This window comes from Microvirga sp. (genome assembly GCF_014699075.1).
GTDB lineage: Bacteria > Pseudomonadota > Alphaproteobacteria > Rhizobiales > Beijerinckiaceae > Microvirga.
The window spans coordinates 109,207-219,552 of sequence record NZ_JACXAB010000001.1 but is presented as its reverse complement, the minus strand read 5'-3'; the positions used below and the strand labels follow the sequence as shown (position 1 = coordinate 219,552).

115 protein-coding genes, 2 tRNA genes, 1 other RNA gene and 1 pseudogene (2 of these 119 cut by a window edge) are annotated in these 110,346 nt (G+C 62.9%); 66 read left to right on the top strand and 53 right to left on the bottom strand.

The genetic code is table 11. From position 1 onward, the window contains the following. Both IC232_RS01175 and IC232_RS01170 read left to right on the top strand, forming a co-directional pair. Positions 1-313, top strand: the 3' portion of a protein-coding gene (locus tag IC232_RS01175; RefSeq protein ID WP_190843060.1) for an Hsp20 family protein. 122 nt of this gene lie to the left of the window's left edge; the window shows 313 of its 435 coding nt (coding positions 123-435); the start codon falls outside the window, past its left edge; the stop codon is at positions 311-313. A gap of 25 nt (positions 314-338) precedes the next feature. After that, entirely contained in the window at positions 339-605 is a 267-nt protein-coding gene (locus IC232_RS01170) for a DUF1150 family protein (RefSeq protein ID WP_190843059.1), read from the top strand. 132 nt (positions 606-737) lie between these two features. Here IC232_RS01170 and IC232_RS01165 read toward each other — a convergent pair whose 3' ends face one another. After that, a complete protein-coding gene (locus IC232_RS01165; protein ID WP_190843058.1) occupies positions 738-1,493 on the bottom strand; it encodes an alpha/beta hydrolase in 756 nt (251 codons plus the stop codon). A 123-nt stretch (positions 1,494-1,616) separates the two neighbouring features. Here IC232_RS01165 and IC232_RS01160 point away from each other — a divergent pair, with 123 nt between their 5' ends. The 6 genes from IC232_RS01160 (at position 1,617) to pheT (ending at position 8,091) form a co-directional block, all read left to right on the top strand. Beyond that, positions 1,617-2,831: a glycosyltransferase family 4 protein gene (locus IC232_RS01160; RefSeq protein WP_190843057.1), complete on the top strand. Its 1,215-nt coding sequence runs from the start codon at positions 1,617-1,619 to the stop codon at positions 2,829-2,831. A 137-nt stretch (positions 2,832-2,968) separates the two neighbouring features. Next, complete coding sequence (gene infC, locus IC232_RS01155; protein WP_246811988.1) at positions 2,969-3,490, top strand: translation initiation factor IF-3; 522 nt, start codon at positions 2,969-2,971, stop codon at positions 3,488-3,490. Positions 3,491-3,769: 279 nt separating this feature from the next. Continuing rightward, positions 3,770-3,970, top strand: coding sequence for a 50S ribosomal protein L35 (rpmI, locus tag IC232_RS01150; protein WP_190843055.1), 201 nt, complete (start codon positions 3,770-3,772; stop codon positions 3,968-3,970). A gap of 41 nt (positions 3,971-4,011) precedes the next feature. Continuing rightward, on the top strand, positions 4,012-4,380 hold the full coding sequence (gene rplT, locus IC232_RS01145) for a 50S ribosomal protein L20 (protein WP_190843054.1): 369 nt from the start codon (positions 4,012-4,014) through the stop codon (positions 4,378-4,380). Positions 4,381-4,572: 192 nt separating this feature from the next. Next, positions 4,573-5,655, top strand: a complete 1,083-nt coding sequence (pheS, locus tag IC232_RS01140; protein ID WP_190843053.1) for a phenylalanine--tRNA ligase subunit alpha — start codon at positions 4,573-4,575, stop codon at positions 5,653-5,655. A 12-nt stretch (positions 5,656-5,667) separates the two neighbouring features. After that, positions 5,668-8,091: a phenylalanine--tRNA ligase subunit beta gene (gene pheT / locus IC232_RS01135; RefSeq protein WP_190843052.1), complete on the top strand. Its 2,424-nt coding sequence runs from the start codon at positions 5,668-5,670 to the stop codon at positions 8,089-8,091. Positions 8,092-8,210: 119 nt separating this feature from the next. Here the strand turns inward: pheT and IC232_RS01130 are convergent, their stop codons facing one another. Next, entirely contained in the window at positions 8,211-8,480 is a 270-nt protein-coding gene (locus IC232_RS01130) for a GIY-YIG nuclease family protein (protein WP_312895095.1), read from the bottom strand. Between the two features lie 16 nt (positions 8,481-8,496). Then, positions 8,497-9,333 carry a HesA/MoeB/ThiF family protein gene (locus IC232_RS01125; protein ID WP_190843051.1) on the bottom strand — a complete coding sequence of 279 codons (837 nt, stop codon included), beginning with the start codon at positions 9,331-9,333 and terminating at the stop codon, positions 8,497-8,499. Between the two features lie 153 nt (positions 9,334-9,486). On the opposite strand from IC232_RS01125, the gene IC232_RS01120 reads away from it, so the two are divergent. The 10 genes from IC232_RS01120 to IC232_RS01075 all read left to right on the top strand — a co-directional run bounded on the left by IC232_RS01120 (position 9,487) and on the right by IC232_RS01075 (position 18,881). After that, positions 9,487-10,491 carry a BMP family protein gene (locus IC232_RS01120; protein WP_190843050.1) on the top strand — a complete coding sequence of 335 codons (1,005 nt, stop codon included), beginning with the start codon at positions 9,487-9,489 and terminating at the stop codon, positions 10,489-10,491. A 128-nt stretch (positions 10,492-10,619) separates the two neighbouring features. After that, positions 10,620-12,143 carry an ABC transporter ATP-binding protein gene (locus IC232_RS01115; RefSeq protein ID WP_190843049.1) on the top strand — a complete coding sequence of 508 codons (1,524 nt, stop codon included), beginning with the start codon at positions 10,620-10,622 and terminating at the stop codon, positions 12,141-12,143. Then, positions 12,143-12,571, top strand: a complete 429-nt coding sequence (locus IC232_RS01110; protein WP_190843048.1) for a VOC family protein — start codon at positions 12,143-12,145, stop codon at positions 12,569-12,571. The genes IC232_RS01115 and IC232_RS01110 overlap by 1 nt, the downstream gene beginning before the upstream one ends. A 3-nt stretch (positions 12,572-12,574) precedes the next feature. After that, positions 12,575-13,678: an ABC transporter permease gene (locus IC232_RS01105; protein WP_190843047.1), complete on the top strand. Its 1,104-nt coding sequence runs from the start codon at positions 12,575-12,577 to the stop codon at positions 13,676-13,678. A 3-nt stretch (positions 13,679-13,681) separates the two neighbouring features. Beyond that, complete coding sequence (locus IC232_RS01100) at positions 13,682-14,587, top strand: ABC transporter permease (RefSeq protein ID WP_190843046.1); 906 nt, start codon at positions 13,682-13,684, stop codon at positions 14,585-14,587. Positions 14,588-14,589: 2 nt separating this feature from the next. Further along, the gene (locus IC232_RS01095; protein ID WP_190843045.1) at positions 14,590-14,994 is read left to right on the top strand and encodes a cytidine deaminase; all 405 of its coding nucleotides are present in this window, start codon (positions 14,590-14,592) and stop codon (positions 14,992-14,994) included. A gap of 49 nt (positions 14,995-15,043) precedes the next feature. Next, the gene (locus tag IC232_RS01090) at positions 15,044-15,865 is read left to right on the top strand and encodes a purine-nucleoside phosphorylase (protein WP_281413320.1); all 822 of its coding nucleotides are present in this window, start codon (positions 15,044-15,046) and stop codon (positions 15,863-15,865) included. After that, entirely contained in the window at positions 15,858-16,619 is a 762-nt protein-coding gene (gene deoC / locus IC232_RS01085) for a deoxyribose-phosphate aldolase (RefSeq protein ID WP_190843044.1), read from the top strand. The genes IC232_RS01090 and deoC overlap by 8 nt, the downstream gene beginning before the upstream one ends. Position 16,620: 1 nt before the next feature. Next, positions 16,621-17,943, top strand: a complete 1,323-nt coding sequence (deoA, locus tag IC232_RS01080) for a thymidine phosphorylase (protein WP_190843043.1) — start codon at positions 16,621-16,623, stop codon at positions 17,941-17,943. Further along, positions 17,940-18,881, top strand: a complete 942-nt coding sequence (locus IC232_RS01075; protein ID WP_190843042.1) for a 2-hydroxyacid dehydrogenase — start codon at positions 17,940-17,942, stop codon at positions 18,879-18,881. The genes deoA and IC232_RS01075 overlap by 4 nt, the downstream gene beginning before the upstream one ends. A 250-nt stretch (positions 18,882-19,131) precedes the next feature. On the opposite strand, the gene IC232_RS01070 is transcribed toward IC232_RS01075, so the two are convergent. The 14 genes from IC232_RS01070 to IC232_RS01005 all read right to left on the bottom strand — a co-directional run bounded on the left by IC232_RS01070 (position 19,132) and on the right by IC232_RS01005 (position 36,692). After that, positions 19,132-19,983: a C40 family peptidase gene (locus IC232_RS01070; RefSeq protein WP_190843041.1), complete on the bottom strand. Its 852-nt coding sequence runs from the start codon at positions 19,981-19,983 to the stop codon at positions 19,132-19,134. Between the two features lie 62 nt (positions 19,984-20,045). Further along, positions 20,046-21,428 (bottom strand): leucyl aminopeptidase family protein, encoded by a 1,383-nt coding sequence (locus IC232_RS01065; RefSeq protein ID WP_190843040.1) that lies wholly within the window; start codon positions 21,426-21,428, stop codon positions 20,046-20,048. A gap of 295 nt (positions 21,429-21,723) precedes the next feature. Continuing rightward, positions 21,724-22,626, bottom strand: a complete 903-nt coding sequence (locus tag IC232_RS01060; RefSeq protein WP_190843039.1) for a 2-dehydro-3-deoxygalactonokinase — start codon at positions 22,624-22,626, stop codon at positions 21,724-21,726. A gap of 47 nt (positions 22,627-22,673) precedes the next feature. Further along, on the bottom strand, positions 22,674-23,303 hold the full coding sequence (upp, locus tag IC232_RS01055; RefSeq protein ID WP_036356995.1) for a uracil phosphoribosyltransferase: 630 nt from the start codon (positions 23,301-23,303) through the stop codon (positions 22,674-22,676). A 36-nt stretch (positions 23,304-23,339) separates the two neighbouring features. After that, complete coding sequence (locus tag IC232_RS01050) at positions 23,340-24,593, bottom strand: URC4/urg3 family protein (protein WP_190843038.1); 1,254 nt, start codon at positions 24,591-24,593, stop codon at positions 23,340-23,342. Positions 24,594-24,735: 142 nt separating this feature from the next. Then, entirely contained in the window at positions 24,736-25,998 is a 1,263-nt protein-coding gene (locus IC232_RS01045) for a GTP cyclohydrolase II (protein WP_190843037.1), read from the bottom strand. A 253-nt stretch (positions 25,999-26,251) separates the two neighbouring features. Next, the gene (locus IC232_RS01040; RefSeq protein ID WP_190843036.1) at positions 26,252-27,472 is read right to left on the bottom strand and encodes a phosphopentomutase; all 1,221 of its coding nucleotides are present in this window, start codon (positions 27,470-27,472) and stop codon (positions 26,252-26,254) included. A gap of 161 nt (positions 27,473-27,633) precedes the next feature. Continuing rightward, the gene (locus IC232_RS01035; RefSeq protein WP_190843035.1) at positions 27,634-29,262 is read right to left on the bottom strand and encodes an ABC transporter ATP-binding protein; all 1,629 of its coding nucleotides are present in this window, start codon (positions 29,260-29,262) and stop codon (positions 27,634-27,636) included. After that, positions 29,259-30,422: an ABC transporter permease gene (locus tag IC232_RS01030; protein WP_190843034.1), complete on the bottom strand. Its 1,164-nt coding sequence runs from the start codon at positions 30,420-30,422 to the stop codon at positions 29,259-29,261. The genes IC232_RS01035 and IC232_RS01030 overlap by 4 nt, the downstream gene beginning before the upstream one ends. A gap of 156 nt (positions 30,423-30,578) precedes the next feature. Then, positions 30,579-31,694 carry a microcin C ABC transporter permease YejB gene (locus tag IC232_RS01025; protein WP_190843032.1) on the bottom strand — a complete coding sequence of 372 codons (1,116 nt, stop codon included), beginning with the start codon at positions 31,692-31,694 and terminating at the stop codon, positions 30,579-30,581. Beyond that, positions 31,694-32,062 (bottom strand): DUF4260 domain-containing protein, encoded by a 369-nt coding sequence (locus IC232_RS01020; protein WP_190843029.1) that lies wholly within the window; start codon positions 32,060-32,062, stop codon positions 31,694-31,696. The genes IC232_RS01025 and IC232_RS01020 overlap by 1 nt, the downstream gene beginning before the upstream one ends. 39 nt (positions 32,063-32,101) lie before the next feature. Then, positions 32,102-33,967 carry an extracellular solute-binding protein gene (locus IC232_RS01015; protein WP_190843027.1) on the bottom strand — a complete coding sequence of 622 codons (1,866 nt, stop codon included), beginning with the start codon at positions 33,965-33,967 and terminating at the stop codon, positions 32,102-32,104. Further along, entirely contained in the window at positions 33,964-35,808 is a 1,845-nt protein-coding gene (locus tag IC232_RS01010) for an extracellular solute-binding protein (RefSeq protein WP_190843023.1), read from the bottom strand. The genes IC232_RS01015 and IC232_RS01010 overlap by 4 nt, the downstream gene beginning before the upstream one ends. 266 nt (positions 35,809-36,074) lie before the next feature. Continuing rightward, a complete protein-coding gene (locus IC232_RS01005) occupies positions 36,075-36,692 on the bottom strand; it encodes a c-type cytochrome (RefSeq protein ID WP_190843021.1) in 618 nt (205 codons plus the stop codon). Between the two features lie 291 nt (positions 36,693-36,983). Between IC232_RS01005 and IC232_RS01000 the strand changes: the two genes are divergently transcribed. From IC232_RS01000 to IC232_RS00990, 3 genes are read left to right on the top strand one after another with little or no spacing between them, the layout of a single operon-like run. Beyond that, complete coding sequence (locus tag IC232_RS01000) at positions 36,984-37,727, top strand: 3-deoxy-manno-octulosonate cytidylyltransferase (protein ID WP_190843019.1); 744 nt, start codon at positions 36,984-36,986, stop codon at positions 37,725-37,727. Further along, positions 37,724-38,578 (top strand): prephenate dehydratase, encoded by an 855-nt coding sequence (locus IC232_RS00995; protein WP_210335180.1) that lies wholly within the window; start codon positions 37,724-37,726, stop codon positions 38,576-38,578. The genes IC232_RS01000 and IC232_RS00995 overlap by 4 nt, the downstream gene beginning before the upstream one ends. Beyond that, entirely contained in the window at positions 38,575-39,108 is a 534-nt protein-coding gene (locus tag IC232_RS00990) for a GNAT family N-acetyltransferase (protein WP_190843017.1), read from the top strand. The genes IC232_RS00995 and IC232_RS00990 overlap by 4 nt, the downstream gene beginning before the upstream one ends. Before the next feature lie 1,064 nt (positions 39,109-40,172). On the opposite strand, the gene nudC is transcribed toward IC232_RS00990, so the two are convergent. Beyond that, on the bottom strand, positions 40,173-41,075 hold the full coding sequence (gene nudC, locus IC232_RS00985) for an NAD(+) diphosphatase (protein WP_190843015.1): 903 nt from the start codon (positions 41,073-41,075) through the stop codon (positions 40,173-40,175). 3 nt (positions 41,076-41,078) lie between these two features. Then, positions 41,079-41,489 carry an HIT domain-containing protein gene (locus tag IC232_RS00980; RefSeq protein WP_190843012.1) on the bottom strand — a complete coding sequence of 137 codons (411 nt, stop codon included), beginning with the start codon at positions 41,487-41,489 and terminating at the stop codon, positions 41,079-41,081. 325 nt (positions 41,490-41,814) lie between these two features. On the opposite strand from IC232_RS00980, the gene ffs reads away from it, so the two are divergent. The 4 genes from ffs to recR all read left to right on the top strand — a co-directional run bounded on the left by ffs (position 41,815) and on the right by recR (position 44,726). Continuing rightward, positions 41,815-41,913, top strand: an RNA gene (gene ffs / locus IC232_RS00975) — signal recognition particle sRNA small type. A gap of 28 nt (positions 41,914-41,941) precedes the next feature. Beyond that, a complete protein-coding gene (locus IC232_RS00970) occupies positions 41,942-43,777 on the top strand; it encodes a DNA polymerase III subunit gamma/tau (RefSeq protein ID WP_190843010.1) in 1,836 nt (611 codons plus the stop codon). A gap of 15 nt (positions 43,778-43,792) precedes the next feature. Beyond that, a complete protein-coding gene (locus IC232_RS00965) occupies positions 43,793-44,113 on the top strand; it encodes a YbaB/EbfC family nucleoid-associated protein (protein ID WP_190843007.1) in 321 nt (106 codons plus the stop codon). 7 nt (positions 44,114-44,120) lie between these two features. Next, entirely contained in the window at positions 44,121-44,726 is a 606-nt protein-coding gene (recR, locus tag IC232_RS00960; RefSeq protein ID WP_190843004.1) for a recombination mediator RecR, read from the top strand. 187 nt (positions 44,727-44,913) lie between these two features. On the opposite strand, the gene IC232_RS00955 is transcribed toward recR, so the two are convergent. Further along, the gene (locus tag IC232_RS00955; protein ID WP_190843002.1) at positions 44,914-46,500 is read right to left on the bottom strand and encodes a sensor histidine kinase; all 1,587 of its coding nucleotides are present in this window, start codon (positions 46,498-46,500) and stop codon (positions 44,914-44,916) included. 153 nt (positions 46,501-46,653) lie between these two features. Between IC232_RS00955 and dapD the strand changes: the two genes are divergently transcribed. The 3 genes from dapD to IC232_RS00940 all read left to right on the top strand — a co-directional run bounded on the left by dapD (position 46,654) and on the right by IC232_RS00940 (position 49,360). Further along, on the top strand, positions 46,654-47,499 hold the full coding sequence (dapD, locus tag IC232_RS00950; RefSeq protein ID WP_190843000.1) for a 2,3,4,5-tetrahydropyridine-2,6-dicarboxylate N-succinyltransferase: 846 nt from the start codon (positions 46,654-46,656) through the stop codon (positions 47,497-47,499). A 4-nt stretch (positions 47,500-47,503) separates the two neighbouring features. Further along, positions 47,504-48,667, top strand: coding sequence for a succinyl-diaminopimelate desuccinylase (gene dapE / locus IC232_RS00945; RefSeq protein ID WP_190842998.1), 1,164 nt, complete (start codon positions 47,504-47,506; stop codon positions 48,665-48,667). 102 nt (positions 48,668-48,769) lie between these two features. Next, positions 48,770-49,360 carry a hypothetical protein gene (locus tag IC232_RS00940; RefSeq protein ID WP_190842996.1) on the top strand — a complete coding sequence of 197 codons (591 nt, stop codon included), beginning with the start codon at positions 48,770-48,772 and terminating at the stop codon, positions 49,358-49,360. Here IC232_RS00940 and truA read toward each other — a convergent pair. Genes truA through def form a run of 4 tightly spaced genes read right to left on the bottom strand, consistent with a single transcriptional unit; the run spans position 49,352 to position 52,054 of the window. Next, a complete protein-coding gene (gene truA / locus IC232_RS00935; protein ID WP_190842993.1) occupies positions 49,352-50,101 on the bottom strand; it encodes a tRNA pseudouridine(38-40) synthase TruA in 750 nt (249 codons plus the stop codon). The two genes, IC232_RS00940 and truA, sit on opposite strands and share 9 nt — an antisense overlap. A 2-nt stretch (positions 50,102-50,103) precedes the next feature. Then, on the bottom strand, positions 50,104-50,598 hold the full coding sequence (locus IC232_RS00930; protein ID WP_190842991.1) for a GNAT family N-acetyltransferase: 495 nt from the start codon (positions 50,596-50,598) through the stop codon (positions 50,104-50,106). Positions 50,599-50,606: 8 nt separating this feature from the next. Next, positions 50,607-51,539 carry a methionyl-tRNA formyltransferase gene (gene fmt, locus IC232_RS00925; RefSeq protein WP_190842988.1) on the bottom strand — a complete coding sequence of 311 codons (933 nt, stop codon included), beginning with the start codon at positions 51,537-51,539 and terminating at the stop codon, positions 50,607-50,609. Continuing rightward, positions 51,536-52,054 carry a peptide deformylase gene (gene def / locus IC232_RS00920; RefSeq protein WP_190842986.1) on the bottom strand — a complete coding sequence of 173 codons (519 nt, stop codon included), beginning with the start codon at positions 52,052-52,054 and terminating at the stop codon, positions 51,536-51,538. The genes fmt and def overlap by 4 nt, the downstream gene beginning before the upstream one ends. Positions 52,055-52,198: 144 nt before the next feature. Here def and IC232_RS00915 point away from each other — a divergent pair, with 144 nt between their 5' ends. Next, the gene (locus IC232_RS00915) at positions 52,199-53,329 is read left to right on the top strand and encodes a DNA recombination protein RmuC (RefSeq protein ID WP_409564829.1); all 1,131 of its coding nucleotides are present in this window, start codon (positions 52,199-52,201) and stop codon (positions 53,327-53,329) included. 104 nt (positions 53,330-53,433) lie between these two features. Beyond that, positions 53,434-53,937 carry a ferritin-like domain-containing protein gene (locus IC232_RS00910; protein WP_190842984.1) on the top strand — a complete coding sequence of 168 codons (504 nt, stop codon included), beginning with the start codon at positions 53,434-53,436 and terminating at the stop codon, positions 53,935-53,937. A gap of 62 nt (positions 53,938-53,999) precedes the next feature. Here IC232_RS00910 and IC232_RS00905 read toward each other — a convergent pair whose 3' ends face one another. From IC232_RS00905 to rpmH, 8 genes are all read right to left on the bottom strand, one after another. Continuing rightward, positions 54,000-54,737 (bottom strand): pyrimidine 5'-nucleotidase, encoded by a 738-nt coding sequence (locus tag IC232_RS00905; protein ID WP_190842981.1) that lies wholly within the window; start codon positions 54,735-54,737, stop codon positions 54,000-54,002. Between the two features lie 82 nt (positions 54,738-54,819). After that, positions 54,820-55,725: an acetylglutamate kinase gene (gene argB, locus IC232_RS00900; RefSeq protein ID WP_190842979.1), complete on the bottom strand. Its 906-nt coding sequence runs from the start codon at positions 55,723-55,725 to the stop codon at positions 54,820-54,822. A 129-nt stretch (positions 55,726-55,854) separates the two neighbouring features. Next, entirely contained in the window at positions 55,855-56,223 is a 369-nt protein-coding gene (locus tag IC232_RS00895; RefSeq protein ID WP_190842977.1) for a DUF423 domain-containing protein, read from the bottom strand. Continuing rightward, positions 56,220-56,885, bottom strand: a complete 666-nt coding sequence (gene yihA / locus IC232_RS00890; RefSeq protein WP_190842975.1) for a ribosome biogenesis GTP-binding protein YihA/YsxC — start codon at positions 56,883-56,885, stop codon at positions 56,220-56,222. Before yihA ends, IC232_RS00895 begins: the two co-directional genes overlap by 4 nt. A 56-nt stretch (positions 56,886-56,941) precedes the next feature. Beyond that, positions 56,942-58,438 (bottom strand): CYTH and CHAD domain-containing protein, encoded by a 1,497-nt coding sequence (locus tag IC232_RS00885; protein ID WP_190842972.1) that lies wholly within the window; start codon positions 58,436-58,438, stop codon positions 56,942-56,944. Between the two features lie 176 nt (positions 58,439-58,614). Next, complete coding sequence (yidC, locus tag IC232_RS00880) at positions 58,615-60,474, bottom strand: membrane protein insertase YidC (protein WP_190842970.1); 1,860 nt, start codon at positions 60,472-60,474, stop codon at positions 58,615-58,617. Further along, positions 60,467-60,898 carry a ribonuclease P protein component gene (gene rnpA / locus IC232_RS00875; RefSeq protein WP_190842967.1) on the bottom strand — a complete coding sequence of 144 codons (432 nt, stop codon included), beginning with the start codon at positions 60,896-60,898 and terminating at the stop codon, positions 60,467-60,469. The genes yidC and rnpA overlap by 8 nt, the downstream gene beginning before the upstream one ends. A 20-nt stretch (positions 60,899-60,918) precedes the next feature. Beyond that, positions 60,919-61,053 (bottom strand): 50S ribosomal protein L34, encoded by a 135-nt coding sequence (rpmH, locus tag IC232_RS00870; RefSeq protein ID WP_027314822.1) that lies wholly within the window; start codon positions 61,051-61,053, stop codon positions 60,919-60,921. Between the two features lie 267 nt (positions 61,054-61,320). Here rpmH and IC232_RS00865 point away from each other — a divergent pair, with 267 nt between their 5' ends. The 4 genes from IC232_RS00865 to IC232_RS00850 all read left to right on the top strand — a co-directional run bounded on the left by IC232_RS00865 (position 61,321) and on the right by IC232_RS00850 (position 65,198). Further along, positions 61,321-62,115 carry a TVP38/TMEM64 family protein gene (locus tag IC232_RS00865; protein WP_190842965.1) on the top strand — a complete coding sequence of 265 codons (795 nt, stop codon included), beginning with the start codon at positions 61,321-61,323 and terminating at the stop codon, positions 62,113-62,115. Next, on the top strand, positions 62,115-63,572 hold the full coding sequence (locus IC232_RS00860; protein ID WP_190842963.1) for a dihydrolipoyl dehydrogenase family protein: 1,458 nt from the start codon (positions 62,115-62,117) through the stop codon (positions 63,570-63,572). The genes IC232_RS00865 and IC232_RS00860 overlap by 1 nt, the downstream gene beginning before the upstream one ends. A gap of 8 nt (positions 63,573-63,580) precedes the next feature. Continuing rightward, positions 63,581-65,017 (top strand): sensor histidine kinase, encoded by a 1,437-nt coding sequence (locus tag IC232_RS00855; protein WP_190842961.1) that lies wholly within the window; start codon positions 63,581-63,583, stop codon positions 65,015-65,017. Between the two features lie 104 nt (positions 65,018-65,121). After that, positions 65,122-65,198, top strand: a tRNA-Arg gene (locus tag IC232_RS00850). A 97-nt stretch (positions 65,199-65,295) separates the two neighbouring features. On the opposite strand, the gene IC232_RS00845 is transcribed toward IC232_RS00850, so the two are convergent. Beyond that, positions 65,296-65,463, bottom strand: a complete 168-nt coding sequence (locus IC232_RS00845; RefSeq protein WP_190842959.1) for a hypothetical protein — start codon at positions 65,461-65,463, stop codon at positions 65,296-65,298. Positions 65,464-65,606: 143 nt separating this feature from the next. Here IC232_RS00845 and IC232_RS00840 point away from each other — a divergent pair, with 143 nt between their 5' ends. Continuing rightward, positions 65,607-65,873 carry a GlsB/YeaQ/YmgE family stress response membrane protein gene (locus IC232_RS00840; RefSeq protein WP_190842957.1) on the top strand — a complete coding sequence of 89 codons (267 nt, stop codon included), beginning with the start codon at positions 65,607-65,609 and terminating at the stop codon, positions 65,871-65,873. 55 nt (positions 65,874-65,928) lie between these two features. On the opposite strand, the gene IC232_RS00835 is transcribed toward IC232_RS00840, so the two are convergent. Then, positions 65,929-66,180, bottom strand: coding sequence for a YgaP-like transmembrane domain (locus tag IC232_RS00835; RefSeq protein WP_190843421.1), 252 nt, complete (start codon positions 66,178-66,180; stop codon positions 65,929-65,931). A gap of 147 nt (positions 66,181-66,327) precedes the next feature. Between IC232_RS00835 and IC232_RS00830 the strand changes: the two genes are divergently transcribed. Then, positions 66,328-66,822: a ferritin-like domain-containing protein gene (locus IC232_RS00830; RefSeq protein WP_190842954.1), complete on the top strand. Its 495-nt coding sequence runs from the start codon at positions 66,328-66,330 to the stop codon at positions 66,820-66,822. 75 nt (positions 66,823-66,897) lie between these two features. On the opposite strand, the gene IC232_RS00825 is transcribed toward IC232_RS00830, so the two are convergent. The 3 genes from IC232_RS00825 to IC232_RS00815 all read right to left on the bottom strand — a co-directional run bounded on the left by IC232_RS00825 (position 66,898) and on the right by IC232_RS00815 (position 68,586). Further along, positions 66,898-67,095, bottom strand: coding sequence for a hypothetical protein (locus IC232_RS00825; protein WP_190842952.1), 198 nt, complete (start codon positions 67,093-67,095; stop codon positions 66,898-66,900). 37 nt (positions 67,096-67,132) lie between these two features. Further along, positions 67,133-67,777, bottom strand: coding sequence for an acyl-homoserine-lactone synthase (locus IC232_RS00820; protein ID WP_190842949.1), 645 nt, complete (start codon positions 67,775-67,777; stop codon positions 67,133-67,135). A 77-nt stretch (positions 67,778-67,854) separates the two neighbouring features. Beyond that, on the bottom strand, positions 67,855-68,586 hold the full coding sequence (locus IC232_RS00815) for a LuxR family transcriptional regulator (RefSeq protein WP_190842947.1): 732 nt from the start codon (positions 68,584-68,586) through the stop codon (positions 67,855-67,857). Between the two features lie 148 nt (positions 68,587-68,734). Between IC232_RS00815 and IC232_RS00810 the strand changes: the two genes are divergently transcribed. The 9 genes from IC232_RS00810 (at position 68,735) to IC232_RS00770 (ending at position 74,181) form a co-directional block, all read left to right on the top strand. Next, on the top strand, positions 68,735-69,085 hold the full coding sequence (locus IC232_RS00810) for a helix-turn-helix domain-containing protein (RefSeq protein WP_190843420.1): 351 nt from the start codon (positions 68,735-68,737) through the stop codon (positions 69,083-69,085). A gap of 102 nt (positions 69,086-69,187) precedes the next feature. Further along, positions 69,188-69,730, top strand: coding sequence for a hypothetical protein (locus IC232_RS00805; RefSeq protein WP_190842944.1), 543 nt, complete (start codon positions 69,188-69,190; stop codon positions 69,728-69,730). 11 nt (positions 69,731-69,741) lie between these two features. Further along, positions 69,742-70,134, top strand: a complete 393-nt coding sequence (locus IC232_RS00800; RefSeq protein ID WP_190842942.1) for a phage holin family protein — start codon at positions 69,742-69,744, stop codon at positions 70,132-70,134. After that, entirely contained in the window at positions 70,131-70,553 is a 423-nt protein-coding gene (locus tag IC232_RS00795) for a DUF3618 domain-containing protein (protein WP_190842939.1), read from the top strand. Before IC232_RS00800 ends, IC232_RS00795 begins: the two co-directional genes overlap by 4 nt. 21 nt (positions 70,554-70,574) lie before the next feature. Next, entirely contained in the window at positions 70,575-71,303 is a 729-nt protein-coding gene (locus IC232_RS00790; RefSeq protein ID WP_190842937.1) for a hypothetical protein, read from the top strand. Positions 71,304-71,699: 396 nt separating this feature from the next. Beyond that, positions 71,700-72,053 carry a response regulator gene (locus IC232_RS00785; RefSeq protein ID WP_190842935.1) on the top strand — a complete coding sequence of 118 codons (354 nt, stop codon included), beginning with the start codon at positions 71,700-71,702 and terminating at the stop codon, positions 72,051-72,053. 46 nt (positions 72,054-72,099) lie between these two features. Beyond that, entirely contained in the window at positions 72,100-73,140 is a 1,041-nt protein-coding gene (locus IC232_RS00780) for a UV damage endonuclease UvsE (protein WP_190842933.1), read from the top strand. An 80-nt stretch (positions 73,141-73,220) separates the two neighbouring features. Then, complete coding sequence (locus tag IC232_RS00775; protein ID WP_190842931.1) at positions 73,221-73,673, top strand: response regulator; 453 nt, start codon at positions 73,221-73,223, stop codon at positions 73,671-73,673. Positions 73,674-73,857: 184 nt separating this feature from the next. Beyond that, positions 73,858-74,181 (top strand): SWIB/MDM2 domain-containing protein, encoded by a 324-nt coding sequence (locus tag IC232_RS00770; RefSeq protein WP_190842929.1) that lies wholly within the window; start codon positions 73,858-73,860, stop codon positions 74,179-74,181. A gap of 19 nt (positions 74,182-74,200) precedes the next feature. Here IC232_RS00770 and IC232_RS00765 read toward each other — a convergent pair whose 3' ends face one another. Further along, the gene (locus IC232_RS00765; protein WP_190842927.1) at positions 74,201-74,815 is read right to left on the bottom strand and encodes a hypothetical protein; all 615 of its coding nucleotides are present in this window, start codon (positions 74,813-74,815) and stop codon (positions 74,201-74,203) included. Positions 74,816-74,927: 112 nt separating this feature from the next. Here IC232_RS00765 and IC232_RS00760 point away from each other — a divergent pair, with 112 nt between their 5' ends. Then, entirely contained in the window at positions 74,928-75,791 is an 864-nt protein-coding gene (locus IC232_RS00760; protein WP_190842924.1) for a D-amino-acid transaminase, read from the top strand. A gap of 53 nt (positions 75,792-75,844) precedes the next feature. Then, positions 75,845-76,186 (top strand): hypothetical protein, encoded by a 342-nt coding sequence (locus tag IC232_RS00755; RefSeq protein WP_190842921.1) that lies wholly within the window; start codon positions 75,845-75,847, stop codon positions 76,184-76,186. Positions 76,187-76,190: 4 nt separating this feature from the next. Here IC232_RS00755 and IC232_RS00750 read toward each other — a convergent pair whose 3' ends face one another. The 3 genes from IC232_RS00750 to IC232_RS00740 all read right to left on the bottom strand — a co-directional run bounded on the left by IC232_RS00750 (position 76,191) and on the right by IC232_RS00740 (position 79,000). Continuing rightward, positions 76,191-77,213 (bottom strand): hypothetical protein, encoded by a 1,023-nt coding sequence (locus IC232_RS00750; protein WP_190842919.1) that lies wholly within the window; start codon positions 77,211-77,213, stop codon positions 76,191-76,193. A gap of 157 nt (positions 77,214-77,370) precedes the next feature. Then, positions 77,371-77,973 carry a DUF1134 domain-containing protein gene (locus IC232_RS00745; RefSeq protein ID WP_190842916.1) on the bottom strand — a complete coding sequence of 201 codons (603 nt, stop codon included), beginning with the start codon at positions 77,971-77,973 and terminating at the stop codon, positions 77,371-77,373. Positions 77,974-78,166: 193 nt separating this feature from the next. Continuing rightward, on the bottom strand, positions 78,167-79,000 hold the full coding sequence (locus IC232_RS00740) for a 3'(2'),5'-bisphosphate nucleotidase CysQ (RefSeq protein ID WP_190842914.1): 834 nt from the start codon (positions 78,998-79,000) through the stop codon (positions 78,167-78,169). Positions 79,001-79,173: 173 nt separating this feature from the next. Between IC232_RS00740 and chpT the strand changes: the two genes are divergently transcribed. After that, positions 79,174-79,815: a histidine phosphotransferase ChpT gene (gene chpT / locus IC232_RS00735; protein WP_190842912.1), complete on the top strand. Its 642-nt coding sequence runs from the start codon at positions 79,174-79,176 to the stop codon at positions 79,813-79,815. A gap of 79 nt (positions 79,816-79,894) precedes the next feature. Here the strand turns inward: chpT and ctrA are convergent, their stop codons facing one another. After that, positions 79,895-80,596: a response regulator transcription factor CtrA gene (gene ctrA / locus IC232_RS00730; protein ID WP_036356746.1), complete on the bottom strand. Its 702-nt coding sequence runs from the start codon at positions 80,594-80,596 to the stop codon at positions 79,895-79,897. 518 nt (positions 80,597-81,114) lie between these two features. Between ctrA and IC232_RS00725 the strand changes: the two genes are divergently transcribed. After that, entirely contained in the window at positions 81,115-81,504 is a 390-nt protein-coding gene (locus IC232_RS00725; RefSeq protein WP_190842909.1) for a flagellar export protein FliJ, read from the top strand. 52 nt (positions 81,505-81,556) lie between these two features. Here the strand turns inward: IC232_RS00725 and IC232_RS00720 are convergent, their stop codons facing one another. Further along, positions 81,557-82,180 (bottom strand): GNAT family N-acetyltransferase, encoded by a 624-nt coding sequence (locus IC232_RS00720; RefSeq protein ID WP_190842906.1) that lies wholly within the window; start codon positions 82,178-82,180, stop codon positions 81,557-81,559. 173 nt (positions 82,181-82,353) lie between these two features. Between IC232_RS00720 and IC232_RS00715 the strand changes: the two genes are divergently transcribed. Then, entirely contained in the window at positions 82,354-83,367 is a 1,014-nt protein-coding gene (locus IC232_RS00715; RefSeq protein WP_190842904.1) for a lysylphosphatidylglycerol synthase domain-containing protein, read from the top strand. Between the two features lie 21 nt (positions 83,368-83,388). Here the strand turns inward: IC232_RS00715 and IC232_RS00710 are convergent. Together IC232_RS00710 and IC232_RS00705 are read right to left on the bottom strand one after the other, a co-directional pair. Continuing rightward, positions 83,389-83,580, bottom strand: a pseudogene (locus tag IC232_RS00710) (helix-turn-helix domain-containing protein); the annotation flags it as partial. A gap of 263 nt (positions 83,581-83,843) precedes the next feature. Beyond that, complete coding sequence (locus tag IC232_RS00705; RefSeq protein WP_036356763.1) at positions 83,844-84,119, bottom strand: DUF1153 domain-containing protein; 276 nt, start codon at positions 84,117-84,119, stop codon at positions 83,844-83,846. A gap of 340 nt (positions 84,120-84,459) precedes the next feature. On the opposite strand from IC232_RS00705, the gene mnmA reads away from it, so the two are divergent. The 5 genes from mnmA to IC232_RS00680 all read left to right on the top strand — a co-directional run bounded on the left by mnmA (position 84,460) and on the right by IC232_RS00680 (position 89,028). Further along, positions 84,460-85,614: a tRNA 2-thiouridine(34) synthase MnmA gene (gene mnmA, locus IC232_RS00700; protein WP_190843419.1), complete on the top strand. Its 1,155-nt coding sequence runs from the start codon at positions 84,460-84,462 to the stop codon at positions 85,612-85,614. A 22-nt stretch (positions 85,615-85,636) separates the two neighbouring features. Then, the gene (locus IC232_RS00695; RefSeq protein WP_190842902.1) at positions 85,637-86,278 is read left to right on the top strand and encodes a class I SAM-dependent methyltransferase; all 642 of its coding nucleotides are present in this window, start codon (positions 85,637-85,639) and stop codon (positions 86,276-86,278) included. A gap of 122 nt (positions 86,279-86,400) precedes the next feature. After that, the gene (locus IC232_RS00690) at positions 86,401-86,607 is read left to right on the top strand and encodes a hypothetical protein (protein ID WP_246811985.1); all 207 of its coding nucleotides are present in this window, start codon (positions 86,401-86,403) and stop codon (positions 86,605-86,607) included. Between the two features lie 191 nt (positions 86,608-86,798). Continuing rightward, positions 86,799-86,875: transfer RNA gene (locus IC232_RS00685), tRNA-Met, on the top strand. Positions 86,876-87,492: 617 nt separating this feature from the next. Beyond that, entirely contained in the window at positions 87,493-89,028 is a 1,536-nt protein-coding gene (locus IC232_RS00680) for an ABC transporter substrate-binding protein (RefSeq protein WP_246811984.1), read from the top strand. Positions 89,029-89,464: 436 nt separating this feature from the next. On the opposite strand, the gene IC232_RS00675 is transcribed toward IC232_RS00680, so the two are convergent. Further along, positions 89,465-90,520: an ornithine cyclodeaminase gene (locus IC232_RS00675; protein WP_190842893.1), complete on the bottom strand. Its 1,056-nt coding sequence runs from the start codon at positions 90,518-90,520 to the stop codon at positions 89,465-89,467. A gap of 3 nt (positions 90,521-90,523) precedes the next feature. Further along, positions 90,524-91,474, bottom strand: a complete 951-nt coding sequence (gene rocF, locus IC232_RS00670; RefSeq protein ID WP_190842890.1) for an arginase — start codon at positions 91,472-91,474, stop codon at positions 90,524-90,526. Positions 91,475-91,597: 123 nt separating this feature from the next. Between rocF and IC232_RS00665 the strand changes: the two genes are divergently transcribed. Next, on the top strand, positions 91,598-92,035 hold the full coding sequence (locus tag IC232_RS00665) for an Lrp/AsnC family transcriptional regulator (RefSeq protein WP_190842887.1): 438 nt from the start codon (positions 91,598-91,600) through the stop codon (positions 92,033-92,035). 86 nt (positions 92,036-92,121) lie between these two features. After that, complete coding sequence (locus tag IC232_RS00660) at positions 92,122-92,514, top strand: RidA family protein (RefSeq protein ID WP_190842884.1); 393 nt, start codon at positions 92,122-92,124, stop codon at positions 92,512-92,514. Between the two features lie 6 nt (positions 92,515-92,520). On the opposite strand, the gene IC232_RS00655 is transcribed toward IC232_RS00660, so the two are convergent. Beyond that, positions 92,521-94,035 (bottom strand): sensor domain-containing diguanylate cyclase, encoded by a 1,515-nt coding sequence (locus tag IC232_RS00655; RefSeq protein ID WP_190842881.1) that lies wholly within the window; start codon positions 94,033-94,035, stop codon positions 92,521-92,523. Positions 94,036-94,321: 286 nt separating this feature from the next. Here IC232_RS00655 and IC232_RS00650 point away from each other — a divergent pair, with 286 nt between their 5' ends. Then, complete coding sequence (locus IC232_RS00650) at positions 94,322-94,510, top strand: hypothetical protein (protein WP_190842878.1); 189 nt, start codon at positions 94,322-94,324, stop codon at positions 94,508-94,510. 58 nt (positions 94,511-94,568) lie between these two features. On the opposite strand, the gene IC232_RS00645 is transcribed toward IC232_RS00650, so the two are convergent. Beyond that, the gene (locus tag IC232_RS00645) at positions 94,569-95,303 is read right to left on the bottom strand and encodes a TerC family protein (protein ID WP_190842875.1); all 735 of its coding nucleotides are present in this window, start codon (positions 95,301-95,303) and stop codon (positions 94,569-94,571) included. Between the two features lie 638 nt (positions 95,304-95,941). On the opposite strand from IC232_RS00645, the gene IC232_RS00640 reads away from it, so the two are divergent. Beyond that, complete coding sequence (locus IC232_RS00640; protein WP_190842874.1) at positions 95,942-96,247, top strand: hypothetical protein; 306 nt, start codon at positions 95,942-95,944, stop codon at positions 96,245-96,247. Positions 96,248-96,300: 53 nt separating this feature from the next. On the opposite strand, the gene IC232_RS00635 is transcribed toward IC232_RS00640, so the two are convergent. Together IC232_RS00635 and IC232_RS00630 are read right to left on the bottom strand one after the other, a co-directional pair. Continuing rightward, complete coding sequence (locus tag IC232_RS00635) at positions 96,301-96,891, bottom strand: transcriptional regulator (protein ID WP_190842871.1); 591 nt, start codon at positions 96,889-96,891, stop codon at positions 96,301-96,303. Positions 96,892-96,953: 62 nt separating this feature from the next. Further along, on the bottom strand, positions 96,954-97,214 hold the full coding sequence (locus IC232_RS00630; RefSeq protein ID WP_190842869.1) for a hypothetical protein: 261 nt from the start codon (positions 97,212-97,214) through the stop codon (positions 96,954-96,956). A 173-nt stretch (positions 97,215-97,387) separates the two neighbouring features. Between IC232_RS00630 and IC232_RS00625 the strand changes: the two genes are divergently transcribed. Continuing rightward, positions 97,388-97,768, top strand: a complete 381-nt coding sequence (locus IC232_RS00625) for a rhodanese-like domain-containing protein (protein ID WP_190842866.1) — start codon at positions 97,388-97,390, stop codon at positions 97,766-97,768. A gap of 91 nt (positions 97,769-97,859) precedes the next feature. Here the strand turns inward: IC232_RS00625 and IC232_RS00620 are convergent, their stop codons facing one another. Both IC232_RS00620 and IC232_RS00615 read right to left on the bottom strand, forming a co-directional pair. Continuing rightward, positions 97,860-98,360 (bottom strand): lytic transglycosylase domain-containing protein, encoded by a 501-nt coding sequence (locus tag IC232_RS00620; RefSeq protein ID WP_190842864.1) that lies wholly within the window; start codon positions 98,358-98,360, stop codon positions 97,860-97,862. Between the two features lie 223 nt (positions 98,361-98,583). Then, the gene (locus IC232_RS00615) at positions 98,584-99,798 is read right to left on the bottom strand and encodes a polysaccharide lyase family 7 protein (RefSeq protein WP_190842862.1); all 1,215 of its coding nucleotides are present in this window, start codon (positions 99,796-99,798) and stop codon (positions 98,584-98,586) included. 739 nt (positions 99,799-100,537) lie between these two features. Here IC232_RS00615 and IC232_RS00610 point away from each other — a divergent pair. The 6 genes from IC232_RS00610 to IC232_RS00585 form a co-directional block, all read left to right on the top strand. Further along, complete coding sequence (locus tag IC232_RS00610; protein ID WP_246811983.1) at positions 100,538-101,914, top strand: nucleotide sugar dehydrogenase; 1,377 nt, start codon at positions 100,538-100,540, stop codon at positions 101,912-101,914. Continuing rightward, entirely contained in the window at positions 101,835-103,427 is a 1,593-nt protein-coding gene (locus tag IC232_RS00605) for a glycosyltransferase (protein ID WP_246811982.1), read from the top strand. The genes IC232_RS00610 and IC232_RS00605 overlap by 80 nt, the downstream gene beginning before the upstream one ends. Before the next feature lie 30 nt (positions 103,428-103,457). After that, on the top strand, positions 103,458-104,663 hold the full coding sequence (locus tag IC232_RS00600) for a PilZ domain-containing protein (RefSeq protein WP_190842859.1): 1,206 nt from the start codon (positions 103,458-103,460) through the stop codon (positions 104,661-104,663). Positions 104,664-104,718: 55 nt separating this feature from the next. Next, positions 104,719-106,137: a mannose-1-phosphate guanylyltransferase/mannose-6-phosphate isomerase gene (locus tag IC232_RS00595; protein WP_190842857.1), complete on the top strand. Its 1,419-nt coding sequence runs from the start codon at positions 104,719-104,721 to the stop codon at positions 106,135-106,137. Beyond that, the gene (locus tag IC232_RS00590; protein ID WP_190842855.1) at positions 106,115-109,855 is read left to right on the top strand and encodes a right-handed parallel beta-helix repeat-containing protein; all 3,741 of its coding nucleotides are present in this window, start codon (positions 106,115-106,117) and stop codon (positions 109,853-109,855) included. Before IC232_RS00595 ends, IC232_RS00590 begins: the two co-directional genes overlap by 23 nt. A gap of 265 nt (positions 109,856-110,120) precedes the next feature. Further along, positions 110,121-110,346, top strand: partial view of an alginate lyase family protein gene (locus IC232_RS00585; RefSeq protein WP_190842853.1) — the 5' end (the start) only. It continues 614 nt past the right edge of the window; only the first 226 of its 840 coding nucleotides appear in the window; the start codon lies at positions 110,121-110,123; the stop codon falls past the right edge of the window.

The following is a 110,346-nucleotide window of genomic DNA, read 5'->3' as shown; positions in this document are numbered from 1 at the left end:
GGCTCGCACGGAAAGCGCCCCCGAGCGCCTCCGCATCACCCTGGCCGTTGCCGGTTTTACCCGGGATCAGCTGGAGGTGACCCTGGAAGAGAGCCAGCTCGTCATCCGGGGACGCCAGTCCGACGACAAGACAAGGCACTTCCTCCATCGCGGCATTGCCGCCCGTCAGTTCCAGCGCACCTTCCTCCTTGTCGACGGCATGGAGGTCATGGGCGCAGACCTGTCCAACGGGCTGTTGTCGATCGATCTGGTCCGGCCCGAGCCGGAGCGGATCGTCCGCAAGATCGACATCAGCGCTCCGGACAAAGTGTGACGGCATCCGCAACAAGGAGATGTCCATGAACTTCGAGATCAAGAACCATCACGAGCCGGCCTTCGATGTGTCCGAACTCGCCACCCTGGGCCTGGGCCAGATGGCCTATGTGAAGCCGATCGAGTCCGATGAGGTCGCCCGGCTGTTTCCCCAGGCTCCCAAGCTCCAGCCCGGCATGCGGCTGTTCGCGCTCCTGTCCGCCAGCGGCGAGCCCATCCTGCTGACCGACAACCATGACGCTGCGGTTGCCAATGCCTGGGCACATGACCTGACGATGGTGAGCCTGCATTAGAGCATCGGACCCAAAAGTGGACACCACTTTTGGGATCCATCTGATGCTCCAACTTTATTGCTTGGCGCATCGTTTCTGCGGAAAACCGGGGCCACTTTTCCGCACGATGCGCCGAGGCTCAGCACTCTTATCCTAAGCGATCGCAGCAACCGCTGCGATCAGCTGCTCGATGTCCTCCGGCCGTGACAGCCGGTGATCCCCGTCCTTGATCAGCGTCAGCGATACGCTGTCCCCCGGCAGGTGCTCCACCAATTCGAGCGCATGGCTCCAGGGGACATCGGGATCCTCCATGCCTTGCAGGATATGGACCGGGCAGCCGGTCTGGATCGGCCGGTCGAGAAGCAGGTGGCGGCGGCCATCCTCAATCAGGTTCAAGGTGATGGGGTAGGGATCGTCGGAATAGGCGGAAGGGCGGTGATAAACCCCCGTCTCCTGGACGCTCCGCCTCAGATCCTCGGGAAATCGCCCCCACATCAGCCGCTCGGTCATGTCCACCGCCGGGGCGATGAGGACCATGCCCGCTGGTGCGAGGTTCGGCCGCCTGTCCATCAAATAGCGTGCCGCCAGGAGGCTGATCCAGCCCCCCATGGAGGATCCGACAAAGATCGGCCGCTCCCGCACATGGTGCTCGATCACGGCGAGCGCATCCTCGAGCCAGCGGGAAATCGTGCCCTCTTCGAAGGCCCCGCCGGATTCGCCATGGCCGCTGTAATCGAAGCGCACGAAGCCGCGGCCATTCTGCTCAGCCCATTCGTCCAGGGCGGTCGCCTTGGTGGCCCGCATGTCCGACTTGAAGCCGCCGAGCCAGACCACAGGCGGGCCTTTGCCCTCCCGGGTGAGAACGGCAATGGAGCGGGCATCCTGGCCGACCGTGACGCTTTGCGGCATGGTTAACTCATCCTCAACTGCTTTGAAGCAAGCGTCATATAGGATTCTTTCGGACGATTCTGTCGGACGATTTTTGAGAAGGCTCTGACTTCCGTGAGTTTTTCATCGCGACCCGGCGGAGGGATGGCGTTCCCGTCCTCTCACGTGCACCCGCTGGCGGGCCGGACCATTCTTCAGATCGTCCCCGAACTTGAAGCGGGAGGGGCGGAGCGCACCACCGTGGACATCGCCGAGGGGCTGGTCCATGCAGGCGCGCGGGCACTGGTCGCAACCGAGGGCGGCCGGCTGGTGGGCGAGCTCCAGACCAAGGGCGGCATCTGGATTCCCTTTCCGGCGGCATCGAAGAACCCGTTCTCCATGCTGCTCAACGTGCGCAAGCTCGCCCGGATCTGCCACAACGAGCGGGTTGCCCTCGTTCATGCCCGCTCGCGGGCGCCGGCCTGGGTGGGTCTCGGCGCGGCGCGCTCCCTCAACATCCCGTTCGTGACCACCTACCACGGCAGTTACTCCGGCCGCTCGTCGGTGAAGGTCCTCTATAACTCGGTGATGTCCCGCGGCGATGCGGTCATCGCCAATTCACACTATACGGGCGAGTTGATCCGCTCAGTCTATCCGCAAGCCGGCGAGCGCATCCGGGTGCTTCACCGGGGCACGGATTTCACTGTCTTCTCCCCGCATGCGGTGGCGCCGGAGCGGATCGAAGCTCTGCGCAAGGCTTGGGAGGTGGCGCCCCACGAGCGTGTGGTGCTGCTCGCCGCCCGCCTGACCGGCTGGAAAGGCCAGAAGGTGCTGATCGAGGCAGCCGCCAAGCTGCGCGATGCGGGCCTGACGGATGTCGCCTATATCCTCGCCGGCGACCCGCAGGGGAGGGATTCGTATGTGAAGGATCTCGACAGCCTGATCGAGGCGAAGAAGCTGAAAGGCATTGTGCGCCGGGTCGGCCACTGCACCGACATGCCGGCGGCCTTCCTGGCGGCATCCGTCGTCACCGTGCCGTCCACCGAGCCGGAGGCTTTCGGGCGCTCTGCCGTGGAGGCGCAGGCCATGGGCACGCCTGTGGTCGTCTCCGATCTCGGGGCCGTGCCGGAGACGGTTTTGTCCCCGCCGGCCGTGCCGCAGCACGAGCGGACGGGCTGGCGCATTCCCGCCGGCGATGCGGACGCGCTGGCCGAGGCGGTCGGCGCGGCTCTCAGCCTCGGGGCCAGCGCGAGAATCGCCCTGGGCGCCAGGGCTCGTGCCCATGTGGAGCGTCATTTCTCGCTCGAGCGCATGGTTTCCGGCACGCTGGATGTCTATTCCGCCCTTCTTGAGGGCCGTTTTGCCCATAGAACAAGTTGACTTCCCGCGCGTTTGCGCGAAATGTCGAATCATTCGTGGCAAGGCTGAGCATGCACAGCAGGGATCCCCTGGGATCTCCGATCCTCAGTTTAAGCCCTTAACAGGAGATACGAGCCATTCGCAGACCAATGAGAGCCATGCCGGTGCCGCAGAAGGACGGACCGCGCGCCAACCGAGACATTCGCGGTGTTCGCGAAGTGCAGCTGATCGACGATACGGGGCAGAACCGAGGCGTGATGGCCTTCTTCGATGCCCTGAAGGTTGCCGAAGAGGCAGGCCTCGATCTCGTGGAGATCTCGCCGAACGCCACCCCTCCCGTCTGCAAGATCCTCGACTACGGCAAATTCCGCTTCCTGGAGCAGAAGAAGGCCGCCGAGGCGCGCAAGAAGCAGAAGACGGTCGAGGTGAAGGAAATCAAGCTGCGTCCCGGCATCGATGACCATGACTATGGGGTCAAGATGAAGGCGATGAAGGGCTTCTTCGAGGAAGGGAACAAGGTGAAGGTCACCCTGCGCTTCCGCGGTCGCGAGATGGCCCACCAGTCGCTGGGCCTGAAGGTCCTGGACCGGGTCAAGGCCGATGTGGGCGATATCGCCAAGGTCGAGATGGAGCCGAACTTCGAAGGCCGCCAGGTCGTCATGGTTTTGGCGCCGCGCTAGCGCATCGTGCGGACCCAAAGGGCCGCGTCAGGGAAAAGTGGACCCGGTTTTTCCGGTCCACTCGATGCGATGCTCTAAGAGGCTCCTCGTACAGAGAAATTCATGGCCGTCGGGGCACCGGCGGCCATTGCTTTTTGGACGGCCGTCTGTCATAAGGCCGCCTTCATCGAACCGCCCGGCCGTTAGGGCTGCCGTGGCGGTTTGTTTTGCTCAATGCAGCAATGAAAAGGCTGAAGAGCGGTTAAGGCCGCTTCCGAGGCCTGTCCAAAGGAGAGCCAAATGCCCAAGCTGAAGACGAAGTCGGGCGCGAAAAAGCGCTTCAAGATCACTGGCACCGGCAAGGTCGTTTACGCCCAGGCCGGCAAGCGCCACGGGATGATCAAGCGGTCGAACAAGCAGATCCGTAATCTGCGCGGCACCACCACCATGTTCGAAGGCGATGCCTACAACGTGAAGAAGTTCTTCCTGCCCAACGGCTGAGACGGTTCTTCCCACATCCCGGATTTTGAAGGAGTTTTTCAATGGCCCGCGTCAAACGTGGCGTAACATCCCACGCCAAGCACAAGAAGGTTTTCAAGGCAGCCAAGGGCTTCTACGGCCGCCGCAAGAATACCATCCGTATCGCCAAGCAGGCGGTCGAGAAGAGCATGCAGTATGCGACGCGCGACCGTCGCAACAAGAAGCGCACCTTCCGCGCTCTCTGGATCCAGCGCCTCAACGCTGCTGTCCGGATGCATGACATGACCTATTCCCGATTTATCGACGGTCTCGGCAAGGCTGGGATCGAGGTCGATCGCAAGGTCCTGTCCGAGCTGGCCATCCACGAGCCGGCGGCTTTCGCCGCTTATGTGGAGCGCGCCAAGGCCGCCCTGCCGCAGCAGGCTGCCTAAAGCCGGATAGACTAAGCTTTCGGTGCGGCTGGCTTTCAGCCGCACCGCCTTCTCCCCCTTCTCCGAGACCACCCGCGCTGACGGCTCTCACGCTGTCGGTTGCCTTTTCGCGGCTCGGACGACTTGACGGTTCCCGCGCCGCGCCTCACTCAAGGCGCCTCTCATGTGGCGCTTGCATCTGGCCAGGGACCGATGACCGATCTCAACCATCTCGAACGTGACCTGCTCACCCAGGTCGAAGCCGCCGGCGACGAGGCGGCTCTTGAATCCGTGCGCGTGTCCGCGCTCGGCAAGAAGGGCTCCGTCTCAGAACTGCTGAAGACTCTCGGCGCCATGACGCCCGAGGAGCGGAAGGAACGCGGCCCGCTCATCAACGGCCTGCGCGACACCGTGCAGGGAGCTATCGCGGCCAAGAAGGAGACGCTCGCGGAGGCTGCCCTCGAAGCCCGGCTCTCCGCCGAGCGCATCGACGTGACGCTGCCGGTGCCCGAGGCGCCTGAATCCCGCGGCCGCATTCACCCGATCAGCCAGGTGATCGAGGAGCTGACGGCGATCTTCGCCGATATGGGTTTCTCCGTGGCTGAGGGGCCGGATATCGAGACCGACTATCTCAACTTCACGGCGCTGAACTTCCCAGAGGGCCATCCGGCCCGCGAGATGCACGACACCTTCTTCCTCGCCCCCGACGAGAAGGGTGAGCGCAAGGTGCTGCGCACGCACACCTCGCCGGTCCAGATCCGCACGATGACGTCCAAGGCGCCGCCGATCCGGGTGATCATCCCGGGCCGGACCTATCGGCATGATTCCGATCAGACCCACACGCCGATGTTCCATCAGGTGGAAGGCCTCGTCATCGACAAGCAGGCCAACATCGCGCACCTGAAGTGGATCCTGGAGGAGTTCTGCAAGGCCTTCTTCGAGGTCGATCAGGTGAAGATGCGGTTCCGCCCATCCTTCTTCCCCTTCACCGAACCGTCCGCCGAAGTCGACATCCAGTGCTCGCGAAAAGGGGGCGAGATCCGCTTCGGCGAGGGCACGGACTGGCTCGAAATTCTCGGCTGCGGCATGGTCCACCCGAACGTGCTGCGCAATTGCGGGCTCGATCCGGACGAGTACCAGGGCTTTGCGTGGGGCATGGGCATCGACCGCATCGCCATGCTCAAATACGGCATGCCGGACCTGCGCCCGTTCTTCGAGGCCGATGTGCGCTGGCTGAACCACTACGGTTTCCGCCCGCTCGACATCCCGAGCCTCGTCAGCGGCCTGACTTCGTAAAGGAGAGTCACTATGAAATTCACCCTCTCCTGGCTCAAGGACCACCTCGAGACCACGGCCTCCCTCGACGAGATCGTCGAGACGCTCACCCGCATCGGCCTTGAGGTCGAGGGCGTGGAGGACAAGGCGAAGGCGCTGGCGCCCTACAAGGTCGCCTATGTGGTCTCCGCCGTGCAGCACCCCAATGCCGATCGCCTACGCGTGTGCATGGTCGATACGGGCGAAGGGGACCCGATCCAAGTGGTCTGCGGCGCGCCCAACGCCCGCACCGGCATGAAGAGCGTGTTCGCGCCGCCCGGCACATACATTCCGGGCAAGAACATCACGCTCGGCGTCGGCACCATCCGCGGTGTCGAGAGCAAGGGCATGCTGTGCTCCGGGTCCGAGCTTGAGATCTCCGACGATCACGACGGCATCATCGACCTGCCCGAGGATGCGCCGGTGGGTCAGGCCTACGCATCCTACGCCAGGCTCGACGATCCGGTGATCGAGATCAACCTGACGCCGAACCGCCCGGACTGCACCTCGATCCACGGCATCGCCCGCGATCTCGCGGCTGCCGGCCTCGGCACGCTCAAGGGCGACGCCGTCGCGCCCGTTCAGGGCAAGGGCGCCTGCCCGGTCTCCGTGACCCTCGACTTCGCTCCGGGCGACGAGAAGCTCTGCCCGGCCTTCGCCCTGCGCCTCGTGCGCGGCGTGAAGAACGGTCCGTCGCCGGAATGGATGCAGCGCCGCCTGCTCGCCATCGGCCTTCGCCCGATCAATGCGCTGGTGGACATCACCAACTACATCACCTTCGACCGGGGCCGCCCGCTCCACGTCTTCGACCTCAAGAAGGTGAAGGGCAACCTCACCGTTCGTCGGGCGAAGGAGGGCGAGGAGGTGCTGGCTCTCGATGGGCGCACCTACAAGCTCGATTCCGGCAATGTGGTGATTGCGGATGAAAACGGCGTCGAGTCGATTGCCGGCATCATGGGCGGCGAGCATTCGGGCTCGGATGAGACCACCACCGATGTGCTGATCGAATCCGCGCTTTGGGACCCGCTGAACATCGCGCAGTCGGGCCGCAAGCTCGGCATCATCACCGATGCGCGCTACCGCTTCGAGCGCGGCGTCGATCCGGCCTTCACGGTGCCCGGTCTCGATCTCGCCACGCAGATGGTGATCGACCTGTGCGGCGGCGAGGCGAGCGAGTCTGTTGTTGCAGGTCGGGTTCCGCAGGACCAGCGCGTGATCGAGTTCCCTTGGAGCGAGGTTCCGCGCCTGTCGGGTCTCGACGTGCAGCCCTCCGAGTCCGAGCAGATCCTGAAGAAGCTCGGCTTCCAGGTGCAGGGCTCGGGCGAGCGCGTGAGCGTCACGGCTCCGTCCTGGCGCCCGGACATTGAAGGCAAGGCCGATCTGGTCGAGGAGGTCATCCGCATTGCCGGCGTCGACCGCATCGAACCCAAGCCCTTGCCGCGCCTGGAGGACGTGGTGGCCAAGCCCATCCTGACGTTGATCCAGAAGCGCACGCGGCTCGCCCGCCGCTCGCTGGCCGTGCGCGGGCTGGTGGAGGCCGTCACCTGGTCCTTCATCGCCAAGGATGAGGCGGAATTGTTCGGCGGTGGCGATGCGCGCCTGAAGCTTGCCAACCCAATCGCGGCCGAACTCTCCGACATGCGCCCGAGCCTGTTGCCCGGCCTTCTGAAGGCAGCGCAGCGCAATGCGGATCGCGGGCTCGGGGATGTGGCCCTGTTCGAGGTCGGCCAGACCTTCGCGTCCGACGAGCCGGAAGGCCAGTCCACCAAGGCCGCTGCCGTGCGTCGCGGCACGGCGCGGGCGGAAGGCGTGGGCCGTCACTGGGACGGCGGTGCTCAGTCGGTGGATGCTTTCGACGCCAAGGCCGATGTGCTGGCCCTGCTCGCGACGCTCGGCATCCCGTCCGGCGGTCTCCAGATCGTGGCCGGCGGCCCGGCCTGGTTCCACCCGGGCCGTTCGGGCACCCTGCAGTTCGGGCCCAAGAACGTGGTCGGAGCCTTCGGCGAGGTTCACCCGAAGGTGCTCAAAGCCCTCGACCTGAAAGGGCCGCTGGTGGCCTTCGAGCTCAATCTGGACGCGCTGCCGCCGCCCAAGGCGAAGCCCACCAAGATGAAGCCGAAGCTGAACCTGCCGGACTTCCAGCCGCTCACGCGCGACTTCGCCTTCGTGGTCGGCCGCGACGTGGCGGCAGGCGACATCGTGAAGGCAGCGCAAGGCGCCGAGCGCCAGCTGATCGTGGGCGTCGACGTGTTCGACATCTACGAGGGCACCGGCATCGACCCGGACAAGAAGTCCGTGGCCATCGCCGTCACCCTCCAGCCCACGGAGAAGACGCTCACCGACGTGGAGATCGAGGCGGTGTCCGCCAAGATCGTCGGCGAGGTGTCGAAGAAGACCGGCGCGGTGCTGCGCTCGTAACCACAAGCGTCATCCCGGACGCGGCATAGCCGCGATCCGGGATCGTAAGACGAGTAAGGCACCCTATTCTGCAGACGATCCCGGGTTCCGCTACGCGGCCCCGGGATGACGGCCTGGGTTTAGGGGACAAACTCTTCCGCCAAGTCCCGCCATTCCGGATTGTCACGCTCAATCAACTGGACCTTCCAGGCCCGCCGCCATTTCTTAAGTTGCTTCTCACGGGCAATGGCGGCTTCCGGGTTCTCGAAAACTTCGAAATATACCAGCTGATCCACGTTGTAGCGCGCCGTAAACCCTGGAATGGCATGGGTTTTGTGCTCGAAAACCCGCTTATGCAGATCGCTCGTGACGCCGATGTAAAGAGGCCCGTCCTTCCGAGTGGCTAGGATGTAGACTTAGAAAACCTCAGCCATCTGCCAACTTCCCGGACGATCCCGGATCTCCGCTTTGCTCCGTCCGGGATGGCGATTGTCGAGACCCACTCAACACATTCCCTTCATCCCACCCGTAGCGCACCGTGTCGAACCGCATCGCGCGCGCGTCCACCATGAGCAGCCGCCCCACGAGGCTCTCGCCGAATCCCACGATCTCCCGGATCACCTCCATGGCCATCAGGCTGCCCATGACCCCGGCGAGCGCCCCGAGCACGCCTGCTTCCGCGCAGGCTGGGATTGCGCCCGGCGGAGGCGGGGAGGGGAAGAGGCAGCGATAGGTGGGGTTGGGCTTGCCGTCCGGGCCGGTCTCATGCGCCCGGATCGTGGTGAGCGAGGCGTCGAACTGTCCAAGCGCCGCCGTCACCAAGGGCTTTCTCTCGAAGAAGCAGGCATCCGAGATCGCATAGCGCGTCTCGAAGTTGTCCGAGCCGTCCGCGACGATATTGTAGCGGCGGACCAGGTCCCGTGCATTCTCAGGCGTCAAGCGGAGGGCATGGGTCTCGACCGTCACATGCGGATTGAGCCGCCTGATCGCATCCGTGGCGCTCTCCACCTTGGGGCGTCCGACATCCGGAGTTCCATGGATCACCTGCCGCTGCAGGTTCGAGAGGCTGACTGCATCGTCATCCACAATGCCGATCGCGCCGATCCCGGCCGCCGCGAGATACTGGATCAGGGGAGCACCCAGGCCGCCGGCGCCGATCACGAGGACGCGAGCGGCTTTCAGCTTCTGTTGCCCCGGCCCGCCCACGTCCCGGAGGACGAGGTGGCGGGCATAGCGGTCGATTTCGTCTGGACTCAGTGACATGGCATGACCTTACGGGAACGGGGCAGGCTATCAACCATTCCGTGAAGGAAATAACATGCCGCCTTGACAGAGGCCTTGGCGTCGTGACCCTTGCCGTGCCATCGTCATGGGGCAACCGGCTAAAAAGCCGGCGTCTAACAGGGAACTAAGCCGATGACAGTCAAGAAGTTCGGCCTCGCGCTCGCGGGCCTCGCCTTTTCCGCCTCCTTTGCCTTCGCTCAGGCTCCGGCCTTCAAGCCCGCGATCGTCTATGATCTCGGCGGCAAATTCGACAAGTCCTTCAACGAGGGCGTCCATACCGGCGCCGAGAAGTACAAGAAGGACACGGGCACCGATTACCGCGATTTCGAGCCGCAGAACGACGCCCAGCGCGAGCAGGCCCTGCGCCGCTTCGCCCGCGACGGCTTCTCGCCGATCCTGGCCGTGGGCTTTTCCCAGGAGACCGCGCTGAAGAAGGTCGCCGAGGAGTTCCCGAAGACCCAGTTCGCCATCATCGACGCAGTGATCGAGAAGCCGAACGTGCAGTCCGTCGTGTTCAAGGAGCATGAGGGCTCGTTCCTGGTCGGCCTCCTGGCGGCCCAGGCCTCGAAGACCAACAAGGTCGGTTTCGTGGGCGGGATGGACATTCCGCTCATCCGCAAGTTCGCCTGCGGCTATGTCCAGGGCGTGAAGCACGCCAAGAAGGACGCCGAGGTCTTCCAGAACATGACCGGCACCACCGGCGCGGCCTGGAACGATCCGGTGAAGGGCGGCGAGCTCGCCAAGAGCCAGATCGATCGCGGCGCCGACGTGATCTATCATGCGGCCGGCGGAACGGGCGTGGGCGTGATGCGCGCCGCCGCTGATGCGGGCAAGCTCGGCATCGGCGTCGACTCGAACCAGAACGGGATGCATCCGGGCAAGGTGCTGACCTCCATGGTCAAGCGCGTGGATGTGGCCACCTACAATGCCTTCGATCAGGCCAAGAAGGGCACCTTCAAGGCCGGCGTCTCGGTGCTCGGCCTCAAGGAAGACGGCGTGGCCTGGGCCCTCGACGACAACAACAAGTCGCTCGTGACCGCCGAGATGAAGGCTGCTGCCGACAAGGCTGCCGCCGACATCAAGTCCGGCGCCATCAAGGTCCATGACTACATGTCGGACTCCAAGTGCCCGATGTAATCTGACGCACCCTTCCGGCCGCAGGCATTCTCAAAGAGGGCCTGCGGCCGTTTCCGTTTTTAGATCGTTACGTTTTCCGATAAGATCCCGGTCGCTTTTTCCTTTGCCGGACAACCACCTTGAGGCCGATGTCCCCCGCCATTGAACTCATTGCCATCAACAAAAGCTTCGGCGCCGTTCACGCCAACAAGGACGTGAACCTCTCCGTCGCGCGCGGCACCATCCACGGCATCGTCGGTGAGAACGGCGCAGGCAAGTCGACGCTCATGTCGATCCTGTACGGCTTCTACGAGGCCGATTCCGGCGAGATCCGGGTCAACGGCAAGCCCATCGCCATCCGCTCCCCCGACGACGCGATCCAGGCCGGCATCGGCATGGTGCACCAGCATTTCATGCTGGTGGAGCCCCTGAGCGTGGTCGAGAACGTGATGCTCGGCGCCGAAGGCGGCGCCATGCTGCGGGTGGGCGAAGCCAAGGTGCGCGCCGAACTGGCCAGGCTGGCAAAAGATTACGGCCTCGAGATCGATGTGGACGCCACGGTGGGCGATCTCTCTGTCGGCCTGCAGCAGCGCGTCGAGATTTTGAAGGCCCTCTATCGCGGCGCTGACATTCTGATTTTGGACGAGCCCACCGCCGTGCTCACGCCGCCCGAGGCCGATGCGCTGTTCGGCCTGCTGCGCTCCCTGAAGGAGCAGGGCAAGACCGTCATCCTCATCACTCACAAGCTGCGCGAGATCATGGCGATCACGGATCGCGTCTCGGTCATGCGGCGCGGCGAAATGGTGGCCACCGTCGAGACCGCCGACACCTCGCCACCGGAACTGGCTGAGCTGATGGTGGGACGGCGCGTGCTCCTGCGCGTCGAGAAGGCCGAGAAGACGCCCGGCGCGCCATTGCTCGAGGTCGACAATCTCTCCGTCGTCGATGGCCGCGGCGTGCTGCGCGTGGCCTCTGCCTCCTTCACCGTCCGCGCCGGCGAGATCGTCGGTATCGCGGGCGTGGCTGGCAACGGCCAGAGCGAGTTGCTGGAGGCGATTGCCGGCATGCGCCAGCCGGTGCTGGGCTCGATCCGCCTTGAAGGACAGGCGATCCATTCGAGCGAGCACAACCCGCACCGCATGCGCCAGCTCGGCCTGCTGCACGTGCCGGAGGATCGGCTGCGCACCGGGCTTGTGCCTGCATTTCCGGCCTTCGAGAGCGCCATTCTCGGCTTCAGCCATGAGCCGCATCTCGGCCGTGGACCCATCCTCGATCACGACCGCCTCGTTGCGGATCTTGCGAAGAAGATGGAGCAGTACGATGTGCGCCCGCCCGCGCCACGGCTGAAGTCATCGAAGTTCTCCGGCGGCAACCAGCAGAAGATCGTGCTGGCGCGTGAGATCGAGCGCAACCCGAAGGTGCTGCTCGTGGGACAGCCGACCCGCGGCGTCGACATCGGCGCCATCGAGTTCATCCATCGCCGGCTGATCGCCCTGCGTGATGCGGGCGTTGCGATCCTCCTCGTGTCGGTGGAACTGGACGAGATCATGAATCTCTCCGACCGCATCCTCACCATGTGCGGCGGCAAGATCACGGGTGAGCGCAAGGCTTCCGAGACGAACGAACAGGATCTCGGCCTGCTCATGGCCGGCGTCGTAGACGAGGCCGCGTGATGCAGCCGCGTCTGACCCTTGTCACCCTTGGCGTCGCGGATCTCGCAAAGTCCCGCGCTTTCTACGAGGCTTGGGGCTGGAAGGCGTCCTCCGCCAGCCAGCCCAGCGTCGCGTTCTATCAGGCAAACGGCCTGGCGCTTGCTCTCTTCGGTCGTGCCGACCTCGCCCAGGATGCCGGCGTCGAGGACAAGCCCACCGGCTTTGCGGCCATCACGCTCGCCTACAATGCCCGCTCCAAGGAGGAAGCCGACGAGGTTTATGCGCTGGCCGTGAAGGCGGGTGCGCAACCGGTCAAGCCGCTGCAGGATGTTTTCTGGGGCGGCTACTCGGGCTATTTCGCCGATCCTGACGGACATCTCTGGGAAGTCGCCTGGAACCCATCCTTTCCTCTCGATGAGCAGGGCCACATGTTCCTGCCGGATGCTTAAGACGTGAGTGCTCCTCTCGACCTGCCCAGATGGGCCGATACGGTTCTCGTGCCCGCCATCTCCGTGGTGGCGGCGTTTCTTGTCGCCGGCCTCGTGGTGCTCGCCATCGGCGAGAACCCGCTGACCGCCACGCGCTGGCTGCTCCAGGGCAGCCTCGGCACCGGGGAGGGGCTCGGCTTCACCCTGTTCTACATGACCGACTTCATCTTCGTCGGGCTCGCCGTGGCGGTTGCCTATCATGCCGGCCTGTTCAACATCGGCGGCGAGGGACAGGCGACGCTGGCGGGCCTCGGCATCGCGCTCGTGCTCAACAACCTCACCTTCCTGCCGGGCTTTCTGCTCATCCCGCTCGGCATCCTGGGGGCTGCGGCCTTCGGCGCTCTTTGGGCTGCCATTCCAGGCTATCTGCAGGCCAAACGCGGCAGCCACATCGTGATCACGACGATCATGTTCAACTGGCTCGCCAGCGTGCTGATCGTCTACCTGCTGGTGAACGTGCTGCGCGAGCCGCAATCCATGAATCCGGAAACGCGCGCTTTTCCTGAGCAGTCGTACATCCCGTTCATGCACGACGTCTTTGCCGCCGTCGGCATCGAGATCCCGAACTCGCAGCTCAATCTCACGCTGGTGCTGGCGTTGGCTGCCGCCTATTTCATCTGGCTCCTGATCTACCGCTCGCGCCTCGGCTATGCCATTCGCGTCGTCGGATCGAACCCGAGCGCCGCGGTCTACGCGGGCATTTCACCAGCGCGCATCATCATCATCGCCATGGTGATCTCCGGCGCGCTGGCGGGCGGGCTCGCGGTCAACGAGCTCATGGGCTACCAGCACCGCCTGCTGCTCGAGTTTACCTCGGGCTACGGCTTCGTCGGCATCGCGGTGGCGCTCATGGGGCGTGCGCATCCGGTGGGCATCATCCTGGCCTCGCTGCTGTTCGGCATCCTTTATCAGGGCGGCGCGGAGCTCGCTTTCGAGCAGCCGGCCATAACCCGCGACATGGTGGTGGTGATCGGCGGCATCATCATCCTGTTCGCAGGCGCATTGGACGGATTGTTCCGGCGTCTCGTGGCGCATCTGTTTGCGCGTCAGAAACTGGCGAGGGCTTGAGTTATGGATCTCGGCCTTCTCGTCACGATCTTCGACTCGGCGCTGCGGCTCTCGATCCCGCTGCTCGCCGCCTGCCTTGCGGGTCTCTGGTCCGAACGCTCCGGCGTGGTGGATATCGGCCTTGAGGGCAAGATGCTGGTGGCGGCCTTTGCCGGCGCGGCGGGCGCGTATGTGTTCGGCTCCGCCTGGGCCGGCCTGTTGCTTGGCATCGGAGCCTCCGTGGCCATCGGGCTCGTTCACGGCTTCGCGTCCATCAGCCAGCGCGGCAACCAGATCGTCTCCGGCGTCGCCATCAACATGCTGGCCGCGGGCCTCACGGCGATCGTGGGCAATGCCTGGTACGGGCAGGGCGGGCGCACGCCGCCGCTGGAGGGCGATCAGCGCTTCGGCAGCGTGCTCTTCGGCCATTCGGCTCTCGTATATATCGTCCTCCTCGCCGTGCCGGTGACATGGTTCGTGCTCGGGCGCACGCGCTTCGGCCTGCGCCTGCGGGCTGTCGGCGAGAACCCGGCTGCGGTCGACACCGCGGGCATCTCGGTGACGAAGCTGCGTTACACCGCTGTCATCATCGCGGGCGTGCTGTGCGGATTTGCAGGTGCCTATCTGTCGGTCGGACAGGCGGCAGGCTTCCTGCCCAACATGACGGCGGGCCGCGGCTTCATTGCGCTCGCGGCCTTGATCTTCGCCAAGTGGCGGGCTTGGCCGGCGCTCGGCGCCTGCTTCCTCTTCGGCCTGCTCGATGCCAGCGCCAACCAGCTGCAGGGCCTCTCCTTGCCAGGCATCGGCGAGGTGCCGGTACAGGCCATCCAGGCGATGCCCTATCTCATGACCGTCATCCTGCTCGCCGGCGTGATCGGCAAGGCGATTCCGCCGCGCGCCTCCGGGCTGCCCTATGTGAAGGAGCGCTGAGCATGGCGTCGCTGGATACCCTGTTCGAGGCCGCAAAGGCGATCCAGGCCAAGGCCTATGCGCCTTATTCCCGCTTCAAGGTCGGTGCTGCTATTCTGACGGTGGACGGCCAGATCTTCACCGGCTGCAACGTGGAGAACGCCGCCTACCCGGTGGGCTCCTGTGCGGAGGCCGGCGCCGTTTCAGCCATGATCGCCGGGGGTGGGAGCCGCATCGCGCAGATCGTCGTGATAGGCGAGGGCGAGCATCTCGTCACACCCTGCGGCGGTTGCCGCCAGCGCATCCGCGAGTTCGCCGCGCCCGACACCCCGATTCACATTGCCGGTCCCGAAGGCATCCGCAAGAGCTTCACGCTCGACGAGCTGTTGCCCTTCTCCTTCGGGCCCGACAATCTGACGGATCGGTAGAACGAGCTGATTGCTTTAATGGAAGGAAGGCCTCGGATTAAGGCCTGAGATGACGATGCAGCAGATGATTCAAGAGGCGGCCGCCTTCGTGCGCAGCCACGGCTTCGACGGCCATTTCGATGCAGCCTTCGTGCTCGGCACGGGGCTTGGGCCGCTGGTCGACGAGGTGAGCGATGGGTTAAGCCTTCCTTACGCGGAGATCCCGCACTTCCCGAGAAGCGGCGTCTCAGGCCATGCGGGCAAGCTTGTCGCCGGTACGCTCGAAGGCAAGCGCGTTCTGCTGTTCCAGGGCCGGGCGCATTACTACGAGACGGGCGATGCAGGCGCGATGCGCGTGCCCGTCGCCTTCGTGAAGGAGCTCGGCGTTCCTGTGCTTGTGGCTACCAATGCGGCGGGCTCGGTGCGCGCCGACATCCGGCCCGGAAGCCTCGTGGCGATTAACGATCACCTCAACCTGTCGGGCGCCAATCCGCTGCTGCGCGACCACACTGAAGGCCGCTTCGTCTCGCTCACGGGCGCTTACGATGAGGGTTTGCGCCAGACGCTGCAGCGCGCCGCGCAGAAGACCGGCATCGATGTGCCGGAGGGTGTCTATGCCTGGCTGTCGGGCCCGAGCTTCGAAACGCCGGCCGAGATCAAGATGGTGCAGATTCTCGGCGGCGATCTTGTCGGCATGTCCACCGTGCCGGAGGTGATCCTCGCACGCTATTACGGTTTGAGGGTTGCGGCGATTTCCGTGGTCACCAATCTGGCTGCCGGCATCGAGGGCGCATCGCCCTCGCACCAGGAAACCAAGGATACGGCGGCGGAAGCCTCCGAGAAGTTCAAGCGTCTCGTCCGGTCCTTCATTGCGGAGCTGTCCCATGTCTGATGTGGATATTGCCGTGCGCGCCCTGCGCAGCCTCGATCTCACCGACCTGACAGATACATGCACCGATCAGGCCATCGATGCCCAGTGCAAAAAGGCGATGGATCAGCGTGGGCCGGTGGCGGCCGTGTGCGTGTGGCCGCAATTCGTGAAGCGCGCGCAGGAGAACCTGAAGGGCTCCTCCGTGCGCATCGCCACGGTGGTGAATTTTCCCGCCGGCGGTGAGGATGTGAGCCGCGTTGTGGACGACACGCAGGAGGCGCTCTCCGATGGTGCGCATGAGATCGATCTCGTGCTGCCCTACAATGCCGTGCGACGCGCCGATCTTGTGGCTGCCAAGGAAATGGTGGATGCGGTGCGCGAGCTCGTCGATGGTGATCGCCTGCTGAAGGTGATCCTGGAAACGGGCGAACTCAAGGATCCGAAATTGATCGAAACCGCAAGCCTCATCGCCATCGAGTCCAACGCAGACTTCATCAAGACTTCCACGGGCAAGACACCCGTGTCTGCCACGCCGGAGGCGGCCGAGATCATGCTCAGGGCCATCAAGGCTTCAGCGCGCCCAGTCGGCCTCAAACCGTCCGGCGGCATCCGCACTGTGGACGATGCGAAAATCTATCTCGATCTTGCGGACCGCATCATGGGGCCCGGCTGGGCTACGCCGCGCACCTTCCGCATCGGTGCGAGCAGCGTCTATGACGCGCTGATCGCCGCGATCGAAGGACGCGCCGGCACGACCGCCACCGGAGCCTACTAGCATGAGCCTTCTTCCGCAGGAAATCATCCGCCGCAAGCGCGACGGCGGCACGCTCGATGCAGAGCACATCGAGCAGTTCATCGAAGGAATGACCGCAGGCCGCGTCACCGAGGGCCAGGCGGCCTCCTTCGCCATGGCGATCTTCTTTCGCGGTCTCTCGGTGCCGGAGCGCGTGGCGCTCACCCGCGCCATGATGAATTCGGGCACGGTGCTGACCTGGGACCTGCCGGGGCCGGTGCTCGACAAGCATTCCACCGGCGGCGTCGGCGACACGGTGAGCCTTGCGCTCGGGCCGGCGGTGGCAGCCTGCGGCGGCTACGTGCCGATGATCTCCGGCCGCGGCCTCGGCCACACGGGCGGCACGCTGGACAAGTTCGACTCCATCCCAGGATATGTCACGCAGCCCGATCTCGACACGTTCCGCCGTGTCACGCGCGAGGTGGGCTGCGCCATCATCGGCCAGACGGCGGATCTCGCACCGGCCGACAAGCGCCTCTACGCCATCCGCGACGTGACGGCGACGGTGGAGTCCATCGATCTTATCACCGCGTCGATCCTGTCGAAGAAGCTGTCTGCCGGTCTCCAGGGTCTCGTGATGGACGTGAAGTTCGGCTCCGGTGCGTTCATGGACAATGCCGAGGATGCGCGAAAGCTCGCCGAGAGCCTCGTGCTCGTCGCCAATGGTGCGGGCCTGCCCACGAGCGCGCTGCTGACCGACATGAACGAACCGCTCGCGTCCGCAGCCGGAAACGCGGTCGAGATGGCCTATGCGGTCGATTACCTCACGGGCCGCCGCCGCGAGAAGCGCTTCCACGAGGTGACGGTGGAACTCTCCGCCGAGATGCTTGTGCTCGGCAAGCTAGCTGCCAACATTGATGATGCGCGCGCCAAGATCGAGCATGCGATTGCATCGGGCAAAGCCGCCGAGGTTTTCCAGCGCATGGTGTCCGCCCTCGGCGGCCCCGCCGATTTCCTCGACAATCATGAGAAGCATCTGCAGGCTGCGCCCATCGTTCGCCCTGTTCATGCGGAGCGCCCAGGCATCGTGCAGAGCATTGCCACGCGCGATGTAGGCGTGGCCGTTGTCGCGCTCGGCGGTGGCCGCACGCGTCCGCAGGATCCCATCGACCACGCGGTCGGGATCACGGAGCTTGCTGCCATCGGCGACAGGCTCGATGCGTCCCGCCCGCTCGCCATCGTGCATGCACGCAGCGAGGATGCAGCCGAAGCGGCGGCTCGCGCCGTGCGCGCCGCTTATATGATCGGTGACGCAAGTGCCGCTTCAGGCCCGAGTATTCTTGATCGCATCGGAGCGACTGCATGAGCCTTCTCGTCGCCGTCACCTGGCAAACGCAGCCCTGGGTCGAGCGCTTCAAGCGGCTCCTGCCCGACCGCGACATCGTGGTGCTCGGCGAGGATTTCGACCGGAGCGCCGTCCGCTATGTGGCCACCTGGGGTCCGAAGCCGGGAAGTCTCTCCGGGTTGCCCAATCTCGAAGCGCTCTTCTCGCTCGGTGCCGGCGTCGATCACCTGATGAGCTATCCCGACCTGCCGGATGTGCCCATCGTGCGCGTGGCGCAGGACGATCTCACCCATCGTATGAGCGAATACATGGTGCTGCACTGCCTCATGTACCTGCGCGACCAGCGCCGCTTCGATGAGGACCAGAAAGCGAAACGCTGGAAGCCGGATCGCGCTCCGCCGATTGCCGGCGAGGTGCGCGTCGGCATCATGGGCTTCGGCGTGCTGGGGCAGGACTCCGCCCGTAAGCTCAGAATGATGGGCTTTGATGTAGCCGGCTGGAGCCGCACGCCAAAGGTTGTGGAAGGCTTCCAGGTCTATGCCGGCGAGGAGGGTCTGACGCCGTTCCTGAACCGCACGGACATCCTGATCGCGCTCATGCCGCTCACGCCGGATACGCAGGGCATGCTCAACCGCTCCCTGTTCGAGAAGCTCGCGCGCGACGGCAAACTCGGCGGGCCGACCCTGATCAATGCGGGACGCGGCAAGCTGCAGGTGGAGACAGACATCCTGGCCTGCCTCGATGACGGCACGTTGAGAGCCGCGACTCTCGACGTGTTCGAGACCGAGCCTCTGCCGGAAGATTCACCGCTCTGGACACACCCGCACGTCACCGTCACACCGCACAATTCGGCGACCAGCGAGCCGGAGGCGACAGCGCGCTATATTGCGCAGCAGATCCGCCGTTATGAGGCGGGCGAGCCGTTCGAGGCTGTGGTGGATAAAAGTCGAGGGTACTGAGACGCAGTTCAGTTTCTCTGTCATCCCGGATGCCGGAGGCGATCCGGGATCGTGTGCAGGATGTGGCGCCGATCTCCCTCTCCCTGAGGGAGAGGGTTGGGGTGAGGGGTTACAGCCTCATCCGGAGAGGACACTAAACCCTCACCCGGACCTCCGGTCCGACCTCTCCCTCAAGGAGAGGTAAACCAGCGCCACACTCGTCCAACGATTCTGGATTTGCCTTGCACTCCGTCTAGGATGACGATCAAAATCAACCCATACGCCTGATCGCACTGATCGGTCCGTAGCTTCTCAGGCGGATTCGCTCTTCGGCCACCGCCAGCGGCTCGATCATCACGGTCATGCTGTGGCCGGTGGCATGGATGAAGTTCGTCTCGTCCATCATCAGGCCCACATGGCCTTTCCAGAACACGAGATCGCCGCGCTTGAGCCCGCTCAAATCCGGCCTCACCTCGACCAGCGTGCCGAGCCCATGCTCCTGCATGTCGCTGTCGCGCGGCGCCTTGATGCCGGCGGCCGTCAGCACGGTCTGGGCAAGGCCCGAACAGTCGATGCCGAGGCTCGTCTTGCCGCCCCAGAGATAGGGCGTGTGCAGGAAGCGCTCAGCCACAGCCACGTAATCAGCCTCGAATGCATCGAGGCCGCTTAAGTGAGCGGCGAAGACCCAGCCGCCGGTGGCAAGCTTTGCGTAGTCACCTTCGGTTTCCGTCACCGAAACCTTGGAGTTCAGGGTGAGATAGCTCCGATAGGGCAGCTTCAGGTTCGGTCCCGGATACACGAAGGTGCGGATGGCCCGCACCTTGTGGGTCGGCTCCGTTCCGGCTTCGCTTAGAGCTTCGCTCGGCAGGTAGCCCACATAGCCGTCGTCATGCAGTTGCACCCAGGCCCAGCCCTCGTGCTCGTCATAGACGGTCACGCTTTCCCCGAAGATCGCTTGCGTGTCCACAGGGGCCTCGCGGGAGGGGTGGCGGTGCAGGGCTGCGAAAGTGCTGATGAGGCGCTTCACCGTGCCAGTCGTGAAGCGCTCGGCTTCGACCTGCCCGCGCAGGCGCTCATCGGCGAGATCCGCGCGGACAGGCGTGATGCGGCGGTCGAAACTCATCGTGGAAACTCCTGAGCGATCATTTTGTCTTCTACTCTTCTCGAGGCTTTGCCGCCATCCGTTCAAGCGCCGTAGCGCTCCTTCAGGAGAGCATACATGAGGCGCGCCGCCTGGACCTCGCCGCCCTCGGGACGTCCCGGCCTGGTGGCGTTGTTCCAGGCGAAGATGTCGAAATGCACGTGCGCTTTCGCGGCCTCGACGAAGCGGCGCAGGAACAGGGCCGCCGTGATCGAGCCGCCCATGGGCCCGCCGGTGTTGTTCATGTCGGCGAACTTGGAATCGAGTTGGGCTTGGTAGGGATACCAGAGCGGCAGGCGCCAGACAGGGTCGTTCTCCGCTGCGCCGTGGCGGGCGATGTCGGCGGCCAATGCGTCGTCGTCGGTGTAGAAGGGCGGCAGCTCGGGGCCGAGCGCCACGCGGGCTGCGCCCGTCAACGTGGCGAAATCGACGAGAAGATCGGGGCTCTCCTCGTCGGCAAGCGCGAGGGCGTCGGCCAGGATGAGGCGCCCTTCCGCATCCGTGTTGCCGATCTCCACCGAGATGCCCTTGCGGCTCGGCAGGATGTCGCCGGGGCGGAAGGCGTTGCTGGAGATCGCGTTCTCCACGGCGGGGATCAGCACGCGCAGGCGCATGGGGAGCTTGGCGCCCATGATCATGTCGGCCAGCGCCAGCGTCGCGGCCGCGCCGCCCATGTCCTTGCGCATGAGCAGCATGGAGGAGGCGGGCTTGATGTCGAGGCCGCCGGTGTCGAAGGCAACGCCTTTACCCACGAGGGTAACACGTGGAGCGCTCGCATCACCCCAGGTGAAGTCGATCAGGCGCGGCGGCGTGATGGAGGCGCGGCCCACCGCGTGGATCATCGGGAAGTTCTGCTTGAGCAGATCGTCGCCGACGATGCTGGTGAAGGAGGCACCATGCCTGTCCGCCAGTTGGCGCGCGGCTGCCTCGATGCCGTCGGGTCCGAGGTCGTTGGTGGGCGTGTTGACGAGATCGCGGCTTGCTACAACAGCGTTCGCGATACGCGCTACATCCTCCCGATCGACGCCGTTCGGTACGACTAGGCGCACGGCCTTTTCGCTGCGCTTGCGGTAGCGGCCAAAGCTGTAGGTGCCGAGCAGCCAGGCGAGCGTGGCGAGCGTCGGGTTCGCGGCCTCGGTCTCGAAACGGTAAACGCCCTCCGGCAGCAGCATGGAAAGCTTTCCGGGGAGGAACGGATCGCTGTGCTTGGCGTCCGTTCCGTTGACGCCGAAAGCGACGCCAAACAGCTCACCATTGGCATCAGGCAGTAGACAGTGACTTCCGGCCTTGCCTGCAAATCCTTGCGCCCTCGCGAAGGCTTGGGCCGTCTGCGGAATCTGCCCCGCGATGTCGGGCCATGTCTGCTCGGTGACGAGCCAGATGGGCTTGGAGGCTTCGTTCGCGGAGGCGAGGAGGGGGTGAGGCATGGATGGTGACCTGGAAGGTTAAGATGGGCGCTTGGATGAGTTTTAAGGGTGAAAAGAAACGATGTCATCCCGGACGGAGCGTCAGCGTAGATCCGGGATCGGGTGCAGGATAAAGCACTGTCATTCCGGGGCCGCGCAAGCGGAGCCCGGAATCCATAAACACGACCTTACTTAACCTGAGCACTGTTAGCGGTTATGGGTTCCCGCCTTCGCGGGAATGACAATGTCGAGGCTCATGTACCCCATCCTGCACCCGATCCCGGATCGGCTTCGCCGTCCGGGATGACGGTGGGGCCTAACCCAATGCATGTTGGCGCACGATCCGCGCCAGACCTGCGATCAACGCCTGCTGCGTGTCCTTGATCTCCGCCCTGATGCCATGACGCTTCAGGGCGTGGACGTAGAGTTCCGCACGCTCAGGCGCTGCCAGAATGGTGACGTAGCTTGGACGGCCGAACTGCGCCAGCGCTCCGTTGATCTCGTCCCCGGTGAGCAGGCCCGACAGGTAGGGCGCGAGCAGGCTGCTGTGCATGCGGTTTGACACGACCGAGGCGCGGGCGCTGAACAGGAGATGCAGCAGGCCGACGCGGGCTTCGCCGGCGTTGCGCTCGGCAGCATCGAGGCCGAGGTCGAACCCTTTCGGATCCTCCGGCTGCGTCGCCGGGCGGCCGATCATGGAATGCTCGCGTAAGATGGCGTACATCTCGCCGGTCATGTAGGTGGCAAAGCGCTCGATGCGGCCGCCCCGCATTAGAATCCATTTGGGATGCGTGCCGGCCGAGCAGATCAGCCCATCCTCGATGCCCGCGCCCAGAACCAAGGTTTCCTCGCCGCGCATCACGTCGGCAGCGCCGGGAGCCGGCTCGCAGAACAGGCCCGGAATGATGTGGCCCTTGCGGCCGTTCTCCAGATCCACCGGCACCAGCGCCCGGGCGATTTCCGCAGGGCCTGCCGGGCAGGTGGCGTAGGGCGCCTCGACCCAGCCCTCGCGGCTGCCCACCATGCCGACCAGCAGCACCGGCGCGTCGGGCTCGGCCTGAAGCCACGACCCGCATTGCCGCAGGAACACGTCGCGATGCTGGCCCTTTTGCAGGGCTGAGACGCCCTCGTCCGACGAGACCTGATCGAGAATGGTTTCGTTCTCGATCAGGTAGCCGCGAAAGCGGGTCGTTCCCCAGTCGGCGACGATGAAGCGCAAGGCCGATAACCCCCGTTGTGAGCGATGAGGGATAAGTCGCGCGGGCTCTAGCGCGTTCCGTACATGCGGTCGCCGGCATCGCCCAAGCCCGGCACGATATAGCCGTGGTCGTTCAGGCGCTCGTCGATGGCGGCGGTCCAGATATGCACGTCCGGATGCGCGCTGCGCAGCCGCTCGATGCCCTCGGGCGCGGCGAGAAGGCACACGAAGCGCAGATCCTTGGCGCCGCGCTCCTTCAGGCGCTCGATGGCGGCCACGGCCGAGTTGGCGGTGGCGAGCATGGGGTCGAGCACCAGCACCATGCGGTCGGCGAGATCAGACGGAGCCTTGAAGTAATATTCCACCGCCTGAAGCGATTCCGGATCGCGGTAGAGGCCGATATGGGCCACGCGCGCCGCAGGCACGAGGGTGAGCATGCCGTCGAGAAAGCCGACGCCGGCGCGCAGGATGGGAGCCAGCACCAGCTTCTTGCCGGCAATCTGCGCGCCTTCCATGGTGGTCATGGGCGTCTCGATCTGGATGCGCTCAATCGGCAGATCGCGGGTGACCTCGTAGCAGAGGAGCATGCCGATTTCGTTGAGGAGCTGGCGGAAGCCCTTCGTCGAGCGTTCCTTGTCCCGCATCAGGGTCAGCTTGTGCTGAACCAGCGGATGATCGACCACGGTGACGCCCTGCATGTTTTTTCCCTCTTTGATCGTCGTCTGCTGATTCATTTAAAACACAGTCCCGTCACTGATCACGCTGAGAGGCGGCGAGCCGTCGCCGCGCTTCTCCTTCGCCAGTCTCCGTCCCGTGGCCCAGGTGCCGCCTTCGAGCGCCTTGGCCAGCGGGAAGTCCTCTGCGGCAAATCCTAGCCTTGCGCGGATCGGATCGGCAATGCGGTCGAGAAGGGCAACCGTCAAGGCCCGCCATTCCACCACGAGCTGCGAATCCACCGCATGGGCGCGGCTCGCGTCCGCCTGATCCTTCAGGGCGATCACGCCGCTATCGAGGAACAGCCCGCCGTTGCGGTATTCCGGCAGGCCCGTGAGGCCGTCGATCTCGACCACGGAAAAGCCCGCCCATTCGAGCGGCTCGATCAACGAGTAGGAGAGCCATTGGGACAGCTTGTGGAAGGGGACAAGCCCCTTGGTGGCATCCTGCGCCTCGACCAGCGGATGACGCCATGTATCGCCGAGGTCGACGCCGCCAAGGGCGATGCGGCCGGGCCAGATCGGGCCGAGATGGGTGAGCAGCGCCTCGAGGATCGCAGTCGCCTTGATGCGCTCGCCGTCGGCCGTGGCGGCGATGACGTCGAAGAGGCCGCCGGGGCGGGGATCGTCGACCTGTCCGAAAATGTCAGGATTTGTCGCAACGACGCGCCCGAGACGGTTGAGGAGCGCTGCGCGGCCCTCAAGGCCGACGAGCGGGTTGTCGGCCGAGACCTGGAAGCCTTCCGCCAGATCGTCTGCGGTGAGCGTCATCAGCACATCCGCATCGACGCGGAACGGATCCTCCGGGCGGCTTGAGAAAGCGCCGCTCACGAACATGTCGAAGCTCGCCACCGCAAGCCCCTCGGAGCGGTTATAGGTCTCGCCTGTGCGGCCTTCCTCGTAGCGCCATTGCGCGCCGGCGCCCGCATCGAGCAGCACGGACACGATGGCGAGGTCGAAGGCGGATCGCGCCATGTCGGCGGCTTTCTCCCAGGGGGCGCCGTGCATCACCGCGCCCCAGCGCTCGTGCCCTCCGGCGGCGAAGTGGCGCCAGCGCGCGTGGAACGGAATCTCAAGCGAAGGGTAGGCCTGTCGGATTGTCTTCACGACCTCGTCGGCGCAGGCGTCGAGCCGAGCGAGATCGACCGTGAAGTGCTGGAGACGGCCTTCGAGACCCGCCTGCAGAAGCTGATGCGACCGCTCCCGCACCGCCGCGGCGGAGAGAAGGCTGCGGGCGGCTTTGGTCTCGGGAGACAGGTCAGGCTGGGCGGTCACTCAAGGCTCCGATGATCTCGACGGGGATGCGATACCACAAACTTCTGGCACCACATCATCCCTGGACAGGACGGCTTGGGATAAGGTTAAAAACGAAGCGGGCACCGGCGGCAAGCCGGCACCCGCTTCGGGATCTTGCGCATCAGAAGCGTTCGAGGTCGCGGCCCTTCACCTGCTCCAGGGCCGAGGCATCCGGCGCACCTTCCGGCGTGTAGTAGCCGGCGGCCTTCTTGGCTTCGATTTCAACCTGCGCGTCCGGCGGCACCAGTTCGGCCGGGATCGGCACGCGCTCCACAACCTCGATGCCGGAGCCGGTGATCGCGTCGTACTTCATGTTCGACATGGACATGAGCCGGTCGATCCGCTGGATGCCGAGCCAGTGCAGCACGTCGGGCATGAGCTGCTGAAAGCGCGCATCCTGCACGCCTGCCACGCATTCCGTGCGCTCGAAATACGTGGAGGCCTGGTCGCCGCCCTCCTGCCGCTTGCGCGCATTGTAGACGAGGAACTTGGTGACCTCGCCGAGCGCGCGGCCCTCCTTGCGGTTATAGGCGATGACGCCCACACCGCCGCTTTGAGCCTCGCGCACGCATTCCTCGATGCCGTGCACGAGATAAGGCCGGCAGGTGCAGATGTCGGAGCCGAACACGTCGGAGCCGTTGCACTCGTCATGCACGCGACAGGCGATGCGTGTTTTCGGATCGCTCAGCCGCGAGACGTCGCCCACCACATATACCGTGATGTTGCCGATGGGCGGCAGGAACACGCTCACGTCGGGACGCGTGACGAGTTCCGGGAACATGCCGCCGGTCTGCTCGAACAGGGTGCGACGCAGTTCGCCTTCCGAGCAGCCGAAGCGCTCCGCGATGCCGGGCAGGTACCACACCGGATCGACCGCGATCTTGGTGACCGAGATGTCGCCGGATTCATGCAGGAAGCCGCCATCGGCCTTGAGGCGGCTCGCCCCCATGGCAGAGAGGATCTCCGGCATGTTGAGGCGGGCCTTCGTCACCGCGATGCTGGGGCGGATGTCGATGCCGCCCGCGATGTCATCCTGGAAGATCTGGCCTGCCATGTGCCCCCAGGGATCGAGGGACACGATCTTGCCTGGATCGAACCATTGCGGATGCGGGCCGATCTCGGCGGTGGGATGGGTGTTGTGCAGGTCGGGCCGCGACAGGGGGTTCATCGCCCGGGCCGAGATGGCGAGCGCCCGATAGAGGGAGTAGGAGCCGCCATGGGCGCCGATCACGTTGCGGTCAGCCGGATTGGTGACGCTGCCGATGATCGGCCCGCGCTCCTTGGGATCCTTGGCTCCCCACTTGATCGGATGCTTGATGGTGCCTGCGTTCGGCTCAGGATGGGAGGTGAGCCGGATATGCGTCGAGCGATTAGGCGAGCTCATGAACAATCTTCCACGCGAGAACGGGAAGACTCCCTCGACCGATCGCCGGAGAGCCTCCATACGATCTATGGGAGACTGATCTAAAGTTGCGGGGCCGTCAATGGCATAGAGGTCAAGGCGGCAGCTTGGCCGCAATGGCCAAGGTCGTCATCCCGGACGGAGCGTCAGCGCAGATCCGGGATCGCGTGCAGGACAAGGCGCTATTCTCGTCTAACGATCCCGGATCGGCTTCGCCGTCCGGGATGACGTGCCTTTAGAGCCAGGAAGTGCCTTTACCCCGATGGGCAACGCCCACATGGGCCAGCACGCTCGCCCCGATATCGGCAAAGCTCTCCCGCCGCCCGATGGCGCCAAGCTTCACCCCGGAGCCGAAGCTCAGGATCGGCACGTGCTCGCGGGTGTGGTCGGAGCCGCGCCAGGAGGGGTCGTTGCCGTGGTCGGCCGTGATGATGACGAGATCGCCCGGCTGGAGAGCGGCCTCGATCTCCGGGATGCGCCGGTCGAAGGCCTCGAGCGCCGCCGCATAGCCCGGGATGTCGCGGCGATGGCCGAACTCGCTGTCGAAATCGACGAGGTTCGCGAACACGAAGCCGCCGTCCGGCAGATCGCCCATGGCCTCGATGGCGGCCGACAGGCAGGCGTCGTTGCCGTTGGGCTTGATCTCCCGACCCGTCGAGCGATGGGCGAAGATGTCGCCGATCTTGCCCACGGTGACGACTGAGCGGCCCGCCTTGCCGAGCGTGTCGAGGATGGTGTCGGCCGGCGGCGGCGTGGCGAAATCCTTGCGGTTGCCGGTGCGCTTGAAGCCCGTCTCGGGCGAACCCACGAACGGACGGGCGATGACGCGGCCGATCTTGTATTCATCGCAGAGCTCGCGCCCGATCCGGCACAGCTCGTAGAGCCGCTCCAGCCCGAAGCTTTCCTCATGGGCGGCGATCTGCAGCACGCTGTCGACGGAGGTGTAGACGATGGGCTTGCCCGTGCGCATGTGCTCTGCGCCGAACTCATCGATCACGGTGGTGCCCGAGGCGTGCTTGTTGCCGAGGATGCCGGGCAGGTTGCCGCGCGCGATGAGCGCCGTGGTCAACTCCTCAGGAAAGGTCGGGATCGTGCTGGGGAAATAGCCCCAGTCGAAGGTGACGGGTACGCCTGTGATCTCCCAGTGGCCCGACGGGGTATCCTTGCCCTTGGAGGTCTCGACGCCATAGCCCCAGGCGCCTTTCAGCGGCCCCTGCGGTGCAAGGCCCGGCGGCATGCGCCCCGTGGAGGCCTCGAGGGCAAGGCCGAGACCCAGCGCCGTCATATGCGGCAGATGGAGCGGCCCCTGACGGAGGCCTGCCTGATCGCCGCGCCCCTCGGCGCAAGCCTCCGCGATGTGTCCGACCGTGTCGGCGCCGGCATCGCCATAGGCTTCGGCATCCTCTGCTCCGCCGATACCGACGGAATCGAGCACGATGAGAAGAGCGCGGGGCATTCAGTCAAATCCTTCAAGCCACGGGAATCACGACTGATACGTCATTGCGGCAAAAGATGCGATGCCCCTTCCGATGGTGCTGGCCCCCAGGCGTATGACCCTGGCAAGGGCTCAAAGGGCGGCCGGGCGGCGATGCGCAGGCATGGTCAGACGTTCACGGCCTATTCCCTGACCGCGTTCGAGGCCGCCGTTTCGAAGTTGAAGGCGGCAGCGAAGAGCGCCTTGGTGTAGTCGGTGCGGGGTGCCGCAAAGATGCTCTCGGCCGAGCCCTCCTCGACGATCTGGCCGTTCTGCATCACCACCACGTGGTTCGCGAGGGCCCGCACGACCTTGAGGTCGTGGCTGATGAACATGTAGGCGAGGTTGCGCCGCTTCTGCAGATCGCGCAGCAGTTCCACGATCTGCGCCTGCACGGACATGTCGAGCGCCGAGGTCGGCTCGTCGAGCATGATGAACTGGGGCTCCAGGGCCATGGCGCGGGCAATGGCGATGCGCTGGCGCTGGCCGCCGGAGAACTCGTGCGGGTAGCGGTCCATGGTGGACGGGTCGAGGCCCACGTCGTCCAGAGCCTTGGCCACGATGTTGCGGCGCTCCCCGTATGAGAGGTCCTTGTTCTGGACCAGCAGTCCTTCCTCGACGATCTCGGCAATCGACATGCGCGGCGACAGGGAGCCGTAAGGATCCTGGAACACCACCTGAAGGTTCTTGCGCATCGGCCGGATGTCCTTGGCGCGCATCCCGTCGATGCGGTTGCCGAGAAATACGATGGGCCCTTCCGACTGCACGAGGCGCAGGATCGCGAGCCCCAGCGTGGTCTTGCCGGAGCCGGACTCGCCCACCACGCCCACGGTCTCGCCCCGGCGCACCCGCACCGACACGCCGTCCACCGCCTTCACATGGCTGACGGTCCGCTGGAAGAAGCCGCGCTTGATCGGAAACCAGACCTTGATCGGCCCGGCCTCGACGATGACCGGCGCATCGTGAGACACGGGATTGGCGCGGCCTTTTGGTTCAGCCGCCAGCAGCCGCTGCGTATAGGGATGCTGCGGATTGCCGAAGACCTCCGCGACCGTTCCATGCTCGACGATCTTGCCCTTGAACATCACGCAGACCCGGTCGGCGATCTTGCGCACGATGCCGAGGTCGTGCGTGATGAAGAGCATGGACATGTTGAGCCTGCTCTTCAACTCGGCGAGCAGCTTGAGGATCTGCGCCTGCACCGTCACGTCCAGCGCCGTGGTCGGCTCATCGGCGATGAAGAGGTCAGGCTCGTTGGCAAGTGCCATGGCGATCATCACGCGCTGGCGCTGTCCGCCGGAGAGCTGGTGCGGATAGGCGCCGAGCCTGGATTCCGCCTCGCGGATTCCAACGAGCTGCAGAAGCTCCAGCGTGCGGGTGCGCGCCTCACGGTCATTGAGGCCGCGATGCAGTTTCAGGATCTCGCCGACCTGCCGCTCGATGGTGTGGAGCGGGTTGAGCGAGGTCATCGGCTCCTGGAACACCATGGTGATGTCGTTGCCGCGGACCTTGCGCATCTCGTTCTCGTCCGCGGGGATCAGATCCTTGCCCTTGAACAGGACACGGCCGGACGGATGATGCGCGGATGGATAAGGTAGGAGCTTGAGAACCGAGAGCGCCGTGACCGATTTGCCGGAGCCCGATTCGCCCACGAGTGCCACCGTCTCGCCCGGCATGACGTCGAAGGACACCCGGTCCACCGCCAGCATGTCGCCCCCGCCTTGGCGGAACGCGACGGAGAGGTCCTGAACGGAGAGGAGGGGTTCTGTCATCGGAACGTCTTCCGCGGATCGAAGGCATCGCGCACCGCTTCGCCGACGAAGATGAGAAGGCTGAGCATCACGGCGATCACGAAGAAGCCGGCGAGGCCGAGCCAGGGCGCCTGAAGGTTGGCCTTGCCCTGTGCGAGCAGTTCGCCCAGCGAGGGTGAGCCTGGCGGCAGGCCGAAGCCGAGGAAGTCGAGGGAGGTCAGGGTCGTGATCGAGCCGTTGATGATGAACGGCATGAAGGTGAGCGTCGCCACCATGGCGTTCGGCAGAAGATGCTTGAACATGATGGTGGCGTTGGACAGTCCCAGTGCTCGCGCAGCGCGCACATATTCGAAGTTGCGGGCGCGCAGGAACTCGGCGCGTACCACGCCCACGAGCGACACCCATGAGAACAGCAGCAGGATGCCGAGCAGCACGAAGAAGCTCGGCGTGATGACCGCCGAGATGATGATGAGCAGATAGAGCGAGGGAATCGCCGTCCAGACCTCGATGAAGCGCTGGAACAGCAGGTCCGTCCAGCCGCCGTAATAGCCCTGCACGGCGCCGGCCAGGACACCGACGATGGAGGAGATCCCGGCAAGCGTCAGGCCGAACAGAACCGAGATGCGGAAGCCGTAGATGAGACGCGCCACCACATCGCGGCCCTGATCGTCCGTGCCGAGCCAGTTCCACTCGATATCGTTGCAGCCGGTGCCGCCATTGCGCTCCGCAATCGGCCGGCACTGATCGTCGGTGAGCGTCCAGGTCGGCGGTGCGGGAGCCGGAACAGGAAGGTCGAGATTGTGCGTGTTGTAGGAGAAGCGGACCGGTGCCCAGATGAGCCAGCCATTGTCCTGAATTTCTTTGGCGATCACCGGGTCGCGATAATCCGTGACCGCCAGGAAGCCGCCGAACTTCTCCTCCGGATAATTTACGAAGGCCGGGTAGAGCAGCTCGCCCTTGTAGGAGGCGAGGATCGGCTTGTCGTTGGCGATGAGCTCCGCGAACATGCTCAGGACGAACAGGACAACGAAGATCCAGAACGACCAGTAGCCGCGGCGGTTCGCCTTGAAGTTTTCCCATCGCCGCCGATTGAGCGGCGACAGCTTGATGAAGCCCTGGCGCGGCAGCGGCGGCGCGACGGGCGAGGAGGCGGGAGAGACGACGGGCACGTTCTCGTTCATCTCACGCCTCCCTCACCATCGTCATGGCCGGACTTGTTCCGGCCATCCACGTCTTGGGAACAGCCGCGCCAAAAGACGTGGATACCCGGCACAAGGCCGGGCATGACGGGCGTGTTATTGCCTCGGTGGAGGATCATGAGGACGCATGACTTCATCTCACGCCTCCCGGGTCTCGAAGTCGATCCGCGGATCGATCCAGGTATAGGTGAGGTCGGACACGAGGTTCACAGCCAAGCCCACCAGCGAGAAGATGTAGAGATTGGCGAACACCACCGGGTAGTCGCGGTTGACGATGGATTCGAAGGAGAGGAGTCCGAGACCATCGAGCGAAAAGATCGTCTCGATCAGCAGCGCGCCGGCGAAGAAAGCTCCGATGAAGGCGCCGGGGAAGCCTGCGATCACGATGAGCATCGCATTGCGGAACACGTGGCCGTAAAGCACCTGCCGCTCGGACAGGCCCTTCATGCGCGCGGTGAGCACGTATTGCTTGCGGATCTCGTCGAGAAACGAGTTCTTCGTCAGCAGGGTCGAGGTGGCGAAGGCCCCAAGCGCCATGGCGGTGATGGGCAGAACGAGGTGCCAGAAGTAATCCGCGATCTGCCAGTACCACGGCATGAAGGCCCAGTTCTCCGAGGTCAGGCCGCGCAGGGGAAAGACCTGCCAGAACGAACCACCGGCAAACAGCACGATCAGCAGGATCGCAAAGAGGAAGCCTGGAATGGCATAGCCGATGATGACGATGGCCGAGGTCCAGATGTCGAAGGTGGAGCCGTCCCGCACCGCCTTCTTGATGCCGAGCGGAATCGAGATGGCATAGGAGATCAGCGTCATCCAGAGGCCGAGGCTGATCGAGACCGGCAGCTTCTCCTTGATCAGCTCCAGCACGGAGATATCGCGAAAATAGCTCTTGCCGAAATCGAAGCGCGCATAATCCCAGATCATCTTCAGGAAGCGCTCATAGGCAGGCTTGTCGAAGCCGAACTGCGTCTCAAGCTGCTTGATGAACTGCGGATCCAGCCCCTGCGCGCCGCGATAGCGCGACGAGGACGCATCCCCCGCGCCTCCGCCTCCGGGTGACTGGCCTCCGCCCGCCATATCGCCGCCGCCGCCGGAGATGCGCGAGGTGGCGCCTGAATCCTGGCCCTGGAGCTGGGCGATGATGCGCTCGACGGGCCCGCCGGGCGCGAACTGCACGAGCACGAAGGAGATGAGCATGATCCCCAGGATAGTGGGGATCATGAGGAGAACGCGACGCGCAATATAGGCCAGCATCAAGCGCCTGCTGCTTGCCGGCCGATACGGCCGAGATGGGTGTCGTTGAAGCTGGACGAATATTTCAAGCCATATCCCAACATGCGGTCGAACCCGATATGCGCCGCCCAGATGGCAGCGACCCCGAGCAGCATAGAGTGATCGAGGAAAAGACCAAGCCCTGCAAAGAGCGCAGGCCCGAGGGTGGAGTGCAGGGCATTATAGGCCACGGCGCCGAGCCGGGGACCGGCCAAGTAGCCTGCAAAGCTCAGGTCGGGCGTCAGGAAGAGAACCGCATAGAGCCACCAGGAGGTGCCGGTATGGGCGAAGGCCCATGTGGCCAGGATGAAGAGAGCCATGCCCTCGAGGCGAAGAAGCAGGCGGGGCATGTCCGGCTCATTGTGCGTCGTCACAACTCTATCCAAGCCTTATCCTCGCCCGATCCGCTTCGCCTTCTCGGCATCGTACCACCAGGTTCCCGGCGCGCCCGAGGCGAAGCGCGGCTTGGTCTCCGGACGCGAGAACTGGTCCCAATAGGCATACCAGTCGCTGGCCTTGAACCACATGGGGATCCAATAATGGCCCGAACGGAGAACCCGGTCCAGGGCGCGGCAGGCGATGTTCAGCTCCTGGCGCGACTTGGCCCTGCCGATAGTCTCGATCAGGGCGTCGACGGCCGGGTGCTCGATCCCGGCCAGGTTCTGCGCTCCCGGGGTGCGGGCGGCCTGTGAGCCGTAGACGGTTCGCAGGCTGTCGCCGGGCGTTGTGACGCCGACGAGGGCCCGGCTCGTGATGTCGAAATCGTATTCGTTCAGCCGCTGCTGATATTGTGCCGCATCCACGATGCGCGAGCGGGCATCGATGCCGAGCCGCTTCAGGTTGTTCTGGAACGGCTGAGTATGCGGCTGAAGGAAAGTCGCGGCATCGAGGAACTCGATCACGAAGGGCTGTCCGTTCGGTAGTTTGAGAACGCCGCCGTCGCGCTTGCACCCGGCCTGTCGCAGAAGCTCGTCTGCCCGGCGCAGCAGCTGCCGGTCTTGGCCCGACCCGTCGGAGACGGGCGGCACAACGGGCTCGTCGAAGACGGAGGCCGGCAGCTTGTCCCGGAACGGCTCCAGCAGCGCCAGTTCCTCGCTCGACGGACGGCCCACAGCCTTCATGTCCGAGTTCTCAAAGAACGATGTTGTGCGGCGATACGAGCCGAACATGATGTTCGTGTTGGTCCATTCGAAATCGAACGCCAACCCGATCGCCTCGCGGATGCGCGGGTCCTTGAACATCTCGCGGCGCGTGTTGAAGTACCAGCCCTGGATCGGCGCCGGCAGGGTGTTGGGAAGCTCCTCCTTCTTGACGCGTCCCTCGCGCGCCGCCGGGAAGTCGTAGCCCGTTGCCCAGGTTCGCGATGTCGACTCCTCGTGGAAGTTGAGCGTGCCGTTCTTGAACGCCTCGAACGCCACCGTGCGGTCGCGGAAATAATCGTAGCGGACGCGGTCGAAATTGTTCTGCCCCACATTCACGGGCAGATCCTTGGCCCAGTAATCGGGCACCCGATCGAACTCGATGAAGCGCCCGACCTCGAAGCGTCCCACCTTGTACGGACCCGAGCCGAGCGGGGCTTCGAGCGTGGCAGCCTCGAAATCCTTGCCCTGCCAGTAGCGCTCGGAGAGAATCGGCAGTCCGGCGACGACGAGATGCAGGTCGCGGCTGCGCTGCGGCGTGAACTGGACGCGCAGGACCTCGTCCGATTCCGCTTCCGCCGAGGCCAGTTGCAGCAGGAGCTGACTGAAGACCGGGTGGCCTTTGGTTTTGAGGATGTTCAACGAGAAGGCCGCATCCTTCGCAGTCAGCTTCGAGCCGTCATGGAAGCGCGCCTCGGGCCGCAAGGTGAAGCGATAGGTGAGCTTGTCGTCGGAGATGCGCACGCTCTTCGCCACGAGGCCATACAGCGCATCGGGCTCGTCGCCGGAGCCGGCCATCAGGGTGTCGAAGGTGCCGGCCATGCCCGCTGCGCCGTCGCCTTTCAGCACGAAGACATTGAGCGTGTTGAACGTATCGAAGTTCTGGTTGCCCAGCGTCTGCTTGATCTGGATCGCCAGCGTGCCGCCTTTCGGAGCCGCCGGGTTCACGTAATCGAAATGCTTAAAGTCGGGCGGGTACTTGAGCTCGCCGAAGCTGGAGAGACCATGGGTCTCAGAGCCGTTGCCTTCCTGCGTCCAACCAGTGCGCGGAAGGACTGAGAGCGCAGCAGTCGCTGCCCCTGTTCGAAGAATGTGACGGCGGCTGAACTCTCTCATCGCGGCGCTCCCGTCTTGGCAGCCTTGGCCTCATCGTACCACCAGACGGTCGGGAAGGCGGCACCACCATAACGCGGCATATTTTCGGGATGGCTGTAGCGGTCCCAGCGGGCGGTGCGCTGCTTGAGCGACGTCCATTGTGGAACGACATAATCGTGCGCCAGCAGCACGCGGTCGAGCGCCTTTGTGGCGGCGACCAGTTCGTCGCGGTCCTTGGCGAAGATCACGCGATCGATGAGCGCGTCGACCGCAGGATCCGCAATGCCGGCGAGGTTTTGCGAGCCTTCGCGGCTTGCTGCCTGCGAGCCCCAGAACTCACGCTGCTCATTGCCGGGCGAGGACGACTGAGGCCAGAGGCCCGTGGTGATGTCGAAGTCGAAAGCACGGGTGCGGTTGGTCTCCTGAACGTCGTCCACGGTGCGCACGCTGGCGGCGATGCCGAGCCGCTTGAGAACATCCGCATAGGGCAGAAAGATGCGCTCGTCGTTGGGGCTGCTGCCGAGAAGCTCGACGCTGAAGACCTCGCCCTTGGCGTTGACGCGGTGGCCGCCCTTCACCTCCCAGCCTGCTTCCTTCAGCAGGCGGTCGGCCTCGCGCAGGTTGTTGCGAATGGCCTCTGGCGAGTCGTTGACCGGGTTTTTGTAAGGTGTGGTGAAGACCGACGGAGGCACCTTGTCGCGCACGCTCTCCAGGATCTCCAGCTCCTTGCCCTCTGGCAGACCCGATGATGCGAGATCCAATCCGTAGAAGTAGCTCGAGGGCCGCTCATAGAGCCCGTAGAAGATCGTCTTGTTCAACTCCTCGAACGGGAAGGCGAGGTTGAAGGCCCGGCGGACGCGCTGATCCTTGAACTGGTCGCGCCTGAGATTGAGCACGAAGGCCTGCATCCTGCCGCTCGCGCGGATCGGGAATTCCTCACGGATCACGCGGCCTTCCTGGCGCGCCGGGAAGTCATAACCGACGGCCCAGTTGCGGGCGCTGTTCTCGGAACGGAAATCGATGCGGTCGCCCTTGAAGGCTTCGAGCAGCACCGTCGCGTCGCGGTAATACTCGAAACGGATCTCGTCGAAATTGTTCTGGCCGACATACACGTTGAGATTGGCACCCCAATGATCCTTCACGCGCTCGTAAGCAGCGGTGCGGCCAGCCTCGAAGCTCTTGAGACGGTAGGGGCCTGAGCCCAGCGGCGGCTCCAGGGTCGTCTGCGTGATGTCGCGCTTGCGCCCGTCCGGCGTGGTCCCTTCCCACCAGTGCTTGGGCAGGACGATGAGCTGTCCCATGATCTGCGGCAGCTCGCGGTTGCCCTTCTCGTCGAAGGTGAATTTCACCTCCCGTTCGCCCAGCTTCTCGGCCTTGGTCACGTTGGCATAGTAGAAGGCGTAAGTGGGGCTATTGGTCTTCAGTGCCTCGAAGGAGAAGATCACGTCGTCCGCCGTCACCGGCTTCCCGTCGTGCCAGCGCGCTTCGGGACGCAGGCGGAAGGTGACGGAGGAATAGTCTTCCGGGTACGAAAAAGCCTCGGCCAGGAGACCATAGGACGAGTTGGGCTGGTCGAGGGCGGATGTGGTCAAGGCCTCGTAGACGAGCCCGATCCCCTGTTCGGGCGAGCCCTTCACGCCGGCCACCACAATGTTGAAGCTGTCGAAGGTGCCTTGGGCGCCGAGGCGCACCAGCCCGCCCTTGGGAGCATCCGGGTTCACATAGTCGAAATGCTTGAAGCCTGCCGGGTATTTCGGCTCGTCGAGCAGGACCGATCCGTGCCGCCATCGCGCTTCCTGGGCTGCGAGGGGGCTGAGGGCAAGACAGGCAGCCAGGAGGCTCGGCAGAAGGGTACGGATCACACGGCGTCTCCTAGGATGTGAGGCGTCTGTCCAAGCATCGGACCCAAAAGTGGAACTGCACTTTTGGGATCAATCCGATGCTTCTTCTTTATACTGGCGCATCGTTCGGAGCGGAAAACCGGATCCCACTTTTCCGTCCGATGCGCTAGCTACATTTTTGGGCGCTGTGGAGCGAGCGCAAGGGACAACGCCTGAAAGGAGAGGCGGCTCAAAAGAAAAAGCCGGGCTTTTCGGCCCGGCTTTCGGAAATGTGAGAGGGGGGTGTCTTACTGGGCTGCCGGAGCGGCAGGAGTTCCTCCTGCAGCGGGCGCCGCAGGGGCGGCCGCATTGGCCGGAGCCGCAGCGGCGGAGGCCTCAGGGAGCGGAGGAGCCGCGGGGGAGACCGACTTCAGATAGGCGATGAGATCGGCCCGCTCCTTGGCCTGGGCGATGCCCGCGAAGGCCATGATGGTGCCGGGGACGGCCTGCTTGGGGTTCTGGATGAAGGCGTTCAGAGCCTCGTAATTCCAATCGCCGCCCTTGCCCTTGAGGGCGCCCGAGTAGTTGAAGCCCGCGTGAGACGCGAGAGCACGGCCGACCACGCCATGAAGGTTTGGGCCGACCTTGTTGGGTCCGCCCTCCTCGAAGGTGTGGCAGGAAGCACACTTCTTGGCCGCAGCCTGACCCTTGGCGACGTCGGCGCTGGCGAGAAGAATGGGAAGCGGCTCGGCCGGAGCGGCGGCGCCCGCATCGGCGGTCGCGCCTTCATCCGGTGCCGGGAGGTCATAGCCTGGAACGGCGGGCTTATGGGGAGAAAACAGGCCGCCGGCGATGACATTGACGCCGACCACGAAAAGAAGCGAGGCGAAAACGGCGCCTGCGATCTTATTGGTCTCGATATTCATGAGTGAGGCTCTCCTCGCCTTCGTAAAAGCGGCGAAACCAGCGCAGCAGAAAGGATCCGCAGGCGGGTGCCCGCGTCGGGGCGTTGCTTAGCCGTTGTCATGGGGGTTTGACAATGGGGTTTCCGGAGGTTTTCGCCGTTCTCGTGGTCGCAGTTCGGGGTTGCAACGAATTCAGGGTGCCTCGAGGTCCCTGGATAGAGTGCCGCACACGGTCATGACAAACAGGGCGCGCCTTGCTAAGGACGCTCAAGCCCCAGCCCTTGAAGACCCCTCTGCCTTGAAGATCGCGCCATGTCCGACCCTCTCGTCCTCATCCCGGCCCGTATGGCCGCAATGCGCCTGCCCAACAAGCCGCTCGCCGACATCGCGGGGGAGCCCATGATTGTCCATGTGTGGCGCCGGGCCATGGAAGCAGGGATCGGACCCGTGGCGGTCGCTACCGATGCGCCCGAGATCGCCGAAGCCGTGACGCGGGCGGGTGGCCATGCGGTCATGACGCGGGCCGACCATGCCTCCGGGTCCGACCGCATCTTCGAGGCTGTGGAAAAGCTCGACCCGGACGGGCGGCACGACGTGATCGTGAACGTGCAGGGGGACCTGCCGACCGTCGATCCCCGGGCGATTGCCGCTTCGATCACCCCGCTCTCGGATCCGCAAGTCGATCTTGCGACCCTGGTGGCGGTTATCGGGCGCGAGGAGGAGAGGACCAATCCCAATGTGGTGAAGATGGTGGGAAGCCAGATCTCCCCGGGCCGCTTCCGCGCGCTCTACTTCACCCGGGCGACCGCGCCCTATGGTGACGGGCCGCTCTATCATCACATCGGTCTCTACGCCTACCGCCGCAAGGCGCTGCAGCGTTTCGTCGGCCTGAAGCCGTCACCCCTGGAGCTGCGCGAGAAGCTGGAGCAGCTGCGCGCGCTCGAAGCCGGCATGCGCATCGATGCCGTTGTCGTCGACGACGTGCCGCTGGGCGTCGATACTCCCCACGATCTGGACAGAGCGCGTGAGATCATCGCGGCGCGGAGGCAATCATGAGCAAGTTGATTTCGTTCCAGGGCGAATTGGGCGCCAATTCCCACACCGCCTGCGCGCAAGCCCGTCCCGACTGGGAGGCGCTGCCATGCCCGACCTTCGAGGACGCTTTCGCTGCCGTGAACGAGGGTCCGGCGAGCCTCGCCATGATCCCGATCGAGAACTCGATTGCGGGCCGCGTGGCCGACATCCACCATCTGCTGCCGACCTCGGGTCTGCACATCGTCGGCGAGCATTTCCTGCCGATCCATTTTCACCTGATGGCCGTCCCGGATGCCAATCTCGGCACCATCAAGGACGTCTACAGCCACGTCCATGCGCTCGGCCAGTGCCGCAAAATCATCCGCAAGCTGGGCTTAAAAGCGCATGTGGCCGGCGACACCGCAGGCTCTGCCCGCGAGGTGGCGGAATGGAAGGACCCGACCCGGGCGTCGCTGTCGCCCCGAATGGCGGCCGACATCTACGGCCTCAAGATCCTGGCCGAGAACGTGGAGGACGAGGCTCACAACACCACCCGCTTTGTCATCCTGTCGAAAACGCCGCAATGGGCTCCGGCCAGCGAGGGCCCGACGGTCACGTCCTTCGTGTTCCGCGTCCGCAACCTGCCGGCGGCTCTCTACAAGGCGCTCGGGGGCTTCGCCACCAACGGCATCAACATGACGAAGCTCGAGAGCTACATGCTCGAAGGCGAGTTCCTGGCCACGCAGTTCTACGCCGAGGTGGACGGTCACCCGGAGGACGCCAACCTCAAGCGAGCGCTCGAGGAGCTGGAATTCTTCTCCCGTGAGCTGCGGATTTTGGGTGTCTACCCGGCCGATCCGTTCCGGGAGAAGATCAAGGAAGCGGCGGAGTGACGATCCGCATCCGCGATGCCGTTGAGGCTGACGTGGAAGGCATTGCCAGGGCCCACGTCCAGGGCTGGCGCGAATCCTACAAGAGCTTCCTCTCACCGGAGGCCCTCGCGGGTCTCTCCGTCGAGGAGCGGGTCCAGTTATGGCAACGGGCTCTGGCCGAGCCGGAGCCCAGGGCCAGGCTCCTCGTGGCTGAAGCCGATGACGGCGAGATCGTCGGGTTCATCCGAGGCGGGCCGATCCGCGGCCAGGGTGTCGATCTTCTCGGGACCGATGCCGAGATCTATGCCATCTACCTGCTCGACAAGGTCAAGCGGCAGGGCATCGGTCGCAGGCTCATGGCCGGCGTCTTCGATCACCTCGCCGCCCACGGCATCCGCTCGGTCGCCCTGTGGGTCCTGAAGGACAACCTGCCTGCCCGCCACTTCTATGAATCTCTGGGCGGCACATCCGGAGCTGAGCAGTCCTTCGACCTACGCGGTCAGATGGTCACCGAGGTTGCGTATCGGTTCGAGCTGCCCCCGGAGGGTTGATTTGTCCTCGACGCGCGTCACCCCCAGCGCATGAAGTGCGGGAAGGAGATCCATCCTCACGCCCAACGCTCTGGATCCCCTTCCACTCAGCTACGCTCCGGCCGGGAATGACACTCTTGGGGTTCTGACACTCCCCGGTTCCAACACCCTCTCCGTCATCCCCGGACTTGGTCCGGGGATCCACGTCTTTGCTGTCCACCGCTCCTGCCTCATCCTGAGGAGGTCGCGCAGCGACCGTCTCGAAGGATCATCCAGTGCTCTCTGGAGCCTCCTTCGAGACGCAGACTGCGTCTGCTCCTCAGGATGAGGATGGAGAGGGTGGGTGGCAAAGACGTGGATGGTCGGGACAAGCCCGGCCATGACGGCGCGGGGATGACAGCAGGTGGAAGGATCAATGTTCTTATTTTGTTCTTGATTGTTGCTCTAAGCTCGGCTATAAGGTTGCGTAGACCTGTTCCTGTGAGGGGCGCGCTCGCGAGGCGTCGCAGTGTGGGAGCAGGCACGGTCCCGTGCAGAGGTTTCGCAAACCTGTGCGACGGGAGGCCCAGGCTGCGTGCCGGTGGTCGGAATCGGTTCAAGGCCCCCGCTGAGCAGGCGGGCCCCGCCTTGAGCGGTCACCGGGCTGGCATCGCTTGAACGCCTAAAGAAGCCGTGCGCGAAGAGGCACCTCGGCTCTTCCATTTCACCAACACACATCGAGCCGGGCTGCCCGTCGCGCCACCCTCGATCAACCTTCAGGCTCGCAGCACCCGCTGCGGGCCCCAAGGTGCTGGCTCTTTGACAGAGACATCAAGTGGGTCATCCCGGATGGCAGAGCCGATCCGGGATCGGATGACGAGTAAAGCCCTGTCATCCCGGGGCTGCGCAGCAGAGCCCGGGATCCATAACCGCCGACGGTGCAGAACGAGGCGCAACGCGGTTCGCTCTTCTTGAGGCGTCAGCGGTGATGGATCCCCGCCTGCGCGGGGATGACACCGGTGAGGATCCAACACCTTATCCTGCCCGCGACCCCGGATCTTCGCTCACGCTCCGTCCGGGATGACGTACCATCGTGAGAGCTGGCTCTACTCCTTCACCCACTCCCGAATGAGGTGGTGCGCAATGGCAATCGGAGCCGGCGCCAGGAATTCCTCGTGGGCGCCTTCCAGCATGCGCCGGATGTCGTCCTTGGTGAACCAGCGGGCGTCCTCGAGCTCCTCGCCGTCGAAGGCGATGTCGTCGTTGAGCGCTTCCCCAATGCAGCCGATCATGACGTTCGACGGGAAGGGCCAGGGCTGGGAGGCGAGATAGCGCACGGCACCCACCCGGATGCCGGCCTCCTCGAAGGTCTCCCGGCGCACCGCGTCCTCGATGGTCTCGCCAGGCTCCAGGAAGCCGGCGAGGCAGGAATACATCTTTTCCGGAAAGCGCGGCTGGCGGCCCATCAGGCACTTGTCGCCGCGGGTCACGAGCATGATGACGACCGGATCGGTGCGCGGGAAATGCTGGGCCCCGCAGGCCGCGCAATCGCGCCGGAAACCGGCCTGGGCCGCTTGCGTCGGCGCACCGCAATTGGCGCAGAAGCGGTGGCGGCGGTGCCAGTCGAGCATCGACTTCGCCATGGCGAGCATCCCAAGCTCCTCCGCCGGCACGAGGCCGCGCACCGCGATGGATCGCAGGTCGACGGCCGTGAAGACCGGGTCGTCCTGAAACAGCTCGGCCGCCTCCGGGGCGACCAGGGTCGCCACAACGGGGCGGTCGTTGAGCGTGCCGAGAAACACCTGCTCCTGGTGGGCGGGAAGGCGCCCCAGGATCTCGGCACTCAGGAGGCACGTTCCCGGCTCGCCGGTCCGCAGGACGGGCAGGTCGCCGGCCAGGACGACCATGGCTGTCCAGGGATTGGCCACGGCGTTGGCGATCGCCTCCGGGTCCCGCTCCGCGCTGTGGCGGACGAGCGGGTTCGTGATGTAGGCGATGGGTCGGATCATGGGTCAGGCCGCCGCGAAAAGAGTGGCGGCACGCTCGATGAGGGCAGAAGCCGCGTGGGGAGGGTAAGGGGTCCGGGTGCCGTGCCCCCAGACGGGACCGGGCCAGGCCGGATCGGAGCGGAAGCGTCCGATCACATGAACATGAAGCTGCGCGACGATGTTGCCGAGCGCGCCCACATTCACCTTGTCGGGTTTCGAGAGCTCCAGCATCACCCCCGTGGCGATGCGGATCTCCTGCATCAGCTGGGCGGATTGCTCCTCGGACAGGTCCGTCAGCTCGCTCACCCCCGCGATGCGGGGCACTAGGACGAACCAGGGAAAACGTGCGTCGTTCAGCAGCAGAACCGACGAGAGGGCGAGGTCGCCGACCGGGATCGTGTCGGCGTCGAGCCGGGAATCGAGCTGGAATGTCATGAGGCTATGTAACCGAGCCCGCGGCATCCTGTCAGCCTCAGGATTTGTCATCCCGGACGGCGCAGCCGATCCGGGATCGTTTGTAGGATAGGGCGCGGGTCTCCCTCTCCCTGAGGGAGAGGGGTGGGGTGAGGGGTTACAGGTCTTTCCGGGTATGGCGTAACCCCTCACCTGCGCCTGAAGGCGCGACCTCTCCCACTGGGAGAGGTGAAGGGAGCCACACTCCTCCAGCGATCCCGGGTTCTGCTGACGCAGCCCCGGGATGACGGCCTCTGGATAACTGTTTCCAACTTGCGTTTCGGGAACGATGCCCTCATATAGCCGGTGGGAGGTTGGCGAGGGACGTCTCACTCGCCAACCGGGTCAGGTCCGGAAGGAAGCAGCCCTAACGAGACCGAACGGGTCTTCGTCCAGCCTCCCACCGTACAAGTTTCTCCAAAGCCTTGCAGTCGATGGACGATACCACAGCCGGCACGCCCCTGAACGACGAGCCGGCCCTGCCGGGCTTCCCCGCCGCGCCAGCACCGGCGGCGGCTGCTTCCGCAGCGAAGGCCTCGCCCTACCGCGTTCTTGCCCGCAAATACCGCCCGCGCACCTTCGACGACCTGATCGGCCAGGAGGCGATGGTCCGCACCCTCTCGAACGCCTTCGAGACCGGCCGCATCCCGCAGGCCTGGATGCTCACCGGCGTCCGCGGCGTCGGCAAGACCACCACGGCCCGTATCCTGGCCCGCGGCCTCAACTATCAGAAGCCCGACGGCTCCGGCGCTCCGACGGTCCACATGCCGGACCTCGGCGTCCATTGCGAAGCCATCATGGAATCGCGGCACGTGGACGTGCTGGAGATGGACGCGGCGTCGCATACCGGCATCGACGACGTTCGCCAGATCATCGACGGCATCCGCTACTCGCCGGTCTCGGCCCGGTACAAGGTCTACATCATCGACGAGGTCCACATGCTATCGGAGAAGGCGTTCAACGCCTTCCTGAAGACCCTGGAGGAGCCGCCGCCGCACGCGAAGTTCATCTTCGCCACCACCGAAATCCGTAAAGTGCCCGTCACGATCCTGTCCCGCTGCCAGCGCTTCGACCTGCGCCGCATCGAGGCCGACAAGCTCGTGGCTCATCTCGGCCGAATCTGCGATGCCGAAGGCGTGCAGGCCGACCAGGAGGCGCTCGCGGCGATTGCCCGCGCGGCCGAAGGCTCGGCGCGCGATTCCCTGTCGCTGATGGATCAGGCCATTGCGCACGGCGCCGGCGTGGTCACGCCCGACACGGTGCGCGACATGCTCGGGCTCGCCGACCGCAGCCAGGTCATCGATCTGTTCGAGGCCATCATGCGCGGCGCCGTGCCGGCAGCTTTCGAGGGACTGCGCTCGCAATATGATGCCGGTGCGGACCCGGCCGTGATCCTGTCGGACCTCGCGGCCTTCTCGCACATCGTCACCCGCCTCAAGCTCATCGCGGAGGCCGCCAAGGATCCCGCTCTCTCGGAGATCGAGCGCACCCGCGGCATGGACTATGCCGGGAAGCTCTCGGTCCGGACCCTGTCGCGCGCCTGGCAGATCCTGCTCAAGGGCATCCCCGAGGTCCAGGCGTCGAACCGCCCGATCGCGGCTGCCGAGATGGTGCTCGTGCGCTTGGCTTACGCGGCCGACCTGCCGACGCCCGACGAGGCGCTGCGCGCCCTGAAGGACGGCGCTCCGCTCACCCCAGGCGGCCCGGCTCCCGCGCCTTCGCGGCCGTCAGGCCCGGCGACCTCCGGCAATATGGCGCTCGCGACCTCGCAGGCTCAGCCGCAGCCGCGCGCTCAGCCTGCACCGGCAGAGCCGACCATGCGCCTGCGCCGTTTCGAGGACGTGGTGGCGCTCGCCGGTGAGAAGCGCGAGATCGTCCTGAAGGCGGCGCTGGAGCGCGACGTGCGCCTCGTGCGCTTCGAGGAGGGCCGCATCGAGCTCAGCCTCACCGAGACCGGCAGCCGCACCATCGCCAACGATCTCACCCGCGCCCTCCAGCAATGGACCGGCGAGCGCTGGATGGTGGCGCTCTCCTCCGAGGAAGGCGCTCCGACCCTGCACGAAAAGGCGGTCGCGGCCGAACGCGAGCGCAAGGAGGGGGCGGCCAACCATCCGCTTGTGCAGGCGGTGCTCTCGAAATTTCCCGGCGCGCAGATCGTGAACGTGATCGAGCGTGCGGAAAAGACCGGCGAGGACGCGGAAGCCGAGATCCTCGGCGAAGAGGATGCGGCGGCTGCGCACGAGACTGAAGAAGACGACGATCTGTTTTAAATTGAGGATGCGGTCATGAAGGACATCATGGGATTGATGAAGCAGGCTCAGGCGATGCAGCAGAAGCTGCAGGATGCCCAGGCCGAGCTCGACACCCTGGAAGTCGACGGCACCGCCGGCGGCGGCGTCGTGACCGTGAAGGTGACCGGCAAGGGCAGCTTGAAATCGATCAACATCGATTCCTCGCTCATGAACCCGGACGAGAAGGAGATCCTCGAGGATCTCATCGTGGCCGCCATGAACGACGCCCGCGGCAAGGCCGAACGTGCCGCCCAGGAGCGCATGGAAAGCATCACCAAGGGCTTGCCGCTGCCGCCCGGCCTGAAGCTGTTCTGAGACATCAATGGCTCAACACGTTGCCGGACCTGAGATCGAGCGTCTGATCCAGCTGCTTGCCCGTCTGCCGGGCTTGGGCCCGCGTTCTGCACGGCGCGCGGCACTCCATCTCATCAAGAAGCGTGAGACGCTGCTCAACCCGTTGAGCGATGCCATGCGCATCGCCAACGAGCGCATCGTCGTGTGCTCGTCCTGCGGCAATGTGGATACGTCGGAACCCTGCACCATCTGTCGCGATGCCAAGCGCGACCCTTCGATCCTCGTCGTGGTGGAGGACGTGTCCGATCTCTGGGCTCTCGAACGTTCCGGCGCAGTCAACGCCAAGTACCATGTGCTCGGCGGCGTGCTCTCCCCGCTCGACGGCGTGCGTCCCGAGCACCTGAACCTGGAACGCCTCGTCGCCCGCGTGTCGGAGCCCGGCGTCGCCGAGGTCATTCTGGCCCTCAACGCGACTGTCGATGGGCAGACCACGGCTCATTACATCACCGAGCTGCTCGCACATCTGCCCATCAAGGTGACGAAGCTTGCCCACGGCGTGCCGGTCGGCGGCGAGCTCGACTATCTCGACGAGGGTACCCTGTCGGCTGCCATCCGCCAGCGCACCTCGTTCTGAAAAAAAGCCCTGCCCTTCTCACGTCATCACCGGCCTTGTGCCGGTGATCTCGGTATTGTTTTCCTTCGCCCTCATCCTGAGGAGCAGACTGCGTCTGCTCCTCAGGATGAGGTTGGAATAAACGAGACGTGGATGGCCGGGACTGATACCCGGATCAAGGCGGGGGACTGCCATGCCGGCGTAGCTTTCACGCCGGAATGTCGAGCCGGAACACCGTGCCGCCATCGGCCGTCAGGCTGAACTGGCCGCCGAGCTGCTGGGCGAAGGATCGGATGAGCTTCATCCCGAGCGACGACGCATTCTCCGGCACATCCAACACGCCCTTGCCCGTGTCGCGCACGGCGATTGCGATCCGGCCATCGATCCTGTGCGCAGAGACGATGATGCGGCCGCCTTCACCGGGCCCGAAAGCGTGCTTGAACGCATTGGAAATCGCCTCTGTTACGGCGAGCGCCAGCGGAGCGCCGCGGTCGAGATCGATCATGATCGGTTCGGCATCGAGGTCGACGATGATCCCCCGGGCCGCAGCCCCGTAGGTGGCGGACAGTTCGTGAATGAGCCGGCCAAGATAGTCCTGCAGATCGATCGTGCCGCCCGTATCCTTGCGATAAAGAATATCGTGGATCAGCCCGATGGAGCGCAGACGGTCCTGCGTTTCCTGGAACGCTGACCTCACACCCGGATCCTGGAAGCGGCGGGCCTGCATCTGCAGCAGGCTCGATGTAACCTGCAGGTTGTTCTTCACACGATGATGAATTTCCTGCAGCAGCATGACCTTGTCGGACAGCGCGGTCGCAAGGCTTTCGTTCGCGCGCTGCAACTCCTTTTGAGTGGTCTCCGTCTGGTGGCTGAGCCGCACTCCGATCCAGGTGAGCCAGCACAGTGCAATCAGCACGATGGCCGTGATTCCGGCGCTCCAGTAGAAGCCCGTTGTCCAGGCGGCGAGTGCCGTCGTGACCGGCACACTGGCCGTAACGGTGACGGGCCAGCGTTCCAGCCGGCGGAAGGAGATGATCCGCTCGATTCCATCGCCCATATCGCTGGCGCGGTAGGTGCCGCTGCGCTGCCCCTCCATCTCGTTGAAGAGCGCCGTGTGGCTGACGCCCGTGTCCGTCTGGTTCGCCGCGAGGCCGGTGCGTGCAATGACGCGCCCATCTCGGCCCCAGAGGCCGAGAATGATGTTGTCGTCCTCAATGTCAGGCCTTGAGATCTCCTGCAGGAAGGCTGGGCGCAGGGCGACTTGCGCGACTCCGTCGAAATCGCCGTTCAGATCGGGAATGCGTCGGGAATAGGTATAGAGGATTTCCTTGGTGAGCCGTCCCACGATGGCGCCGCCCACGAAGCTTTCAGCTCCGGCCCAGTGGGCCTTGAACCAGGACCGGTCCGCAAAGCCCACCGGCTCCCCCAGCTGCGGGATCGATACTCCAACCACTTTGCCATCCCGGTCGATGATCAGGAACAAATCGCTGGCGGAGGACCTCTGCGTCAATTCGGCGAGGTACTGGCTGGCATCGGTCGTTTCGCTCAAGGCGCCGACACCGCCTCTCAGGCGCACATAGGCAATAATGTCGTTGAGGAGGAGGTCGCTCGTCTCGAGGGTCCGCTTGGCATATTCCTCCATCAGGAGGGCGAGATCCTGCGTTGCAGCCTCGGCGCGATTCAAGGCGCTGCGGTACTCGAGCCACAGGAACGCCCCTCTGATCCCGATCACCGCAACGGCGAAGAGGATCGCCGTAGCATAAAGAACGCTGCGCATGTCGCGGACGGGAATCATACGGCGGGAGCTCAGGTCCAAGGCTGTGGGTGAAACAGGTGCAGACCGGACCCTATGCTAGGCTTTGACTGGGTGTCCACAACATAGATCAGGTGACAGGCCTGAGCGCCGTTGCTAATCAGGCGGCAACGAAACCCTTGCTCCGAGCTGCTCATGTCCACCACCGACCTCGCCCAAACGATCGATGCCGCCTGGGAAGACCGGGCCAATGTCAGCCCCACCACGACGGGCGCCGTGCGCGAGGCCGTGGAAGAGGCCATGAGCCTGCTCGATTCCGGCAAGGCTCGCGTGGCCGAGAAGGGCGCCGGCGGCGAGTGGCAGGTGCATCAATGGCTGAAGAAGGCCGTGCTGCTGTCCTTCCGCCTGAATGACATGGAGGTCATCGGCGGCGGTCCGGGCGAGGCGACCTGGTGGGACAAGGTGCCGTCCAAGTTCGCCGGCTGGGGCGAGAACCGCTTCCGCGCCGCAGGCTTCCGGGCCGTGCCGAACTGCACCGTGCGCCGCGGCGCCTACATCGCGCCCGGCGTGGTGCTGATGCCGTCCTTCGTCAATCTCGGCGCCTATGTGGACGAGAACACCATGGTGGACACCTGGGCGACGGTGGGCTCCTGCGCTCAGATCGGCAAGAACGTGCATCTCTCCGGCGGCGTCGGCATCGGCGGCGTGCTGGAGCCGCTCCAGGCCAATCCCACCATCATCGAGGACAACTGCTTCATCGGCGCTCGCTCCGAGGTGGTGGAAGGCGTGATCGTGGGCGAAGGCTCGGTGCTCTCCATGGGCGTGTTCCTGTCGGCTTCCACCAAGATCGTCGACCGCAACACCGGCGAGGTTTTCGTGGGTCGCGTGCCGCCCTATTCCGTGGTCGTGCCCGGCTCGCTTCCCGGCAAGCCGCTTCCGGACGGCTCTCCCGGTCCGTCTCTCTACTGCGCCGTCATCGTGAAGCGCGTCGATGCCCAGACACGGGCAAAGACGGGGATCAACGAGCTGTTGCGCGACTGATCCGATGGACCATTCCCCCCTCTCCCTCGCCCAGTCCCTCCTGCGCTGCCCCTCCGTGACGCCGGAGGAGGGTGGGGCGCTCGCCTTCATCGGAGGCGTCCTGAAGGAGGCAGGGTTCGTGGTGCACCGGCCGGTCTTCTCCGAGCCCGGCACGCCGGATGTCGAGAACCTTTATGCCCGCTACGGCCAAGGCGAGCCCTACCTGCTCTTTGCCGGTCACACCGATGTCGTGCCGCCGGGCGATGTGGGCCGCTGGACCCATGACCCGTTCAGCGGCGAGATCCATGGCGGCGAGCTCTACGGGCGCGGCGCGGTCGACATGAAGGGCGGCATCGCCTGCATGATGGCGGCAGCGCTCGAATTCATCCGCAACACTCCCGCGTTCAAAGGCTCCATCGGCTTCCTCATCACGGGAGACGAGGAGGGGCCGGCCGTCAACGGCACGGTCAAGCTCCTTGAATGGGCGAAGGGCCGCGGCGAGCGGTTCGACCATTGCATTCTGGGCGAGCCCACAAACCCGAACCAGCTCGGCGACATGATCAAGATCGGCCGGCGCGGCTCGCTGACCGGCCGGGTCGTCGTCGAGGGCAAGCAGGGACACGTGGCCTATCCGCACCTGGCGGACAACCCGATCCCCGGCATGATGCGCCTGCTCTCCGAGCTCCTCAGCGAACCGCTCGATCACGGCACGGAGCATTTCGATGCCTCGAACCTGGAGATGACCACGGTAGACGTGGGCAATCCCGCCTCCAACGTCATCCCGGCCGAGGCGCGGGCCACATTCAACATCCGCTTCAACGATCTTTGGACGCCCCAAAGCCTGGAGCAGGAGATCGACCGCCGCCTGCGCGAGGCTGCCGGCAACACGGTGCGCTACCGCCTCGTGATGGAGCCGACCAACGCCGTCGCGTTCCTGACGCCGCCGAATGCCTTCGTGGGCTTCATCGCCGATGCCATCGAGGCCGAGACCGGTGTCCAGCCGAAACTCTCCACCACCGGCGGCACGTCGGACGCTCGCTTCATTGTGAAGGACTGCCCGGTGGTGGAGTTCGGCCTCGTCGGGCAGACCATGCACCAGATCGACGAGCGGGTGCCGGTGGCCGATCTGGACCGCCTGACAGGGATTTACCGCAAGGTGCTCGACGCCTACTTCGCCGCTGCATCCTGACAGCCCAAGCCTGACTATTTAGACTAAAGTCGGAATTTTGGCGGAACGATTTAGCCATCCGCCCATTCTCGTGAGCAATCGTCTTCATGGATGAGGCTGCTCATGATCGTCACGGCGGATGAGGTCAATCGCTCGTTCAGGGGAACACTGGACCTGCTCAACAGCAGGGTCGAAGGGCTGAAATCCTTCGACATGAGCGAGCGAGGTTTCTGGCGCTCCTTCACGGCGCTCTGGCTGACCCTTCCGGCCTACGTGGTCTCCTTGGCTTTCGAGCGTCTGCGCCTCGGCCTGCTTCAGCCCGACCGAGCCCTGCTGGACAATGTCTGGCTGGATCTCGTCGTGGCCCTCGGCCATGTGGCAGGCTTCCTTGCCTTGCCGGTCGCCATGATCTGGATTGCCCGCTGGCTCCGGCTCGAGAAGGCCTATGTGCCTTTCGTGATCGTCACGAACTGGATCTCCGTCATCGGCATGTTGGTGCTCTCCGTGCCAGCCATGCTCATGCTCCTGGGCTGGGCGCCTCCCGGCCTCGCCAGCCTGTTCAGCCTCGCCTTTGCGATCATCATCGTCCGGCTGCAATGGTTCGCCACCAAGTCGACGCTGGGCCTTACCGGTCTGCCGGCCCTGGGCATCGTCGTGCTCGGCATCGTGCTCAATGCCTTCGTGGGAACGGCGATGCGAGGCCTTCTAGGCTAGCTCCGGGTAGTCGACGCCGATCAGGTAAAGGCCCGTCGATGGAGCCATGGGGCCGCAGCGCTTGCGGTCCTGCGCTTCCAGAGCCGCCCGCACATCCTCCACCGACCAGCGCCCGGCGCCGGCCCGCTCCAGAGTTCCCGTCATCGAGCGCACCTGATGGTGCAGGAACGAGCGGGCCGAGGCATAAATGCGGATCTCGTCGCCGATCCGCTCCACGTCGAGCCGGTCGAGGGTGCGGATCGGGCTATTGGCTTGGCATTCGGCCGCCCGGAACGTGGTGAAGTCGTGCCGCCCGATCAGTGTCTGCGCGGCCTCGTGCATCACCTCCGCATCAAGCGGCCATGCCACGTGCCAGACCCGGTTTGCTTCAAGCGTCGGCGGCGCGCGCCGGTTGAGGATGCGGTAGACGTAATGACGCTTCACGGCGGAGATGCGGGCATTGAACGTCTCGGGCACGATCTGCGCCGACAGGATCGCAACAGGGGCAGGCCTCAGGTGAGAGTTGGTGGCATCGCGCACGGTATCCGGCCGCCACTCCTTCTCCAAATCCACATGCACGACCTGGTGGGTGGCGTGAACGCCTGAATCGGTGCGCCCGGCACAGTGGACGCGCACGGGTGTGCCGGTGAAGCGCGCGATCGCATCTTCGACCGCCTGTTGCACGGAAAGACCGTTCGTCTGATGCTGCCACCCGGTGAATGGCGTGCCGTCGTATTCGACGACAAGCTTGTAGCGAGGCATGTCTAGTTCAGTTCTGCAAAGGCCCTGGCGTAGGATACAGGGCCGTGGGCGCCTTTCCCGTGGTCGGAAAGCGCAAGGGCCTGGAGATAGGGCCCGTCATAGGGCGTTTTCAGCTTTTCCGCCAGCTTCGGATCGAAGCCGAAGCGGCCGTAATAATGCGGTTCGCCAAGAACGACGACCAAGTCGTATCCGTCTTCCGTCAGGCGCATGAGGCTATGCCGGACAAGAGCCGCCGCGATGCCTTGCTTTTGAAACAAGGGGCAGACCGCCAGCGGGGCCAGCACGCATGCCTTGATGGATGGAGTCTCGTGCAAACACAGACGGGAGTAGGCGATATGACCGGCCGGCTCATCCGTATAGGCGGTCACCGACAGGATGAGGTCTTCGTCATCCTGCATACGCCGGACAAGATCGGCCTCGGCCAACTGTCCGAAGGCGGCAGCATAGATAGTGTAGAGTGAAGGCCAGTCGGTAGTCTCCTCCAGACGAACCCTCATGCCGGACCTCACCCAAAGCGGGCGCCCGGACCAAGCCTCACGCCGCGCAGGAATTCCTCGAAAGCCACGGGGCCCTTACCGGCTCTCTGAACCTGGATGAGACGGACAGCCCCGTCGCTACAGGATATTATACCATTATTGTCGAGCAATGTCCCAGGTGAACCTGAGCCTTTTCCCAAGGCGGCGCGCAACACCTTCACACGCTCCTGACCCTTGCCGAAATCCGCCGTGAAATAGGCCCCCGGGAAGGGAGAGAGCCCACGGATGTGGTCGTGCACGGCCTGAGCTGGCTGCGACCAGTCGATCAGGGCATCCTCGTTCTTGAGCTTATGGGCGTAAGTGACGCCCTCCTCAGGCTGTGGCGTGAAGCCCAAGCCCCCCCGCGACAGGGCGGCGAGCGCCCGCACCATGAGGTCCCCGCCGAGCATCATGAGCTTGTCGTGCAGGTCGCCCGCATTCATATCAGGCCCGATCGCCACCTTCTCGACCATGGCGACGGGACCTGTATCGAGGCCCTCTTCCATCTTCATGACGGCGACGCCGGTTTCCTGGTCGCCGGCCATGACGGCGCGCTGGATCGGCGCCGCGCCGCGCCATCGGGGGAGCAGGGAGGCGTGAAGGTTGAGGCAGCCGAGCTCCGGCGCCTCGAGAATAGCTTTCGGCAGCAGCATGCCGTAGGCCACCACCACCGCCACATCGGCGTCATGGCTGCGGAAGATCTCCGCAGCCTCGTCGGTGCGCAGGGTCTTGGGCGTGAACACGGGAATCCCGAACCGATCCGCCATATTGTGGACCGGGGAGGGCTTCAACTCCATGCCACGCCCGGCGGCAGCCGGCGGGCGGGTGTAGACGGCCACCACCTCGTGGCCCTGGCCGACGATCTCGGACAGCGTGGGCACGGCGAAATCCGGAGTGCCCATGAAGACGACGCGCAGGCTCATGCGCCGGCCTCGCGCTTGGCCGCCTTCTTGAACTTGGTCATGACCCTGTCGCGCTTGAGCTTCGACAGGTAGTCGATGAACAGGACTCCGTTGAGATGATCGATCTCGTGCTGGACGCAGGTGGCCAGCAGTCCGTCCGCGTCCTGCTCGATGGTCTCGCCCTTCAGGTCCATGTAGCGGAAGCGCACCCGGTCAGGCCGCTCAACCTCCTCGTAATATTCGGGAATCGAGAGGCAGCCCTCCTCGTAGACCCGTTTCTCCTCCGAGGCCCAGACGATTTCGGGGTTAATGAGCACCATCGGCTCGCGCTCGCCCTCGGATTTCGACACGTCCATGGTCACCATGCGGACCGGCACGCCGATCTGGATGGCGGCGAGGCCGACGCCGGGGGCGTCGTACATGGTTTCCAGCATGTCGTCCGCCAACCTGCGGATCTCGCCCGTGATTTCCTGAACGGGCTCGGAAACCAGGCGGAGCTTGGAATCGGGGATAATAACGAGAGGTCTGATGGTCATGATCGCGGGAGATAAGTGCTTGAGCGAGGATGGTCAAATCGTTCGTCTTATGTTCGGATGCATCCGTCAACCGGAACCTTGAGCTTCATGAACGATGTCGTGCTGATCCTCGGCTAAACCTCCATAACCTGGGGCCAGGCTGTCATGGGGATGGCTGGCCTGAGTCTCATGATGCTTCTCCTCGTCACCATGCAGCTCCTGCGCACCCGCCGGGATCGGGCCATGGAAGCGATGATCGCCGACGAGCGGGCGCGGGAGATGGATGACAAGGTGGCGGAGCTCACCCGGATCCAATCTGAGATGACCGGCCGGATGCGGACCATGGCGGAGGTGTTCGGATCCCGCCAGAGCGACTTCGTGCGCATGATCTCGGAGCGGATCGACGGGCTGCAGCACCGGGTCGGCCAGGGGCTGGAATCCTCCACGCGCCACCAATCGGAAAACCTGTCCAAGCTGAACGAGCGCCTTGCGGTCATCGACGCGGCGCAGCAGAACCTGACGAACCTCACGGGCGAGATCGTGGGGTTGAAGGACATCCTGTCCAACAAGCAGACCCGCGGCGCCTACGGCCAGGGGCGCATGGAGGCAATCGTTCGCGACGGGCTGCCCGTGGGCGCGTTCGAGTTCCAGGCAACGCTCTCCAACCGCACACGCCCGGATTGCCTCGTACGCCTGCCGGGCGACGAGCGCGGGCTCGTGATCGACGCCAAATTCCCGCTGGAGGGCTTTACCCTGTTCCGCGAGGCCAAGGGTGACGAGGCGCGCAGCCGTGCAGCCGCAAAGGTCCGCAGCGACATGCTCGTCCATGTGAAGGACATCGCGGAAAAGTACCTGATCCCCGGCGAGACGCAGGACATCGCCATGCTGTTCGTGCCGGCGGAGTCGATCTACGCCGATCTCGCCGAGCATTTCGACGAGGTGGTGCAGAAGGCCCATCGCGCCCGCATTGTCATCGTCTCGCCGTCCCTCCTGACGCTCGCCATCCAGGTCATGCAGGCGCTCGTGCGCGATGCCCGCATCCGGGAGGAGGCGCGGGTGATCCAGGTCGAGGTGCAGAAACTCCTGGAAGACGTGGAACGGCTCGATTCCCGCGTGGCGAAGCTCGATGCCCATTTCCGGCAGGCGCAGGACGACGTGTCCCAGATCCGCGTTTCGACTGACAAGATCGTGAAGCGCGGCGAGAGGATCGAGGCCCTCGAGTTCGACGAGGGGGAGGCGGAGGCCCGGGCCGAGCTCCTGCGTCTCCAGGGCCGCAATCTTCGGGCGGTGGACTAGGAACCGCCTTTCGCCCGCGACGTTCTCCCCAAGCTGCACGACGCGCCAAGCGAATGAGGGCGCTCGCATGCTGGCATGTCTCAAAACTCGGGAAGGATTGCGCTATGGGCCTTTTGTCAAAGGACATCAAGTCGTTGGATGACCTCTTCATCCATACCCTGCAGGATATCTACTACGCCGAGCAGCAGATCACGAAGGCGCTGCCGCAGATGATCGAACAGGTTACCGATCCGCAGCTGAAACAGGCCTTCCAGACCCATCTCGGCGAGACCCAGCAGCAGATCCAGATGGTCGAGCAGGTCTTCCGCATGCATGGCCATGATCCCAAGGGTGTGACCTGCCCGGCCATCGATGGCATCATCGACGAAGCGCAGGAGATCTCCGGCGAGATCGCCGATCCGCAGGTTCTCGACGCCGCGCTGCTCGCCGCCGCTCAGGCCGTGGAACACTACGAGATCACCCGCTACGGCACGCTCGTGGCCTGGGCCAAGCAGCTCGGTCGCGACGACTGCGCCGGCGTCCTGCACCAGATCCTGGATCAGGAAAAGGCAACCGACCAGAAGCTCAATCGGATTGCCGAGAGCAAGATCAACACGCAGGCTGCGTAAGCCTCTCGCCCGTCAGATGCGAACATGGCCTCCGAAAGGAGGCCATTTTTGTTGGGGAGCTGTTACTTGGATTTTGCCGGCAACGCGTAAGCGCGCAGGAAATCCGCCAGATCGTTGGTGATGTAGTCGATATCCGGCGTCTTGACGGCTTCCTGCTCGAAGCTCTCCCGGAAGGGATCGAGGGTCTTCGGTACGATCAGTGTGGTCGTCATGCCGAGCTCGTGCGGCACGGTCAGGTTCTTGGCGATGTCCTCAAACATGGCCGAGCGGGAGGGCTCCACCCCGTGCCGGTCGAGGAAGATTTCGTAAGCACGACGGTCCGGTTTGGGCACGAAATTGGAGGCGGCGATGTCGAACACATCCTCGAAATGGTCGAGGATGCCGATCTTCCTCGCCACATTTTCCGCGTGCTTGCGCGAGCCGTTGGTGAGGATGAGCTTGCGGCCGGGCAACTGCTCGATCGCCTCGCCCAGGCTGTGGTTCAGCTCGATATCCGTGTGGTCGATGTCATGGGCGAAGTCGAGGAAGTCGTGCGGATCGATGTCGTACTCGTCGACCAACGCCTTCAGGGTCGTGCCGTATTTGTGATAGAAGAACTTCTGCAGCGCCTGCGCGGACAGCCCGTCGAGCCCGAAGAGCTCGCTGATGTAGAGGGTGATGCGCTGGTCGATCTGCGGCCAGACCCGCGAGGTGTGCGGATAGAGGGTGTTGTCCAGGTCGAAAACCCACGTCTCCACATGCGAGAAGGGACGGGACTCGGCGGAGGACAGGTGGCTCTCGATGGCTGGTTTGGCGTTCATGGATTCCAAAGACGACAGTGGGGCCGTGCGGCCCCACTGCTGTAAATATAAGCGCTCTCTGCCACTTCGGAAAGAGTCACCCTTATCCGCGGCGGATCAGCGTGCCGGCACCGTGGTCCGTGAACAGCTCCAGCAGCACCGCATGGGGCACCTTGCCGTCGAGGATGACCACCGCCTCCACGCCCCGTTCCAGGGCATAGATGCACGTCTCGATCTTCGGGATCATGCCGTCCGTGATGGTGCCGTCCGCGATGAGACGGCGGCAATCCTCGATGGTCATCTCGGGGATGAGGTTCTTGTTCTTGTCGAGAACACCCGGAACGTCGGTGAGCAGGAGGAGGCGCTTGGCCGTGAGCGCGCCCGCAATGGCGCCGGCAAAGGTGTCGGCATTGACGTTGTAGGTCTGGCCGTCCTGGCCGATCGCCACCGGAGCCAGGACCGGGATCAACTCGGCCTGAAGCACCTGGTCCAGAACCTCCCGGTTCACCTGCTCGGGCTCGCCGACGAAGCCGAGATCCACCACCTTCTCAATGTTGGAATCGGGGTCGATGGCGGTGCGGGTCACTTTCCGGGCCATGACCATGTTGCCGTCCTTGCCGGACAGGCCGACGGCCTTGCCGCCCTCGGCGCCGATCCAGCCGACGATCTGCTTGTTGATGGAGCCCGCAAGCACCATCTCGACCACCTCGACGGTGGCCGCATCCGTGACGCGAAGCCCGCCCTTGAACTCGGACTTGATGCCGAGCTTCTCAAGCATTTTCCCGATCTGCGGCCCGCCGCCATGGACGACCACGGGCTTGATGCCCGCCTGTTCGAGGAGAACCACGTCCTCGGCGAAATCCTCGGCGGCTGCCCGGTCGCCCATGGCGTGGCCGCCATACTTGATGACGACCATCTGCTGGTCATAGCGCTGCATGTGCGGCAGGGCCTGCACAAGCACCTCGGCCTGCACATGGACGTCGGGAAGAGGCGTGGACGGATCGGACATGAGCGGCTCCGGCGCGGTCAACAGGATCGGACGGCCTGCCTTCTAGAGCATCGGACCCAAAAGTGGAATGCACTTTTGGGATCAATCCGATGCTCCCGCCCTCAAGTGGCGCTGCTGCAAACAGGGACTTCAGGCTCTCACGCGGAGAAGGGCGGAGATACCCACCAGCAACCACCCGACCATCAGGACGATGCCTCCCGCAGGCGCTGCCCTTGGAAACAGCGCCACGCCTGAGAACGCGCGGCGGGAGAGGTCGCCGCAGAACAGGATGAGCCCGAGCACCAGCACGTAGCCGGCGATCTGTGCCAGCATCGGGTTCACGACCCCAGCGGCGATCAGAGCCACGAGGGCCAGCAGGGCAGGGGCGTGGAAGAGCAGGAACTGCGCCGCCGTGGTGAGGTTGCCGCCCGTGATATGAGCAGCGGCGGCCGAGAGGCCGACGCCCAGGAGGCCTGACAGGGAGGCCAGGACAACAAGGATCCTGAGGCCGAGGCTCATCCGGCGCCCCGCTCGCTCAGGAGCTTGGCGATGCCGGCGCGCAGCTCCGGCATGCCGAAGCCGGTGCGGCTGGACGTGGGCAGGATCTCCGGGAAAGCGGCCGCCCGTTTCTGGATCTTCTTCAGGGTGTCGTCCATGCGCTTCTCGAGCTCGCCCGGCTTCAGCTCGTCCGCCTTGGTGAGCACGACCTGATAGGAGACGGCGGCCGTGCCGAGGGTCTCCAGCACCGCCTCGTCCACCGGCTTGATGCCGTGGCGGGCGTCGATCAGCACATAGACGCGGGCGAGGCTCGCCCGGCCGCGCAGGTAATCGTGGATCAGCTGCGTCCAGGCCTGCACCTTCTGCTTCTCGACGGCGGCAAAGCCGTAGCCCGGCATGTCGACGAGGTGGAAGCGGTCGTTGATATTGAAGAAGTTGAGCTGCTGGGTGCGGCCCGGCGTATGCGAGGTGCGGGCCAGGGTGTTGCGCCCGGTGAGGGCGTTGACGAGGCTCGACTTGCCCACATTGGAGCGCCCGGCGAAGGCGATCTCCACCTTGCTCATGGGCGGCAGGTTGTTCAGGGCGTTGGCGGCCCAGATGAAATCCGCCTCGCCGGCGAAGAGCTTGCGGCCGATCTCGAGGAAGGGATCGACGTCCTGGTTCGGGGGGATTGTCTCGGTCATGGGGCTCTTATCGGCGCTCAGAGCGCTTTCTTCAAGACGCCGGGCTGATTTCCTGCTCACAGCCAGAAGGGATCTGCTTTCGCGAGCACCCTTAGAGAGGCTTCGCTCTTGTCGAGAAGCTTTTCCCGCTGCCTCTCCAGGCGCTTGGGCGAGACCTCGGGGAGGTACATGGCAAGGGAGCCGCCCACCGCGAGATCGTTCAAGTCGCCCAGGTGTTCCTGAAGCTCCGCCAGAAGGGAGGAGAACGTCTTGCGGCGCTTACTTGCCTTGGCGGAGGTGAAAAGCGAAGCGAAGAACTCGGTGCCGTAGCGCAGCTTCTTGATGCGAATCCGGAGTTCGTGGCGCTCCTCATCACCGACGTCCCTCAGGTGCTTGGCAAGCTTGCGGATTCGCTTGAAGCGGCGCGAGAGCTCGGCTGCCGCGAAATCCCGGGCAGGGCGCTCGCGGACGGATTTCCGCCCTTTCTCACCGGATGCCATCCAGGCTCCGGCCTCGATCCAGGCAGCCGTCTGAAGGATCACGTCCATAAAGCGGTGGGACTCCAGGGTTTCCAGCAGGTTTCTGTAGGCTTCCGTCCGGCGCCGCTCGATCTCCTCCATGTGCGACGGGTCTGGCACGGCATCATCCATGGAGCGCAGCCGCTCGATGAACACGTCGAGGTCCCTGGCTGCGCCCAGGGCCTGCCCAGCCCAGCGGAGATTGCTGCGGATCTCGGCGCTCTCGGAGTCGCTCAGCAACTGAGACCTGAACAGGGAAATGGCGGCTCTCAGGCGCCGCAGGCCGACGCGCATCTGGTGCAGGGCGTCCGGCTCCTGCGTGAGCCGCACCAAGGCTTCGTTCTCGACCATCTGGGCGAGGCAGGATCGGGCGATGACCTGAAAGGTTTCGGCGCAGGTTGCATCCTTCGGCAGCTTGATCTTCCCGGCCCGCACGGGGCGAAGGACTTCTTCGTCCAGGAGGCGGTACCCGCGTTCGGATTTCGCCACCGTCGAGAGCCTCAAGGGAGCCGCCTCGCTCAAACGCCGGGCCAGCGCGAAGAGCGCGCCCGCTTTGCCCTGCCGCAGCTCTAGCTCGATTTCCGAGAAGGTGATGGTTCTATCGCCACCAGAGGCTTTGGCGCAGTCGAGGGCCACTTCGATCACGGCACCGTCGAACTTGGCCTCGAAGGCTCTCCGATCCGTTTCGACGCTGAAAGCTGGCTTGATGCCCACTCGCATAGTTTTATCCGCGATGAGCTTTCCAAGAGGGGTTCCGCACGCGGCGGCCAGGTCGAGTTCGCCATCGACCGGCGTTTCCCACTCGCCGCGATCCATGGCGATGCCTTTGTGCGGGCCTTCGGCCTTAATGGTCTGGATGGCTTTGCCGTTCCGGCGGCGGATGCGCAGGCTGATGCCCTCGCGGTGCAGGGCATGATCGTCCGTGTCGAAATAGACCGCATGTAGCTGACCGCTCTGCTTGGGCAGCGGCTGCGCCTTGTTGAGGAGAGGATGCGTGAGCAGGTCCTCGGCTGTGCCGGAGGCGAGTTCCAGCTTCAGCTCGATCTCGCGGGGCACGTCGGATACCCCTTGCTGCTTCGATCTTCCCTTGGACCCGCTCATTGTCCGTCACCGCATTGCATCGACGATTGATATAGATGTGGGACGGCTCGAAGAAATGACGGCGCTCGCCACCGGCAAAAGAAAATCCCCGGGACAGGGCCCGGGGATGGTCAGTTCTGGTCTGGCGCCGTTCAGCCCTTGGCGGGGCTGGCCTTGCGGTTGAAGGTCTTGCGCAGGTTGTCCCATAACTCGATCTTCACGCCGTTCTTGCGCATGATGAAGGCTTGCTGCGACACGGAGAGCAGGTTGTTCCAGGCCCAGTAGATCACGAGGCCGGCCGGGAAGGAGCCGAGCATGAAGGTGAAGATCACCGGCATCCAGGCAAAAACCTGCTTCTGGACCGGGTCCGGCGGCTCCGGGTTCATCTTCATCTGCAGCCACATGGTGATGCCCATGATGATCGGCCACACGCCGAGCATCAGGAACGGGCCCAGCACCGGCACCGCGCCCGGGTTGTAGGGCAGCAGCCCGAACAGGTTGAAGATCGACGTCGGATCCGGGGCCGCGAGGTCGCGGATCCAGCCGAAGAACGGCGCGTGGCGCATTTCGATGGTGACGAAGAGCACCTTGTAGAGCGCGAAGAACACCGGGATCTGGATCAGCACCGGCCAGCAGCCCGCGACCGGATTGATCTTCTCCTTGCGGTAGAGCTCCATCAGCGCCTGTTGCTGCTTCATCTTGTCGTCCGCATAGCGCTCGCGGATCGAGGTCATCTCCGGCTGTACTGCCTTCATCTTTGCCATGGAGGCATAGGACTTGTTGGCAAGCGGGAAGAACAGGATCTTCAGCAGCACCGTGACGATCAGGATCGCGACGCCGAAATTGCCGAACAGGCGGAAGAAGAAGTCTAGCACCTTAAAGAGCGGCTTCGTGATGAAGTAGAACCAGCCCCAGTCGATCAGGAGATCGAAGTTCTTGATGCCGAAGGCTTCATGATACTGGTCGACGGTGGCAACCTCCTTGGCACCCGCGAATAGGCGCTGCGTCACCTCCGTGGTGGCGCCGGGCTGAAGCGTCTGCGCCGTCCCGAGCATGTTGGCCTGATAGATCTGGCCCGTCGGGCCCTGGCGCATGGTGAAGGAGCCCTGGTAGGGCTGCGCCTGGTCCGGGATGACCGCCGCGGCCCAGTACTTGTCGGTGATGCCGACGAAGCCGCCGTTCACTTCATCCCACACCTCGCCCACGGTGTTCTGGCCGGCGGGAACCGGCTCTTCCTTGGCGATGGCGTCGTAGGTGTATTCCTGCAGGCCCTTGTCGCCGAGGACGCCGATCAGGCCTTCATGGAGAACGTAATAGCCGAGCGTCGTCGGTTTCCCATGACGGGAGACGAGGCCGTAGGGGTGCAGGGTCGCCGGCGCGGAACCGCGATTCTCGACAGCGTTCTTCACGGTGAACATGGACTTGTCGTCCACGGAAATCGTGCGCCGGAAGATCAGGCCCTGGCCGTTGTCCCAGGTGAGCGTCACCGGGGTGGACGCGTTAAGCGTTGTGCGATCGGCGGTCCAGACGGTCTCGGCCGTCGGCAGGGCGCCGTTCTGCGCTCCGACCCAGCCGAAATCCGCGTAATACGGGTTCTGGGTGCCGGCGGGCGACAGCAGCACGATGTTCGGGCTACGCGGATCGACCGTCTCACGGTAGTTCTTGAGCGACACGTCGTCGATGCGACCGCCGCGCAGGTTGATCGAGCCGGCGATGGCGGGGGTATCGATGGTCACGCGCGGCGAGCGGGCGAGCGCTGCCTCACGGGTCTCGACCGCGGGTGCCACCGGGGTGCTGGGCACCGTGCCCGGCACGGTGGGAGCAGCACCTCCGGCCTGGCTCGGGCTGGCCGGCGGGTTCGGCGCGTTGGGATTGACCTGCGTGGATTGCTGCTGCTGGGCCGCCTGGCGCTGCCTTTCGGCCTCCGGGGCCGCGAAGAAGTATTGCCAGCCTAGCAGGACCGCCATCGACAGCACGATGGCGACGATGAGGTTTTTGTTGTCATCACGCATGGGATTGTCCGCGACGCTCGCCGTTGGAGGGAGGTGAGGAGGAAGAACGCTCTGCGGGAGAGGCGCCTTTCGGCTTGGTGACCGCCCGCAATGCGCGCCGAAGATCGTCGATGAGCACGTCGAAATCGGCGGAGAGAATGTCTCGCCGTCCGATGACGACGACATCCGCATCGAGGGTTGCGTAGTCCTGACCTGCCGTGGGGATGGCGGCCCGGAGCCTGCGCTTGATGCGGTTGCGCTCGGTGGCGTGGCCGACCCGCTTCGTGACCGTGAGGCCGAAGCGCAGGCCGAGGCCGGAACCTTCGCGAAGGCGGGCCTGAACCGTCATCCGCTCGGTATGAAAGCGGCGGCCGGAGGCCGCCGCGACGAAGTCAGGTCTTTTCGTCAGACGCCCGAGGCTAGACGTTGCGCGATGGTCGCGCATCGGGCTGTCCTTGACGGCGCTTACGCGGACAGGCGCTTGCGGCCATGGGCGCGGCGAGCGGCAATGACCTTGCGGCCACCCTTGGTCGCCATGCGCGCACGGAAGCCGTGGCGGCGCTTGCGAACCAGTTTGCTCGGTTGATACGTCCTCTTCACGGCACTTCTCCGGTCGAATGGGGCAGCGGTGCTCGAAGGCTCGCGCCCGTCTGGTTGGGAAGGGGTTTCCCCCGAAACTGTCTCGAAAAAACGATCAGCGCCCAAGAAGAGCGCTGTCAGCTTGCGGGCTTATGAAGGAATGGTGGGGCAAAGTCAACGCCGCTTCGGCCTTCATGCGGCAATCCGGCCCTCCCTCACCAAGCTGTGACGGGCCTGTAGGCTTGACCTTATCGGGCGCTACATACCACACCGGTTCCAGGAGGGCACGTGGCCGAGACACATCCGAAGCAGCAGGGGCCGACAAAGGCAGCGAGTTTCTGGCGCCTCGTACCCCTGGCGCTCGTTCTGGCGGCCATCGGAGCCGTCTTCGCAACAGGCGTTCACCGCTCCCTCTCGTTTGAGACCTTCGTGCACTATCAGGCTTGGCTTCAGGATCTTGTGGCCGCCCAGGGTCCGGCGATGCTTGGCCTTTACGGCCTGATCTATGTGGCGGCCGTCACCCTCTCGCTGCCAGCTTCCGCCTTTCTGACCGCCATCGGGGGCTATCTCTTCGGCTGGCCGCTTGGAGGCATCACGGCGAATCTTGCCGCGACGCTCGGAGCGACCAACATCTTCCTCATCGCCCGGTCGTCCCTGGGGCGCTCTCTGCTCGACCGGGCAGGCTCGCGCATCCAGAGCCTTGCGGCAGGCTTTCGCAAGCAATCCTTTCTCTATCTTCTCTCCTTACGCCTGATCCCCGTCGTGCCGTTCTGGCTGACGAACCTGGCTGCCGCCTTCTTCGGCATGCGCCTGAGACCCTTCGTCCTGGCAACCCAGCTCGGGATGCTGCCCGCCTCGTTCGCCTTCGCCCTTGCAGGGTCGGGGCTGGATGAAGTCATCGCAACGCATGAGCGGCAGCGTTCAGAGTGCCTGACTCTGGGGCGAAGCGATTGCGCCATCGACTTCAATGCCAAAAGCCTGTTGACGCCCGAGCTGATGGCTGCTCTCGCTCTGCTCGGAATTTTGGCCCTGATCCCGATCGCGCTCAAGCAATGGCGCCGTCGCGCAACAGGCGAGGGTTGATGGTGAAGCTGGCAGACCCGAAGGGCGGGCGAGTCTTGCAGCCCGATCTGTGCGTCATCGGCGCCGGATCGGCTGGTCTGTCGGTCGCGTCCATCGCGGCTTCCCTCGGCGCATCCGTGGTGCTGATCGAGAAGAACAGGATGGGCGGCGATTGCCTGAATGTAGGCTGCGTTCCCTCGAAGGCGCTGATTGCTGCGTCTCTCCATGCTCGCAGCATGCGTGAAGCTGGAAGTTTCGGGATCGGGGCAGGGGAGCCAATCGTCGACTTCGCCAAGGTCCATGCGCATGTGAAGGGCACCATCGGGGCGATCGCCCCGATGGATTCGACCGAGCGCTACCGGGCCATGGGGATGTCGGTGATCGAGGGCCAAGCCCGGTTCACCGATGGCCATACGGTTGTTGCCGAAGATCAAGTCATCCGGGCCCGCCGCTTCGTCATTGCGACCGGCTCCCGCCCTGCCATCCCGCCGATTCCCGGCCTTGAACAGGTCCCTTATCTCACCAACGAGACCATCTTCGATCTGACCGAGAAACCCGCGCATCTCGTGGTCATCGGCGGAGGGGCCGTGGGCGTCGAGATCGCTCAGGCCTATCGGCTTCTGGGCGTGCAGGTCACGCTTCTGGAGGCCGGAGAGCGCCTTCTGGCGCAGGAAGATCCCGAGATGGCGCATGTCGTCGATCAAGCTCTACGGTTCGATGGCGTTGCCGTCAGGACCGGAGCCTCCATCGACAGGATCGAACCGGCGAAAGCGGGAGGCTTTGGTGTTGTCCTCAACAGCAGCGAGACGATCGAGGGAAGCCATCTGCTCGTCGCCACGGGGCGCAAGCCTGTCGTGGATGGGCTCGGCCTTGAGGCTGCGGGAATCGCGGCTGACGCGTCGGGTATCCTCGCTGATAATGGGCTCAGAACCTCGAACCGGCGCGTTTACGCCATTGGCGATTGCGCCGGTGGGGCGGCGGCTGGCGCACGGTTCACCCATGTGGCGAACCATCATGCTGGCCTGGTGATCCGGAGCGCCCTCTTCCGGCTGCCCGTTCGGGTCGGGCGGGCCCCCATTCCCCGCGTGACCTATACGGCGCCGGAGCTGGCCTCCGTCGGGTTGACGGAGGCACGGGCCCGGGAAGAGCACGGCGCGATCCGCATCCTGCGCTGGGCCTTTGCCGACAACGACAGGGCCCGCATGGAGAGACAGGCCGAAGGGCATGTGAAAGCCGTGGTCACCCCACGCGGCAGGATCCTGGGCTGCTCCATCGTCGGGGCGCATGCCGGGGAACTCATCATGCCGTGGGTTCTGGCCATGAGCCGCGGCTTGAAGGTTTCCCATCTCGCCGGGTTGATTTATCCCTACCCTACATATTCCGAGGTGACGAAGGGCGCGGCGGTGGAGTTCCTCAAGCCGTCGGCTCAGAATCCCTGGGTGCGGCGGCTGGTGTCCCTGGTCCGCCGCTTGGGATGAAACCGAACATGAGACCTGAGCAGACCTCCCTTGCAGGGCGCATCCTGAGCCAGTTCGGGCTCTCCGCGCGCCTGCTCCTGCTCACGGTGCTGTTTGTCATGATTGCGGAGGTGCTCATCTACGTGCCCTCCGTGGCCAATTTCCGGCTCACATGGCTGAACGACCGCCTCGCCGCAGCGCAGATCGCCGCCATGGTGCTCGATGCGGCGCCCGAGGAAAGCCTTCCCGAGGACCTCGAAGTCCGCCTCCTCCAGGGTGTCGGAGCCCGGGCCATCGCCCTGCGCGGCGGCGGGCGCAGGAGCCTTCTGGCCGCAGGGGACGTGCCGACCGAGGTGGGCAAGACCGTGGACCTGCGGGACGCGCAATGGCTCACCCTGGTTCAGGATGCCTTCGACGTCCTGCTCAACCCGGCCGACAAGCCAATCCGGGTGATCGGCTCGGGCATGGGCGTCGACTTCGTCGAGATGATCCTCGATCAGCGGCCCCTGCGCCACGCCATGATCGAGTTCTCGCGCAACATCCTATTCCTGTCCCTGTTCATCTCCATCATTACGGCGGGTCTCGTCTATCTCACCCTGCAATGGGTGATCGTGCGCCCGGTGAGGCGCCTCACCGGCAACATCGCCGAATTCTCCAGCAATCCGGAAGATGCGTCCCGGGTTATCCGGCCCACCGATCGCGTCGACGAGATCGGCCTTGCCGAGCAGGCTCTGGCCCGCATGGAAACGACCCTGGCCGACGAGCTGCGCCAGAAGCGGCGTCTCGCCCAGCTCGGCCTTGCCGTCAGCAAGATCAATCACGAACTGCGCAACATGCTGACCACGGCTCAGCTCCTGACGGACCGCCTGGACAACGTCAGCGACGATTCCGTGCAGCGCATCGCCCCGAGACTCGTCAGCACTCTCGACCGTGCCATCGCCTTCTGCGAGACCACCCTGGCCTTCGGCCGGGCGACCGAGCCCCTGCCGCAGCGGCGCCTCATCCCCTTAGGCCCCATGATCGACGAGCTGTCGAACCTCACGGATCTGGCGCCCGAGGTCGGGATCGCGTTCCAGGCGGATGTTCCCGATGACCTGATGATCGATGCGGATCCGGACCAGCTCTCCCGGGTCCTCGTGAATGTGGTGCGCAATGCGGTTCAGGCTCTCAGCCAGACTGGTTCCCCGAATGGCCAGCCTTGCATCGACATCTCGGCCCTCCGGGAGGGCAGCACCGTGCTTATCTTTATCAAGGACAATGGTCCCGGCATCCCCGAGCGGGCCAAGGCCAACCTGTTCACGCCCTTCCAGGGTTCGGCTCAGAAGGGCGGTACGGGCCTGGGGCTGCCGATTGCCGCCGAACTCGTCCAGCTCCATGGCGGAACCATTATCCTCGATGAAGGGCAGGGAAGGACCTGCTTCAAGATCACGATCCCCGACCGGCTCTCCACCGCGGAAGCCAACTGAGCTTTCGGCAAAACTTCCGCACAAGAGGCTTGCCAACCGCGCCGGATCCCTTTATGTCACCGGCCTCGGCCAACGTTGCTTCCCGCAACGACCTAGCCGACCAAGCGCCCGTAGCTCAGCTGGATAGAGCACCAGACTACGAATCTGGGGGTCAGAGGTTCGAATCCTTTCGGGCGCGCCATTTTTCCAAGACATCGATGCAGGTAGGATGAGGGTTCGAAGGCGCGGTTGGCGCACTCCGAAACCCTGATGCGCGATGATCCTCCCGGGTCTGCGGTTTACACTTCCGCCGCCGGCGTGACGCCGAGATCGTCCAGCTTGGCTCGAACCTCCGTGATTGATCGCTTCAGCTTCAGGCTGATGACCGAGACGGGAATTCCCTCCCGGGCCAGGGTCAGAAGGGCCTGCACGGATTCGTAGCTCCAGGAACCGCCGGAAGAATTCATAACCGAGACCTCCTATCGATGAACCGGAAGCGTCGCCTTCAAGTGCGGCGAGATCATGAAAAGAGGGCCGGAACGACCCTCCGCCGCAACCTTAGCCGAAGATGCGCGTTCCTTGTGGAGGCAACACTCACAGGGACTCTCTCATGAGCATCATCTGGACCATCATCATCGGCTTCGTGGCGGGTTTGATCGCCAAATGGATCATGCCGGGCCGGAACGAGCCATCGGGTTTCATCATGACGACGATCCTCGGAATCGTCGGCGCTTTGGTCGCCACCTACCTTGGACAGGCTTTGGGCTGGTACCGGGCCGATGAAGGAGCGGGCTTCATCGGCGCTATCGTCGGCGCTATCGTGGTGCTCTTCATCTATGGCCTGATCGCCGGTCGTCGCTCGAGCTCGACATACTGATCGCACCAGAACCGAAATCAGGAGGGGCCACAGCGGAAACTGTGGCCCTTTTCCTTTAGCCGTGATGGGCGAGACGACCGCTGTCCGAAGAGCCTGTCAAGGCCGCTTTGACCGGGCACTGGCCAACATAGCCGCGCCAAGCCAGATAGGATCCGCCCGCAAGCGCCAGGATGTTCAGGAGCGGGTTGGGACGGGGCTTGGCGGCTGCGGCCGCAAGGCCGAGGCCCGCCAGCATGTAGGCGCCGCGCTCTGTCGTGCTGAGATTGGCGGGCCCGTTCATCAGCGATCCGGCCCTGGCCGATATCATGTTCGTCACGTCATTTCTCCTTGATTGGCATGGGCCGAACGCGACGCGAAGCGCTGTTGTTCCCCTCTGAAAAAGAGTCCGGAAAAGGTCCGGAACCTCAAAGCTTGGCCTCCGTTGAGTCCACGCTTCAACCAAGGAGTTGTCACCATGCCAGCCAAGGAAAAGACCCTGGAAGACCTCTTCCTTCACACGCTGAAGGACATTTTCTACGCCGAAAAGCAGATCCTGAAGTCCCTGCCGAAGATGGCGAAGAATGCGGAATCGGAGGAACTGCGGCAGGCTTTCGAGACCCATCGTGTGGAAACGGAAGGCCAGATCGAGCGCCTTGAGAAGGTTTTCGAGATGCTCGGCAAGCCGGCCCGCGGCGTGCAGTGCGAGGCCATCAACGGCATCATCGAGGAAGGCAAGGAAGTCATGGAGGACTTTGCCGACAGCGAGGCTCTCGATGCCGGCATCCTGGCTGCCGCCCAGGCGGTGGAGCACTACGAGATCACCCGCTACGGCTCCCTGAAGACTTGGGCCCAGGAACTCGGCATGAATGATGCCGCCAAGCTCCTGGACCAGAACCTTCAGGAGGAGAAGAAGACCGATCAGCTTCTGACCCAGCTCGCCGAGGCGCGCGTCAACACCAAGGCCGCCTGACGTTCTCATCCGACGTCGAAAACCCCGCGCCCGGGAGCGCGGGGTTTTCTTTTGAGCTCCTGGGGGCGGAGGAGCTCAGTGACAGTTGGCCGGGCAGGGTGTGACGGCCGTGTCCAGGGTAAGCCGCATGGAGCCCGACGGGGTGATTTCGAGTGCAGCTTTCATGGCGGCCGGATCTTCCACCAGATGCATGAAGGCCAGAAGCCTCAGCCGCACGATCGGCGGAAGCTGAGAAAGGCAGGCCGCGAGCGTCCGGGTGGCTCCGTCAGCCATCTCCTCCTGGACAAAGGAGGTAACAGGAGGGATCTCGTCAGGCAGCGACATGGGGCACCCGATCGGCAAGGGCAGGAGCAGCAGTGGCGCGCACCAGGCACGAGCCGCGCAGGCCCGCCAGCCGGCTGACATGCCTCAGGCTGTCCTCCGAAATCTGAATGGCGGCTGCGATGCAGTGCTGGCCTTCGATCATGGTCGGCAGACCCAGAGGGCGGACCTTGAAGCCGGCCTGCTGCCAGCGGGGCAGCCACCACATCTCGACTACGGCGGTCACCTCCGTAACCCCCTCCTCAAGGCAGAATTGCTGGAAGGCTGCCAGAAGGCGGCAATCCGTGCGGCCCATGCGCCGCTCCCTGACGATGAAGTAGCGGGTGCATTCGAGGATCGTGGAACCGGACAGCACATCGCGGCCTTTGACCAGGTGGGCAAAGGACTCGCTGATCATGTGCGGCAGCAGCGTCGGGTAGAGCCTCAGGCCCCCAATGACGCGCCCATCGTCGAGCGCCACCAGATAGGTTGCTTGGTCATTGTCATAGGCATCCACATCCCGCCCGTCAGGGCGTTCGAGGTCGCGCCACCCGCGCTCACCCACGAAGACCTCGTGCCTCAGGCGGAAGCAATCGTCGAGGATCGCTTCATATCCAGCTTTGTTCTCATCGGTGATGACGTGAATTGAGGTCATACCCCATGCCCTCCTTTTTCTGGAGAGCAGTGTCCATGACCGGCCTGATTTGGGTATTGTAGGAAATTACAGGTGAGTCAGATCTCGATGAGCCGGTGCTGAAGCGCCCTGGCGACCGCATGGGTCTTGTTGGCGGCGCTCAGCTTGAGGCAGGCGCTGCCGATATGAGCCGTAATCGTCCGCTCCGTCACGCCCAGGATCTCCCCGGTATCTGCAGCGGACTTCCCCAGGGCCGCCCACCGCAGCGCTTCCCGCTCGCGGGCCGTCAGCGGGTTGGGCCGCGGGGAGGGAGCCAGGACGAGGCGGGCGCGCTCGAAGGCGTACATGGCCATCAGGTGGATGGCAGGCTTGGTCTGGGGCGTCAGGTCGAGGTCCGCGCCGCCCATGGAAAGGCAGGCCTCGAACCCGTTCAACCCGTGAATGGGCAGGCAACAGCCCTGCCGCATGCCGAAATCGGCAGCACCCTGCATGATCTCCTTGCCCTTAGAGTCGATCTCAGGATCGAAGGGCGCTTCGCTCCATTCGAAGGGCTGGACGGTCCGCTGGCACAGGCGGATCACGGGGTCGTGCCGGTCGTAGCTGTTTCGCGTGTAGCGCTCATACCAGCCAAGGGGCCACTTTTTGAGAAGCACCAAACTTTCGATTTTCTGTTCCGGATGCGGCAGTCCGGTCATGATGAAGTTCTCAAACCGGAACTGGGCGAATGAGCGTTCCATCGCATCGATAATGGCCTGCGGCGACGCCAGGCTGTCGCTCTCCTCGATGAACTCGAACACTTGTACCGTATGGTCAAGGCTGCGGCCGCTCACAGGCGTCTCCCAAGCGAGTCTTATAGCTTAAGGTTGCAAGAGGCCATAATGCTACCAAAAGTTTTAATTCTGGCATAGACAAGGCAGGGTTCATTAGAGGCAGGAGCAGGACTTGCAGAAGAAGGCGCCTAACCACATCGACAGGCATATGGGCAGTCGGGTGAGGGCCCGGCGGACCATGCTCGGCATGAGCCAGGAACGGCTTGCCGACGCCCTGGGGCTCACCTTCCAGCAGGTTCAGAAATACGAGAAGGGGATGAACCGCATCGGCGCCAGCCGCCTGCTCCAGATTGCCGGTATTCTCGATGTGAGCATCGAGTTCTTCTTTGAAGGCCTCCCTGGCTTGCGGGCAGGCGGGTTCTCCGGGGACAGCCTCATGGCCGAGTTCCTGACCCGATCGGAAAGCGATAGGCTCGTGCGGGGATTCCTGCGCTTGAAGGACGATGAAGCCCGCAGGAAGGTCGCCGATCTCGTCGATTGGCTCGCCTCCGTGGGCTAGGCCCAGGAAACAGACCCGATCCCCTAAATCCCGGTTTCAAAGCGCATCCGGAACCTGCCGCGCTTCTAGTGGTTACTCCCTCACGATTGAGAGAGGTTGACCATGGGCGTGGGACAGGAAAACACCAACAGGCAGCAGGACAACGGCACCGAGGATTGGGATGCGCTGAAGGGCGATGTCGGCGATATCGCGGACGCAGCCGTCGAGCGCAGCCGTTACTTCATCGACAGCGCGCGCGAGCAGGCGACGGATTATGTCGACCGCCGCAAGGACGACATCGCACAGTCGGTCGCCGATTTCGCCACGACGCTGCGCGAATCCACCCATTCCTTCGATGAGCGGCCGAACATCCGCGCTGTTGTCGATACGGCGGCCGAAGGGCTGGAGCAATTGGCGGACTCGATCCGTGAACGGACCTTCGCCGATTTCTTTAATGAGTTCGAGGGCGTGGTGCGCCGTCGACCTGCGACCGTGGCCGCAGTGTCCGTGGCAGTCGGATTCCTCGCAGCTCGCTTCATCAAGAGCACGGCTGAGGATCTGCGCTATGACGGCATGAATGCCGGCTCGGCTCAGGGTGGTCAGGGCCGCGCACGTCAGCAAGGCCAGCAGGGTCAGCAGCGTTCACGCGCCAAAGCCAGTGCCTGACGGAGGCGGTCATGCAGGGTAACGGCAATCAAACGATTCAGGGCCTCGTCGGCGAAGCCCTGCGGGAATCCACCGATCTCGCACAAAAGGAATTTACCCTTTTCAAAACCGAGATCTCCCAGAACATGCGAACCCTCTTCATCGGGCTCGCCATGGTGGTTGCGGCGGCGGTCTTCGCGATCGCGGCCGTTATGCTGCTGACCGAGTCGCTCGTGGAGTGGCTGGCGACCGTCGTCGATTCCGAGGCGCTCGCCGCCCTCATCGTCGGGGGCCTTTTGGCCGTGATCGCCATCGGCCTCGGGCTGTGGGGGAAGAACGCCATGTCGTCGTCCTCGCTCACGCCGCAGAGGACCATGCGCTCGCTCAAGCGCGATGCGGAAGTCCTGTCCGAGAGAGGTGCATGATGACGTCGCAAAGTCTGCAGGATCTGGAGAAGGATATCGAGCGCAGCCGCGCTCAACTCGACCAGACCATCGACCGCCTCCAGGACAAGATGACCGTCTCCGGTGTTGTCGACGACGTGCTTGGGACCGCGCGCAACGGCCAGTATGGGCCGCTCTATGACCGGGTTCTCGATACGGTCAAGCGAAATCCCGTGCCGGTGATGCTGATTGCCATGGGCATTGGGCTTCTCGCTTACCGCCTCGGCCGCCCGACCCGTCCTATGCGTCCGGCTCGGTTGATCGCAGCCGATGAGGACCTCATCACGGAGGAGCATCTGCTGATGGAGGCGGAGGATCCCCGTCTTTATGGGACGGAAGCCGTTCCCCAGCCTGCGACGGACCCGATGTTCGAGCGGCCCGGCATGAATTCCCGCTACTGAAGAATTGAATAGGAGCTTTCCATGGCAAATACCAAGAACGAGACCGGCAAGCCGGGAGCGGACAAGCAGAACGACGCCGGCATGGCCGGCAAGGTCTCCGCCGGCACATCGGTCGGCAATATCGGCGAGGCTCCGATGCCTCACGCCCACGATCAGAAATCCGGTCAGAACGCTGGATCGGCGGCAGGCGGCGCACAGTCCTCCGGCCAATCCAAGGGCGCGTCGCCCGGACAGTCTTCAGGGCAATCCTCGCAGCGGAATGCGCAGGATCAGGGTGGCATAACTGACAAGGCTCAGCAGGCGGCCGATCAGGTGCGCCAGAAGGCTGAAGATGCTTATGAGGGTGCTTCCGACTGGGCGCGGGACACCTATGAGCGCGCGTCCGATTGGGCCTCAGGAACCTACTCGCAGCAGCGCCGCCGCATGAACAAGATGGGCGGCCAGTCCTCTCGCGCTTTCGGTAATGCCCGCGGTGGTGTTCAGAGCTACGTGTCCGAGAACCCGATGGTGGTGGGCCTCGTCGGTCTGGCGGCCGGCCTGCTTCTCGGCGCTCTTCTGCCCCGCACTCGCCGCGAGAACGAGATGTTCGGCGAATGGGCTGACGAGGTTCGCAATCAGGGCATGCGCTACGCCCGCGACGCTGCCAGCCGCGGCCGCGAATATGTCGAGGAGACGTTCAGCGGTGATGACGCGCAGTTCAGCCGTCACGAAAGCGAGTTCAACGGTCAGCGCGACGCCAATCGCCACTGACACAGCGCTTCAAGCGAAATGCAAAAAGGGCGCCGGTGAAAACCGGCGCCCTTTTGCTATGAACTTGAGTGATCGCCAAGGCACTCAACAGCCCTGCATAAACAATAACGGCCACGGCGAGATGATGCGCGTACATCCGGCGTCATCATCTCGGCATCGTGACCGCTTCTGGTCGGCACGGGTGCCGCCAGCGTGAGCTTGAGATGGGGCTGACCTGCCCTGAATTCAAGAAGATGATGAAATTTCTTAACTCTGTTCCGCTAAATTCCTGTCTCACGCAGGACCTTCCAGGAACGAGGCGCCTTCGAGTTTGTTGGCTCCCGACAGGGCCAAAATTTCCTATCCAAAGGCGCTGCGCAGAAGGTGGTCCTCAGGGATCGGTGATGGAGTTGGGGCATGCGTATTCTGATCCTGGAAGACGATCCGGCAATCGCCTTCGATCTGCAGGCCATCCTGGAGGCTGATGGGCACGAGATTGTCGACTCCATCAGCTCGATCGCCGAAGCCTATCAGCATCTCGACGACAGGTTCGACTGCGCGCTGCTCGATATCGACGTCATCGGAGGCAAGAGCTTCGGCGTGGCAGAGACGCTCATCGAACGTCATATCCCATTCGTTTTCGTCTCAGCATCCGCGCCCTCGGATCTGCCGCAATCCTTGCAGCTGGCTGCTTTCGTGGCAAAGCCGTTCGAGGAAAAGCTGCTGCTGAAAACCGTCGAGCACGCTGTTCCCAACCTTCTCTCTTGCTGATGCAAGAGGCCGAGGAACCTGTTCTCTCCCGGTGACTTCCTCCACCATGCAAGACTTTCGGTTCGGCTTTTGCTGCAAGTACATTCCCGAAGATGGTTCGGCGCCGCTTGCGCGGGCCATGAACACGACCACGGCGACGATGGCGTACCTGGGGCGTCTCGACCCGAAGGCTGCCTACTACAAGATCGTGGCTGTGGTGTCTCACAACCTCGAGGCTTTCCGGCTTCAGATCGAGCATGTGGCGGGACGGCCGAAGCCGGAACGCCTCCACCGCCTGTCCAGCGATCTGCTTCCGGGCTACACCCATGTAAGCTGCCAGGAATTCTATCGCGATCCTGATCTGCGCAGCATGATCGAGACGAAGCTCGCGCAGGCAGGGCGCCTCGCCCGGGACCGGGACGTGCGCTTGAGCATGCATCCTGGCCAGTTCTGCGTGATTGCCTCCGCCAACCCTTCAGCCGCCGCCAACGGCATTGCGGAATTCGAGTATCATGCCGAAGTCATGGCTCTCATGGGGTACGGCCAGGGGTGGCATCCGCACGGGGCTCACATCAACATCCATGGCGGTGCGAAAGCGTTGGGCGCGGAAGGGATCCGCAGCGGGTTGGCGCATCTCTCGCAGACCGCGCGCAACCTGATCACTATCGAGAACGACGAGGTGAGCTTCGGCCTCGACGATCTCCTGCCTCTTGCGGATGATGTGCCGCTCGTTCTCGATCTTCATCATCACTGGATCATGAGCCAGGGCGAATATATCGAGCCCGATGATCCGCGCATTTCCCTGATCGTCGCATCCTGGCGCGGTGTGCGGCCGGTGAGCCATGTGAGCGTCTCCCGCGAAGACCTGCTTCCGGACTACGACATCCACAGCCTTCCGGATTTCAAGGCACTCGTTGCATCGGGGATCAAGCCGAAGGACCTGCGCGGTCACTCGGACCTGATGTGGAACGAAGCCATCAACGATCTGGTGATGCGCCATCTTTCATGGTCTGATTTCGAGATCGAGGCGAAGCTGAAGAACATTGCCACCGAGGGTCTCGCCCATCACATGGAGAGACGACAATCTAGCTTACGCGCAACAGGATAAAGTTGCGGATAACTGTACGGCTGGTGGAACCAACCCGAGCAGATGTCGTTGTCGGGTATTGTATCGCGAGTCACGAAGTGATGTTGCCTACTCATTCCACAGTTCTTCTGGTTGAAGACGAGCCTCTGATCCGCCTCTTCCTGTCGGAGCTTCTCGAAGAGGCCGGCTTCAGGGTCGTCGAGGCGGCCAACGGCGCCGAAGCTCTGGTGCTGATGGAGGCAGGGTTGAAAGTCGATGTGCTGCTCACCGATGTGGATATGCCGACCGGCTGCAACGGCTTCGAACTGGCTCATCGGGTGAACGAGCTCTGGCCCGGAACTGAACTTCTGATCATGTCGGGACGGCAATGGCCCTCGGAGGGGGATCTCCCTCCCGGAGCGGCGTTCCTGGCGAAACCATGCCCCAACGAGGTGATCGTCTCCCATGTGGTTTCCGCAGCGGAGCGCAAGAATCGCCTGTTCTATGTTGCTGAAACCACACGGCAGCCCACGGAGCGAGATTCCAACATCCTGCCCTTTCCGAAAACAGCCTAAATTCCTGAACTCGATCTTGCTGACGGCGTTGAGCGGACATAAGCTCTGCCGGAATTGACCTTCACCAGGGGGCCGGAGTCTGCGAACGCTCTCCGGAATGTCCGACCGAAGGTTGGTCAATATGCTTTTCGAGCCAAACCCAAGGCTGTCGACAAGCTTCCCCACCCCGTTCCCGGAGGAATACATGGCGACCAAGACGACTGACGGAAAAGCCGGCGCGAAGAAGGCTGCAGATAAGCCTGCTGCCAAGAAGGCTGCCGGTTCCAAGCCCAATGCTCTTCAGCAGCCCCTGCAGCCGTCCAAGGAGCTCGCCGTCATCGTGGGCTCGAACCCGCTGCCGCGCGGTGAGGTTGTGAGCAAGATGTGGGAATACATCAAGAAGAACAACCTGCAGAACCCCGAGAACAAGCGCGAGATCATCGCCGACGACAAGCTTCAGCCGATCTTCGGCAAGCCGAAGGTGACCATGTTCGAAATGAACAAGCACCTTGCCCAGCACCTGAAATAAGCAAAAAGCCTCAGGTTGATCAGGAATCCTGCCGCCACCGATCGAGCGGCAGGATCTCCGGCCGCTGACCCGGAGCCTTCTTCCAAGGGTCCACGGCCCATTCGGCGCCGGTGCGTTTCTCGGTGATCACGGCTGTGAAATGCGGGTAGCGCCCGTCAAGGAAGAACCCCCGCGATTCCGGATGCTCCACTGCATGATGGGCGAGGAGCCCGCGCTCCTGCAGAACGAGGAGCAGGCTGGTTGTGTTCGCGGTTTCATCCAGGCAATCCATCTGCCCGTGCACGCCCGACATCTGGGGCGGCGATCCCGGCACGTCAGGCTTCCCGCCCAGGGAGGCGGCCAGGTAGGCCGTGTAGGATCTGATCACCTCGGCCAGGGCCTGCCTCTCGGCTGCCGGCGAGCCCTGGGCCGATCTCAACATCCCGCTCGCACGGCTCAGCAAGTTTCCATCGACGGAGAGTGCCAGTCGTCGCGTGCACCCGTAGCCGTGGCAGGCGATGATGCGGCCGCCCGCGGGCTCAACATAGCCGCGCTCGTTGTACCATCTCTGGGGCGCCTGGGAGCCGGCAGTGGCTGGAGCGCTCAGGAACAGGGGTGACAGAACCGTCGAAATGAGAAGTAGCGTCGATCTCAAGATGGGGGTACCTATCGCCTTAGCTTGCAGGGCTCTTGGCGATATAGGTCGAGCGGCTCAGCTGCCTATAGGTTAAGCTTGGTTGAGTTGGGTTACGACTTTCGAGGTTTCCATGTCCCGCATCGTCTTCCTGAATGGGTCCTTCCTGCCGCTCGAGGAGGCCAAGGTGCCCTTCATGGATCGGGGCTTTCTGTTCGGGGACGGGGTCTACGAAGGGATCGGCGTCCTCGACGGCCAGCTGATCGACAACGAGGCGCATCTTGAGCGGCTGGAGCGCTCCCTGGCCGAAGTGCGCATCCGCAATCCCTATTCGCGTGCCGAGTGGACCTCCCTGCAGGAAGAGATCGTCCGCCGCAACGGCATGGTGGAGGGCTTCATCTATTTCCAGGTCACCCGGGGCGTGGCGGAGCGGGACTTCTTCTTCCCGGAGAACGCCGAGCCCACGGTGGCCATGTTCACCCAGGCCAAGGCCATTGCCGACGCTCCGGCCGCCCGCACGGGCATTGCGGTGGTGACGGTGCCGGACCAGCGCTGGGCCCGGCGCGATATCAAGTCGATCAACCTGCTCGCCCAAGTCCTGGCCAAGCAGGCGGCCAAGGAGGCGGGAGCCCAGGAGGCTTGGTTGGTGGAGGATGGCTATGTGACCGAGGGCGGCTCGTCGAGCGGCTTCATCGTCACGAAGCAGGGCAGCATCGTCGTGCGCCCGCTCTCGAATGCCATCCTGCCGGGCATCACCCGCAAGTCCCTCCTGCGGCTCTCGGAAGAGGCCAATATCCCCCTCGAAGAGCGCCGGTTCACGGTCGAGGAGGCTTACGATGCCGCCGAGGCATTCCTCACCAGCGCGTCGAACTTCGTCCTGCCCATCGTGACCATTGACGGACGTCCCGTTGGTGACGGAAAGCCCGGTCCCGTCACGAGGCGCCTGCGGGAGCTTTACCTGTCCATGGCCCGCGTCCCGGCCCTGGCCGCCGAGTAGCGTTGCCGGAACCGGCCATCAGGTCGCCCGTTGCCTTTTCAAAGGAGCGACCCATGAACCGTGTTCTGGTGCTATCGACAATTCTGGCGGGCTGCCTCGGAACGGCAGCCCTCGCGCAGAACCCCGGGGTGCTGAATCAGCAGGCCCCGAACATGCCGGCGCCGAGCCAGATGCCGGCCGAGAAGGTGGAGCCCGACAGCAAGCTCTCCGGCGGGAGTGGTCCATCGACCACGGGTTCAACCAATAACTTGAGCGATAAGCTCGAACAGACGGACGGCGTGATCCGGCCGCCCGAGACGGCCACTCCGGACATCACCGTTCCCGCGCCCGTGCCCAACCCTGGCACCACGCCGGTCATTCGCCCGCCGGCCACCCAGCAGGTCGATCCGAAATAAGGTCCTAAGACGCCGGGAGCTGCTTCCCGGCCGAGCGCCGACGCTTGCCCTCGCGGGACCTGTTGTTCTCGCGAGGTTTAACTTCGGTTGATTGCTCGCTGCCGCTCTTCATGATCTGGGCGGCCACCTCGGAGATCTGGCGGCGCAGCTCATCGTTCTGGCCTCCAGAGACTTCCTGGTTGGCGAGCCGGTCCTGGGCTTCGTCGCGCTCCGCTTCGATCTCGCGAATGCGCTGCTCGAGGATGAGGCCGCGCTCCTGCTCGGCGGCAATGCCCTTGGCGAGTTCCGCCAGGCGCAGGCGCTCGTCCGATAGTTCGCTGTGCCGCTCGTTCAGAGCCCGCTCGAAGTCGTTGCCTCGAGCCGTTTGAGTCATGAGGCGGGTCTCGAGATCCGAGATGGTGATGCGCTTGGTGTCGAGGTCGCTCAGGGCTGTGGTGAGCCGGCGCTCCATGTCGGCGGCTTCTGCCTCCAGGCGGGCCAGCTTCTCCTCCGCATGAAGGAGCTCGGTCTTCGTCCGGGAGCGCTCGTGCTGGGTGAGTTCCAGCTCCATCCGGGTGTTGGACAGCTCGTTCAGGGTTGCCCGGTGGGCGTTCTCAAGGGCGGTCAGGGTTTCGCGTGTGCTCGCGAGGAATGTTCTGGTCTGCGCGAGATCTTCCTCGGTCGCGGCAAGGCGCGTCTGGGTGCTGGCGAGGCTGACTTCGAGTTGACCAACCGTCTGGTCACGCTCGGCCAGGGTGGTCTCGAGGGCTTCGATGCGGATCGCCCGCCGGCCCAGCTCCTCCATGTTTTCCCGCTTGTAGGCCAGAGCCTCTTCCGCCTTGCGCTCGATCCGCCGCTGGAGAACGGCGAATTCCGCCCGCAGGTGGTCCTTCTCCGCCGTCAGTTCGGAGATCGACATGGGAAAGAGCGCCTCGGCCCGGCGGCGGGCGAGACGCTCCGCGCGAGCATTGACGGCTGGGATGATCAGAAGCGCGATGAGGGAGGCTGCGACGAACCCCAACGCGAAAACCATGATTGTTTCGATCACGCGGACGCGAACTCCAAGGTGCTTGACCGGTAACGCTCAAGCACCTTGCCTTGTGCCTGCGCAGCTTTCTGGAACCTAACGCTCCAGACGGCCCGTTGTAGCGCATCCAGAGGCAGTTTCCACTGCCTCTGAGTCGGCACCCGCATGCGTTAAGAGCCTAGAAGGGGTTCCAGGTGGGCTCCGAGGTGAACTTCAGGTAGCCGATATTGACGCCCAGACGGGCCCCTACGCCGGCCCGGATCGGCACCACGATCATCTCGTCCGCCGCCACGGCCGTCACGCCGAACCCGCCGATAAAATAGGCCGAACCGTCGACACCGACGAAGCGCTTATAGAGCGCATCGGTGAAGGGCATGTTGTAGACCAGCATCATGGTGCGGGCGCCGTCGCCGCCCACGTCGAACCCGAGGGAGGGACCCTGCCAGAAGATCCGGCGATCCCCGGCGTTGCGGGTGAAGAGCTTGCCCTCGCCATAGCGCAGGCCGCCGAAGAAGGCGCCGGAGGCCTCCTGGCCCAGGATATAGCCGTTGGGCTCGCCCCAGCGGCGGATCGCCTCCTGGAGCGCGAGGGCAAGGCCGCGTGAGGCCGAGCCGAAGAACTGGTGACCGGACTGGACCAGTTCATCGGAACGGAAGGATTCGGGGCTGCCGGGATTGGCGACATAGGCGCGCTGGACGGTTTGAGCCGATGCCTGCAGGGGCAGGGCGCTGATCAGGGCGGCAAAAGCCGCAGCCGCAAGAAAGGTTGACCGGGAGCGCATGGGCTATCTCCTCGCATGAGACAGGGGACAATCCGGCCGTGTCAGGCCGAAAGGCTGCTATCGAGGCTCGCACCTTAAGGTCATCAACCCTAACAATCTCTGTACGGAATGCCTCTTCGAAAGGTCCCGCTGTTGTTTATGAGCCGAGATCGTCCGTCTCTCGGCAAAGATGTCAGGATGTTTAGAGTAGATCCTACGCGGCTGAAGCGGACACCGGCAGATCCAGCCGGGGCGCCAGGGCCGTGTCGCCGATCGCCGCAAAGGGGCCATTCCGGTAGCCCTTATCCTCATGGCCGTAGGTGAGGGGTGCTCCTCCCGGTCCCACGACGCTGCCGCCGGCGCAGGTGAGGATATGGTCGCCCGCCGCCGTGTCCCATTCCATGGTCGGGCCGCAGCGCACATAGACGTCCGCCTCGCCGGACGCGATGAGACAGAATTTCAAGGCCGAAGAGGTCATGCGCCTCGTGCCGATCGACAGGACAGACAGGCAGGCTTCGGTAGCGATGTCGCCATGGCGGCGGCTCACCAAGGCGACAAGATCCTGCTCGGGAGCCGGGCGCACCTTTGCTTCGCGCCAGCTGAAATCCGTCCCCTGGCCGTCGGGCAGTGCGCTCACGCGGGCGCGCTCACCCGCGATCCAGATCGACCCCATGGCTGGAGCAGCCACCACGGCCGCCATGGGCCGGTTGCCCCGGATCAGCGCGATGTTGACGCTGTACTCACCGGTGCCGTGGATGAAGTCGCCGGTGCCGTCCAGCGGATCGACCAGAAAGAAGTAGTCATCCGTCTGTTCCGTGCTGGAGGTTTCCTCCGCAATCACCGGAACGCCATCCCAAGCCTCGTTGAGGCGCCGGATGATTAGCTGCTCCGCAGCCAGATCGGCTGCCGTCGTAGGGGTTCCGTCGTCCTTGATGCGCTTGTCCATCAGCGCGCTTTCCATGCCGCGCAGGACCCGGCCGGCCTCCCAGGCGATGTGAGCGAGCTTCAGGGCGATATCGTCAGGGTTCTGTCCATCGAAGCGCATCATGGATTTGTGCCTGTTCCCGTTCGGGCTGTCGATGTCTTTTTTGCCCGCTTTTCAAAGAACTCTGAGCCGGGTATCCCGGTTCACGTTCTCTTTCCTGTTTGGCTGTCTTCGTGCCCGTCGAAGTTCCGATTTCATGAATGAACAGCTGACTTTACGCCGCCTCCGGAGCCCTCATGGCCACCATCTCCCTCGATTCGCTCGATCTTGCCGCTCTCCTTTGCTCACGCGTCTGCCATGACGTGATCTCGCCGGTGGGTGCGATCGTCAACGGGCTCGAGGTTCTGGAGGACGACAACGACGCCTCCATGCGCGATTTCGCCCTGGACCTGATTCAGAAGAGTGCCCGGCAGGCCTCGGCCCGCCTCCAGTTCGCCCGCCTTGCCTTCGGGGCGGCCGGTTCCGCTGGTGCTTCCATCGATCTCGGCGACGCCGAGCAGGTGGCCCGCGGCCTGTTCCTCGACGACAAGATCAGCTTTTCGTGGTCGTCGCCCCGTCTCCTGTTCCCGAAGAACCGGGTGAAGCTGCTCCTCAACTTGGTGATGATCGCCACCACGGCCATCCCGCGGGGCGGCTCGATTGCCGTGACGGTCACAGGCGACGCCGAGAACTGCGCCTTCACCATCGTGTCGAAAGGCCTGAACGCCCGCATTCCCGCCCATTCCGAGGCGCTCCTCGCCGGCGATTCGGAGACCGGTACGGTCGACGCTCATGGCATTCAGATCTTCTACGCCGGCATGGTGGCCCGCGCATCGAACATGACCATCGCTTTCAGCATCGAAGGTGACGAGGTGACGATCAAGGCCGAGACCGCATAAGCAGTCGACGTTTCCTTTGAACGCCCAAAAGAAAAGCCCGGCATTGAGCCGGGCTTTTTCGTGTCGGATGTGACTTGCGTCAGATCGCAATCCGCTCTTCGGCTTCGGTCGGCTCGCGCAGCACATAACCGCGGCCCCAGACGGTTTCGATGTAGTTGCGGCCCTGCGAGGCATTGGCGAGCTTCTTGCGGAGCTTGCAGATGAAGACGTCGATGATCTTCAGCTCCGGCTCGTCCATGCCGCCATAGAGGTGGTTGAGGAACATCTCCTTGGTCAGGGTCGTGCCCTTCCGCAGGGAGAGGAGCTCCAGCATCTGGTATTCTTTGCCGGTGAGGTGCACGCGGGCGCCGCCGACTTCGACCGTCTTGGTGTCGAGGTTGACGATCAGGTCGCCGGTGGTGATCACCGACTGGGCATGGCCCTTCGAGCGGCGCACGATCGCATGGATGCGGGCTACCATCTCGTCCTTATGGAACGGCTTGGTGAGATAATCGTCGGCGCCGAAGCCGAGACCCTTCACCTTGTCCTCGATGCCGGCCATGCCGGAGAGAATCAGGATCGGCGTCTTCACCTTCGCGACGCGGAGCGTCCGCAGAACCTCGTATCCCGACATGTCGGGCAGGTTCAAATCGAGAAGGATGATATCGTAATCGTAGAGTTTGCCGAGGTCGATGCCCTCTTCTCCGAGATCCGTCGTGTAGATATTGAAATTCTCGGACTTCAGCATCAGTTCGATGCTTTGCGCTGTCGCGCTGTCGTCTTCGATCAGAAGTACGCGCATGTTCAATCCCCAGCCCTTGCCCTTGAGCTTTGAAACAGCGGGAGGCTGTTCACCCGCCACCGGGCTTGCGGCGGATGCTCTTTTGAACTGATTCGAAACGCTAGTACGGAATGGTTAACAAACCCTGATTCTGGGACGCAAGCGCTTAACGAACTTGACAGGCAGATCATCCGCCGAAGGCCATTATCCTGTGGATTCTGGGTAACCATAGGGAACCGCCTTACAACATCCCAAAAGCTTATCATCCAAGCGTTTCAGCCTTGTCTGGAGACGGCCCCTTAGGGAACCGCGACCGTGACAAGGGCAGTGTTAACGAAATGGGTAAACGAATGGTTTACGAGGCCCGCAAGACGCAAGCTTGAGGCAAGATTTCGCCGAGGGGATTGAGATCACAGGAATTTTTTGTCCGCGGCGGTAAGGAAAGCTCAACCTCCATCGGTGATGGTGTCGCATGTCTGGCGGATAACTGAGCGATCCGCGAGGCGAAATGAAACAGCGACGTGTGGAGTTGAATCAAGATGAAGTCGCGGGACACGCTCATCCGCCTCAAGCGCTTTCAAGTCGACGAGAAACGTCGCCGGGTGGCGCAGATCGAGATGATGATCGCCGAGTTCGACCGCATGGCGGCTGACCTTGATCGGGAAATCGCAGCGGAAGAGCAGAAGGCCGGTATCACCGACCTCAACCACTTTGCCTATCCGACCTACGCACGCGCTGCGGCCCAAAGGCGCGACAACCTGCGCCTCTCGGCTCAGAACCTGCACATCCAGCTCGACGACGCAAAGGCTGAGTTGGGCGAAGCGTTCGAGGACCTGAAGCGGGCCGAGAGCCTCGAGGACCGCGAGCGCTCCCTGGATGCCGCCATCAGCCAGGCTGGTCAAAGCCGCGCTGTCCGCGCCACGGCCTAAAACACCGCCGCACTGAATTCCGAGAGGGCGCGCCAGAACGGCGCGCCCTTTTTCATGTCCCTGGGGGCAGCAGCGGAATGTGGGGAGCCGCCGCCCGGGGGAGGAACCCGTGAAGACGCGGGTCGTCCGCGACCTCGATAGCACGCCGATAGGGCGTGAAGCCCGAGCGGATATAAAAGGCAAGGGCGCTGGGCGAGTCGAGCGTGCAGGTGTGGACGAAGAAGCGCCGCGTCGGCCGGGCGAAAGCACGACGGACGGCCTCGTTGATCAGGAAGCGTCCTGCGCCCTGGCCGATGAAGCCGGGCGTCAATCCCAGAAAGGCGAGCTCGACCTCGTTGTCGCCGCGAAAATCCAGTTCGAGCAGGCCCACATCGCCTGTGCCGTCATGAAGGGCGAGGGCCTCCACCTTCGGGTCGTCGAGGATCGCCGCGAGCGCATCGTCCGGCATCAAGGCTCGGCTGAACCAGAGCCAGGGCTCACCCACTTTGCGGAACAAGGACCGGTAGCGTGGCCGGTCGTGGTCGATGCGCTGGAGCGTCCAGCCTTCCGGCCGGTGGATCGAGGGAAGGTCGGGCGGTTCTCGCATTTCGAGATAGGTGACGATCGTCGCGATTTTGCCGGGAGGCAGATCGGTATAGCCGTTGAGGTTGAGAGCTGCTGCTGAAGCGCTCGTCATAGCGGATCGCCTTCTCGGGGCATCAGGGAACAAGGCTGCTTGATAAAGCGATTGCTTCCCCGCGTCACCCGGCGCGCTTGGACTTTATGTCATGGACCTGAACGCCATTATCCCCTTGCAGACCAAGGGGATTGTGGGCACAGAAGAGCCAATGAGGGAGATGTGCCGGCTCGATGAAGAATGTGCGTGAGTTCATTTGGCCCGTGATCGGGCTGCTGGCAGTCATCGTGTCCGGCTGGCTTCTTTACCGAGAATTGCGCGGCATGTCCTTGGACGACGTCTGGGACAGCCTGACCGCCGTTCCATCCCACCGTTACGCTCTGGCCGCACTCTCGACCCTCTTCGCCTATGCGGCGCTCGCCTGGTACGACCGGATCGCGCTGCTGCATCTCGGTGTGCGTCACATTTCCTGGCTGTTCGTATCGGTCACGTCGTTCACGACCTATGCGCTCTCCCACAACATCGGCGCTTCGGTCTTCTCCGGTGCCGTCGTGCGCTACCGGGCCTATACGTCGAAAGGCCTGAGCGCCCCGCAGATCGCCGTGCTGGTGGCCCTGTGTTCCTTCACTTTCGGGCTCGGAACCATTCTGCTCGGCGGGCTGGTGCTGGTGGCCGATCCGACCCTTCTGCACCGGCTCGAGGAGCTTCTGCCCTCGATGCTGACCAATCCGGCGACCGCGCGCATCGTCGGGCTGATGCTGCTCGGCTTCGTGGCGCTCTACGTGATCGGCTCCGTCCTGCACCTTCCGCCGCTCGTCATCCGTAAGGCCAAGCTCGAATATCCGCGTCCGGCCATCATGGTGCGCCAGCTGATCGCCGCTCCGCTGGAGCTTCTGGGCGCCGCCGGCATCATCTATTTCGTGCTCCCGGCGCATCTGGAGCCGAGCTTTATCGTCGTGCTCGCCGTGTTCCTGGCCTCATTCTCGGCGGCCCTTGTGAGCCATGCCCCCGGTGGCCTGGGAGTATTCGAGCTCGTCTTCCTCACGGCCATGCCGGACGTCCCCAAGGCGGACGTGCTGGCGGCGCTCATCATCTTCCGCCTGTTCTATCTCCTGATTCCCTTCGGCCTGTCACTTGTGGTTGTGCTCCTGTTCGAGCGGGCGCGGCTGGCGCAGGCCTGGCGCGGACGAATGGTGGTTGCGGACGGCTCCGTGCCGCCGCCGCCGCTGTCATCGTCCGATCAGTAGGAGTCAGGGAGGCGCAGGCGCTCAGGCCGGGCGTTGGCCCGGCTCTGGCACGGCGATGCCGGCCTGCATGTATTCGTTCAGCTTGTTGCGCAGGGTGCGGATCGAGATGCCGAGGATCCGGGCCGCATGGGTCCGGTTTCCGAGGCAGGAATCGAGCGTGTCGAGGATCAGGTGCCGCTCCACGTCGGCGATGGTCCGGCCGACCAGAATGCGCCGCAGGGTCTGGATGGTCTGTTCCGGACCAGCAGGGCAGGGCGAAGCGGCTGTTGCTTCGAGGGAGACTGGTCGTTCCAACAGATCCTGGGTGCCGAGCACGTTGAGAGCCTGCCTTTAGGAGAGGTGATTCAGGAGTTTATGCTCATGGTATGGTTAGGAAGCTCTTAACGGCCGAGCTTTGCCACTGAACTGTTAGCCCTCAAATGGAAAAGGCGCTGGCTCGGGTGAGCAGCGCCTCGTGGTCGGACCTGCCGGCGTGCTTACTGCCGGTATTGCTGGATGCGCGTGGTGCGCAGGCCCGCCAGACCATGCTGGTCGATGGACAGCTGCCAGCTCAGGAACTCCTCGGTGGTCAGCGTGTAGCGCTGACAGGCTTCTTCGAGGCTCAGGAGACCGCCGCGGACGGCAGCCACAACCTCGGCCTTGCGGCGGATAACCCAGCGGCGAGTGCTGGTCGGGGGAAGGTCGGCAATCGTCAGGGGACTGCCATCAGGCCCAATGACATACTTGACCCTTGGGCGGTGGGGTTCGGTCATGATACGCTCACACAAAAATTCAACGACCTCAGTGGCTCGAACTTACGCGACGGGACTTAATGTTTTCCTAAGCCCAATCAGGCGGTTATCGAGAGTGCCTAAGCTTAGCCATAAACATTAACATTGGCTTATTTCGGCGCACTTTCCCTTTAAGAATTGTGGCGCACGAGCATCGGACCCAAATGTGGACTTGCAGTTTTGGGATCCATTCCGATGCTCATCCTCTGAGCTGACGCATCGTTTGCCGCGCAAAACCGGGTCCACTTTTCCGCACGATGCGCTATAGAGGACCTTTAACCCTTCCCGTGCGCCGCCTTGAACGTCGCCCATGGATGGAATGATGCTCAACTCACTCGACCTGCCTACAGAACCCTCGAAGACCCGCGTCGTGGTTGCGATGTCGGGCGGCGTGGACTCGTCCGTCGTCGCGGCCCTGCTCAAGCGCGAGGGCTATGACGTCATCGGCATCACGCTTCAGCTCTACGATCACGGGGCTGCCGCGCACCGGAAAGGCGCCTGCTGCGCCGGCCAGGACATCTACGATGCCCGGCGGGTGGCGGAGGCCATCGGCATTCCCCATTACGTGCTCGATTACGAGGCCCGCTTCCGCGAGGCCGTGATCGACCGCTTCACCCAGAGCTATCTGGCGGGCGAGACACCGATCCCCTGCGTCGAGTGCAACCGCTCCATCAAATTCCGCGATCTCCTGGAGACGGCGAAGGAACTTGGCGGCGATGTGCTCGCCACAGGCCATTACGTGGCAAGCCGTGCCCTACCGGAGGGACGCCGGGCGCTGCATCGGGCGGCCGACCCGGACCGGGACCAGAGCTACTTCCTCTATGCGACGACCCCGGAGCAGCTGGATTTCCTGCGCTTCCCGCTGGGCGAGCTGCCCAAGGAGCAGACCCGCGAACTGGCGCGCGAGTTCGGGCTCACCGTGGCCGAGAAGGCCGACAGCCAGGACATCTGCTTCGTCACGCAAGGCCGCTACAGCGACGTGATCGAGCGCCTCAAGCCCGGCGCCGTCCATGGCGGCGAGATCGTCCATATCGACGGCCGGGTGCTCGGGCGCCACGAGGGCATCATCCACTACACGGTGGGGCAGCGGAAGGGCTTAGGGCTTTCCGTCGGCGAGCCGCTCTATGTTGTCCGGCTCGAAGCCAAGGAGGCCCGCGTGGTGGTGGGCCCCCGGGAGGCGCTGGCCACCCGGCTCATCCGCGTGACGGATGTGAACTGGCTCGGCGACGTGCCCCTCGACTCCTTGAGCGAGAAGGGCATGGAGGTGGCCGTGCGCGTGCGCTCCACCCGCGAGCCGCGCCCGGCGATCCTTCGATCCACAGGAACCAGCACTACAGTCGAGCTGTTATCGGCGGAAGACGGGGTGTCTCCCGGTCAAGCTTGTGTCATCTATGAGAGCGATGCTCCGCGGGCACGTGTGCTTGGCGGGGGGACGATTGCTCGCACAATGGCCGAAGCCGCACCCGCCGCGGCCTGAGGCCTTGACCGAAGGGACCTTTATGACGGATGGAGCGACCACCGTCCTGATGCGCAAGGCTTATGCGCGTTGGGCGCCGATCTACGACCTCGTCTACGACAAGCTCACCGAGCCGGCCGCCCGCGCGGCCGTGAACGCCGCCGTTGCCTGCGGGCCGAAGGTGCTGGAGGCCGGCGTCGGCACGGGCCTGTCCCTGGGCTATTACCCCATGCATGCCGAGGTCTACGGGGTCGATCTCTCGGAGGACATGCTCCGCCGGGCCCAGGAAAAGGTCGACAGGCGCGGCCTCACCTATGTGAAGAGCCTGCAGGTGATGGACGTCACCCGCCTCGGCTTCCCGGATGGGACCTTCGACGCAGTAACGGCGCAGTTCATCATCACCCTGGTGCCCGAGCCGGAGACGGCGCTCGACGAGTTCATGCGCGTGCTCAGGCCCGGCGGCGAGATCGTGCTCGCCAACCACTGGGGTCAGCCCTCCGGCCCCGTCGCCAAGGTCGAGGAGATGGTCTCTCCCATCGCCAAGGCCATCGGCTGGAGCTCGGCCTTCAAGGCGTCGCGGGTCGAGGCCTGGGCTCAGCGGACGGGCCGCATGGAGGTCGTGGAGCTGAGATCCCTGTTCCCGAGCGGCTTCTTCAAGCTGATGAGAATCAAGAAGAAAGCCTGACGATCAGGGTGGGAGGAAGAGCCGAAGGCCCAGCCTGCGGGACGTGACTTTCGGGCTCGAAGCCCTATCTCAAGGAGCAAGGGCAACCTCAGATCACGAAAGCACTTCCAATGCGCCTTTTCATGTTCACGTCCCAGGCCAAGGACGATCTTCACGCTTTTGCAGGTGATGAATCCGGCACGAAGCTCCCGGCCAAGTATGCCCCCTGGGGGCTGACCGGCACGCTGAATTCCCGCGAGACCCCGCCGCACAAGTTCAACCGCAAGGCCATCGAGCAGGCGGTCTCCAGCGAGGGCTTCCAGCTCTGGCGGATGAAGCCCAAGGGCTGACCCGAGCGACCCATGGTTAACCCTGGACGGACGAAGGTCTTCGGGTGCGCCGCGCCGAAATCCTGCCGTCCAGGCGCATGGCCGACGGGGTGGCGACAAATCCGTACTTTCCCCGCGGGTCTTTCTTGACACCGAGGGCGAACCTTCCCTATATCGCGCATGCCTGACGCGGGGTCCGCCCCGCTGCCTGGGGCGGAGTAGCTCAGTTGGTCAGAGCAGAGGAATCATAATCCTTGTGTCGGGGGTTCAAATCCCTCCTCCGCTACCATCGATCCATTAGGTGATCGAAATCATTGAAAGTTATCTTCTGGCCTCGGGCCTGGTAGCGCTTCCAGCACGAAAAGCTCAATAATTTCTGTTGGCTAAGCAGGTGTTTGCAGTGATTGTGAGCGTCTGCTTTCGACCGAGCCTGTGTCAAAACTCAGTGCCGCCAGATCTCGACGAAATTTCCGTTCAAGTTCACGCTTCTGTGCCGAGGATTTCACGGTTTATCTCGGCTCGCACGAAATCGAATTGCTCCACAGAGCGGCCAGATCGTGTTTTGACACAGGCTCGACCCAGAGCAGAAGTTTGCAAAGGGCAGGGGATCCTCGTTGCCTGACTCTAAGAGACCTCTGCAGAAATGAGTCTCGCCTGACACCGCTTGATCATGCGAGTGGAGCATGAATCAACTCTGCTCCGTTCAGGCGACCCCCCCTCTGGTGCCTCCGCGCAACAACATTGATTTTATCTCCACTGGACCCGGTCAGGAACTCCTGCCACGCTGTGCCATCCAGCCGTTGAGCCGGAGCTATCGTAAAGCGCGAACTGCCAGGGGAGAACAATTTGATGATACGAAACAGCGTATTTGTCTCTGCCGCAGCGATCCTGCTCGCGGGACTGTCCATGCCTACCCTCGCAGCATCGCTGCGCTATGCGAACCAAGGCGACCTTAAGTCCCTCGACCCTTATACTCTCAACGAGACAACCACGAATGCCCATCTGGGGCATGTCTACGAGGGTCTGACGCGGCGCGGAAAGGACCTCGCGGTTCAGCCGGCCCTCGCGGAACGCTGGGAGATCAGTGATGATGGCCTGACCTGGCGCTTCTTCCTGCGCAAGGGCGTCAAGTTCCACAACGGTAGCGATTTCACGGCGGATGACGTGATCTTCTCGGCCACCCGGGTGCGGGCGCAGGGATCGAACTTCACGACCCGCGTGCCGACCAGTGCCGAGCTCGTGAAGGTCGACGACTACACGGTTGACGTGAAGCTCAAATCTCCGAACCCGATCCTGAACTCCCAGTGGGACACCTGGTACATCATGGACAAGGAATGGGCGGAGGCGAATAACGCCACAGCGCCTACTCCGGCAGCCGCCACGACCCCAAGCTTCTCGTCGCTGAATGCGAACGGGACCGGTCCGTTCAGGATCGAAAGTCATCAGGCTGGCGTCAAGACGGTTTTCAAGCCGAACCCTAGCTGGTGGGACAAGCCAGAGCACAACCTCGATGAAATCGTCTTTACACCCATCGCAAGTGATGCCACCCGCGTTGCTGCGCTCCTGTCAGGCGAGGTTGATGTCATCGAACCGGTCCCCGTACAGGATATCGCGCGTGTCAACTCTTCCCCGAATGCCCAAGTGCTCACAGGGCCGGAACTCCGGACGATCTTCCTCAACATGGACTCGGCCCGTGACGAGCTTCTGTTCTCGAACGTGAAGGGCAAGAACCCATTCAAGGACGTGCGGGTTCGGGAAGCCTTCTTCAAGGCGATCGATATCAATCTTATCCGCGACCGCGTCATGCGGGGATTGTCCACCCCTTCAGCACTGATGATCGCGCCCGAACTTTTCGTCTACTCAAAGGACTTCGAGCGTCCGAAGTATGACCTCGACGGTGCCAAGAAGCTGCTGGCCGACGCTGGCTACCCGAACGGGTTCGAAGTCGGTATGGACTGTCCTAACGACCGTTATGTCAATGACGAGGCTATTTGTCAGGCCATTGTCAGCATGCTGGCCCGCGCTGGCGTGAAGGTAAACCTGACGGCGCAGCCGAAGGCGCTCTATTTTGGGAAAGCCGGAAAGTCGGGAGGCTACACCACCTCGGTTTCGCTGCTCGGCTGGACCCCTGGCACCTTCGACAGCCACAATGTTCTCTATGACGTCATGGGCTGCCGCGACGTTCCTGGATCCAGCCGGGGCGAGACCAACTATGGCGGGTACTGCAACAAGGACCTTGATGCTGTGACCGACCAGATCCTGGTCGAAACGGATCCGGAGAAGCGCAACCAACTGATCAAGAAGGCATTTGAAATCGCTACCAAAGACTACGGCCATATCCCGTTGCACCAGCAGGCCCTTGCTTGGGGCGTGTCGAAGAAGGTCAAGCTCGTCCAGCGAGCCGACAACCAGCTCCTGTTCTATTGGGCAAAGAAGGAATAGCGCTAAACAGAAGAGTACTCACCTTATTGGAGCAAACATGCTTCACAAGGCAGGATCTCCTCACTAGCCATCGTTAGGCAAGTGGGGAGATCTTCTGTCATCCGTCTGCACATTTCGGTTGGCAGACAGCTGAAGTGTCCGCGCAGTGCCCAAATGGACAGCTGACGAGTGTCGACCCGATGTTTAATCAGCGGAATGGAACACAGCAGGAGGCTTCCCCACCAAGCATCGGCACATCGTGCGAAGGTTTGGGAGAGGAAGAATCGGTTGCGTGAATGGAGGAAGGTCAGGTCTGGCACTAAGCTGAAGTTATCTGGAGTCTCAGCGTCAGCCGAAAGAACGCAGGCGGAAGGTAAAGATCGAAAACTAGGGGATTGGCGGTATCGGTCCTCCGCTACCACTTCAGATCCATGATCTTACAATCCCTTGCTAGAACTCACGCCGCATTCGGCGTCGCGGCCGCGCGCAGCAGCATGCCGAAGAGGTCGCGGGGTTCGTCGGGGTCGGCCAGGAGGTCGAGTTCGTCGGAGAGGCCTGTCTGCTCGATCTGGCGCTTCACGTAGCGCAGGGCCGAAAAATCCTCGATCGCGAAGCCCACGGAATCGAAGAGGGTGATCTGACGCTCGCCTGTGCGGCCGGGTTCGAGCCCGGCGATCACGCGCCACAGTTCCTGAACCGGGTAATCCGGCGGAAGCTGCTGGATCTCGCCCTCGATGCGGGTCTGCGGCGGATATTCCACGAAGATGTCGGAGCGCTTCAGGATGTCGGCATGCAGCTCGGTCTTGCCGGGGCAGTCGCCGCCGACCGCGTTGATGTGGAGCCCTGAGCCGACCATGTTGTCGGTGAGGATCGTGGCGTTCTGCTTGTCAGCCGTCACCGTCGTGACGATCTGGACGCCTTCCATCGCCTCCTCGATGGAGTTGCAGACGGTGATGCCAAACCCTAAGCCCGCAAGATTGCGCACGCATTTCGTGCTGGCCGAGCGGTCGATGTCGTAGAGCCGCAGGGTGTCGACGCCGAGGAGCGCCTTGAACGCCAGGGCCTGGAATTCGGCCTGTGCCCCATTGCCGATGATGGCCATGGCGCGCGCGCCCTTGGGGGCGAGGTGCTTGGCGGCCACCGCCGATGTGGCGGCGGTGCGAAGCGCCGTGAGGATGGTCATCTCGGTCAGGAGCACGGGATAGCCGGTTGCCACATCGGCCAGCACGCCGAAGGCCGTCACGGTCTGGCGTCCCTCGCGGGTGTTCTTGGGGTGCCCGTTCACATACTTGAAGCCATAGACCTCACCGTCGCTGGTGGGCATGAGCTCGATCACGCCCTCACGGCTGTGCGAGGCCACCCGCGGAGTCTTGTCGAAGGATTCCCAGCGCCGGAAATCGGCCTCGATGCATTCCGCAAGCTCCAGCAGGAAGCGCTCCGCGCCAATCGTGAGGACGAGCTTCATCATGTTGTCGACGCTGACGAAGGGGACGACGTTCAGTTTCAGGTTCATGGCTCAATGGTTCTTCGGGGTATGACGGTAGCTCTGGGTCGGGCGGTCGAGCACGCGCCGGCCCATGAGGCTTGAGACGAGGTCGACCATCAGCAGGGCCGTGCGGCCGCGCTCGTCGAGGAACGGGTTGAGCTCGACCAGATCAATGCTTCTCACCAAGCCGCTGTCGTGAAGCATCTCCATGATGAGATGCGCCTCACGGAAGGTCGCGCCGCCGGGAACGGTCGTGCCGACCCCGGGGGCAATGCCCGGATCGAGGAAGTCCACGTCCAGGCTCACGTGGAGAATGCCGTCGGCGGCAGCCACACGCTTGAGGAACGCGTCGAGGAGCGGCGCGACGCCATTCTCGTCGATGGAGCGCATGTCGTGGACCGTCACGCCGACTGTGGCAAGCGCGGCCCGCTCCGCCGGGTCGACGCTGCGGATCCCCATCATGCACACGTTCTGCGGTTTGAGCGGGTTGGCGACAGCCGGGAAGTAGCCATCGAAGCCTTTAAGGCCCGTCGCATAGGCCATCGGCACCCCATGGAGGTTGCCGCTCGTGGTCGTCTCCAGCGTGTGGAAATCCGGATGGGAGTCGAGCCAGAGGACGAAGAACTCGCGGCCTTCCTTGGCGGCTCGGCGGGCCAGCCCGGTCATGGAACCGGCCGAGAGGCTGTGATCCCCGCCGATGAAGATGGGCATGCCGTCGCCGCTCGCCTGATAGGCGGCCTCGGTGATGGCTTCGGTCCAGGCCACCGTTTCGGCTAAGGCCTTGATGGCGCCGTTCGGGTGGCGCACTTCGCGCTGGGGCGCAGGCACGATGTTGCCGCGGTCTTCCACCGCATAGCCGAGATTGCGCAGCTCCGTCACCAGCCCGGCCGTCCGGAAGGCGCTGGGGCCCATGTCGCAGCCGAGCCGGCCGGCGCCCTCCTGCACGGGTATGCCCAGCACGATGCATGTGGTCGAAGCCATCCATCTCTCCCTATCTCGCCGTCAAGCTACCGGAGTGCCTTGGCAGAATGAACAAGATACTTTGACAAAAGGCGCAGAGGTTGTGATCATTATGGCCAGTTCAGCTAACCATAATGGCAACTGATGGATGATCTCGACCAGCGCCTGATCACACTCCTGCGGCACAACGGGCGGCGGAGCGTCTCGGACCTTGCCCTCACCCTCGGCGCCTCTCGGGCGACAATCCGAGCGCGCATGGAGCGCCTCGAGCGCTCCGGCGACATCGTCGGCTATACGGTGATCCTCCGGGCCGATGCGGTGGCCTTGCCGGTGCGGGGGATCATGCTGATCGAGGTTGAGGGCAGGGCCGGCGACCGGGTGGTGGACGCGCTCGGCGGCTTTCCTGAGGTGAGCGCCATCCACACCACGAACGGCAAGTGGGATCTCATCGTCGAACTGGGCGCCAGCAGCCTCTCTGACTTCGACGCCATCCTGCGGCGGGTGCGCCTGATCCCGGGCGTCATCGCGTCGGAAACGAACCTCCTTCTGGCAACGCCGCGCAGCACCCGTGCCAAGCTCTAGATCGCTTCCACAGCAGCGATGCCTCTCCGGACTGGCGCGACTATCTCCATTCGCTACAGTGCGGGCTGTTCTCAAGAGGGCCATCCATGTCCAAGGAAGTCGTTGAAGTTCCCATTCTGTCCGAAGGCGTGCGGAAGGTGGGCGTGCCGCTGTCCATGGTGACGAGGGCGAACGGGTTCGTGTTCGTGTCGGGAACGCCGCCTTTCAACATGGAGAGCGGCGGTTTCGTGAAAGGCGATATCGAGGTGCAGACGGAGGCTTGCCTCCGGGCGCTTCAGCATTGCCTGGAGAGCGCCGGCACCTCCCTCGACAAGGTGGTGATGGTGCGGATCTATGCGGCCAATGCCGGGTTCTACGGCGCCATCAACCGCGTCTATGCGCGCTTCTTCCCTAAAGATCCGCCCTCACGCACCTTCGTGCCGGTGGCGTCCTGGCCGATGGAGTTCGACATCGAGATCGAGTGCATCGCCGTGGCCTGAGCCAAGTCACGCTGCTGCGTGCGGTCGTGATGTCCGGGACGGGACAAAATCCTCTGCCGGACTGCGAACGGCGTTGCGGCCGTCAGCCTTCGCCCGATAGAGGGCCTGGTCCGCTGATTCGAGAAGGGTGTTCCTCTCACTCGCACGGGAGGGCCGCGCCGATGCGACGCCGATGCTCACTGTTGCGATGTGATAAGGGCTGCCATCATGCGCCATTGCCATCGCGTTGACGGTTTCGCGAATGGCGTCGGCAATCCTCATGGCGCCGGTCAGATCCGTCTCGGGCAGGATGATGGCGAACTCCTCGCCGCCATAACGGGCTGCAATGTCCCGCGGGCGCCGGATGTTGGCGTCGAGGGTGCCGGCGATCGCGCGCAGAACCTCATCGCCGCGGCCATGTCCGTAGCGATCGTTGAAGCTCTTGAAATAATCGGCATCGATAAAAAGCAGGGATAAGGCGGAGCCCGAGCGGACAGCCTGGCGCCATTCGCGCTCGAAGGTCTCGCGGAATGCGCGACGGTTCGGCAGGCCCGTCAGGTCATCGGTTCTGGCAATCCGCCTGAGCTTGGTCTCGGCTCTCGTGCGGCGCTTCAGCTCCCGCTGGAAGAGAAACGTCAATCCGACCACGGCACAGCAGAGAACCAGCGTCACGAGGCTGAGGACTAGGGCCTTCCTCTCCCAGGCGGCGAAAACCTCATCCATCGACAGCGCCACGGTGAGCACGAGAGGGTACTTTTCCAACCGTCCAAAGGAGATGATGCGGTGTACGCCATCGATAGGGGACACCGAGTCGAATGTGCCGGACTTCTCCCTCAGGAGCCGCTGGACATGAGGAGAGCCGCCCAGGTCCTGATTGATCTGGTTCTCGTCGAAGGGATAGCGCGTCAGCAGGACACCGTCGCCTCGAAAGAGATTGATGGCTCCATGCCGGCCAAGGCTCAGGTGCTCAAACCGATGGTTGATGGTGTTCAGGGCAATCGAACCGATGACCACTCCGGCGAAGCCGCCGTTGGGATCGGAGAGTCTTCGGCTGATCCCGATGGTGAGATCGCCATGGGGTGCTTTGCTTCGGTAGGGGCGGCTCACGTGCAGCCCGAGGTGATGCGTGTTCTTGTGAGCCGTGAAGTACTCGCGGTCTGAGACGTTGAGCGACCGTGAGGCGATCACGGGTCCTGCATCGGCAATCAGGTTGCCGTTCTTGTCCACCAGCAGGAGGGCTGCCATGAAGTTGGCCGAAGCCGCACGGTCGAACAGCATCCGGTATTGGAGATCGGGGGACAATTGATGCGAGCTGAGGTGGCTCAGGCCCTCCATGGCTCCCTTGAGGGATAGATCGAGCAGTTCAAGGTTGTTGTCGAGATCGCGGGCGATGGTGGTCAGCACGTTCCTGGAGGATCGTTCGGCCTCCTGCCAGGTGCCGAGCCGGTCCATCCAGAGCGTGTGGGCGGAAATCCCCAGAATGCCGAGGGCGATCACGCCTGCGATCAGGTGCAAATAGACTTCTGATAACAGGCGCTTCATTCGGCTGCACAACGATCTTGTTTGAATTTATTCTATAGGTGAAGCCAGTGGAATGAGCCAACAGAATTGTTGGCTGGAAGATGGTAGTCATTAGTCTGTTGTGGAGACGGACCCTGCTCTTGGAATAAAGCTGAGTGCCTTTAAGGCATTTTTAGCTTTAATATTTGTTATACTGTTTGGAATATGGTCTGAAGACGACGTTTCTGTCGCTCCGTCCAGTCCAAAAATCCGCCATGAGAGGAGGGCGGCTATGTTCGGTCCCTCGCAGTCTCACCGAATCTGGCGAATGATGAACGCCCTGATCGATGCCCGGCCGGAATGGGCCGACAAGGAGGTCTTCGAGGCGGATCGTGAGAAAATCCTTCGGTATGGGACTTCCATCGGTCTCAGCGTGGAGGAGCTTCTCCGAATGACCGAGCCGGACGCCATCCTGGGGCTCTGGACTGCAGCCGAGGCAGCACAGGCTCAAGATTGAGCAGCCGGAGCATGGAATCGGGCGCGGCTATGAAAGCTGCCACGCCCGATCACTTTCCTTACTGTGTTTTCTTGGCTCGCCGCGAGAGCATGTTGAGGCCCTCAATGAGGCCAGAGAACGCCATCGCTGCGTAGATATAGCCTTTAGGCACGTGAGCGCCGAAGCCTTCTGCGATCAGGACCATGCCGATCATGAGCAAGAAGCCGAGCGCGAGCATGACAACCGTCGGGTTCGCTTGAATGAAGCGCGCCAGCGGGTTTGCCGCCAGTAGCATCACCGTCACGGCCACCAGCACCGCAATCACCATGATCGGCACGTGATCCGTCATGCCGACCGCCGTGATGATGCTGTCGATGGAGAAGACGAGATCCAGCAGCAGAATCTGCACAATGGCGGAGGCAAAACTCATTTGCGCCTTCTCCCCCTCGAATATATCCGGACCTGGATCGGGATCCACATGGTGGTGGATCTCCTTGGTGGCCTTCCAGACCAGGAACAGGCCGCCTGCGATCAGGATCAGGTCGCGCCAAGAGAAACCATGGCCGAAGGCCGTGAAGAGAGGCTCGGTCAGCTGAACGATAATGGCGATGGTCCCCAGCAGACCCAGACGAAGAATGAGAGCCAGCCCGATGCCGATGCGACGTGCTCTTGCCTGCTGGTGAGCCGGCAGCTTGTTGGTTAGGATCGAAATGAAGATGAGATTGTCGATTCCAAGCACAACTTCCATGACGATGAGGGTTGCCAAAGCCGCCCATGCGGTCGGGTCCGCTGCGAGTGCAAATAGTTGGTCCATGAGGCCTTCCGTGGTTGTGAGCCCTTATTTCGTGTACGGCATAGCTTCCACAAGGACTAAGCCGTCTTTCTCACGTATTTTGCGTCACAGAGGCCGGATCACGGCTCTCGATCAGCCCTTTACCTAGGGGCAAAAGAGGCAGGCTGCTGTGCCGAGCATGATGCCAGCCCGCAGCGGAAGCTGAGCCGATCCGGGAAAAAATCTATATCTTGCAATGATTTGCTCATGTCGTTGCCGAATATGGCTGAGCCCATGGAACCGGTAATGACAGCACAAGCGTTCCTCTATGACAGAAACGGAGTTGTGTCATGGCAGGGTCACCAGGACGTTGGCTGTTGACGGCGTCGCTTATCAGCGTTCTGTCAGCGACGGCGCCTGTGCTTGCTCAGGCAGGGCGCCCTTGGGTCGATCCGCCGCCGGAGAGTGGCACTACACCGGCCTCGCCGCCGGCTCCTGCTCCTGCGGCCTCTGCACCTGCGGTTCAACCGTCACAAGCTGCTGCGTCGGCGCCAGCGCCTCAACCGTCTTCGGCCTCTGCACCCTCGGAAGCTCCTAAGGAGAAAGAGGCGGTTGCATCCCGCTCCCCTGCTGAGGTTTCTCCGCGCAAAGAGGGTATAAGTGAACGGGTCGAGCAGAAGGTGGTAACCGAACGCAAGGTGCGCCGTCCCCCACAGCAGGCGCGCAGCGCCACGCGTACTCAGAAGCGGGAGCAGCAGACGGCGCGGCGGCGCGAGCCAGGGTTGGAAGTCTCCCAAGCGCGTCCACCGCGCAATGGAATCGAGCGGCGGGCTCGGATCACGCGCTATGGATCGGCTCAGGAAGGGGTCGATGCAGGACTTGAGGTCATGCGGCTTCGGACGATCCAGCTCCCGGACGGTCGTCGCATTGAGGTTCTGACGCGCCCCAATCAGGATGTCGCAAGCCAGCTCCCGGACGGCTACTGAACCAATCACTATTCAACAGGCTGCTGTCAGGCCTCATCAAGGGAACTCAGCCCCTATGGAGAGGCTCGGCTGAGTTCATGCGCAGCCATTTCCTGAGTCCGACGACGAATGTCGAGCCAGAGACGCTGCTCGCGTCGGGCATCGGCAAGGGCGCGGTGCTCGGCGGGGCCGAGTTCGTCGTCCTTTCTCTGAGCTTGGGACAGGACCTTGTTCATGAAATCGTCATGAAGGTCAGCCGGCACACCCATTCCGCGCAAGACCTCGTGCACGGTTTGCCGATGAACGGCTTCCGTATCCTGCAGACGCAGGGCATGCCGTGGGAGCCCGGCTGTCCGCAACAGGCGGCTCAGCCATTTCCCATCCCATGACGGCGCTGTTGCATAAAGGTCGTAGCCTCCGAGAGCGGACATCATCCGTTGTGCGACACCTGCCACGGATGCTCCTTCGGCGTACAGCCGATCCCGCGAGAGCCCGTGAATGGTCTCTGCCTTGAGATCCCAGTCGGTCCAGGTCGGATCGGGCCGAATGAGATGGCTCTCCTCTTCGCCATTTGAGAGAACCCAAGCCACCTCGATGGGATATCCATGTTTGCCCAGGGAGGAGGCTTCGAAGTCGAGAAATGCGAGCTTTGGCAAATCGGGCATTACAGATCCGTTGTCCTCCTGCCTTCGCGCATCACTGCGGCCTGCTTTAGTTGCTGCTAGACTTAAGATGCTGACATCTCTTCAGCCAGTTGCGAGCGGATGGCCTGCAGCAGGTCGTCATCGGACAGGCTCGTCTCCCAATCTACTGTCAATTCAATGCGCACGGACTTGGCGCCTCCCGATGGTGTGCAGACCACATGGACCTGATCGCCCGCGCCATCGACACGCGCGGCATCTGTTTTCTCGGGATCATTGCCGAGACCGGCGAAAGCCTGAATGCAGGTCCACGTGATGCCTTCCGCATCACTTACCTCACGTGGCATGTCATGGTCCTTTCAGGCATGTGGAAGTGCACCGGTTCCTGTCAACGCGTGAGGTCTATTGAGGCTCCAAGGGATAACTCAACACGCCTGAACCTCATCCTTCTTGACACATGACACCCTCAGGCAGAGCCTCGCTCGGCTGCCAAATGGCAGAACTCTGTGTGGAGAGGACCATGGCGAAGAACGTGAAGGATCTGCTGGCCGAAGCGAACTCCTCAGTGCCCCGGCTGTCCCCCGATGAAGCTTCCGAGAAGATGCGCTCCGGCGATGTTCTCGTGGTCGATGTGCGTGATCCGACGGAGGTTCAGCAAAGCGGTAAGCTCAAAGGGGCGGTCAATGTCTCCCGCGGCATGCTGGAATTTCGGGCCGACCCGGAAAGCCAGTATCACAATCCGGCATTTCAGAAGGATAAAACCATTCTCCTGCATTGCGCCTCTGGTGGGCGCTCCGCCTTGGCGGGCAAGACCCTGCAGGACATGGGCTATACGGCGGTGTTCAACATCGGCGGTTTCAAGGATCTGTCCGAAGCAGGGATCGAAACCGAGCCGGCCTGATTGGCAGGATGAGCCTTGAATATGAGGACGCTCGGCTTGGAAGGAGCCGAGCGTCGAATGGTAGGGCCAGTGGTTGCCTCGTCCGGCAACGTCACTGAGCGTTGGCAGATGTGAATGCCGAAGAGGGCGAGGTGCTTCTGGTTGCCGAGATGGAGCCAGTCGAGACTGGATCGGCAACAGCCGTGCCCAGCGCATGAAGCAGACCCTTGCGTTTGGCCACGTAATAGTAGCCGCCTGCGTAGAGGGCGACCGCCCGGTCAGAGTTGCCGCCTGCAACTTTATACGCATTGGCGAGATATGGGACTGCGTAAGTGAGATTGGTGTTGGTGTCGAGCAGCCCCGATGGGCTTCCCCGGTATCCCATGCCACGGGCTGTTGCATAGCGGATCTGCATCAAGCCGAAATTGCCTTTGCTCAATGCTCGTGGATTGTAATTGCTTTCTCTTCTGATGACCCTGTGAACCAGAGCCTCCGGAACGCCGTAGGTCCTGGCGTGCTGCGCAACAAGCGAATTGATCGTCGTGCGATCCGTTGCAGCGGCAGGCATGGCCCAGGCCGCAGCCGCGCAGGCAAGAAGAAGACGAGAAATCATGCATATCCCCTTGGTTAGGGGATTTTCTCACCATCAATCGTGGCAATAGGACGTCAGCTTAGCTGTAAGGAGTTCGTAAATCGCCGATGTGGGCGCCACTGAGGGGATCACGAGCCGAAAGATCAGCCGCCTACCTCTTTCGGGTGAGAAGTTGCACGCTGTCATTTGTCAGCTGACAAGGAACAGAAATCTATGGGGAAGCCCGGGTTAGAGCGTCTTCACACTAAATGACCAGGAAGTCGGCTGCCGTCAGCTTCAAGCCTGCATCGACCTTGGCAAACTGGATGGCACGGGCTTGCCCCGATCCATCGGGGTCATAGAACAGGCCGCCTGTCTTGTTGTTGTAGATGATCCGATCCTGTGCATCCAATGCCTTGGATCCAACAACAAAGCTTTCCGGCGCCAATCTTCCAGAGTGGAGCTTCGTAAACACATTGTCGTTGAGGCGGATCGTGTCGTCTTTGGAGCTAAAGTTCAGAATGACGTCGATGTTGCTGGCTTTGAGCTTCGTGTCGAACGTGAAGGAATCCTTGCCGGACGATCCGACGAGGATGTCGTTCCCGCTCTTTCCCCAGATCATGTCGTTGCCGCCTTTGCCCTCGATCCTGTCATTGCCGCTCGATCCTGTGAGCTTGTCGCCCATGCTGGTGCCGGCATAGGTTTTCGACGTGGATGGAAGCCCATTCAGTTTGAACGCTGCCTGAGACGCTTTGACGGGGTGGCTGACCTTCAGATTGTAGAAGGAGGTCTGCCCATAGCCACTCCCCTGCGTTTCGTTCACTCCAAGATATGTACCTGCCTTGAAGTAGAAGGCATCGCTTCTCCATGCCTGATTGATATGATCCATCGCCGAATAGGTCTGGCCGTCGGCTGAGACCGTCACTTTCACACGGTCCGTTGTGACATCGATCGAATAGCTGAATCGCTCGTTGAGGGCGACATCAGGCTTCGAACCAGCCTTGTTGATCAAAGCAAACTTCGTCTCCTGGCCTGTGGCACCGGCAATATCATTGACGAAATAGAGGGTATCTCTTTCCCAGTAGAGGCGGACGAGCTCTTCATCCTGTCCATGAACTTGGCCGACAACGACGCGCCCCTTCGCGCCATTGAAGAGGATCGGAGCTTGGTCGACCTCGAGGGTGGCCTTCATGGAACCACCTCCAGCGATGGTCCATGCTGCCCGTTCCGAACCTTTCATCTCCCGAAGCTCAGAGCGGGCATATCGTGAGCCGCTCGTCGTTGCGCCTCCCACAGGCGCTTTGAAGACCATGGCGCCGTCAGATGCCGTGTAGAAGTAATTCGCATTCACATAGCCGCTGAGGTTCTTCACCTCACCGGCGGTGCCTGAGAAAGTGCCATTCCGGTCTGTTGGAAGAGTTATTTTCCAGTCAGTTAGATTGAAATTACGGCCCGGTGAGAATGACGAATACAAAGCCATTCATGATGCCCCAAGCTCTTATGACTTATTGTTTGAGCGTTTCTTACTGGAATTTCGATTATGACTGGACGTTCTATATGACCGCACTTTCGATTGTATTACCGGAAGGCGCTTGCGCGAGGATTTCGGCTTTTATGTGAAATCTTCTTCTGTCCCCACTGACAATGCAGAAAATCACGATGCAGGGGTGAAGACGTGCTGCCTAGCTCGCGTCCCCGCGCTTAGCGCCTCTCGCTTGTGCCGGGCAAGTGCCAAGGCTCGAATGCCAAGAATCGGGACCTCACTCGAATGGGCTAATTGCTATATCATTTAAATAAATCCAGCATGCAGCAATACAGAGAAGTCTCCGGCTTAACGCGGTTACGCCCAATCGAATTCTTATCCCTGTGCATTTGAATGAGGCATGCATCCTGAGAACGGTGCTGTTCGTCACATGGGTTATCGGAAAGAAGAAACTCACACTCGCCACTTTTTGCCTTGTTAATTGGGGTAGAGAGCGCCTCAGGATCATATCCTGAATACGTGGCTAATCGCTGCATTTGGCTTATTTTACAAGTTGATCCGAAGTAAAAAATCTAGAAAACTGCCGGTGTGCAGTGCAGCAAGATAATCAAGTGGGTGCAGTTACTCTTATGAGTTAAGCATGATCTATTGATGGGAGTAGTTCTCTACTTAACCCGTTGGGGGTATCTCTCCAGCCGAAATAGTGAAGAGCTTTTGAGTAAAGCAGGAGTATTTATTGGGCTACACCCGGCGCAATTCTTTTGGCGCCTCGATTCCACTGTTAGTCGGTAGGAACAGCCTGATGCAAATTAGTGTCTTTGGGATTGGCTATGTCGGAGCGGTCTCATCGGCGTGCTTGGCCAATGACGGCCATCACGTCATTGCAGTCGATCCAAACCCCCAGAAAGTGGGGCCTCTCAACGAGGGTATCAGCCCGATCGTAGAGCCAGGCTTAGGAGAGATGATACAAAGCGGAATCCGCAGCCGGCGCCTCATGGCAACCAGCGACGTTCGCGAAGCTGTCAATGGCACGGATCTGTCGTTCGTTTGCGTTGGAACACCCTCACGTTCAAACGGCTCCCTCGATACTACCTATGTCAGCGCCGCCGCTGAGCAGATCGGCGCGGCGATCCGGGAGAAAAACTCCTTCCATTCAGTCGTCATGCGCTCCACGATCTTGCCAGGCACAATGGAAAGCATCGTTCTGCCTGCTCTTGAGCGCGCTTCCGGCCGTCAGGCCGGCGTAGGCTTCGGCGTTGCATATTACCCGGAGTTCCTGCGGGAAAGCACCGCCATTAGTGACTACTACGATCCGGGCGCCATCATCTTCGGACGTCATGATCAGGCGACTGTTGATCGTCTGCTTGAGATCCACAAGATTTTCAAGGTCGAGCCTAGGGTTGTTTCCATCCGAACTGCCGAAGCGGTGAAGTACACCAACAATGCTTGGCATGCCCTCAAGATCAGCTTTGCCAATGAAATCGGCAATATCTGCAAGGAAGCAGGCATCGATGGTCATGCCGTGATGGACGTGCTCTGCGCGGACAATCGGCTCAACATTTCCAAGGCCTATCTCAAGCCCGGCTTTGCTTTCGGTGGGTCTTGCCTGCCGAAGGACCTGCGGGCTCTGCGATTCGCTGCCCGGAAGCTGGACGTTCCCACGCCTATCCTCGACGCGACGATGGATGCGAACGAAGAGCAGCTGCGGCGCGCATACTCGATGGTTGCCGCAACGGGCAAGCGTCGGATCGGCATCATCGGCTTGAGCTTCAAGCCCGAAACCGACGATCTGCGCGAGAGTCCGCTGGTGGAGCTTGCAGAGCGCCTTTATGGCCGCGGATACGACATCCGTATCTATGATCCGAACATTCAGGTCTCCAAGCTGACCGGCGCGAACCTTCAGTTCGTGAAAGCGCACCTTCCCCATCTGACGTCTCTGCTGACGGCCGATGTTAACGAGGTGGTGGATCACGCTGAGGTGTTCGTCCTCGGGAATCGTGACGAAGCCAAGCGCCTCCTGGATGTCGTGCAGGATGACCGGCCCCTCATCGATCTCGTTCGTATCGACCAAGCAAGGTGCTCAGGTGACTTCTATCAGGGAATCTGCTGGTAACGGCAGTATCCGTCTCTCGGAGTCGATTGGGGCGCATATTCTCTACGTGGTTGCCGTGGCGGCTTTTGCCGCCGCGCTTCCGCCTGGAGCTTATGTCTCTGTCGGAGCCGGTGTGATCGGAGCCATCGGAATACTGGCCATGTGGCGCTACGGATGGGGCATGCTGCACTTCGTCCGTGCGCTCATTTTCCGCAAGTCGGTCTTTCCCCGCCAGCGGAAGGCTGCCGATGAGGCAGTCAAGCACGATCCTCCGAATACGTTTCTCCTCGTGACGACGTTTCGGATCGACAGCGCGGTGACTACGCGCGTCTACAGAGCAGCCTTTGAGGCTGCGTTGGCTGCGCCCGGAAAGGCCACAGTGGTTGCATCGATCGTCGAGGCTGGTGATCAGCGGCTCATCAAGAGCCTCTATCAGGCAATCTGCGGTCATCAGGACAGGGTTGATCTGGTTATCGTCAGGATCGCCGGGACGGGCAAGCGGGATGCTCTCGCTTACGGCTTCAGGGCCGTCGCTCGCCGCGCTCCAGCTCCTGATGATGTGGTTGCCGTGATAGACGGCGACAGCATCGTTCCGCGCGATCTCGTGCAGAAATGCGTCGGCTTCTTTCAGCTGGATCCGATGGTGGGTGCGCTAACAACTGACGAGACGAGCGAAGTCCGCGGCAGTCGCATCTTCCAGGAGTGGTACGCTCTGCGGTTTGCGCAACGGCATACTCTGATGTCATCGGTCGGCCTGTCTGAGCGGGTCCTGACCTTGACCGGCCGCATGTCGATGTTCCGCGCAAGCATCGTGTGCAATCCGGAATTCATCCGCCAAGTGGAGCTCGACTACGTCGATCATTGGCGCCTCGGCCGATTCAAGTTCCTCACCGGGGACGACAAGTCGAGCTGGTTCTGGCTGCTTCGGAATGGCTACAAGATGCTCTACGTACCGGACGTCTCCGTTCTGACGGTGGAGGATCCGCCATCGGAGAACTTCGTCTCGGCTGCAGCCATGCTGATGGTGCGGTGGTTCGGCAACATGCTGCGTACGAATTCGAGGGCTCTTGCTCTCGGGCCTTGGAGGATCGGTCTGTTCACGTGGTGGTCCATCCTCGATCAGCGTCTGTCGATGTGGACCTCTCTCGTCGGCTTCTTCGTTGCACTTCTGGCCGGGATCTTCATCAGCGGATACGCACTCCTTCTGTATGCGCTCTGGATCCTGACCACCCGCTACATCCTGACCCTGTCTCTCCTGGCGTCTCGCCCAAGAGTGTCGGTTTTCTATCCTTTCCTTCTCTACTTCAATCAGATCTTCGGATCGCTGATCAAGGTCCACGTGACGTTCCGCCTCGACCGTCAGAAATGGACACGACAGAAGACGACATCTGCGAATGTGGCAAAGCGCCCCCTGATCGCAAGCAACTTCATGTCGGCGTACATGCATAGTGTCGCGCTTATCGCCTTCGTATCGGTTTTGGCCTGGGGAATGAACCTCCTTCCAACGCCAAACCCCATGTTCTTCCTTCCTTGATGACAGCGTTGCCGCTTGGAGACCGTACCAATGTCGAAAATTACGCATGAGGCCGAGGTTCAAAGGCAGCATCCTCGGTACCGCTTGCCCGTGAAATGCATTCACAATGGAGCGCAGCTCGCGGTCGTCGATATTTCGGTCGGCGGTCTGGGACTTCGGACCGGCTCGCTTGACGCCAAACTGGGCCAGGTGCTCGATCTGACGCTCGCCTTTCCGTTCAGCGGTTATGAACTGACCCTGCCCATCAATGCGGAAGTTCGTTACGTCGCAGACGAGCACAACAGAATCGGCCTTCGCTTTATCGATGTCTCTCCACGTCAGCATAGCCTCCTGCGATTCATCCTCGACGCATATCTTGCCGGGGAGGTCGTGGAGGCAGGAGACGTGCTGGATGTCGTCGCTCGGCGCAACGAGGGGAAAACCCGGGAGGTTCCTCCACGGCCTCAGCCCAAGGGCATCATGGCCAACCTTGCCCATCGGGGACGAAGCGCAGCAGGCTATATCGGCATCGGCGCGGCGACTTTGCTACTTCTGGGCTTTGTCGGGACGAGCCTGTTCGACCGTTTCTACCTGATCCCGGCACAGTCGGCCCAGATCACAGCCGACCTCGTCACCGTGCCCGCTCCATCGAACGGACAACTCACTTTCATGGCTGCCGGAAACGAGGTCAAAGCTGGTGAGCCGCTCCTCACAATCCAAGGCACGCAGGGCAACAGCATCGTCATTGACAGTCCCTGCAACTGCGTGGTTCAGGCCCGATACAGCCGGACTGCCAACTTCGTCCGGGAAGGAGCGCCGATCCTTACTCTGCGGGAGAAGACCAGTAATCCTTACATCACCGCCAGCATTCCGCAGGATCAGGCGTTGCGGTTCTACAAAGGGGCCAATGCCGTCATCGAATATGCTGACGGAACTCGCGTAAGGGAAGCTAATATTGAGCGGCTGCCATCCTTCGAAGATCCTTCCCTCGCCGGACGATTGATCGTCAGACTGGCCCCCGGCCGCGAGCTCGGAGCATCGACGATCGGCCAGCCCGTATCCGTGGTGTTCAATACATTTTCCGGATCTTCGATCGGATCTGCCGTCAGCAAGCTCCAAACGGCTGTGAACTGGGCAGGCAACAAGATTGCAGCTATCCTGTCTAAGGACAGCGCGACGGCCAATGCACAAAAAAAGGCCACAGAGCCTCAAAGTGAGAATGGAAGGCGGCTGGCCGGGCTCAATTCTGGGGAATGAATGGGCCCGGGCCATCAACCGGATGACATCACTTGAATTTTTTTGGAGATCAGCAATGGACAATATTATTCCGGTTCTCATGTGCGGTGGCTCAGGCACCCGTCTATGGCCGATTTCGCGGTCCAGTGAGCCAAAGCAGTTTCATGCTCTTTCCGGCAGCGAAAGCCTGTTTCAGCAGACGGTTCAGCGCTTCCGCACGGAGCAGTACGCCGAGCCGCTCATCGTCGTGAACACCAACCATCGCGATCTTGCATTGCGAGAGATCGGACAGCTGAGCACCGGGGCTGCCCGGCTTCTGGTTGAGCCATGCGTGCGGAGCACGGGGCCCGCCATAGCGGCCGCCGCAGCTCTGATTGCGGAAGAGGATCCTGATCGGCTGATGCTTGTTGCACCAAGCGATCATGTCATCGAACAAACCGAGGTGTTCACGCAGGCCGTGTCGCAAGCCGCGATGGCGGCACGTCGAGGCCAGATCGTTCTCTTCGGCATCCGTCCGACCAATCCTGAAACGGGCTTCGGTTACATTGAAGTTGGCGAGGCTTTCGATGGCGCCAGCTTCAAGGTTGCAGGCTTCGTCGAGAAGCCGAAGCAGGCTGTGGCGGAGACATTGGTGGCTGGTGGTCGCCACCTCTGGAACAGCGGTATCTTCATGTTTACCGCTCGAACGATCCTGGAAGAGCTCGAGAGGTACGCACCGGACGTCCTGGCCTGCGCCCGCCGCGCGCTCTCTACAGCCCAGCGCGGTAATGATACGATCCGTCTCGCAGCTGACTTCGATACGGCCCCGGTCATCTCGATCGACTATGCCGTTATGGAGAGAAGCGACCGGCTGGTCTGCGTTCCTGTGGCGCCCGAATGGCGTGACCTTGGGTCCTGGTCGGCCCTGTGGGATGTGGGAAACAAGGACGGCAACGGCAATGTATCCCGCGGAGACACGCTCCTTCAGGATGTGCACGACAGCTATGTTCTCGGCAATTCCAGGCTCGTTGCCGTCATGGGTGTCGAAAAGGTGGTGGTGATCGACACGGCTGATGCCGTCCTCGTCAGCTCCCTCGACCAAGCCCAGAATGTCGGTCGCCTCGCAGCGGAACTTGCGGCCGCGAAGCGTCCGGAGGCGAACACGCACAAGAGGGTGCGCCGTCCATGGGGATCCTACGAGTCCCTGCGCGTTGGTGAGACCTTCCAGGTCAAGCACATCGTCGTCGACGTGGCAGGACGGCTTTCGCTGCAGTACCATCATCACCGCTCTGAGCATTGGACCGTTGTTTCCGGAACTGCCCGCGTCACTGTCGGTGAGAGGGTCTTCGTCATGAAGGCCAACGAGTCGGTCTATATCCCCAAAGGCGACGTTCACAGGCTAGAGAATATCGGTGACGACGAACTTCACCTGATCGAGGTTCAGTGCGGCACGTATCTCGGCGAAGACGACATTGTGCGTCTGGAGGATCAGTATGACCGCATCGTCACGATCTGACGGTCGACGTCGATTGCGTGCTGCCCTCCTGGTCATCTCCATGGCGCTGGTTTCCAGCGCCATGGCCCAGGGCGGCAATGAGGTGTCCCGCCTTGCGGACGAGGCCCGCCAGACGTTTCTTTCCGCCGAGCAGAATGGCGTCAACCTGAAGCAGAAGGCCGGGTTTTATCAGGTTGCAAGGGCTAGGTTGAGACTGCTTGAGAAGTTTGCCGGCCAGGATGTTGCAGGATCGGCGGAGCTGCGCGACGGAGCTCGGGCCGAATTGATGCGGCTTGCAGATGATGGTTTGAGCCATGACATCCTCAGCTCCTTCCTTCTTCAGTCTTCCCTTAACGATCTCATGGGTGCTCCGTCTGCTTCCGATCGTGTTGAGGTGGGCGTGTCGCTGCATCAGATCGCCGGCGAACAGAGGTCACCTGCCTACCGGTCTGCCGCTTTCGTGGATCTTGCCCACGCCTATGCCAAAGCCGGCGCTCAGGACCGCGCGCTGAGGTATGCTTCACTTGCGATCGAGGCTGCCGATCAGATCTCTGAGCTAGGCACACGCGGGGGAGCTTACAAAGCTGCAGCCCGCATTGCAGCAGGTCTGGGGTCAATGGGCTCGGATCTCGCTGATCGTGCCGTCACCCGAATTCCTCAATCCCGTGACCGAGCTCATGCGCGCCATGAACTGGCCCGGATCCAGATCAAGGGCAGTGTCTGGGAGAAGGCCACTGACCCTAAGCTCATAGCAGAGGCCAAGCGTCGGCTTGAAGCGGGAGATCTTCCCGGGAGCACCTTGCTGGCGCTTTCGCTTCTGGACAGCAAAGCAAAAGATGAGCTGCTTTCCAGCCTTACCGATGCTGCGCTTTCCAAAAAGGACGACAGGTTCGCCCTTCTGGCGGCACAAGGGATCACCAGTGCGAGCAGCCAGGACAAGGCCATCGCTGCGCTCGCGAGAAGCTATGCTGATCGAGGTACACCGCTTCGAGCCGCCGACATGCTCAACGCCATGCAGGACAGCCCTGGCAAGATTTCAATCCAGATGAAGCTTGCCGTGGATCTGAAGCAGGCCGGTTATGATGCCATGGCCAGTCATCTCCTGTCCGCAAGCACCAAGCAAATCGAGGCTTATGGCGAAGCCAAGCAACGCGTGTCTATTCCCGATGTCGTCCGGGCGCTCACACGCTCCGAGCGCCTGGATGAAGCGTTGCACTATGCCAAGCGGATCGAGTCCGACGCGGAGGGATCATCCGTCCTCAGCGAATTGGTGAAGAAGCTGGCAGACCGTGGTCGGGTGCCTGACGCCGAGGCCCTGCTGCCGCGCCTCATCGAAAAAAATCATCGCTCCTATGCGCTGAGCGGCGTCGCACGGGCGAAGGCCAGAGCTGGAGACATCGCTGGCGCCATGCAGATCATTCCCGAACTGGTCGGGGCAAAGGATGTGGGACGTGGTCTCGCGGCTGTTGCCAGCGTTCGCTCTCGAGCCGGCGATTTCAATCAGGCAATGTCGGTGGCCGAACAAATAGAGGATACTGACTCTCGTCTTGCGGCTCTCTCGGAAGTTGCCCGTCAGGCTGGGCAGCTAAATAAAAAGGAAATAAGTGACCGCGCGTTAAACGGTGTCGTCCGAATTGCCGAGGGGCTCGACGCAGGGACGCGAGACAAGGCGATCCTGGAGATCATCAGGTCTCTGGCCCTAATGACGAATAATGTTCAGGCAAGTGAACTCGTCCGGCGTATCGCCGACGCCGGCATTCGCACACGCGCCGAACAGCTGATCGTTGCGGCCGATGTAAGGGATCTGGTCGGGAAGAAGAAGCGCGGCGAGATTCCTGATGTTCTGCTATCGCGCGGGTTAGAAAGAATCGAAGCCGATGAGGACAAGGCGGAGCTTGCGCTTGAACTCGCCGCTCTTCCGGAAGGTGGCATCCATGCTGCCGATCTGATCCGTACGATCCAGGACGAGCGGGTCCGTGGATCGACTTTCCGGCGCTTGGCCGAGGTCCGGGCTGATCTTCTCAGAAGCCCGTCGGCAGAAGAGCCCAGCGTCGCCGCACTGCCAGATGTGCAGACGGTCGCATCCGTTTCCGAAGAACCGGACGAAACGGTGCAGGAAATTCAGACTCGAAGGGGCCTTGCGCTCATTCTGGGAGATGCTGGAAAGACCACCGACGCGATGGAGCAACTCCCTCGGAGTTTCGTGACGGCTGCAGATGTCAGAGCGGGCACGCCATGGCCTAGCGACGCAGTCGTCGGAACCACTTTTGCAAATCATAATCCCTACATCGCAAAATTTTTCGAGGATGATGAGCAGGGAAGTACGCGCTTGGAGCAGGCAATCCGACATCAGGGCCTGTCATCGCCCCGGGTTGTCGTGATTCAAAGCGGTACTGCGACACTGGGAATGGTTGCTCGCCAGCTCCAGGGCACCGACGGACGGGATCTTATCGAGCATAGTGCTGGCGCTGTGACGGTGCGCGCCCCGATTTTCGTCGCTCCTGGAGCCACACTCATTCTGTCTCGCCTTGACACCCCGGCCTATCGGCTCAGTGCAAGCGCCGGCGCCTTTATCGTCAATGCGGGCAACGTGCACATCGTTGATGCGGAGGTCGTTGGGTACGACGAGGCGTCTGGGCGTCCCCTCTGGGCTGACCCTGACAAGTCCAGCAACTTCCGGCCCTTCCTCCTCACCTGGGGAGATGGGCGCATGAACGTGGCTTCGTCCACTCTCGTGGCCCTCGGGTACGACAACGCCAAGTCTTTTGGGTTGAGCTATTCGTCAGGACCGGAGCATGTAGCGGAACTGCGAGATCAGGCGCGTCCCACGGGCACGGTCGTCGACAGCGTATTCCGTAATCTCCATTTCGGCTTCTATTCCTACGAGGCCGAGCGCATCCAGGTCGTCGGCAATGAGTTCCGGGACAGCGTCGTCTATGCTCTGGACGCTCATGACCGCACAAGGGAGACCATTGTCGCCCTCAACACAGCTTATGGCACGAAGCAACGGCACGGGATCACCATCTCGCGTGAGGTCAATGATGGGTTGATCGTAGGCAACATGACGTTCGACAATGCCGGTTCGGGTATCGTCATCGACCGAAACAGCACGAACAATGTCGTTCATGCTAACAGCTCCTTCCGCAACGAGCAGGACGGAGTGACCATATTCGAGAGCTCCTGCAACGTTTTGACCAACAACTATCTTGGGGGCAACAGGAGAGATGGCTTGAAGGTGCGTAACAGCATCGACGTCGGGGCTTATTCGAACCGCATCGAGGCCAATGCCAATTCCGGCGTCAGCGCCTACATCGCCAACATCATGACGCAGAAAGGTGGGCCAAGCCCAAGCCCTGATCCCGCCAGCTATTCTCCATTGACCAGCCTGTCTCTTAGGCACAATCGCTTCTCTGCCAACGGAGTCGGCATCAACGCGCAAGGAGTCTCGAGCCTTGCCATGTCATCCAACAGGTTCGTGAAGCAGTCCCGTCGTCTCCTTGGCGGCGACATTCGCGGACTGGAAGGTCAGATCCTACGCCTTACTTCTCAATCGGATGTTCTCGTTGCGAGCACCTGCCGGCCGGCGAAGCCGGTTTCCGCGTGCCGCTTGCGGCAGCAGGGCTTCTTCCAGGGAGAAAGTGAGTTGCAGGTCTTCAGGTCTCAAGGCGGATCCGACTGCACCGATGTCAATGGAAGCGTACAGCATCGTGCCTTCTCCAGCACTCCTCAAGGCACATAGGGTCAGCATGAAACCGGTTCTCATCGTTCTCCTGCTGAATCTTCTGACGATCGTTTCGTCTCACGCTCAGAGCAAAGGGAACGGACTCTTTGATGTGGAGCTCCGCAGGGCAGCACTGGGGCAGCCAGCTTTCACAAGTGCGCGCGCGGCCTGCCTTGCTGTACCGCGCGATCCAGCATGGAGCAGCCTCAAACCGATCGATCGCCTAAAAGGAACTGAAGGGTACGGGACGGACGGGGCTGCCAATGATTATGCCTGGGCTGTCATGGTTCTCACCGGGCGCGCTCTGGCGGGGGATGCTGCTTCAGAAGCCTCCCTGCGTGATCTTCTGCTCGCCTGGGCCAAGGCAAAGGCTTTCGCCGATACGGAGGTCGAGCACGACGCCTATTATGCATTGAAACGCGTCCTACTGCCCACCGTCGTGGCGTTTTCCGTATTGCAACGGGGGCTGGATGAGGGGCAGAATCGGGTGCTAGCCGACTGGATCGATC

What these genes read in the sequence shown, in the direction of transcription:
- IC232_RS00590 (WP_190842855.1), top strand. Translation starts at nt 106,115, where the DNA reads ATGACCGCATCGTCACGATCTGACGGTCGACGTCGATTGCGTGCTGCC.
- IC232_RS00930 (WP_190842991.1), bottom strand. Translation starts at nt 50,598, where the DNA reads ATGAGGGTTCGTCTGGAGGAGACTACCGACTGGCCTTCACTCTACACT.
- IC232_RS01170 (WP_190843059.1), top strand. Translation starts at nt 339, where the DNA reads ATGAACTTCGAGATCAAGAACCATCACGAGCCGGCCTTCGATGTGTCC.
- IC232_RS00970 (WP_190843010.1), top strand. Translation starts at nt 41,942, where the DNA reads ATGGACGATACCACAGCCGGCACGCCCCTGAACGACGAGCCGGCCCTG.
- IC232_RS00660 (WP_190842884.1), top strand. Translation starts at nt 92,122, where the DNA reads ATGTCCAAGGAAGTCGTTGAAGTTCCCATTCTGTCCGAAGGCGTGCGG.
- IC232_RS00715 (WP_190842904.1), top strand. Translation starts at nt 82,354, where the DNA reads ATGAAGAATGTGCGTGAGTTCATTTGGCCCGTGATCGGGCTGCTGGCA.
- IC232_RS00595 (WP_190842857.1), top strand. Translation starts at nt 104,719, where the DNA reads ATGGACAATATTATTCCGGTTCTCATGTGCGGTGGCTCAGGCACCCGT.
- recR (WP_190843004.1), top strand. Translation starts at nt 44,121, where the DNA reads ATGGCTCAACACGTTGCCGGACCTGAGATCGAGCGTCTGATCCAGCTG.
- IC232_RS00635 (WP_190842871.1), bottom strand. Translation starts at nt 96,891, where the DNA reads ATGCCCGATTTGCCAAAGCTCGCATTTCTCGACTTCGAAGCCTCCTCC.
- IC232_RS00980 (WP_190843012.1), bottom strand. Translation starts at nt 41,489, where the DNA reads ATGACATTCCAGCTCGATTCCCGGCTCGACGCCGACACGATCCCGGTC.
- IC232_RS01115 (WP_190843049.1), top strand. Translation starts at nt 10,620, where the DNA reads ATGTCCCCCGCCATTGAACTCATTGCCATCAACAAAAGCTTCGGCGCC.
- yidC (WP_190842970.1), bottom strand. Translation starts at nt 60,474, where the DNA reads ATGCGTGATGACAACAAAAACCTCATCGTCGCCATCGTGCTGTCGATG.
- upp (WP_036356995.1), bottom strand. Translation starts at nt 23,303, where the DNA reads ATGCAGGGCGTCACCGTGGTCGATCATCCGCTGGTTCAGCACAAGCTG.
- IC232_RS00690 (WP_246811985.1), top strand. Translation starts at nt 86,401, where the DNA reads ATGTTCACGTCCCAGGCCAAGGACGATCTTCACGCTTTTGCAGGTGAT.
- rocF (WP_190842890.1), bottom strand. Translation starts at nt 91,474, where the DNA reads ATGGCTTCGACCACATGCATCGTGCTGGGCATACCCGTGCAGGAGGGC.
- IC232_RS00745 (WP_190842916.1), bottom strand. Translation starts at nt 77,973, where the DNA reads ATGCGCTCCCGGTCAACCTTTCTTGCGGCTGCGGCTTTTGCCGCCCTG.
- chpT (WP_190842912.1), top strand. Translation starts at nt 79,174, where the DNA reads ATGGCCACCATCTCCCTCGATTCGCTCGATCTTGCCGCTCTCCTTTGC.
- IC232_RS00910 (WP_190842984.1), top strand. Translation starts at nt 53,434, where the DNA reads ATGGGCCTTTTGTCAAAGGACATCAAGTCGTTGGATGACCTCTTCATC.
- IC232_RS00755 (WP_190842921.1), top strand. Translation starts at nt 75,845, where the DNA reads ATGAACCGTGTTCTGGTGCTATCGACAATTCTGGCGGGCTGCCTCGGA.
- IC232_RS00655 (WP_190842881.1), bottom strand. Translation starts at nt 94,035, where the DNA reads ATGAAGCGCCTGTTATCAGAAGTCTATTTGCACCTGATCGCAGGCGTG.
- IC232_RS00825 (WP_190842952.1), bottom strand. Translation starts at nt 67,095, where the DNA reads ATGGCTGACGGAGCCACCCGGACGCTCGCGGCCTGCCTTTCTCAGCTT.
- mnmA (WP_190843419.1), top strand. Translation starts at nt 84,460, where the DNA reads ATGCTCAACTCACTCGACCTGCCTACAGAACCCTCGAAGACCCGCGTC.
- rnpA (WP_190842967.1), bottom strand. Translation starts at nt 60,898, where the DNA reads ATGCGCGACCATCGCGCAACGTCTAGCCTCGGGCGTCTGACGAAAAGA.
- IC232_RS00995 (WP_210335180.1), top strand. Translation starts at nt 37,724, where the DNA reads ATGAGCAAGTTGATTTCGTTCCAGGGCGAATTGGGCGCCAATTCCCAC.
- yihA (WP_190842975.1), bottom strand. Translation starts at nt 56,885, where the DNA reads ATGACCGAGACAATCCCCCCGAACCAGGACGTCGATCCCTTCCTCGAG.
- IC232_RS01000 (WP_190843019.1), top strand. Translation starts at nt 36,984, where the DNA reads ATGTCCGACCCTCTCGTCCTCATCCCGGCCCGTATGGCCGCAATGCGC.
- IC232_RS00665 (WP_190842887.1), top strand. Translation starts at nt 91,598, where the DNA reads ATGGATGATCTCGACCAGCGCCTGATCACACTCCTGCGGCACAACGGG.
- dapE (WP_190842998.1), top strand. Translation starts at nt 47,504, where the DNA reads ATGGACCATTCCCCCCTCTCCCTCGCCCAGTCCCTCCTGCGCTGCCCC.
- IC232_RS01020 (WP_190843029.1), bottom strand. Translation starts at nt 32,062, where the DNA reads ATGCCCCGCCTGCTTCTTCGCCTCGAGGGCATGGCTCTCTTCATCCTG.
- pheT (WP_190843052.1), top strand. Translation starts at nt 5,668, where the DNA reads ATGAAATTCACCCTCTCCTGGCTCAAGGACCACCTCGAGACCACGGCC.
- IC232_RS01035 (WP_190843035.1), bottom strand. Translation starts at nt 29,262, where the DNA reads ATGACAGAACCCCTCCTCTCCGTTCAGGACCTCTCCGTCGCGTTCCGC.
- IC232_RS01160 (WP_190843057.1), top strand. Translation starts at nt 1,617, where the DNA reads ATGGCGTTCCCGTCCTCTCACGTGCACCCGCTGGCGGGCCGGACCATT.
- IC232_RS01125 (WP_190843051.1), bottom strand. Translation starts at nt 9,333, where the DNA reads ATGTCACTGAGTCCAGACGAAATCGACCGCTATGCCCGCCACCTCGTC.
- IC232_RS00790 (WP_190842937.1), top strand. Translation starts at nt 70,575, where the DNA reads ATGGCAAATACCAAGAACGAGACCGGCAAGCCGGGAGCGGACAAGCAG.
- IC232_RS00630 (WP_190842869.1), bottom strand. Translation starts at nt 97,214, where the DNA reads ATGCCACGTGAGGTAAGTGATGCGGAAGGCATCACGTGGACCTGCATT.
- argB (WP_190842979.1), bottom strand. Translation starts at nt 55,725, where the DNA reads ATGTCCGATCCGTCCACGCCTCTTCCCGACGTCCATGTGCAGGCCGAG.
- IC232_RS01120 (WP_190843050.1), top strand. Translation starts at nt 9,487, where the DNA reads ATGACAGTCAAGAAGTTCGGCCTCGCGCTCGCGGGCCTCGCCTTTTCC.
- IC232_RS00680 (WP_246811984.1), top strand. Translation starts at nt 87,493, where the DNA reads ATGCCTACCCTCGCAGCATCGCTGCGCTATGCGAACCAAGGCGACCTT.
- IC232_RS00940 (WP_190842996.1), top strand. Translation starts at nt 48,770, where the DNA reads ATGATCGTCACGGCGGATGAGGTCAATCGCTCGTTCAGGGGAACACTG.
- IC232_RS01075 (WP_190843042.1), top strand. Translation starts at nt 17,940, where the DNA reads ATGAGCCTTCTCGTCGCCGTCACCTGGCAAACGCAGCCCTGGGTCGAG.
- IC232_RS00845 (WP_190842959.1), bottom strand. Translation starts at nt 65,463, where the DNA reads ATGAATTCTTCCGGCGGTTCCTGGAGCTACGAATCCGTGCAGGCCCTT.
- IC232_RS01095 (WP_190843045.1), top strand. Translation starts at nt 14,590, where the DNA reads ATGGCGTCGCTGGATACCCTGTTCGAGGCCGCAAAGGCGATCCAGGCC.
- IC232_RS00740 (WP_190842914.1), bottom strand. Translation starts at nt 79,000, where the DNA reads ATGATGCGCTTCGATGGACAGAACCCTGACGATATCGCCCTGAAGCTC.
- IC232_RS00835 (WP_190843421.1), bottom strand. Translation starts at nt 66,180, where the DNA reads ATGATATCGGCCAGGGCCGGATCGCTGATGAACGGGCCCGCCAATCTC.
- IC232_RS00605 (WP_246811982.1), top strand. Translation starts at nt 101,835, where the DNA reads ATGACCGGCCCCTCATCGATCTCGTTCGTATCGACCAAGCAAGGTGCT.
- IC232_RS00625 (WP_190842866.1), top strand. Translation starts at nt 97,388, where the DNA reads ATGGCGAAGAACGTGAAGGATCTGCTGGCCGAAGCGAACTCCTCAGTG.
- IC232_RS01025 (WP_190843032.1), bottom strand. Translation starts at nt 31,694, where the DNA reads ATGCTGGCCTATATTGCGCGTCGCGTTCTCCTCATGATCCCCACTATC.
- IC232_RS00620 (WP_190842864.1), bottom strand. Translation starts at nt 98,360, where the DNA reads ATGATTTCTCGTCTTCTTCTTGCCTGCGCGGCTGCGGCCTGGGCCATG.
- IC232_RS00895 (WP_190842977.1), bottom strand. Translation starts at nt 56,223, where the DNA reads ATGAGCCTCGGCCTCAGGATCCTTGTTGTCCTGGCCTCCCTGTCAGGC.
- IC232_RS00725 (WP_190842909.1), top strand. Translation starts at nt 81,115, where the DNA reads ATGAAGTCGCGGGACACGCTCATCCGCCTCAAGCGCTTTCAAGTCGAC.
- IC232_RS01040 (WP_190843036.1), bottom strand. Translation starts at nt 27,472, where the DNA reads ATGCCCCGCGCTCTTCTCATCGTGCTCGATTCCGTCGGTATCGGCGGA.
- IC232_RS01015 (WP_190843027.1), bottom strand. Translation starts at nt 33,967, where the DNA reads ATGAGAGAGTTCAGCCGCCGTCACATTCTTCGAACAGGGGCAGCGACT.
- rplT (WP_190843054.1), top strand. Translation starts at nt 4,012, where the DNA reads ATGGCCCGCGTCAAACGTGGCGTAACATCCCACGCCAAGCACAAGAAG.
- IC232_RS00615 (WP_190842862.1), bottom strand. Translation starts at nt 99,798, where the DNA reads ATGGCTTTGTATTCGTCATTCTCACCGGGCCGTAATTTCAATCTAACT.
- IC232_RS00760 (WP_190842924.1), top strand. Translation starts at nt 74,928, where the DNA reads ATGTCCCGCATCGTCTTCCTGAATGGGTCCTTCCTGCCGCTCGAGGAG.
- IC232_RS00695 (WP_190842902.1), top strand. Translation starts at nt 85,637, where the DNA reads ATGACGGATGGAGCGACCACCGTCCTGATGCGCAAGGCTTATGCGCGT.
- IC232_RS00800 (WP_190842942.1), top strand. Translation starts at nt 69,742, where the DNA reads ATGCAGGGTAACGGCAATCAAACGATTCAGGGCCTCGTCGGCGAAGCC.
- IC232_RS00805 (WP_190842944.1), top strand. Translation starts at nt 69,188, where the DNA reads ATGGGCGTGGGACAGGAAAACACCAACAGGCAGCAGGACAACGGCACC.
- IC232_RS00840 (WP_190842957.1), top strand. Translation starts at nt 65,607, where the DNA reads ATGAGCATCATCTGGACCATCATCATCGGCTTCGTGGCGGGTTTGATC.
- IC232_RS00860 (WP_190842963.1), top strand. Translation starts at nt 62,115, where the DNA reads ATGGTGAAGCTGGCAGACCCGAAGGGCGGGCGAGTCTTGCAGCCCGAT.
- IC232_RS01045 (WP_190843037.1), bottom strand. Translation starts at nt 25,998, where the DNA reads ATGAGCTCGCCTAATCGCTCGACGCATATCCGGCTCACCTCCCATCCT.
- fmt (WP_190842988.1), bottom strand. Translation starts at nt 51,539, where the DNA reads ATGAGCCTGCGCGTCGTCTTCATGGGCACTCCGGATTTCGCCGTGCCC.
- IC232_RS01065 (WP_190843040.1), bottom strand. Translation starts at nt 21,428, where the DNA reads ATGCCTCACCCCCTCCTCGCCTCCGCGAACGAAGCCTCCAAGCCCATC.
- IC232_RS01165 (WP_190843058.1), bottom strand. Translation starts at nt 1,493, where the DNA reads ATGCCGCAAAGCGTCACGGTCGGCCAGGATGCCCGCTCCATTGCCGTT.
- IC232_RS01100 (WP_190843046.1), top strand. Translation starts at nt 13,682, where the DNA reads ATGGATCTCGGCCTTCTCGTCACGATCTTCGACTCGGCGCTGCGGCTC.
- IC232_RS01005 (WP_190843021.1), bottom strand. Translation starts at nt 36,692, where the DNA reads ATGAATATCGAGACCAATAAGATCGCAGGCGCCGTTTTCGCCTCGCTT.
- truA (WP_190842993.1), bottom strand. Translation starts at nt 50,101, where the DNA reads ATGCCTCGCTACAAGCTTGTCGTCGAATACGACGGCACGCCATTCACC.
- IC232_RS00830 (WP_190842954.1), top strand. Translation starts at nt 66,328, where the DNA reads ATGCCAGCCAAGGAAAAGACCCTGGAAGACCTCTTCCTTCACACGCTG.
- ctrA (WP_036356746.1), bottom strand. Translation starts at nt 80,596, where the DNA reads ATGCGCGTACTTCTGATCGAAGACGACAGCGCGACAGCGCAAAGCATC.
- IC232_RS00810 (WP_190843420.1), top strand. Translation starts at nt 68,735, where the DNA reads ATGGGCAGTCGGGTGAGGGCCCGGCGGACCATGCTCGGCATGAGCCAG.
- pheS (WP_190843053.1), top strand. Translation starts at nt 4,573, where the DNA reads ATGACCGATCTCAACCATCTCGAACGTGACCTGCTCACCCAGGTCGAA.
- IC232_RS00720 (WP_190842906.1), bottom strand. Translation starts at nt 82,180, where the DNA reads ATGACGAGCGCTTCAGCAGCAGCTCTCAACCTCAACGGCTATACCGAT.
- IC232_RS00785 (WP_190842935.1), top strand. Translation starts at nt 71,700, where the DNA reads ATGCGTATTCTGATCCTGGAAGACGATCCGGCAATCGCCTTCGATCTG.
- def (WP_190842986.1), bottom strand. Translation starts at nt 52,054, where the DNA reads ATGACCATCAGACCTCTCGTTATTATCCCCGATTCCAAGCTCCGCCTG.
- nudC (WP_190843015.1), bottom strand. Translation starts at nt 41,075, where the DNA reads ATGATCCGACCCATCGCCTACATCACGAACCCGCTCGTCCGCCACAGC.
- IC232_RS00795 (WP_190842939.1), top strand. Translation starts at nt 70,131, where the DNA reads ATGATGACGTCGCAAAGTCTGCAGGATCTGGAGAAGGATATCGAGCGC.
- IC232_RS00965 (WP_190843007.1), top strand. Translation starts at nt 43,793, where the DNA reads ATGAAGGACATCATGGGATTGATGAAGCAGGCTCAGGCGATGCAGCAG.
- IC232_RS00675 (WP_190842893.1), bottom strand. Translation starts at nt 90,520, where the DNA reads ATGAACCTGAAACTGAACGTCGTCCCCTTCGTCAGCGTCGACAACATG.
- deoC (WP_190843044.1), top strand. Translation starts at nt 15,858, where the DNA reads ATGTCTGATGTGGATATTGCCGTGCGCGCCCTGCGCAGCCTCGATCTC.
- IC232_RS01030 (WP_190843034.1), bottom strand. Translation starts at nt 30,422, where the DNA reads ATGAACGAGAACGTGCCCGTCGTCTCTCCCGCCTCCTCGCCCGTCGCG.
- IC232_RS01070 (WP_190843041.1), bottom strand. Translation starts at nt 19,983, where the DNA reads ATGAGTTTCGACCGCCGCATCACGCCTGTCCGCGCGGATCTCGCCGAT.
- IC232_RS00820 (WP_190842949.1), bottom strand. Translation starts at nt 67,777, where the DNA reads ATGACCTCAATTCACGTCATCACCGATGAGAACAAAGCTGGATATGAA.
- IC232_RS00855 (WP_190842961.1), top strand. Translation starts at nt 63,581, where the DNA reads ATGAGACCTGAGCAGACCTCCCTTGCAGGGCGCATCCTGAGCCAGTTC.
- IC232_RS00775 (WP_190842931.1), top strand. Translation starts at nt 73,221, where the DNA reads ATGTTGCCTACTCATTCCACAGTTCTTCTGGTTGAAGACGAGCCTCTG.
- infC (WP_246811988.1), top strand. Translation starts at nt 2,969, where the DNA reads ATGCCGGTGCCGCAGAAGGACGGACCGCGCGCCAACCGAGACATTCGC.
- IC232_RS01090 (WP_281413320.1), top strand. Translation starts at nt 15,044, where the DNA reads ATGACGATGCAGCAGATGATTCAAGAGGCGGCCGCCTTCGTGCGCAGC.
- IC232_RS00780 (WP_190842933.1), top strand. Translation starts at nt 72,100, where the DNA reads ATGCAAGACTTTCGGTTCGGCTTTTGCTGCAAGTACATTCCCGAAGAT.
- IC232_RS00955 (WP_190843002.1), bottom strand. Translation starts at nt 46,500, where the DNA reads ATGATTCCCGTCCGCGACATGCGCAGCGTTCTTTATGCTACGGCGATC.
- dapD (WP_190843000.1), top strand. Translation starts at nt 46,654, where the DNA reads ATGTCCACCACCGACCTCGCCCAAACGATCGATGCCGCCTGGGAAGAC.
- IC232_RS01110 (WP_190843048.1), top strand. Translation starts at nt 12,143, where the DNA reads ATGCAGCCGCGTCTGACCCTTGTCACCCTTGGCGTCGCGGATCTCGCA.
- IC232_RS00705 (WP_036356763.1), bottom strand. Translation starts at nt 84,119, where the DNA reads ATGACCGAACCCCACCGCCCAAGGGTCAAGTATGTCATTGGGCCTGAT.
- rpmI (WP_190843055.1), top strand. Translation starts at nt 3,770, where the DNA reads ATGCCCAAGCTGAAGACGAAGTCGGGCGCGAAAAAGCGCTTCAAGATC.
- IC232_RS00770 (WP_190842929.1), top strand. Translation starts at nt 73,858, where the DNA reads ATGGCGACCAAGACGACTGACGGAAAAGCCGGCGCGAAGAAGGCTGCA.
- IC232_RS00645 (WP_190842875.1), bottom strand. Translation starts at nt 95,303, where the DNA reads ATGGACCAACTATTTGCACTCGCAGCGGACCCGACCGCATGGGCGGCT.
- IC232_RS00650 (WP_190842878.1), top strand. Translation starts at nt 94,322, where the DNA reads ATGATGAACGCCCTGATCGATGCCCGGCCGGAATGGGCCGACAAGGAG.
- deoA (WP_190843043.1), top strand. Translation starts at nt 16,621, where the DNA reads ATGAGCCTTCTTCCGCAGGAAATCATCCGCCGCAAGCGCGACGGCGGC.
- IC232_RS00600 (WP_190842859.1), top strand. Translation starts at nt 103,458, where the DNA reads ATGTCGAAAATTACGCATGAGGCCGAGGTTCAAAGGCAGCATCCTCGG.
- IC232_RS00905 (WP_190842981.1), bottom strand. Translation starts at nt 54,737, where the DNA reads ATGAACGCCAAACCAGCCATCGAGAGCCACCTGTCCTCCGCCGAGTCC.
- IC232_RS00915 (WP_409564829.1), top strand. Translation starts at nt 52,199, where the DNA reads ATGGGGATGGCTGGCCTGAGTCTCATGATGCTTCTCCTCGTCACCATG.